The sequence below is a fragment of the Novosphingobium sp. SG754 genome (assembly GCF_013149315.1).
GTDB lineage: Bacteria > Pseudomonadota > Alphaproteobacteria > Sphingomonadales > Sphingomonadaceae > Novosphingobium > Novosphingobium capsulatum.
Genome location: NZ_JABGCC010000001.1, coordinates 792,648 through 906,086, shown reverse-complemented (window position 1 = coordinate 906,086; position 113,439 = coordinate 792,648). Strand labels below are relative to the sequence as shown.

Sequence of the window (113,439 nt, the reverse complement as noted above, 5' to 3'; positions counted from 1 at the left end):
CGGCAAACAGCGTTTCCGCGCCGATCCGCCCGAGGCCAGGATGCTCCCACCGCGCCAGCGCCTCGGCCCCGGCCAGCATGCCATCGCCCACGCGAAACTGCGGCTGATAGAGCACGGCGATCTCTTGCCGGTGCAGCGCGCCGATCAGGTCCGCCTCAAGCCGGGCGACACTGCGCCCGCGCGCGCGGTGGCGGCCATCGGCCCAGGCCAGGCGCCGCGCCCCGCCCACCATGAGTTGCGCCAGGGCCTGGTCCAGCCGATCGAGCAGCGCGCTGCCACCTTCCAGCGCCTGGCCGCGCAGCAACGCGATGCGCGGCAGCAACCGCACAGCATCGCCGCCCAGCGCCAGCGGCCGGGCAATGCTGCGCCCCAACCCCTGGGCGAGAACCTGCCAGCGTTCGCGGCTGAGGCGGCTGGCTGAAGCAACGAGAAATTCCCCGCCCGAAACCCGCGCCACCAGCGGCGGCTCATCGCTGCCCTCGCCCGGCGCCAGTTCCTCGGCGGCGAAATGGGCAATGCGCCGCGCCACTTCGGCCAGAACGCGATCGCCGCCGCCATGGCCGAAGGCCAGGTTCACCGCTTGGAACCGGTTGAGGCCGATCAGCATGGCCTGCACCGATCCCTGCGCGCCCGCCCGATCAAGCCAGTCGCGCGCCTGCGCGGCCGTTGCCAGCCCGGTTAAGCCGTCCTGCATCAAGCCGTCCTGCCCCGGGGGAGGGGCGATAGCAGGCAGAACGGGCGGCAAATCAGGGCTGGCAGGCATGGTCATCTTCCCCTCGCCCTAGCAGAGCCGCGCGCCGGCTGTCTGCCCCCGGGCACACCTGGGACATTTTCGCGTTGCGCCATTATGGGGCGCCCCATATCACGCCCCCAGCTTTGCCGCGCCACCGCGGCGAAAGCGACATGCGCCGCGATTCCTGCGGCCGGGAACAGATGACAATGGCTGCGATCGGTTCGGCAAACAGTGCCACATATGAAAAGCTCGCGCTGCTGGCGTCTCCCACCGATCGGGCGCAGGCAGAAGCAGCCGTGCTCAAGAAAAGCCGCGATTGGGTGCCGTTCGCCGAGGCAGAGGCGGTCGTCGTGCTGGGCGGCGATGGCTACATGCTGCAGGTGCTGCACTACATGCTCGATTTCGATCGCGTGCTGCCCGCCTATGGCCTGAACCTGGGCACCGTTGGCTTTCTAATGAACAAGCACAAGAGCAGCCGCACGCTGGAAGAACGCATCGCTCGCGCCCGTCCCGTGGCGATCAGCCCGCTGCGTATGGACGCGACCACCGCCAGCGGCGAAACGCAAAGCTGCTATGCCATCAACGAAGTGTCGCTGCTGCGCGAAACCCGCCAGACCGCCAAGCTGGAAGTGGTGGTCAACGGTAAGACCCGCATTCCCGAACTGTCGTGCGATGGCGTGCTGGTGGCAACGCCGGCCGGCTCCACCGCCTATAACCTGTCCGCCAATGGCCCGATCCTGCCGCTGGGCGCCAATATCCTGGCGCTCACCCCGATCAGCCCGTTCCGCCCCCGACGCTGGCGCGGGGCGATTTTGCCCGATACCGCCGAAATCGTGTTTCGCGTGCTCGAATCGGTCAAGCGGCCGGTGCTTGTCGTGGCTGACCAGAAAGAGGTGCGCGATATCAGCGAAGTGCGCGTAAGCGCCTGGCGCGAGCATCAGCTCACCCTGCTGTTCGATCGCGGCCGCAGCCTGGACGAACGCATCTTTGCCGAACAGTTCATGAGCTGATCGCACAGCGCGCGCTGTGGAAAAATTTGCCCGGCGGCGGGTTGCCATGCACGAAATGAGTGCTATTAGCGCGCACCTGTCCTGGGCAACCGGGACTGCTCCCTGATAGCTCAGCGGTAGAGCTCTCGACTGTTAATCGAGCGGCCGTAGGTTCGAATCCTACTCAGGGAGCCATCTTCTTCTGCTGTATGGCAGAACACCGCCTTGTCCCGGCCACGCCGGGCCTGTTCCCTGATAGCTCAGCGGTAGAGCTCTCGACTGTTAATCGAGCGGCCGTAGGTTCGAATCCTACTCAGGGAGCCATTCTCACACTTTGGGGTGCAGACCCCCCTTCAGGGGGAATATCGCCCCCACCGGGCGAAGCGATTTTCTGCAACAAATCGAATGGCTTCCGAAAGGTTGTGGCAAGCTCACCACCTGCAAATGAGCAGTTCGATAGCACAAGATTCAGGGCCCTGCGCTTGCTGGAAAGAGGCAGCGTTTCAAAGCGGTGATGCGCCGTGCGGGCGAAGTCGACGAGTGCGACACCGTCATCGATCACGTCATCTTCTGCGAAAGAGAGGCTCTCGAGGTCGCGGACACACCTGTCTCGCTCTTCTCTCCACGTTGACGCGACGCGATCGTGAAATTCGCTTGTCACCCGCCCCTCGATTTTGTCCAGGTAGAGGGTGTCGAGCCGGTGTTGGAGGCGATCGGCTTCCGCTCGGATCTTTGCCACCCGTTCGTCGCGTTCGCGGATCTCGTTCGCTCGGCTCTCGCGAATCGCCTGCCCGATCATCCGAAACACTTCGTCGTCCAATCTAAGTTTCCTGAGCTGCGCGGCGAACATCAGATCCAGCGCTTCTTCTCGAACGTAGGGCTCCGGGCACCGCGCTTTGAACTTGGAGCAGTGATAGTAGATGTACCTGCCTTTCTTGATTTCAGCCGTCATCGCACACCCGCAATGACCGCACGTCATCAAACCGGTGTAAGCGAACTCGTGACGATTCCCATGAACGTTCGAGATGCTCCGCCCGTCCAGGATTTCCTGCACGTTCATCCAGGTCGCGAACGTCGTTAGAGGTGTGTGCGACCCCTCATACAGCTTCCCGAGCCACTCGAAGGATCCTGTGTAAATTCGGCTCCGCAATATCCGATGGACGGAGCTGGAGCCAATCGGTTTGCCTGTCCTGCGGTAACGCAGACCAGCGATACGAGCTTTGCGGGTGAGCTCCTTGAGAGAATATTCCCCGCTTTCGAACCACTCGAACAGACGTGTGACGAGGGGGCCTGTCTCCGGATCGATGGCGATGACCCGTTTGCCATGGGCACCTACGATATTCGTGTAGCCGAGCGGCGCGAATGAAGGCCAAATCCCTTGCTCAGCCTTCTCGAGCATGCCCTTTCGAGTTTCCTCTGACAGATTGTCGATGTAATTCTTGGCCATCAGAACCTTGATGCCGTGCATGAATTTCTCAGAGGACCGGGAATCACGCGACAACACGACGTTTTCTTTTACGAAGTGGACCTCCAGGTCCAACCCATCGACCGTCACCCAATCCTTGAGATTGCGATAAAGCCTATCAGTTTTCTCAACGAGGATCGTTCTCACGCTTGCATGCTTCTTCATGTAACGAAGCATTTCCTCGAAGCCGGGGCGGCCGGACCGTTTGGCCGTTTCAATGTCGACAAACTCGGCCGCAATCCCGATTCCGTTCTGCGATGCATATTCTCGCATCAGCTTCTGTTGGGCGGGGATCGAGAATCCCTCCTTCTCTTGCTCCGCGGTGGATACGCGGGCGTACATGACCGCTCGTATCTGATGCGTTACCGGAGCTGGCGCCCCCCGGCTACGAGCAGCAGATTTGTTTCTGGGTTGGGCCATCTTCTTACTCCTTCCAACTCAACCCTAACCACCTCCCCTCCATTTCGGAAGTGTCGCGCGAAAGTTCGATATGCGTCTGACTTGGGTTGTTAAAGTTCGAAATGTATCTCACTTGGGGTATGCTCAGGTGCGACTTGATGGCCCGCGCTGTTTCATTTGAGTTTTTGCCTATTCTTTGAAAAGAAGCACGAAATCGACCAAGCTACCTAGATAGTTCCTGGCCAGATCATCACTCACGGGCTCGCCCTGTCTCGCGGAAAAATACCGTTTTGCTTCCTCAACCAGGCCATCGGAGAATTGGGATCTGCGTGCAACGAAGGTACCCGTCTCCAGCGGCGCTTCCACAGCGGGTGCGGGCTCCGGCTGACGCTTCGACGCCAGAGCGACGGCGCGTCCGACGACGGGCGCGATTATGGGATGCGTCGCTGGCGTTTGCTCGCCCGATATCGGCAGTCTTTCCGATTGAATGACACATGGCTTCTCATGTGACGCCAGATCCGCATGCGTCATCTCGTTTGGGACCGGCTCATCGGGATTCCCGCGTGCATTGATGGGTCGAGCCACCGCGACCCCAGCGGGTGCGACTGTTCTCCGCTTGCGCCTCATCGCTTAGCGCCGCCCGTCTGTATGCGAGTCGCTGACATTGCGAGATGTCCACGAGGGGCCGTATCGCCGCTTTAGGTGTCCGATTACGCTGGCCGTGTAGCGCCGTTGCCGGGAAGCTGTCGGGCTGTGGTAGACGCCGACCGCCTTCCAGTAATCGCCGGTCGCATGAAGCCCGGAAAGGAAAATCCAGCGAGCCGCCTGTACGTTGAAACAAGGGTCGCTGATGAGCCAGCCGCGCACCTGGCCTGGAGTGCGTCCCGTCAATTTCGAAAGCTTCGGCACCCAGAAGCTGTTCACCTGGAGCGGTCCGAGATCGTGGCTACCGTTGCCGTTCGGCACTTCCGCACCGATCCAGCCACCCTCCTGATCGCGCAGCCCCCACAGGGTCTTTTCGAGCCAGGCACGCCCTCCGGCGGCCTCTCGGATACATGCGCCGAGACGAGCGTCGTGCTCAGAGAGCGATCTCCTCGCCGCCCTGGCCGGCTGGAATGGCAGAATGAGGATCGCCAGCAGGACCAGCGACGCGAATCGCCTGCGACTAGCGGTCATGACCGCCTCCATGCTCGTGTCCGCGCGAACGGTCTTGTTCCGCCTGCGGTGTTGATGGAGCCGGAGCTTGGCTGTCTCCCGCTCGATCGACGCTACCCCGGGCGCGTTCAAGAAGGCTGGAAAGCCACTGGTCTAGCGACCTCGCGGCAGCCTGTGCCCGGTCGGCAAAATATGCCGCAAGGCTGTCCCTGGGAGGTGCTGACCTCTCCGCCTGTTCAGCCCGAATGCGATTCTTTCGCGCCTCTCTATCAGCGCGTTGCTCATCTCGAAGCCGGTCCCAGCGCTCCCCATGTTGGTCGGTCCGTCCCTTCACGCTGTCCCGGTCGATCCGGCCCAATCCCTGCAGCGAGGATGTTTTCTCGCCGGAGCGGGTCCGCAGTCGATCGACCAGTCGCTCCCGGTCCTCGGTCCATAGCCGAGCGCCGAAGCGGGCGCGGGTGATCGCAGTGTAGTAATTCTGTCCCGTCACCAGCGGGGAGTTGACCGGCGCCAGGACATAGACCCGATCGTAGGTCTTCGACTGCGCCGAGTAGACTGTCTCGCCGTAGCCATGATCCCAGTTCCGCTGGCGGGAAAGATCGATCTCTTGGACCCGGCCGCCTCGATCCCACCTGATCGTGGCAATCGATCCAGCCAGGCCCTCGACGGTGCCGCGCTCGGCGTTCTTGAGTTCCAGTTCCTTGTTGACCAAGCGCCACTGGATGCGGTCGCCGGCAGCGAGCTGGCGATCTTCCTCCCGGAAAACATTGATCTGGGAGGCACGTCCCAGCCGGGGATCCCACTGGATGGTTCTGCCGTGCTCATCGACGAGATTAACCGTCTGACGTCCGCGCGCATCGCGCCCGACCCCGATCACCTTGTATTCGGCATCGCGAGCAACCCCGAGGCCGACATTGTCGCGAGAGAACACGACGACCTGACCGCGGGAGTAGAAGCGCGCGAAATGTTTCTCCTGGTCCGTCATGCCCGATGGCGAGAGGATCGACAGCCGAGCTTCCTCGGCCGCCAGCGCTCCCTCCGTCTTCAAGGCTTCGCGAATCCTGGTGTTGACGATGAGACGGGTTGCGTTTTCGAGGACGAGGATATTCGTCTTTGCCCGTTGCTCCGGGCTCAGCCTTGTCCAGTCGGCAACCAGAGCTTTGGCAAGGTCCTCGCTGCTCGAGCCGCTTGTGACCGACTCGAGTGCCTTGAGCGATCCGTCATAATTCTGGAGCCGGGCCAACCGGACCGCCTGCATTATCCCGTCATTCTCCTGACGGACGGGATCCTTGAGCTCGGCCTTCGGCATGCCGAGCCGCATCATCAACCAGAAGGGCTTGCCCTGCTCGATCGCACCCGACTGCCGGGTGTCACCGAGCAGGATCAGACGCGCTCCCGTGGCGCGGCTGATTTCGAGCAGGCGGATCGCTTGACGGTTGCCAAGCTGGCCCGCCTCATCGACCACCAGCACATGGCTGTCGTCGAGCTTTGCTCCGCCGGTGGCAAGCAGGCTCGCTACGGTGCGCGATTCGATATTGGCCTTTTGCCCGAGTTCGCTGGCGGCGGAGGAGGTGGGAGCAAGGGCGATGAGCGTCGCCCCATCGCCCACCGCCTCCCGTAACGCACCGATGATCGTGGACTTGCCCGATCCGGCTACGCCATGCACCGCGACGACGCGGTGGTCGGATGTGCCGAGATGAAGGAGCGCCGTCCTCTGCTCGGGTTTGAGATCGCGGCTGATCCCGGCGTCGCGCAACGCCTCGATTGACGCCAACGGCCGAGCGTCGTTCAGCGCAAGCGCCAGCTGATCGGAAAGCGCTATTTCTAGGCGGGCGGTCTTGCGGGTTGTCCGGCCTCGGGTGTGGATCTCGTCGCCCGTCCGTTCGCGCGTGGCGAGCAGCTTTTCGCGAGCTTGATGCTCCTCAACGACGGGACGCACGTCAGCGAGGCGGACCTCGCCGACGTAGGAAGCCAGCGCGGTCTGCAGCAGCCGACCGAGATTGTTGACTGCCTCCTTGCCTTCCGATTGCCGGATACCGAACAGCATCGCTCGCGCGGCTGTCGGGGCATCGGCCATGATCTGGCGCTCTCCGGACTTCTCGGCGTCGGCCCGGGTTGCGCGCACCGCCTCCGCATGTTGACCCAGGCGTCCGTTCCACCGCTCGTGAAGCCCTTCGAGCGACACTTTCTGCTTGGGGCCACGAGTGGCATAGAAGGATTTCTGACGTCCCGCCTGCCCGTCCAGACCATGCTCTTTCGCGTGGGCGTCGATCTGCTCGGCCCGTTGGGACATATCGACGATCAAATCCTTGGGCACGCCCCGGATCTCGAACAGGCCGCGTCGCGGATCGAAATCGACGGCGTAGCCCCGCTCCCGTAGGAGGTGGGCCAGTTCATTCCGATAGACCTGCCCCGCGGTCATCTGCTCGGCGAACATGGCCCGGGTTTCGAGGCTGACCTTCCTCGCGCCATCCCGCTCATCGGTGATGTTCATGACGACGACATGCGTATGAAGGTGCGGATCGAGTTCGCGGGATGCGTGCTCGGTGAAGCGCGCCCAGATCAGACGCCCAGTCGTCCTCTCGGTAACTTCGCCATCCACGCGAAGGCGCATGAGCGCATGTTCTTCCAGATAGGAAAGCGCCGCCGTGACGGCCTTCTCATGCGCGTCGATGATGCGCTCATCGTCGGCCACGAGGGCCATGATCGATACTGATTTGGGCGCGTTGACGGCGAAGTCCCAACCCGGATGATGCTGGATCTCACCATCTTTCCGGCGACGGCCAAGCTGTTGGTCGCCGACCCTGCCGGCAAGCAATTCCTTGAAAATGGCAGGATCGACCTCGCCCTCAAGACCGAGTTCGCCGGCAATCTTCCCTCCCCATTGGGACTGCTCCTCGGCGCCTTTGGTGTAGTAATCGCCGACCGTATAATATCGCGCGATGTTGGCGGGTTTACCCTTGAGCCGGATCGGGTTGATCATGCCGGCCTCGCTGCATTGCGGGCGCCGTCATGACGGCCGTGCTGGCTGAGACGAAAGCCGGCCGGCTTGCCGAACAGTTCGAGCGGAGGGGGCGGGTTTCTCGCTTCCCCTTCCTCCACGGCCTTGGGTGAAGGGGGCGCTGGCTGTTCGTTCGCCGGCGGTATTTCCGGATCCACCGCTTCTTCAGGCGCAACAAGCGGCAATTCGGCGCTGGGACCAGGTTGGGCCGCGCGATGTCGCTTCGCGGAAGACGCCTTCGGCGCGGCCGGTGGTGGCGACGTTGCCGCCACGGGGGACACCGCAGGCTCCGGCACGGCCATCCGCACCGGTGCGGTCTCGCGTTCCTCGAACGCCTCGGCGACGGAAGCTACTTTGTTGTAGCTGTCCTCGAACCGGACCACGGGCAGGCTGCGGCCGAACCGCAGGTAACCCATGAGGTTCGGCAGGTTGGTGACCTCGGTGTGCATCACAAGCGGCCGGGTGACCTGCATGCGCGAGAGGTTCACACCGTCGCGCATGTCGTTCACGCCGTAGGACATGCCCTCATTGGCTTCGACCTGTTCGACCTGACCGAGATTCTCGCTGACATGCTTCGCGGTGGGGGTGTCGTTGGCGCGTAGCGCCACCCAAGTTGAGCAGTAGCCGGTGATCGCCGCGGCATCCTGGATGCCGTAGGTGGCTTCGAGCTGCGGGTAGCTCTGGAAGCCGAGGATCCCGCAGCCGCCATATTTCCGAGCGCGGGCGAGGAAGTCGCCGAGCGAGGGAAGCTTCTGGAGCGTCGGCAGTTCATCGATGACGCAATAGAGGCGCCGGTTGCGATCGGGTGTCATACTCATGATCGCGCTGATCGCGATGTCGAGCCACACCGTGATCAAGGGCCGCAGTGAGGGAAGCTGATCCGCCTTCACGGTGACGAAGAGCCAGCTGTCGTCCTTTTCGTTGGCGACCCAGTCGCGGATCGAGAAGCCGTCGGCGGTGTCGTCGAGATAGGAGAAGCTGCGCATCACCGAGGCGAGCTCGGCCTGGATGCCGGCACTGGTACGCTCGCCCTCGGTAGAGATGAACGCCGCCGCATCGGTGCCGGCGGCAAAGGCGGCGAGGTCCTTCAGCTTGGAGCGTAGCAGTGTGTCGAGCAGGATCGACACCAGGGTACGTTCCTGTCGCGCGAGCTTCCGCATGACGGCCACGAGCGTACCACGTGCGGCCTTCGCCCAGAAGGGATCGCCGGCCTTGTCGGGGATCGTCGACTCGGCGATCTGATCGTAGTGATAGTCCCTGGGCACATCGACCCAGGGCGACCAGCAGTCCGCCCGGGCGTCGAGCGGGTTGAGGAGCACGTCGATCCCCGGCCGGTAGAACTTTTCTACGAAGGTCCCCGCCGTGTCATAGACGATAGCGCGGCGCTTCCGCTTGCGGATGCCGTCGAGCATCTTGACGATGATGTTGGTCTTGCCGGTGCCGGGGGCGCCGCAGATCAGGATATGTTCTGGCTCGAAGGCGTCGGGAACATTGACCCCGCCGATATCGAAGCTGCCCTTCGCATAGCGCCAGAGAGCCCGCCGGACCTGCCGCACGGTGCCGAACCGCGCGCCGCGCAGGAACTGATTGGAGCCGAGCCCCCTCCCCGTGCGGGTGAAATAGAACCAGGCCCACCCCAGCATGGCGAGGGCGAACAGACCGGCGAGCAGCGCCCCGTGGAGCAGGTAGGTTTCAAATGCGGCAAGCGTTCTGTGCGCGACGCCGGAACTGACGAGCCCTTTGGGGGTGGTCCAGTATTGCTTGCCGGCCGGGCTCTTGAAGAGGATCGGGGTCGCATTGCCTGGCAGCGTATCGCCCATGAAATAGGCCTGCGTGACCTTGAGCATCACGAAGCGCTCGTACTCCGACGACTTTTCGAGCGCGTACCAGACGGTACCGCCGATCCAGATCACGAGTGCCGCAAGGAAGGTCTGGTAGAAGACCTGAGTGGTCATGCGGACGTTATGGACGATGGCCTGGCCGCCCCTCGTCCAGGAGCCAAGCGTGTCGTGGCGAAAGATGCTCATGGCCGGTCCTGCTCGGGATCGAGCAGCCCCCTTTCCCGGAGGAGTCGACGGGCCTCGCCGAGCCCCTTCTGGAGGATGTCGGGAGAGCGCTCACCCACCGACGTCGCGAGGATCGCGAAGGCCTGAATGGCCGTAGCATGAAGCTCGTCGAAGCGCGCGTGATAGCCCGAAGGATCGCTGCCTTCGAAGCGTTCGAGGATGTCGCGACAATAGGTCGCGGCGCCGACACCAGCATTGCGCGCCTGTACGGACAGGCGCGCATAGAGGTCATCGTCTATGCGGATCGTGATGCGTGCCAAGCGGCGGACTCCTTGTCCGACACGCCAGCAACGTGGTGAAGCATTACCTTTATAGTCGAATTACGCCGCGATCTCAACAATTTATCATAACTGCCGGTGGCAGCCACATAGTGCCAAGGCAGATCAAATGCTTAGATCGGGACGCGGCAGGTTCTGGCTGCCGGTGGCAGACGATCAGTGCCAAACCGACAGCCGCTCCGTGCCGGCGGAAAGCCGCAGAAATCCGGGCGATTCGCGCCCGAAGCACCCGTGCGTGGGGTGCATTACAACCGCCTCCGGCGTGCGTCCCTCCTCCGCAGCGCGCTTGCCCGCTGCGCCTGCCCGACTCCGGTCGCGGCGGGTCTCCCCAGCCGGGAACCTCGCGCGGATTTCTTCGCGCCGATGACGGGCAAGCATTGCAAGCGGAAGCGCCCTGACGGATAATCGTTTGCGGCGGGCAGACCTCCTTTTTCGAAGGAGTTCAGAGAATGCCCAAGATGACGGAACGTGAGCGGCTCGCGAAGATCGAGGCCGATCAACATAGTCTCGCTCGGGAAGCCGAGACGGTGCGGCGGGGATTGCGCGCGCATTATGGAAAGCTGGTGACGGAATTGCCGGTCGAACGCCTGAGCGAGCGCGAGTTTCGCGATGTGTTGGGTCAGGCAATCCGGGTCGGCGGTGGGGCTGCAATTGCCGCGCTCAAGGGGTTGGCTGCGCCCGCTGTTCAGGGAGAAACGCCCGCCGGATCGCCCCGCAAGCGCGCGTCCGCCACCAACTCTGGCGCTGAGGACGCCTCAAAGACCGTGCATCCTTAGCGGAAAGGGGAGCGACGTTGACGGGCGGCACGCCCGGCAAAGGAGCGACGTGGGGGAAACCGTTCGGGTTTCCCCCGCTCGTGCCAAAGCCACGATAAGGGGCCGGGAGCGGTTGCCCGCCCCGGCCTCTCTTTTGGTGCCTTGCCCGTCAGGCCGCTATGACGCGGCGCTTCTTCTTGATCGGCACGGCGGGTTCCTGATCGGCCCGCATGAAAACATGGGTGGGGACGCGGTGCCCCTGCTGCGGGTTGAACAGGTCATAGAGGCTCGACTGGATGCCCGAGCCTTCGCATAAGAGCGCTTCCACCGGCATAAGCTCGGCAATGTTGCGATTGCGCCGGAAGGCTTTGCCGTTGCCCCGCCCATAGAGGCCGAACGCGATGCACACGACACCCCGTTGCGCGGCCCATGCGGCGGCGGCTGCATCCACGCCAAGGCGCTGCCCGGTGGTTACAAGCACCATGTTCGGAATGCGCGTCCTGATCTGGTCGAGTCGGCCCCATATGATGCGCCAATCGTGCCAGTCCTGCGGACCGGACACGACGACGACGGGGCCTTGCGGGTCGTAGCGATCGCGCCGCCGTTCGGATCGTGCCCGCAAAAAGTCGAGCGCCGAAATCTGGCTGGCGGTGGTGACATGGGATGCGCGCGACCCTTTGGCAGGCGACCATGGGCGACCGGCATAAGCGCGATACATCGCCGCCGCATAGTCGCGCATCGCTTCCATTGCGGCGCGCTGTTCGGCAACTGACTGGCATTCAAGCTGGGTGTCCTCAAGCTCCTTGTTGAACACCTCGCCCGGCTCCAGCCTTCGCGCCATGGCGCGCAAGGTATCGGCAAGCCGATCCTCGCGGCCTTCCAGCCGGTTCGCGACAAAGTGGAAGCTGTTGACGAAACCCCACGCCAATTCTGGCGCGAGCGGGTCCAGCCGCGTATCGCAGAGCAGGTCGAAAATGGCGGCGACAATGCCGCCGCATTCCGCCTGCGCCGCGACTGGATCGGGCATGGCATGTTCGGCGGGCTCGTCGCCCGGCTCCATGATGGACAGCGGGATAGGATCGCCGAAGGATGCCACGAAATCGGGCGTGGCGGTGAGTTCGGCATAGAGTTCCGGCAGGTCGGCTAAGCTGCTAACGCTGCGCAAGGCCGTTGGCTTGCTCATGGGATGCACTCCTTGGGACGGGATGACGGTTCAGGACCGGGGAAGCGTTCCAGCGCTCCCCCGGCCCGCCATGGCTGGCTTAGAAGGGCACCTCATCGTCAAGGCTGCGCCCGCCGCCGGTATAACCGCCGTCCGGTCCTGCCGTGCTGCCGCCGGAGAAGCCGCCGCCCGTCCGTCCCCCGAACCCGCCGCCCGCGCGCCCGCCGCTCGAACGCCCGCCGAAGCCGCCGCCCTGCGTCTCGCGCTCCCGTTCGCGCCGCCACTGGACGTCAAAGCCGTTGGTCTCGTCACCGAAAAGGGCGATGGGCAGCGGTTCGCGGAAGCTCGGATCGTCGATCATGCCGGACAGGAAAACCTCGTCATTGGAGCGCATCTTGCGTTCCCAGACGACGCCGATCTGGATTTCGTCGCCCGCCCGGTTCGTCTCGTAAATCTCGTAGACGGGGGCGCTGTCGGACTGGCGATCCTCGACGCGGCGCATGATGAGGTAAGGAAAGCGCATCTCGCGGGTAGCAATCTTACCGATGATGTCGCTGGCGCGTTCGTCGAATTTGAAATTACCGATCTTCATGACTTCATCCTTTCTCTGTCCTGTGGTCCGCTTCTCTTTCCCGGCCACAACTGAAACCTACTCCCTCCCCTCCATTCCTTCCATCGCATTGATTTCTTGACAGATTTTCATCGTACCTGGTGAGCCTGAGCAAAAAACAGCCGCGAAGCGGCCAGCAGACACGAAGACGCACCGGCCGCGTCAGCGGACGGTTCTGCTTGTATGGAAAAGGGAGCGTGGGCCGGCCGACATGTCATCGCACCCGGAGCCGCCTTCGCAGGTCCGAAGGCGCAGGACCGGGCTCTTGGACACAACAGGCACGGGAGGGGCTTAGCGGAGCTTGGCAAAAAGGGGCCGGCGCTTCCGTTGAAAACGGACAAACATCGCCGGCCCCTTTTTGCCTAGCGTAGCTTTGCCCCGACGCAACTCGTTGTGTCCGAAACCGGTTCTGCAACGCGCGGATCCTGCGAAGGCGGCGAAGGGGGCGATGGCATGTCCGCTGGCTCCACGATCCGCATCGCGCGTCAGCGCGATTCCTTAGGCGAAGCCTGCATTGCGATGGTCGTGCCGCATGGTCTTACGCCCCAGGAAGGAACGCCTTCCCTGCCCCGCGCCCCTGCGGAAGGGATCGTAACCGCGTCAGCGGCCAAGACCCGCAGGGGCTTGGTCGGAGCGCAGCGGAGATAGAGCCCGGTGCCCGCTCGCGGGCATCCGCCCCCTGCCTTGCTGTCTGGGCGGCCCCATCGGCCCTCGAACTGCTCGACCAAATCGGAGAGAAGATGCAGACTGTCCGCATCCGCAAAGGGGGCCGGCCGGCCTCATCCGCCGGGTATATCCCTTACGCCGCGATGATGGTCTCGCCGGACTGCGCTGTCCTGTGATTGGCAAACGGGTGCAAATCTTTAGACTGGCGTCATGCAGTTCAAGGCGCGAAATCTGAGACCGATTGCCGAGATGGTGGTGGGGAACAAGGACCACCAATGGTTCCAGTACAGGAGCAGCTACTACATCACGCGCTTCTTCGAAGAATGCGAGATGGACTTCGCCCATGACGGATCGTCACGGGTGCCATGGGCAGAGGGAGTGCTGGCCGAGCTTCTGAACGATCCACAGCCAGCGGCTAACCAGCTCCCCGAGCGCTTCGCGATCGTGCTGCGCACCCTTATGGACAAGCGCGAAGCGCAGGATGGCGACGCCGATCGTGCGCTCGCGCTGGCGGCCCTTAATGTACCGCTCGGGCGCGAAGGCTATGAGGGCTATTACGGCGAGGACGGGCAGTTCTACATTCGGCATGTGGAGACGCGTACGGTGTCTTCGCCGGTCAATCTCTATCGGCCGCTCACACCTGTCGAGGCGGAACGGCGCAGCCTGCTAATCGCCTATCTGGACCGCTGCTCGGAAGACGAGCTGATCGAGGAAGTGCTGCTGCCGATGTTCCGGCACCTTGGGTATCAGCGGATCACCAGCGTCGGCCACAAGGACAAGGCGCTTGAATATGGGAAGGACGTGTGGATGCGGTACAAGCTGCCGACCGAGCACGTCATCTATTTCGGCATCCAGGCGAAGAAGGGCAAACTCGATTCAGCGGGCGCCACGAAAGGCACGAATGCGAACGTGTCGGAGATCTATCAGCAGGTCCTGATGATGCTCGGACATGAGGTGTTCGACAGCGACACGAACAAGAAGGCGCTGGTCGACCATGCCTTTATCGTCGCCGGCGGGGAGATCACCAAAGCGGCGCGAAACTGGCTGGGGGGCGTGCTCAATGCGTCGCAGCGAAGCCAGATCATGTTCATGGACCGCGAGCATATCCTGAACCTCTACACCGCGCACCGCCTGGAGCTGCCTAGAGCGGCGCAACCGGCGAAGCCTAGCGTGTGGGGCGAGATCGACGACGACGTGCCTTTCTAGGCGCGCATATGCGCGGGCGTGGGCAGCTCCACAACGGAACCTTGAGCGAGCAGCGCTTCCTCGCGCAAGAGACGGATGTCGGGCTGCATTCCCTGGTCCAGCAAATCCTTCAGTCGGGCCGCTTATGCGCGCGCGACGTTCCGGATCATCACCTCGTCCATACCGTGCATCCACTGGTATTGTGATCCGGTCAGTTAACGGGATTCGGGCAGAATGCCCGACGTGGAAGAGCGTGGCCGAGCCTGCTCGTGGGCATTGTAGATTAACCTCCGGAATCGGTGACGCGGCCATCGTTGCTACCATCCGATCCGAGAAGGTGGTGTTATTGTCGCGCAGTGTTGGGGGATTTGATGGAAGTTAAGATGGTGCAGCATCCAGTCGGTCAGGGGGGGCTTTTCAGCGGTGCGCTGAACGCGGGCTCCCGTCCCGTGCGTTGGGTCTACGACTGCGGATCCAATCAGTGCGACGCGCTCGCACGCGAGATTGTCGGCGTCGCCGAAAGTGGTGACGTCGACCTGTTGTTCCTGTCGCATCTCGACAGCGACCATGTCCGCGGCGTCGACCAGTTGCTGTCGTCGACGAAGGTTCGCGAGGTCATCCTTCCTTACCTCAACGAGACGATGCTGCTCATAACGATCGCACGAGACAGCGAGCGCGGGGCACTGAGCGGCGCGTTCGTCGAAGCCGCCGGTGACCTGGCCGGCTGGTTCGGCGATCGGGGCGTTGAGACGGTGACGTTCGTCAATGGTGGCGATGGTGACGAAGGCGGCGGTGACGGGCCGATCTTGCCTGGCGAGCCTGGTGGCGACCGAGATGGGGACGTCCGCGCCAAGTGGTCGATCCAGCCGGTCGACATCGGTTCGCGCCTAGTGGCCAGCGAGAATGTAAGCGGTGAGACAAGTGAGCGGCGTGCAAGGCAGCAACAGGTCCGGCCCGGCGCGGCGATCCAGATGGTAAGTCCCGGCGCGTTGCTGAATTGGGTTTTGATCCCTTACGTCCACACACCGCCCGCAAGGCTGATCACGGCGTTCGAGGCGGCGCTCGAAGCCGAGTTCGGTTCACCGCTCGACACGAAGGCTATCGTTCTGGCTGCGAAGGATCACGCCGTCCGGGACCGGCTCCGGGGTTGCTACGATGCGCTGTGGCTCGACCATAACCTCATCTCGATGACGCTCTATTGCGGGCCGTGGAAGCCGGAGCAGTTCGACGTGTCGATCGGCCTCGTCTCGTCCCATTACCGAGGATGGCATGGTGCGGAACCCGGCGGCTGGATACTGACCGGGGATGCCCATCTCGACCGGCGGCGCCGGCGCCAACGCTTCCTGCGTTTTTATCGCGGCCATCTGCCGCTCACGAACATCTTCATGGCGCCGCACCACGGCTCGACCCATAATCATAGCGACGAGGTGCTCGGTGCTATGCCGAATCTGCGAGTCGGTTTCGCCGCAGCCGGACCGAACAATTATGGCCATCCACACGACGCGGTACGGGATGCCGTGAACGCGCAGCCAATGGCCGCCTTTGTTCAGGTCAGCGAAGCGCTCGCCACGCGGCTGGTCATGGATTTGGCCGACTGAGGGGACGCGAGCGGCTTCCTTTGGTGTGCTTCGCAGTGGTAACTCCAGCTTATTCTAGGCCGATCGAATCGACGTCTTAGCGTCGGAACTGAAGCTGCGAATATATTTATTTCGGCGCGAGTGCCGACTCCAAGTTATCCTCAGCGCATGGTAATTGCGAGCTGAAGCAATGCTTGCTCTGGGGTGGGACCATGCGGGCTCGGAAAAAGAACGGTGACTTGGCCGTGAACGCGGTGGCCGGTACCTATGTGGTGCTGCTGGGCTGGACCATATCCGACAGCAAGCGCGCCGGTCTGAGGGGCTTCGCGGTGAAGCGGACCGACCCGACCGAGCAGGAAAGCTACTGGATGAAGGGCACCAAGACCTTCAAGGCGGTCGAGCCCTACCCTGCCCCGGGCGAGCAGTTTTCGAGTCTGCTGCACCCGTTCCAGTCATTTCAATGGGCGGATTACTCGGCGAAGCCCGATCGCCCCTACAGCTACGAGATTGTGCCGATGTACGGGGAGCCGGGCGCGCTCACCAAGGGCCCGTCGGTGACCGTCGAGGTCCACACCGAAGGCACGGCGGGGGCGGATCACAGCGTGTATTTCAATCGCGGCTCGCCTGCCACCCAGGAATATGCGCGGCGGTTTCAGAACAAGCCGCCTTCGGTGGCGGGACCAGGCGCGTATCAATGGCTGTCCCGCGGACTCCTTGAGAGCATAATCGGGTTCATTCAGCGTGCCGATGGTCCGGACTGGAGTTTGAAGGGAGCGTTTTACGAGTTCCAGTGGAAGGCCGTGCTCGACGCGCTCGGGGCGGCGCACGGACGCGGTGCCGATGTCAGCGTGGTGTTCGACTCGATCGAGAACGCGACCGGCCCGAAGAAGAAAAACTGGCTGGCGGTCGACGCTTCCCACATCGGTGCGCTGACTGTGCCGCGCACCCATGGGACGCTTATGCACAACAAGTTCCTAGTGCTCAGCGACGCGAACGGGCCGGTGGCCCTTCTGTTCGGTTCAACCAACCTGACCGAGAACGGCATCTTTGGTCACGCCAATTGCGTCCATATCATTGAGGGGCCGGATCCGGCGCGGGGCTATCTCGCTTATTATGAGGCCCTGGTGGGCGATCCGCTGACGACGCGGGCATCGACCTACAAGGCCGACAATGTGACGCGCTCGCCAGCGCCTGCAGCGCTTCCGGCGCATTCGCTTGCTCCGGTTTTCTCGCCGAGGCCGGATCTGAGTGCGCTTGAATGGTACGCCGATCTCGCCGGCAAGGCTGATAAGGGCCTCTTCATGACCTTCGCCTTTGGCATGCACCAGTCGTTCGCCGACATCTACGCGCGCCCAGACGGCAAGCTCAGAATGGCGCTGATGGAAAAGGAATGGAACGGCGCCAACAAGGAGGCGCAGATCGCCAAGGTGCGGGCGCTTCAGGCGCTCCCCAATGTCGTGATCGCGATCGGCAACCGCATACCGCTGACGGGGTTCGATCAGTGGCTGGGCGAACTCGATCGGGTAACGAAGGACGTCAATGTCCATTGGGTCCATACGAAATTCGCTCTGATTGATCCGCTGTCGGACGATCCGATCGTCATCACGGGCTCGGCCAATTTCAGTAAAGCGAGCACGGACACGAACGACGAAAATATGACGGTGATCCGCGGCAACATGCGGGTCGCGGACATCTACATGGGCGAGTTTTTCCGGCTCCACTCGCACTATGCCTTTCGTCAGGCGGTGGGAATCTGGATGGAGCAGCATCCCGGGGCATCGCCGGAAGGCTTTGAGGTCCGTTTCCTCGTAGACGATCGTGACTGGACGATGGACTATTACACGCCCGGTGACCGCAATGCGCGTACCGCACGTCGGCTATATTTTTCGAAATCCTGAGCAAGGAAGCGGGAGGTGCGCAAGAGCGACGATCTCAAGGCCGAATATCTTCTGATTCAGGGGCAGTATGAGGCATTCGATCAGCGCGCCCTTTCCATGAAGGCGCTAGCCACGCCACTGCTTGGCGCGGGTCTCGCGGTCGCTATCAAGGATGACAGCCACGCGCTCCTGTTTGCGACCATGCTGGTGGCTTTGACGCTCTGGGTTCTGGAAAGCGTCTGGAAGGGCTTTCAATATTGCCTGACGGATCGGATCATCGCCCTCGAGGCGTGGTTTCGTGGCGAAGAGTCGGAAGAGATGGCGCCATTCCAGATCTACACGGCGTGGGGAGAGGTTTATCGCCGCGAACGGCTTTGGTACATCGTTACCCGGATGTGGGCGCCGTTCATCGCGTTGCCCTATGCGGTAGTGATCGCCGTCTGCATCGGAGTAATCGTCACGCGATAACGGGGCGGCGACGGCCAGCTGACTAGAGGCCTCAGCGATGCACGCTCCAACCCTACGCTGAACAGGTTGCGGGTCGGACGGGACTGCGGCAGAAAGAACGATCAGGGAACAAGCTGTGTGGGAAATGATTCCACGGCGGTGGTCGTTTCGGATCGGAACAGGATAAAAAGAGACGCGTGGCATCCTCGACGATCATCAACATACCCACCGATGACAAGGTGTTTGAGAGCAACTGCATCCCGCTGTTCGCGGGGCTGCTCAACGATCCGAACGTCAAGCTCTTGGGCACGCGTGGCAAGAAGCAGTTCGGCCTCGATCTAATCGGCAAACGGGACCGCGACCCAGGTCAGCCGGTCGGTATCCAGTGCAAGCTAATCACCCGCGGCGCGAAGCTGACTGAAGCGATCATACGCCATGAGGTCGGCCAAGCTATGAGCATCAAGCCGGCGCTGACCGAATTCTATATCGTCACGACCGCAACCGATGAGCCAGCCCACGACTTCCTCGCAATCGAGTTGGCGCAGGACCAGACCAAACTAGGCCGCACCGTTGATATCCAGATTTGGGGATGGGACACGCTTCAAGAGAAGATCCGCGACGATCCCAAAGCGCTCGCCGCATTCGATCCCGATTATAGCGCCTCAACCAAGCGACTGCTCGAGTTGGGCGGCGAGACGCTTTCCGGGCAGGCCGAGATCCGGGCGCAGAACGAACAGACACATCAGCATCTTGAGGTAATCCTCGCCACGATCACGACCGCCCCGATCGACACCGCTCGGAGCGCCTTCGATCAACATCTCGATGCCCAAGTTGATCAGTATCGTGACATGCTGAACGCCGGCAAGCCTCGCACTGCATTGGGTCTGCTCGAGGCGCTGGACAAAAGCCTCGACGAGAACAGTGCTGCTTCGATCCGGGCCCGCGTGAAGGTGAACATCGCCATTACGCGCATGAAGCTCGGCGATGAGACTGACGCTGCGCCTCTTCTTGAAGAGGCCTTTGCGCTCAGTCCGAGAGATCCCCGCACACGGGCAAACAGAATCCTCGCGCTTGCCATCAAAGGTGATCTGGCCGCGGCGTGGGCGTTCGCGCAGGAGGTACTGACCGAAGATCCCGGCAACGCTGGCGCCGCCGCGCTCGCGTTCCAGGTTGCGGCAATGGATACTGTCGATCGAGACCCGATGGCGATCGTGCCAGCCGACCTCCTCGACGACCATGGCGTCCGCATCCATCGCATTAGCTATCTTCGCCAGAAGGGCGCTCCTGACAGTTGGTGGGCTCTGGCCGCCGAAACGCTCGAGCGCTTTCCTGACGATGGGAATTCCGTCAGGATGGCGGGTGATGCGCTGATCGACGAGGCTCTTTCTGGCGATGTCGTCGAACGTCTCGGCCCCGTTCCGGAAGGTCGGCGATTAGAACTCCGGGAAGGCGCTGGGCTGCTACAGCGCCACTGGGACGAAGTCCGGCACTATGAGCAAGCTGCTGAGCCGAATTGGTGCATGGTTGGCTACAATCTCGTAACGGCCTACCGTGCGCTGGGCGAACTGGAAGAGGCTAAGCGTGTCGCGGATGAGGTTCTGGCGACAGGAACCAAGGACCCGGATGCGGCGCTGAGTGCGGCCTGGGTGGCGATCGATCGCGACGATTTTGCCGAGGCTGAGAGAGTCCTGCGCAGCGTTACGGTCTCCGGCAATTCTGTTCTTCCCTTGCTCGTAGCGCTGTCCAACCTTCAAAAGTGGGCCGAAGTGATTGAAGAGGCGACGAGCGAGCGTCGCGAGGCGCTCCCGGCAGCGGCGCGCCAGCTCTTCGATGTGCTGCTCTTCCGCGCGCGGCATGCCGGACAGACGGGCGCCAACCTCGATGAGGACGTCGAGCAGCTGCTGGAGCGCTGGCCGTTGGGCGTTGCTGCCCATATCGCCGTGGCAGACATTTATAGGTCGACGAAGCCCGAGGCGGTCGCGGCAATGGCAGGGAAAACGCGCTCCCTGATCACGCCGCAGACGAGCTATTCGGACCGAGTGATGTTTGCGCAGCTGTCCCTGTTTCGGGAGGCTTGGGACGATATCATCGAGGCGCTAGACGGGTGTGTCGCGCTGGATCAGCCATCTGAGCCACTTGCTTGGCTTGCCCACGCCTTCGCGAACGCGGCGCCGCACGCAAGGACGTCGCCCTTCTACAAATCGCTTGGTCCGTCGGTGATCGCGCACCCGCGTTTTGCTCGGCTGGCGGGCGCCGCTGAACATAACAGGGGCGATCTTAAGGCCGCGGAGCGTTACCTGCGCTCGGCAATCTCAGCGAACCCAACCGACCTGCGTGCGATACTCCTGCTGTCGAGTACGCTGATGCGTGGCAATCGGGAGGCCCCGGCGCGAGACCTGATCGCAGGCGTGGATGACGATGCCGTGGACGGCTCTCCCGACGACCTCATGAGGCTAGCGCACCGCCATCGAAACGCCGGTGAAACCGCAAGAGCGCTGAAGCTCGGATACCGCGTGGCGGCAACCCATCGCCGCGATGAGAGCGTCGTTTCTGCCTATCCCGCCCTCATCTTCATGGACGAAGCGCTCCCCGCGCCGATCGGTCATGCGGGCCCCGCGCAGACCGGCTTCTGGTTTGATCTCGAAGGTCAGGACGGTGTGCGGGATGTGACCGGCATCATCGACGATGAGGAGATAACGGGCATCGATCGTTACGCGGCCGATCATCCACTGGCGGTGGCGCTCGCTGGAAAATCGGTGGACGACATCATTGAAATGCGTGCGGAGATCGGGAAGCCGCGGCGCTACCGAGTGCGGGCGCTCAAGCACAAATATATCTGGCTTCTCCACGACATCATGGCGTCGCACGCCGCGCGCTTCCCGGCAGCTCGATCGATGTTCGAGATGACGATGAAGGACGGCGACGTGCAGCCGATCCTCGACGTCGTACGGGACCTCCAGAACAACGACGATTTCGTTTCCTCGACGTACACATCTCATCGGGTGCCGCTAGCCGCTATCGCGGCGATGTCGAACCGGTCTGTCCTGCAGTTGGCCGAGCATCTGACGATGACCGGCACAAATCTGCGCACCTGTGTCGGTGCCGAGGATGAGCGCAAGGAGGCGGGGACGTTCGTGCGCCAGGCGCGCGGAAAAGGGGTGGCGCTGGATACGCTGACTGTCTGGCAACTGCGCGAAATGGGGCATTTGCACATCGCGAAGGAGTATTTCGGTCGACTATGCATCGCACGTTCGACGATGGACGAGCTGATCGAGCTGCGGGCGAAGGTCGAAAGCAATCGTGGTCGCGAATTTATGACAATGGGGTTCGAGGGCGATCAGGCGTGGCGGCAGGTCCACAGCCCCGAGGACACCGAGAGACGGCTGGATTGGGTGAACGCGATCATCACGGATCTGGAGTCCGAGTGCGAAATACTTCCCGTCGATGGTTCGCTCGATAGTCGCCTCGACAAGCTCTTCGACAATTTTGGATCGAAAGAGATCTTCGATCCCATCAATCTCGCACGGAGCGAGGATGTCATCATCCTCTCGGAAGATCTAACCCTGCGCCAATATGCGGCCGCTCAGGGCGTCAAAGGCGGCGCGTGGCTTCAGGTGGTTCTGAGCCAATTTGCGCGCGAAAAGCGGATCACCCAGGCTGAGTATCTCATCGCCGTAGGCATGCTTGGAGCGATGCGCCACGACCATCTTTGGCTCGACGTGCCCACGTTGCTCCATATGCTCGTCCTGAACGACCCCCGGGCGTTCGCGTTATTCGAGGCTTCGATCCAGTTCATGGGCGGTCGAAACGCCGACATGCCCTCGCACATCGGCGTTTCGGTCGGTATGATGCGAGGGGTCTGGACGATGAAGCTGCCCGCCTGGCAGCAGGCTCGCGCCATCGGTCGCTTGCTGGAACAACTGGTGCGGTCGCGGCCCAACGACTGGAAGGCAGTCCTGCATGTCGTCGATGCCGAATTGGCGAAGCACGTCCAGTTCGGCGATCACCTCGCGCGCCGCGCCAGGGACTATCTTGAGGACTGGACCAGAGGCCATTTCTTCGACCTAGCCGAAATCCGGTCGAGGGAGCGTGTGCTCGAATCCGTTTCTCCCCGGCGCAGGTTGAAAATGGCGAAGAAGTCACCCGCGAAAAAAGCTGGCCGGGGCTGAAGTACGATAGCCGATCCCTGCAACCATCTTCCGGCTGGAAGGTCGCGCATCTCGGATCGCATCGTAGGAACGTAGGACTTCCGTCGTCGCGAGCGGACGGGGCCAGCTAGATTTGCTGACCTGATCCGCGGTGGGCTGCTCTGTTTTTATTCCTGCTTTGCCTTGGCTGCTGGCTCGCCCCAATCTTCCTTCATGTGCTCAATCTCGCCCGTTGCCCGGCGCTGCTCCTGGGCCATGGACTGAGCCAGCCGCCGGCGCTCGTCTTTCGCAAAGGCCTTTACCTTCTCGCGCGGATCATCCAGCCACGCCTCGAGTTGAGCCCGCTCGGAGCGATCGGCATCGACCGATCCATAGTCGCCAACCAGAACGCCGCGCTCGCCAAGGACTTGCGAAACGCGTCCGAGCAGATCGTCCCCTGCATCGAGCCGGTCGACGATATCCATGCAGATTGGATAAATCGGCTCGGCGCCGTCATAGGCGGCCAACGTATCCAGGACAAAGGAAAGATCGTTCCGGTCGCCCCTGCCGGCGATTTCGCGTAGCGGGCCGGACGCCTCCGCGGGAAGACTCGGAAAGACGTTACGGAAGAGCCGGCCGCCGCGATATTCGTGAACCCGCGGGTCCTTCCGATACCATTCGCGCGTCGCCGCAACGAGCTGGCGTGGGTTCTCGGCGAGGACGGTGCCGAGTTCGTGAATGTCGGAGGGGACCACCTCGTACCGCATCGGATCGCTCCTGGCGTCGCGGACAATCCGAGCACCAAAATAGTCGAGGACGAGCCCGGGGAAGCGGCGAGCGATAACCGCGAGGACGAGGTCCCCGGAATAGTCGATCCGAGGCACAGGCATGAACAACTCAAGGAGCGTGCGTGACTGCGCTTCGTCCAGCCCTTCCACGATCGCGGCATCGACCGTATCCATCAGACGATCGTTCCAGAAGGGATCCTTGGAGCCCCGGAAATACTCAGCGGAAGGCAGGAACACGCGGTCGATCAGCGGCTGATCCGCCCCGCGCCTGAAGAGATGACCGGCCGCGTTTACTGTCTCGAGCACCGCTTCGGAATCTCCCAGCTCGCGCGCCCGATCGCCAACGGTGGCGAGTAAGGCGATGTTGATCTGATCGCGGCGTCCCAACCAGAGCGCGAGATTGGCGAGGAAGCGCCCTTCGCCGATGAAGCGTGCTACGTGCTGGGCGATCACATCCCCTTCCCCCGCGGCGTCGAGTCCCCGCAGGAGGCGCACCAGGACTGGCTGAAGGTCGGCGTCCATTTGATAGAGCATGTGCGTGCCGATTCCGGGATGCACCTGCACCAGCGCTTCAACGAACTCCGTCAGCGGATAGCGGTCAGCGGCATTCGCTGGCATCGTCAGGAAGGCGCGGAGGCGAGCTACCCATTCCGCTGCCTTTGCCGGATCTGCCTCAGCGATGATCTCGGGGAACCGCTCCTTCCGCCATGATGCGGCCCCGCGAAAGTCCGGGACGTCCTCTTCCCAAGCTTTCGGTGCGACGGAATCGGTGCCGATCAATGCCTTGTAGAGGCCGAACTGCGGATCGGCGTTGAGGGTGTCGCGAAGTGTGAGCAGCGCGGGGACGAGCTTTTCCTGGGTGGCGACGAGTTCGGTGTTTTCCGTCATGCTCGCTGGGACGGCGCGAAAGTTGCGGTGCACCCGTAGCGCCTTGATCTCGGTTTTGCGGCGAAGTTCCAAGCCCCAGGTGGCACTGTGGTCTTGCAGGAATGCCAAGAGTCGGGTCGCGTCGGCCATGATCTGGATGCGCAGCCCCTCGCTAACGCCATGAGGCGGGGTTGCCGCGATCCAAAGCGGAGCGAGAATATCGCTTCGCCCTATATCGTCGGCCGCAGTGCCGAGCATCTGCTCGAGGATGTCGAAGGCTCCGGCCCGAAGTTGTCGTAGCCCCTCGCCCGCCGGTATGATGGCCGTGTTGATCAGGACCGTGGGGAAAGCGCCACGCCGGATTCCGCTGATCTCATAAGAAAGCACTTTTGCGAGCATCGCGAGGATCAGGTTGGCCAGCGCCCTCCGGTCATCGATGCTAAGGGCACCGATCCGTTCCACGATGAACGCCTGCACGCCTGTGCCGACCTTCTCCCAAGCATCCACGGTGTAGGAGGCAAATTGGGCGCCGAGGTCCGCCCAAATCTTGCGCTCAGCGTCGGTCCCTGCGCCGCGATAAAGGCGGGTTATCGTGTCGAAGCTGAGCTTCGGATCGACATAAAGGCCTCGGCCGATCAGGTCGGCCGCACGCTTGGCGACGATCTCGCCGGTCTTTCCCGGGAAGTTGCCCATGATCGAGTTGATCGGTTTCCCCTTGGTCCCGCGAACGCGTTCGACCGCCGCGGCGATCTGCGGCACGAGCTCGACGAAGACCCCGCTGTTGTCGGTGATCATCGGCAGGATCAGCGTGTCGGCCGACTCGAATGCGCCGAGCAGCTCGTCATTGTTCGTGGAACTCGCGATTGTCGCGAGCGTCTCGCCGGCGGCGGCGTCAGCCTTGATGATGCGGTTGAAGTCACGGGCGATTTTGTCGAAGGCGTATCCGGCCGGCAGCAGATGTTCGCGCATCACCTCCGTCATGCGTGCGTTGATCGCCTGCATGTGGCGCGGATCGACGTGCCTAAGTTCGGGCTCCTTATAGATGGTGTCATGCCCCATTTCGGCCCAGGCGTGGTTGAGCAGGGTCTGCACCTGGATCTCGATCCTGAGCCCAGCGAACTTTTCATATTCGGGCAGAACGGCACGGCCAGGCTTCAGCGCCACCAAGTAATTGGTGCTGTCAAAGAGGCGGTCCTCGGTTTCTGTGCCCGGCACCGGATGATGTTCGTTGACGTTGAGGATGTCGAAATTCTCATTGATCGCGCCGGTCGCGTGGAACGCCGTGACCTGCGAGTTCGTCAGGAAAACAATCCGGCAGCCGGCGAGATCCTTGAGCACCTCGTCGATTGCCGAGGCGGGATCGATGCCATTCTTCGCGAGCTTCTTTTTAAGCGATACTGGATCCTTGGCGCGACCGGTGATCGCATGCGGCGTAAAGCCGTGCCTTTCGACAAGCGAAACCAGGATAGTGCGTACGGCATCCACGAACGCCGCATAGGTCGCGCGGCCCGTTAGCTGATATTCGTCGAAGTGCATTCCCGCCCTTTGCTATCCCGTCTCCCGACCGCGAGACTGGGCAACAGGATTCGATTTGGCAAGCGAACGGAAGTCTTTGTTCCGAGCTGTCGGTAGCTGGCACCAGCGGGAGGAAAACCGTTCGGCCCGCCGCTGATTCCGGTTGCGCTCATGTTCGTTCTATGTTCTCCTGGCGCCCGGAGGCAATGCACATGATCCGCGACTATCTCGCCAGCTATGATTTCAACCTGCCGCTCGACGATGCGACGGTTGATCCAGACCTGCCGCTGGTGCGCCGCAGGCTGGCAAGCCTTGCCGTAGCCGAGGGCCTCGACGGCGGATATTATGAGGCTCAAGAGCTCGCCGAGGCGTTCCTGGATGCCGCCCGTGAAGCCAATGCCGAGATCGCAGATGATGACAGCCCCGCCCGGCTCCGGCTGCGGGACGTCCTCTCACGCGAACTTGATTATCAGCGCGAGCTTTTCGACGAAGTCTGCGAGCTGCCGCTTGCCGACGCCGCAGCGCATCTGTGCTGGCTTGCCGCGTTGATGAAACAGCGCGCGGACATGGCTCGGCCAGTGGCGAAAATCCTCGGTCGATAGGACAGCGACATGTAGTTGCGGTGCTATCGTGCTGCGCCCGTCATCTGACGCCGTCACCATGGTCACCATGTCCTTTTCGCGTGTCCTGACCGGTAAGTCCCACTATGGCAGGCATATCTTTCCGGCTCATACCGGATAGATGGTCAGCTGTGTCCCGGCATACCGCTCGGCGGACACACGAGCCGGATATCCTGATGGCCGAGTGTCGCGAGTAGTTCCAGTGCAGCCGCAAGCACACCATCGGCATCGGCGAAGACATCGATGGTGTAGATACCACGAGCGAAGACATCGCCCGGTTGCTCCGCCATCTCCGCGTACTGGCGCGGCCAGCAGCCGAGCTGAAGCCATGGCCAATCAGGCGTGGGCGGGCTGTAGCGTGCGAAGATGATGTCCTCGCACCGCAAGGCCGATGGACGCCGGTCGAGCAGCGCCGGCGCGACCAGCGCTGCGCGGTCCTCGCACAGGAAGGCCTCAAACTCATGCGCCTCGGCGATCGTTTCGAGCATCACTGGGTAATAGCGTCCGAGTGCAAGTCCCTCTCCCGCGAAGGCCGGCGGGATGTCGATCAGGAGAATATCCGGTAAGGTCGGCAGCGGCCGCCGATAGTAGATCCGCCTGGCGGCCAGATGCTCGATAAGACGCATGAAGCAAAATAGGTGGTTTGCACGAGCGTCGGTCAAGCGGAGTCGCGGACAGATTGGCGGAATGCGATCAGGCCGCCTGCTTGAGGGCACTTTCGTGAAAGCGATCGAGCCAGGACCGCATGCAGGGCCGACGCTCGATCGGAATGCCCGCAGCCCGTTCCTGGAAGCGAACGAGATCGGCTGGCGCGGTGGCGATGATCGCGTCGATCTCATCGGCCTCGAGCAGGCGTTCCGTGCGGATGAAGGCGGTCATCGAGCCCGGCCGCGTTCGGGTCGACCGGCGCCACAGGCCTTCGACGCGTTGCAGACGCGGCGCCGCGCGCGCCTCGAGAAGGACGATGAGCCGAAGTTGCTCGGGCGGGAGCGCGCGAACCTCATCGGGCTGCATGCCGGTGCAGAAGAAACAGCTGCTCTTGCCGAATGGCGGCAGGCCGGCGTCCGCGATGCACCGCTCGCAGTCGTCCCGCGTCCATCCCCACTCGCGAAGCGGATAGCGATAGTCGTAGAGATCCGAAACATGGCCTTCTCGATGGGCATAACGCTGATTGTCGCGTGTAGAGCAATCATAGCCGATGAGGCGGGTGACCTTTTGACCAGCGGCCCAGGCGCGGCGCGCGGGCGGCCAATGCTTGACCCATTTGTCCTGGGGCGAGATCTTGTGCCGCGCACTGCAGGAATGGAGGCCGAAGGCGATCGACGGCAAGGTGCCATTGGTCAGGCAGGCTTCGAGCAGGTCGTTGTAAGGCGGCCAGTTCTTGAAGCGCTTAACCTGATAATCGACGATCTCGTTGGCAACGCCGTGGGCGTCCATCCAGGCTCGAAAGACCGGAACGAGGGCCGTCGTGTGCGGCTGCTCCGGCATCGCTGCCAGCAACACCATGTCCGGTGCCTCGCCCCGGCGGACCAACTCGATAATCATCGCGGTCGAATTCACGCCGGCGCCCCACGCCGCAACGACCGGAGCAGCGAACGTATCGTCGGCGCGCGCGTCAGCGATCGCCGCCGCGAAGGCCGGTCGTGCGGTAACAGACATGATGTTTCTCCCAGACTCCCGCCGTGCGGGCAAGGCCATGGCGGGATGGCGATCAGGCGATCAGCGTCAGCAATGACTGACGGCGAGCAGGACCGATGCTTGTGACACGGAAGGGCTGCAGCGGATTCTCCGTCCGCAGGACGAACTGCGGCCGGCCGGTCGCGCGTCGCATCTGGACGGCAACGGCATAAGCGTTTTCGTAGGTGGCCAGCGTCGCGCGTCTCGGCTGGGCGGCCTCGGGGGGTGGAACCTGGATCATGAGAGGTACTCCTCGGGATAATCGGGATCGGGGAAAACGGGCAGATGGGAAGAGGGCGGCTCATCCCGGTCGAACAGGACCCAGGAGGCGTCGCTGTCGAACGCCTCGGTCAGGATCGCCCACAATTCGGGACTGACGTCTGGCGCATCTTCGCCGCGCCGGTCGCCGCGCACTCCGCGAAGCCCGCGGGCACCGGGAGCGCCGCCACCTGATAGGCGGTGTCGCTCCCAGGCCAGACGCCAGTCAGATATGTGGCGCCGGCGCTTTCATAATCGTCTTTCTGGCCCTGCCAGTCGTCATCTTGGATGGCGAGTTGGCAAGCGTCCTCAACCGTCGCCGCCTCATAGGTTCGATGGCGAAAGACAGGCAGACGATAACTGCTTTCGATGGTGAAGTGAGGCATATCGCCCTCCTCAGTTCGCCTTGGCGAAGAGCTTGCGCGCCTTCCCCTCGATCTCGAGCCGCGTGTCCTGATTGGTCTTAGCGCGGGCGTGCGCCGTAATCCCCTGCACGAAGTCGAAGAGGCTGGCCGGCGGATGGCCTTCCTCGGACGTTACCGACTGGATGATCTTCGCGGTGTCGGTCTTGGAGAAGCCGCTTTTGCGCAGGAAGGACTCGCGGTCTTCGTCGGTCCGCGCGACGATCCGGCTGCGCGCGGTCTTTATGCCTTCGATGAAGCTCGATGCCGAGGAGTCCGCGAAGTTTTCAAGAGCGGGGGCCGCTTCATGCGCGAAGCGATTTGCGGCGAACTTGGAGTGGCGGATCGAGATCTCCTCGAAATTTTCGACGCCCCACAAGTTTCGGTTCATACACACCGCGCGCAGGTAAAAGGTGGCTATTCCCAAAGCCTTGGAGCCGACCTCCGAGTTCCAGCAATAGAATCCGCGAAAGAACAGATCGGGCTCGCCATTGGGAAGCTTTCCCGCTTCGATGGGGTGAGTATCGTCCACGAGGAACAGGAAAACATCGCGATCCGAAGCATAGAGCGTCGTGGTGTCGCGCGTGACGTCGACATATGGGTTATATCGCATCGAGCGCCAGTCGAGAACGCCGGGCACTTTCCATCGCGTGTCCGAAACACCGTTGCCGGCGATCTTCATCACGGCGGCAACGAGTTCGTGATCCCAGATGCGGCCGTAGTCTGGGCCGGTGACGGCGCGCAGTTCGGCGCGGCCCTCGTGGGTCTTCAGCAGTTTCACCTGTTCGCCGCGATGGCTGAGCAGCCCATGCTGGAGATTGATGCCGGCGAGCGCAGCGGGCAGATTGCGCAGATAGGATGCGGGCGCACCAACCAGGCTCGACAATTGACCGAAGGACCAGTTGGTCGGCGCGATAGGTTCCGCTTCGCCGGGGACGATCAGGCTGAGACGCTCCGCATTGTCCATGCTGGCCTCGACCCGCACGCCGCGGCTCTCGACGATCCGGGTGCGGGCACGATCGGCCCGGCGGCGCACGCTGTCGTAGAGTTCATTGAGCGACAGGAATTTCTCGTCGTCGGGACGGGAATACCATTCGGAAGAGACCCGCCCGATATTGCGGCCGCGGGAGATGTCGACCTTATACGCGCCGGAAACCTGGGACGCGTCGATGTGCTGGGCAAGCGTTGCCATGGGGAATTCTCCTATGGAAAGGCCCGATCCGCCTCGGACCGGCCATCCCTTCCCCACCCACTCCCCTCCATCGTCGGTGCGCCTGGATCGGACGGTCGGCTTCGCGATGGATATAGGCGACATTGCCCAGGCGGTCGGTGGCGCGAATGCGGACCGGATCGCGACGACGCTGAACCGGAGACACAACCCCTGCGATTCCCGGGGCTCCGGCAAGCATCTCGACGCGGCCCTCGATCCAGCCACGAAAGCCTCGGCGAGTGTCATCGTTGGTGACTTCGGTCTTCCAGTCTTCGACCGGATGCGCGGGATCGTCTGCCCAACCGTCACGGCGGCTCATGGCAATTGCAGCGTCTAGCGCTCTCGGAACGGCCTCTTTCGTCGTTTCGATCTCAATGCGGTCTGGAAAGACCGCGCACCATCCACCGCCGAAGCTGTCGAGGTAGGGCCTCGTACAGCTATAGCTCCAGTCGAACCCGACAGGTGTCTTGGCGAGCGAGGCAGGGCAACAGCGTTGGATCAATCCAGCGATGGGCCAGGGCTGGAAGTCGGTCGTGCCGAAGATGCTGACCGTGCAGACCTGAGTATCCTCGGCGCTGTTTTGGACCCTGATGTCGGCGCCGAAGTCGGGAAAGTTTGCGTCGTCGAAAATAGACGTGAACCCGCTTAGCGGTTTTCCCTCGATCGTGGGCGGAAAGACTTCGAGAAGTTCGTCGCTGACGGGGCTGGTTTCGAAATCTCCCATGAGATCGGCGGCGAGCTGCCAGGCTTCCTCGATCAGCGCAGCTTCGCTGGTGGAGCAAATGAAGGCGAACGCGCCCTGGACGAAGTGGTCGGCCATGGGTTTTCTCCACTAAATGCCGCATGGCCCAATCGCCATGCCACCCACGACGGCCCTCCTCCCCTCCCTTTTGACTCGCGCCTGAAATGAAGGCACGAGTTCGTTTACGCTTACGCAAGTGAGACTGCTTCAAGACCGGTAGTTCCAGCCAGAAGAAGGATACCGCATGGCCGAGGCCGACAATTCGGGCGTCATGTCTTTGACCGTGACGTTGCTCAGCGCTTATTTCGCCAACAATACCGTGCCGAGCAGCGAGTTGCCGGCCCTCGTCGAGGGAACCCGACGGGCTCTGCTCGGCGATGCATCGGGGGCGCCAGGAAAGTCCGCCGACGATAATGGCGGGGTAGCTTCTTCCACAGAGCCGGCGGTGGAGGTCGAGCCTGAGGCTCCTGAAGCGAAACCGAACGCACCGGGATATAAGCCGGCGGTATCCATTGAGGAAAGTCTGGCTTCGCCAGACCAGATACTGAGCCTGATCGACGGCAAGCCTTACAAAGCCCTCAAGCGGCATCTTTCGACGCACGGCCTGACTCCCGCCGATTATCGCGCCCGATACGGTCTCCCGGCCGATTATCCTCTGGTGGCGCCAAGCTATTCGGCGGCACGACGCGAGGTCGCGCAAAAGTTTGGCCTTGGCGGCAAGCGTAAGAGCGCTCCGGCGGCGGCGGCCGAAGAAGCGCCCGCCACACCACCTACCGAAACGGTCGAGCCGCCCGCTGCGGAAGCAACTCCAACGAAACCTGCGGCGGCGCGGCGCGCTCGGACCAAGGCCGTCACCGCCGAGCCCAAGCCGGTGGCCAAGGCGCCGAAGAGCACGACCTCGAAGAGCGCCAAACCGATCAGGGGCGGCAAGCCGACCAAGGTCACCAAGACATCGAAGGCGCCCAAGGCCGCTGTCGACACGACGCCTGCGGCAAGTGCCGATGCCGCCCCGAAGCCGAAGAGAAGCAGAGCCCCGAAAGCTTCCGCCGGAACGCCGGCTTCGGCTGAGCTTGCGCCAGACGCGGCAGCGCCCGCGGAATGATCGAGATGGTCCGGGGCTTCGAGAGCCCCGGGCCGATCCGCATGACCGACGAGCCCGCGGCCTGCGTGGATCAAATCCGCGTCATAGCGAGGATTGTTTCGATCACCTCGGTCGACCGATCCAGGGGCACGAACAACCGGGTCTTGTACTGAATGACCTCGCTGAACACGCCGCGCGCTTTGAGCCGCTCGCGATCGTCGGGGCGGTAATTCCGGATTTCGAGCCGGCGCGTACCATTGACCAGAGCCGTCGTCAGGGTCGCGCCGCCCAGGCCAGGGATCGCGATGCCCGTTCCTTTCTGCGCGGCCGCACTGAGTTCAGCGGCAGTGAGTTCGACCGTGCCGTCGAGACCGAACGCGGACTGCAGGTCCGCCATCGCTTCCGGCGGGATCAGCCGACCAAGGATCGAGGTGCCCTCGCGGTCATCGATCCGCCAGACGCGGACGTCGTCCTGTGGAAGCCGGTGCCAGACTGGCAGGAGCAGCCCGGTTGCCACATTGACGGTCTCGATCTCGACCTTCGCCTCGGCCTCGCTTGCCTCTGCCTCCCAAAGCCTCTGGAATTCGTCGCGGTCGATGTCCTTCCAGAGGCTTGCCCACATCGCGATCTCCTGCATGCGCGTCGCGCCGGTCGGACGCACGAGCTGGCACATAGAAATGATCCGGCCTTCTTCGTCGGTGATCGACCAGGACGGCACCTTGAGCGCCACGCGCTTCGATCGGCTGTTGTAGAGATAGGCGATCTCGCTCGTGCCCTCCCAGATCTGCATCAGCCGCTTCCAGTGCATGACGCGAGGACGCAGATGCAGTTCGAGCCGCAACAATCTCGTCTCGGCGCCGGTCACCGGATCGGTGCGGAGCGTCTGTTCGGATCGCACGATCACCTGTTCGGCGCGGATCGTCTCGACGCCGACGTCGAGCGTTCCCGCTTCGCGGGCGGCGTCGACGCGTGCCTGTATGAGACCCATATATTCGTCGAAGATCGCGTTCTGAGCGGCGATCCGAAGAGCGAGGATCCGATTGAGCCAGCGCTGGATCGGTGGGAGCTTGTCGAGCAGCGTGCCGTCATCGTCGGTGAGCTTGAGCCCGGTCATCCCCTCGAAGTCGGCCAGCGTAACGCTCGCGAGCTTCTTGCCGTGTAGCAGATGGTACCATTGGGTGAGCGCCTCGCGTGCATAATCGCTCTCCAGATTGTCCGCCGGATCGAACATGTTCTGCCCGCCGGTCTGGCGCTGCCCGCGGGTCAGGGCACCGAGGCTGTCGAGACGGCGTGCGATCGTTGAGATGAAGCGCCGCTCGCCTTTGCAGTCGGTGGTGACGGGGCGAAACACCGGCGGCACGCTCTGATTGGTGCGATGCGTCCGTCCCAGCCCCTGGATAGCGACATCGGCGCGCCAGCCCGGCTCCAGCAGGAAGTGGATGCGCCGCTTGTCAGCCGTCCGGCACCCGAGGTCGGCGTGGTAGGATCTTCCGGTGCCGCCGGCGTCCGAGAAGACCAGGATCGGCTTCTGCCCATTCATGAAGGCCTGCGTCTCGGCGAGGTTGGCGCGTGCACCACGGCGTTCGAGCTTCTGGCAGCCATCAGTGCCAATGACGATGCGACGTGAGCGCCCGGTCACCTCGGCGACCTTCGCCGTGCCGAAATGGGCGATCAGGGCATCGAGTGCGGCGGGCACCGGCGGCATCGCGCAGAGCTCTTCGATCAGAGCGTCGCGCCTGGCGATGGCCTCGGCGCACTGGACCATGTTGCCGGCCTCGTCGCGCATCGGCTCGGACCGCAGGGATCCGTCGGTGGTCGCGAACACGCGCATTTGCTGCGTCGGGAAGGCGCTTTTGAGGTAGTCGATCATGGTCGCTCGGGGAGAAAGCTCCAAATCCAGATGGGCGCGTTCCTCCGGTGAAAGCTCCGCGAGACGACGATCGAGGATCGCCTCGGAGGTGCTCACGAGTTGAACCACGGCAACATTGCCGGCGGCGATCTCCGTCTCGATGGCCTGGAAGACGGTCGGCATCTTCATCGAGATCAGGAGGGCGGACCAGAAACGCTGCTTCGAGCTTTCGAACCGACTGAGCGCGGATCCCTTGGCCATGGCATTAAGGGTGCGACCAGACGCGCGATCGACGATATTGGCCGCCTCGAGTGCGGCGGCGACACCCGCGTGGATCACCGCCCAGGCGTCGGCATAGGCATCGTAAATCGTGATCTGGTCCGGGGTGAGCTTGTGCTCGAGCGGATCATATTCGACGCCGGCGAAGCTGAGCGCGCGGGCGGTGTAGAGGCCCATGGCCTTGGTATCGCGCGCCACGATCTCCATCGCAGCGATGCCGCCCTCCTCCATCGCTGCGAGAAAGGCGTCGCGGTCCTGAAAGGCTGTGCCCGGCCCCCAAAGGCCGAGCCGTGCCGTATAGCTCAAATTCTCCGGTTTGGTGGCGCCGGTTGCCGAGACGTAGATGACGCGCGCTCGCGGCAATGCATTCTGGAGCCGGACACCGGCCAGTCCCTGCTCGGAGCCCTTGGCCACGCCGAATTCGGTCTCGGTGCCCGCCGCGTTGCCGAGCGCATGGGACTCGTCGAGCAGGATCACCCCCTCGAAATCGGTGCCCGCCCAGTCGAGCAGCTGCTGAAGGCGCGATGCGCGGTCATGGCGTTGCGAACGCAGGGTGGCATAGGTGAGGAAGAGTATGCCGCTGTCCATGCCGATGGCCTCGCCCAACGGGAAGGCGTCGAGCGGCTGGATATCGATGGGCAGTCCGCCGAGCGCGCTCCAGTCGCGTCGTGCATCCTCGGTGAGGGCCGAGCTGCGCGAGATGCAGATGGCACGGCGTCGTCCTCGGTTCCACTGGTCGAGGATGATCCCTGCGCCTTCCCTGCCTTTCCCGACACCTGTGCCGTCGGCGATGAAGAAACCCGTGCGATAGCTGGCGCCTTCGGGATCCTCGCGAAGCTGGTCGCCGGCCTGATTGGGTGCGAAGGTGCCATTGAGATCGCGCTCGCATGCCTCACCGGCGTAGATGATCGTTTCGAGCTGCGCCTCGGACAGGGCGGCCAGGGCCTGGGGCTGCAGCATCGGGCGATAGGAGGGCGCCGGAGGCAGGACCGAGGCCATCGCAACCGATTCCACCAATTGATCGGGATGCGCCTTCGCGCCCTCGATCGCGATCCTTGCCGGACGCCATGGGGCATAGTGACCGACGGGATCGCCCGCCGAAAGGGGTGTCTCCCGCACCGTGTAGACGAGCGGCCTCGGGCTGGTATCCGCGGCGATGCGGTCAGGCCTTGTCAGGACACGCTTTGCGATCCCTCCGAAGATCGTGGCGGTGGCTGACCCCGGCTTGCGTGGACGCAGAGGGACGGCGGCAGGCGCGGGAGGCTGAGGGTCGAGCTCAGCAAGGCGGACCGGGAAAGCGCGGACGATAGCCTCGGCCGCTTCGATGGTCTGGGCGGTATGGCGCTCGGTCACGCCCGTCCAGCCCTTGTCGAAGATCAGCAGGCGGACCGGGATGCTGGTGCCGTGTTTGGCATAAGGGTGCCCAAGGATGGTGATCTCGGCGCGCGGCTGGACCGTCTCGCACACCATCGCATAGCCGGACGCGGCCGTGCCGTCGGCGGCGAAACTCGGCGGCATGATGGCGACGCAGCGACCTCCGGGTGCCAGGCGCAGAAGAGCCGATCGAAGGTGGCGCGCACCGGCGAAGCGATCCTTGCCACGCCCTTCGCTGCGGCTGAACGGCGGGTTCATCAACACGACGGTCGGGGCGACGCCCGAGGGCAAAAGATCATGGATGAACTCGGCATCGTGCAACGTGACAGGCTGACCCAGCAGCTTGCCGAGGAGCGCAGCCCGGTCCGGATCGCGCTCGTTGAGGGTTGCTGCCGCGTCCGCGCGCAGGGCGTGAGCCGCGAGCATGCCCGTTCCGGCGGAGGGTTCGAGAACATGGTCATCCCCCCTGATCCGCGCTGCCCGTGCTGCGAGCCATGCCAGGGAGATCGGCGTGCTGAACTGCTGCATTTCGACCTGATGCTCGCTGCGATAGGTCTGGGTAGGCAGCGCGCGCTCAAAGCGGACGAGCGAAGCGAATGCATCGTCATCGGCCAGGGTAAAGACCGAAGGGCTCAGGGTCGATGTGAGCAGGAGGACTTGCGCGGCCTCAAGCGCGTCATAGGCATCGCGCATCGACCAGGCGCCGCTCGCGTCGGAAGCGCCAAAGGCTTCTTCCATGAGACGGGTGAGGTCCTGGCGCCGGACCGATTGGCAGCGGCCGAGCATCTCGGCGAGCCGGGTCGCCACGGCGAACAGGTGAGCAGCCTTTGTGGTTTCAGGCTCGTGGGGAGGGACGAGCGCAAGCAGAGGTTGGGACATCGGGTCAAACTCCGGGTTGGATCTGGACCATCTCGGCCCGCCAGACCCGCTCCCCCTTCCCTCCCGCCGGCGCTGCGGCAGAAGAAAAGGGCCGTGGCGCGAGGCCAGGCCCTGAGACGGTGGGATGGGAGAATGGGAGGATCAGGCGGGTTGCTGCCTATGACCGCGCGAGAAGGATTACCGCGATGGAGGGCTTTTCGTCGGCCGGATGGCGACGGCTGTCATAGGCATGGCTTCCGCCGCGACCGATGGTCAGCATGTCGAAGCTCGGCGACGTTCCACCATTTGCGTTAGGAATGGCCGAGCCACTGTCATGGTATTGGATATCGACGAAACTCGGCGGTGCGCCACGCTGGTACTCGCCGAAGAAGAAGGTGATCCGCCGCCCGTCACTGGTGCGCGCGCTGATCGTGAAATTGCCGTCGGGGATGTCGATCGGCAGGGTCGGTACGTCGTTGAAGCGGGCAAAACCGATCGCCTCGGCATCGCTCGCCGTCATCACGGGAAGCTGGGTGATATCGGCCACGAGAAGTCTCCCTGACTCATACCTGATGGAACATGGAAAAAGCCCGGGACCGCGGCGCATCGCCACGGCCCCGGGGAGGCTGCCGCCGATCAGGCGGCCTGCGGCAGCTCGTCGGCGCTCGGACCGTGGTTCTCGTCGTTCACAGCCACCGGTTCGACGTCGACAGCCTCGATCGGCGCGTCGGCGTAGCGCATGACATCCGGCACCCAGGCGAGCGCCGCATCCCGGATTTCGGCCTCGATCGGAACCGTTCCCGCGAAGATCTTCTCTGCCGAGGTCGCCAGATCATGCTTCTTCGACGCGCCGTAACGGCTCGAGAGTTCCTTCCCACCAATCTCGTCGAGATGGGCGAGGATCGCGGCCTTGCTGCTCAGGCGATCGAAATAGTTGTTCGCGGTCGGGCGCCACCAGGCCGCGACGTCGATGTCGAGCTTGGTGCCGAGATGGTTGATCAACGCGACCGCCTTGCTGTCCGCGGTAACCGCGTGCAGCGTTCGGGCGACCGCCCAGGCAAGCCAGGCAGCGCGGGCCTCGTCAGGAAGCGCGCAGAAGGCATCGTACCGTTGGCAGGTGTCGCCCGCCTCGGTCCAGCTGCGGTCGAGCGCTTCGTCGATCTTGCCCCATTCCTCGGCGGCCAGCGTACCGCTCTGGAAGCCGGTGAGCGACGACCAGGGCTTGTCGGCCTTGAGCTCGGTCGCGAGGTCATAAGCGCCCGAATGCCGGGTCGCCTTGTCGACCATCCAGAACGTGCCGAGGTCGAGGGCGAAGCGCGGATCGCTGGCGATATGGACGCGCAGCAACTCGCTCTTCATCTCGGCCAGTTCCTGCGACAGGCGCTGGCTGTAGGCGGGCTTGCCAGGAGCCGTGCCGGCCTCGGTATCGACCGGCTCGTCATCCCCGGCTTCATCGACGCTTTCTTCGTCGGCCTCGTCGTCGACCGGCGCTACGTAGAGTTGCTCGTGGAGGCGGGGCTGTCCGTCATGACCGATCACGACATAGGCAAGCGCCCCGGCTTTCTGCTCCTCGGTCAGGATCGGCGACTGGTTCTCGATCGCGCGATATTCCGCCTCGAGCATCTCGACGCGATTGGCTAGATCAGCCTGGGTCGCTTCGTCGGCCTCGTCCCAAGCTTCGTTGGCCTCGTCGATCTCGACCTCGAGTTGTTCGAGGCGCGCCTGTTGCTCTGCGGTCAGCTCAGGCGTTTCGCCCTTGAGCGGGCGCAGATCCCAAGTGTCATTGTAGGTGACATGGGTCGCGGGAATGACCCGGACTTCCGCCAGACCCTCGCGCTCACGCAGCGCTTCCGCCGCGGCCGCGAGCTTGTCGGCAACCAGGCGGTTGAGGAGATCGCCGTCGATCCAGCGCTCGGTGGCCGAGTCGGAGAAGAGATCGAGATCGACCCGACCGCCGGCCTCGATATAGGCGTCGCGTCCGACGAGCAGCGCCTTGGGATCGCTGCCGACATAGGTGTCCTCGGCGAGCTGGCGTTTGATCTCGTTGACGTTGGTCCGGTAGTAGCCGTCCTTGAGCAATTCGAAGACTTCCGCCTGCCGGCTCCGGTCGCTGTTGCTCGCATATGCCACGGCCACGTTCAGCGTGATCTCGGCGTTGCGCAGCGCCTCGAAGATGGGGTCGGCGAGGTCAGCGAGGCGAAGCCGACTGCGAACGAAGCGCTCGGTAAGGCCAAAGCGCTTCGCGACGTCCTCGGGCGTCTTTCCTTCGCTCTCGATGATGTCCTGGAAGGCCCGGCAGGTGTCGGCCGGGTTCATCGTGAGGTTGAAGAAATTCTCCTCGAGGCTGGTCTCGATCGCGTCCTTGGCATTGCCGAGAACCAGAACCGCGAGTTGATAGCCGGCATCGAACACGCCCTTCTCGATCAGGCGATGGACGGCATCGAGACGCCGACCGCCGGCAATGATGCGATAGTGCCCCTTCTTGCGCGAGACCGGCACGCCGATGAGGTTCTGACGCACGCCCTTCGCGGCGATGTTCGCCTCGAGCTGGGCATCGGCCACCGCATCGCTGACGGTGCGGACGTTGCTCGGCGACTTGGCGAGGTTCGCCGCCGGAACGAGGATAGGAAGTTGGGTCATGGGATAGTCTCCTGGCGGGGACAGCCTGACCATCAGGCCACTTGCCGCCACCACTCCCCCACTCCCTCCCCTCCCGCCCGAAGCACGTCGTTCCAGTCCTTGAAGCCCGACGGCGGGAATTCGAAATCGATCGTCCGTCCGGGCAGCGCATAGGCGTCCATCGCGTTCGCGACGCCGATCTCGCCGGCGACGTCATTGTCGGGGAAGAGGACCAGCCGAGTTACCCGGCCTGGTATCGCGATCTGATGCAGACGATCGCTGCCCAGCGTCGCCCACACCGGGATGCCGAAGAGGATCATCGCCGAGAGCGCGGTCTCCACGCCCTCGGCGAGGCCAAGAATGGAGGTCGCCGGGCCAAGCATGACGGCGGCACGGTCCGGTCGGCCCAGTGTCATTCGTGGATCGGCCAGATCGCGGGCGCGCCGGGCGTCGTCCCGATCGAAGAAGGTGCGCTGGATCGCTGTGAAACGACCTTCATCATGCAGGCCGCCGTCGTGGAGCGCTGCAATCATCGCTGGCCTGAAATCGACGTCGTCGCCGCTGCCGAGCGGTGTATGGGGATGAAAGCGCAGAACGCGTGGAAGCACGGCAATACGTCGGCGCCGCAGATAGAGCTCGGCGGGGGTGCTGGTGATCGGCCGCGCCTCATCCCAGATGCGCAAAGCCTGTTGGCGCCGCCAGATGTCGGTCGGCATCCCGGCGGACGATACGGATGCTTGCTCCACGTTCTGCAGCGCGTTCTCGTCGAGACGAAGGATCTCGTGGATGACGTCGCGGTTGTCGCAGCCAGCGAAGCATTTGAAGACCAGTGCATGGTCGCCAACGCGGACGGAAAGGCTTGGGCTGCGATCCGGATGGGCCGGGCAGAGGCACATGGCGCCTCCAGGCTTCCAGCGGCCTCCCAAACGTTTGACGATGCCGGAGCCGATCGCCTCGAGTTCCGGATTATATCTGCTGGCGAGCTTGGCCATGGAAGTGCTCCAAAACCTGGTTGCCCGCGCGGCGTTATTGGCGCGAGGAGCGCCTTTCGACGAAGGACAGGCAAGCATTGCGTTGGCGATCCGCTGATCGTCCAACCAAGTTCCGCCCACTCCCCTCCCTGCGACTGGTGATGACGGCCTCCTCGCAAGCGCCCCGTCGAATGACGGACTTCTCGACGCAAGCGTGGCATCCAGACGAGAGTTGTCGGATCTTTATTTAGACAATGAATAGCGAACTAAAAGCTCCACGACCTTGGCCCGTGCCGCGTTAGACGCTCGAACATCTGAACGGGTTATCAACGCTCCAAATTGGAGCTTCGATCACCGTCATACGACTAAGCCATAAACCGAGCGCATTCGGGCTGCAGGATCACACGCTATAGTGGATTCGTCCATTACAATCCAAAATGGAGCAAACCCGGATCGGGTGATTTACACGCAAGAACTTACAATATGAGCGACGCCGCATGGGTTTCCTTGTCACATGAGAAAGGAGCCCGTCATGCCCACTCGAACGAGATCAAAAGCCAGTCCGCCGCGGCCTGTGGGGCCATCGGTCGAGGGGAGCTCACACCTATGATGGAGGGGCGCCGGATGGCGGCAATGCTCACGCGCTGCAGCATGATCGAGCTGACTGAACAGCTTCAGCGGCTGCGTGCCGATGAGTTCGGGAAGGAGCTATTCACAATTCCGGCGTTCGAGATGCTGCTCGACCTCTATACCCACAGGAGCGCTCATCCGCGCTCACTGACGTCGCTCACCGGCACGTCCAGCGCTTCGGAGCGTAACTCTCAACGGATCGTCCATCGTCTGGCGGAACGCGGGTTCGTGGATCTGCACCGTGACCCGTCGGACGGGCGTCGGATCATCGTCGCGCTCAGGGAAGAGACGAGCAACATGCTCGATCGCTTCTTTGATCGGATGGTCGAAATGGCCGCAACTCCGTCGGCACGCCAATGCGATCCCAAGTGACGATTTCCTTGCTGCATGGCAGCGTAGAAGCACCGGCGTTTGCCCCCTTGTCACATATAAGAATCCAAGGCACATTTTCCATGCAGTGCGGGAGAAGGCTGGGGTCCGACTGTAGGTTTATCCCTCCAGGCATGATGATGGGCTCATCCACCGCGGTTGAGCGCAGGCGTTGGACTATTTTGCCCGCCACCCATGGGTGGTTCTATCATGCTGTCTATCGCTCAAAGCTGCAGGTGCGCGTTAGCGCCGTCAGATCTCGCCATGGGCGCCTGAACCCATGTTTCAGGCGCAGCAAAGCGAAGGCGCCTGCGCGCCGGCAACCGCCATCTACGAGGAACGCCAGTTCGTCGCCCTGTATCGTGAGGAGGCACCCAAGCTACGCTCTTTCCTCCGAAGGCGCATATGGCTCGAAGACGATCGGGACGACATGGTGCAGGAGGCCTTCACGAGGCTGGCAGCTTCACGATCGGCGAGCGCCTGGAGCAATCCTGGCGCGTATCTCCACGGGATCGTGCGGCACCTCCTGGCGGATCGCGTGCGAACCTGGGCGAAAAGCCAATCTATCGATCCCGCATCCTGCCCGGTCCCTCAGAACATTGCCGGCCCAGATGAAGCCGCGGAGCTGAACCAGATGCGAGAGCGCTATCGTCTCGCTATCGACGGCCTCCCGCCCAGGACCAAAGAGGTATATTTGCTACATAGGGTTGATGACCTCGGCTATAGGCAGATCGCGGAGCAACTGAGCATCAGTATCCGAACTGTGGAGTGGCATGTGGCGGAGGCCATCGTGCGGATCGGCAAGAACATCGGAAATCCCAATGGCTGACAAGGAACAGCCAGAGGGCATGCCGCGGATGGATCAGCTGACGCGCGAAGGGGCGCTCTGGTTCGCGCGGATGCGTGGCCCGGATGCGGAGAGTTATCGACCAGAATTCGAACACTGGCTGTCGCTTGGCGCCTCGCACCGTGATGCCTACGACCGCGCAGGCGAAATCTTTGCGCTCGGACGATTTCTCGCCGCCCAGAGAGAGAAGATGGAGGGCGAGGCCAACGACAATGAGCCCGTGGCGCGAAAGTGGAGATGGGCTGGCTTGGCAGCGAGCGTGCTCCTTGTCGTCGGTGCTGGCAGTTGGTTCGCGAACATGGAGATGCGCAGTCCGGCCAATCGGCCAGTCCAGGTCGCACGACTGGACGGCACTGCAACGACCGAACGGCAGGTCTTCGATACGGTGGTTGGCGGACGGCGGAACATTCACCTCGCCGACGGATCGGTTGTCGATCTCGACGAAGGAAGCGAACTGGCGACCGACTTCACCAACAGCACGCGCGAACTAAGACTCAAGCGGGGTCGCGCGCGGTTCGAGGTCGCTCATGAGGGTCGTCCGTTCGTAGTGCTTGCCGGCGGGGGAAGCGTCACCGCGCGCGGCACGGTGTTCGACGTCATTCTTGGCCGCGACAGGCGTGTGACGGTGCGGTTGTTGCGAGGCGCGGTCGATGTCGAGCGGCCGCAGGGCCCGAAAGGTGGCCGCGACGTTGCCGCCGTGGCGCGGCTGGAGCCAGGCGAAGTCCTAAGCTTCGCGGCGATCACGTCGCTCGCGCCATCGAGCACGGCTTGGAAGGGCGGGATCGAACCCGCGACACTCACCCCGCAGCAGCCGTTGATCCGCGAATATGAGCGAACGCCATTGTCCGCTGTCGTTGCCGAAGCGAACATGGATTCCGCAACGACTATCCGACTTGGGGATCCCGGGATCGGTGCCCTGCGAGTCAGCGGGCGGTTCCGCGTCAACAATGCCGATCAGGTTGCCGATCGTCTGGCGGTCCTGTTCGACCTCGATGTCGAACGAACCAAATCGGATGAAATCACCCTCCACAAAAAATAGCCGCAGATTCTGTTACCACCTACCCCGTAGATTGCAGTTTTGTTGCGATGCTCCCTGAAACTCCCGCCATTTTGTCGGGAATTCCATGGGGGCAAGAATGGTTCGGATGCGGTCTCGGTCTCGTTTTCGTTGTGCGCTTATAGCGGCGGTGGCGGTCGGCACCCTTGCGCCAACCGCTGTCGCGCTCGCGCAGGAGCAGCGTCGGGTCGAATACAAGATCGAGGCCGGGGACCTCGGAGAAGCCCTCAAAACCGTAAGCCGTCAATCTGGGAAGGAGATCATTTTCACCTCCGAGGCTGTGCTCGGTCACAAAGCACCGGCGCTGCAAGGCATATTTGCCGCCGACGAAGCCGTTCAAGCACTTCTTCATGGTTCCGACCTGGTGGCGCAGTTCCGGAAGGACGTCATCATCATCCGGGGGCGATCGACGCCGCCGGGCGATCTAGCTGATCGCTCGGCGGAGAACGCCGAGATCACCGTGACAGGCTCGCGTATCCGTGGTGGCGACATTGCCTCTCCCCGCATTGTATCGGGCCGAGAGGCTATATTAGACGCCGGATCGAACGACCTTGGCAGCTTCGCCCGAACCCTGCCTCAAAATTATTCTGGCGGCCAGAATCCCGGCGTCGCGGGCGGCGGCAATCAGGGCGGGCAGCAGAATCTTACTGCCTCGTCCACTCTTAATCTGCGGGGCCTCGGCCCAGACGCAACCCTCACGCTCATCAATGGACACCGGGTTGCTTATGATGGACTGGCGCAAGGGGTCGATATCTCCGCCATTCCTCTCGCTGCAATCGAGCGCATGGAGATCGTGACGGATGGCTCATCCGCGCTCTATGGATCAGATGCCGTAGGCGGTGTGGCAAATATCATTTTGCGGCGCGATTTTGAGGGGCTGACAACATCCGCGCGGTTTGGCGCGTCCACGGATGGCGGCAACGAACAGCAGGAATATAATGCCGTCACCGGACGACGCTGGGCGTCCGGTGGTTTGATGGCGGCAGCCGATTATAGCCGAACAACCGGGATAACGGCTCGGCAACGCAGCTATGGGGCAAGCCTGGACGATAGCTCCACGTTCCTCCCCCGCCAGAAACAACTCAGCCTCCTCATCGCGGGGCACCAAACCTTGAGCGATGCCGTCCAGTTCTCCCTCGACGGGCAATTTGCCGACAGGCGCTCGGATATGTCTTATCCTTCGCTTGCCACGACGAGTGTGACGGCAAACGGATTGGTGACACATCCGTCGGTTCGCTCCTACAGTGTCACCCCAAGCCTTCAGGTCGAACTCCCCGGTCGCTGGCGGGCAACCCTGTCCGGAACCCATGCGGCGAGCAATACTGATATAAAGTCTCGCTATTATGCGCTGGGGCAAGAGAGCTATTCCACGCGTCTCAAATATGACAACAGCTTAGATAACGTGGAAGCGGGATTTGAGGGACCGCTGTTCACGCTACCGGCAGGCGAGGCGCGATTGGCCTTAGGCGGCGGCTATCGCAACCTCGGCCTGGATATCAACGTCGTGCAGACGGCTAACGCCGCCAGCAGCACAATCGCCAATTCCTCTAATTCGCGGCAAGTCGCCTTCGCTTATGGTGAGGTTTCGGTTCCGCTCGTCGGACCAGGCAATTCCCGTCCTTTTCTTCACCGTCTGCTGCTGAACGGCGCCGTCCGTTATGAACATTATAATGCAATCGGCAGTGTCGCGACGCCAAAATTCGGCCTTGTCTATTCACCGGCGCCTGATCTCACTCTGAAAGGAAGCTGGGGACGATCGTTCAAGGCGCCGACGTTGAACCAGCAATTCCAGGTTCGCGAGGGGTTGTTGGCCCCCGGCTATTATTTCGTGAGCTATCCTGCCGGCCAAGACGTGCTCTATCTATCCGGCGGCAATCCAGATCTCAAAGCCGAGCGCGCCGAGACGTGGAGCGTGACGGCGGAGTTTGAGCCGGAATTTGCAAAGGGTCTGAAACTGCAGGCCAGCTATTTCAACATCAGGTTCAAAGACAGGGTGGTCGTCCCGTTTACCAGCTCGTCGCGCGTGTTCACTGATCCCAGCAACGCAGATTCCATCATTCTCGATCCCACGACCGATCAGATCGCACACGCCGTCTCCACCCTGCCGCTCGGCGTCGAAAACGCGACCGGGGCGCCCTATGATCCTTCTCTCGTCAGCGCCATTGTCGACGGGAGCCTTCGAAACGCGGCGGTACAATCTATCCGGGGCGTCGATATGGCTTTGGCATACCGCCTTGCGTTCGGGTCCGGCGAGGCCATCACCTTCAATGCCTCCGCGAGCTATCTGGAAAGTGAACAGCGCCTCACAGCAACCAAGCCACTGGTGACGCTCGCCGGGACCATTTTCCATCCGCCCCATTGGCGGGCGCGTGGCGGTGCCAGTTTTGAAAACCGCACGCTGACGCTCAGCACCTTCGTCAACTATATAGGCGGTGTCCTCGACAATCGAACGATGGTGATACGGCCTGTCCCGTCTTTCACCTCGGTCGACACGATAGCGCGCCTGCGCACCGGCGCGGATCATGGCGCCTTGCGCGGTGTCTCTTTCGATCTGGCGATCACCAACCTCTTCAACGAAAAGCCCGGGCCTATCATCAACACAAATCCGGCCGATCCTCCCTTCGACTCGACAAACTATCCATCGACGGGTCGGGTCATCTCCCTGACGCTCACGAAGGCGTGGTGATGGCTTGGATGACAACGGTCCACGCCACAGCCGCGCTCGGAATCACCCTGATGACCTCGACTGTGGCGCTTGCTGCGGACTGCGACACGGTTGTGCCGGCTTCGCCGACAAATCGGGAACCACCGCATGCCCCGGCGGCGCAAGATCTGGTGCGCTTGCGCGACATTGGGACCTATGCCCTCGGCTTTCCTTACGCGGACAGCCTCGCGGTCTCCCCAGACGGCAAAAGGATCGCTTTTCAGATCAGACAGGCCAGTCCTGAGACAAATAGTTTTTGCCTCGCAATGGTGGTGCTTGAGCTCGCACCTCGGAGCAGTCCTGTCGTCGTCGATCGCGGGGGTACGTTAATCCGCTGGAGCTTCGATTTTCGGGGCAAGGCCGCGTTCCCAAGCGGCATGCCAATGCCGATTGCGCCGCGTTGGTCCCTCGACGGTACGTGGATCGCTTTTCTCAAAAGTGTCGGCGGGATCACCCAGGTCTGGCGGGCAAACGCCGATGGCACGGACAGCAGGCCTATTACGCAAAGCCCTGCCGATGTTGAGGGTTTCCGGTTCAGCGCGGACGGACATTCGATCCTCTTCTCAAGCCGACCGGGCCTTGCAAGGGCGCGGCAGGCAATTCTTCAAGAGGGGCTGTCGGGCTACCACTTCGATGACCGCTGGTCGCCAATGTCTCGCAGCGAACCCTTTCCAGCCGCTCCCGTTCAAACAGTGGCCAACGTGCTCGACCTTCAAACCGAGAAGGTTCGCCCGGCAACTCCGGATGAAAGGCGGTGGTTGTTGGATCAGGTCGATGCTACCCAGCCTCCCAAGGGCATCCGATCACGCTTCGGGCGGACCGCCTGGACCCAGGTACGGCATGATGCAGGCCCATCCGGTCGGGTCCGCGTTGTGGCCGAAGACAAGTCCGGAACGGCGCAGATGTGCGAACAATGCGCTCCCTATGTCTTGAGGCTTTGGTGGTCCGAAGACGGCAACAGCGTTCAATTCCTGGCTCGCGAGGGCTGGGCGCTTTCGCAGACTGGTCTGTACGTCTGGCATCCAGGACAAACTTCACCGCGTAAAATCATGTCCAGCGATGACCTTCTCGCTGACTGCGTTTCCGCCGCAAACGCCGTCCTCTGCCTTCATGAGTCATCGAACCAGCCGCGCCATATCCTTTCCATACCAATCGACGGTTCCAGGCCCGTCTCGCTGTACGATCCCAATCCGGAAGCCGCGTTCTGGCGAAAGGGTCTGGTTCGGCGCTTGACCTGGACAAACAGCTTCGGCCAGGAATGCTACGGCGACCTTGTGCTGCCCGTCGGCTATCAGCCTGGAGAGCATTATCCCCTCCTCGTGGTTCAATATGAGACCCGTGGCTATCTGCGCGGCGGCACAGGGGATGAATATCCGATCCAACTCTTCGCAAACCAGGGTTATGTCGTCCTAAGCTTACAGCGCCCTCGCTCGATCGGGTCGTTGACGGGAAGCCTTGATCCCGTTGCCAGGGACAAAGCCAATCTGTCGGACTTCGCGGATCGCAGGAGCGTTGAGTCGAGTGTAGAAATGGGGGTCGCCAAGGCGTTGGAGAGCGGCATCGTCGATCCCGAGCGCATGGGCATCACGGGTCTGAGCGATGGCGCCACCTCTCTGCAGTTCGGCCTTATCCATAGTCGGCTCTTCGCAGCGGCAGCCATGAGCAGTCCACCTTGGGACGACATGTATGCGCTGAGCGTCGGACCGGCGGCTGCGCGAGAATTCAAGGCCATGGGCTATCCCGATCGGGCAGACCGGCCGAATGCATTCTGGAAGTCCTTCTCGCTGGCGAGCAATGCAGGGTCCATCAAAACACCGCTTCTCCTGCAGCTTCCCGACGATGAATATCTTGCCGGACTCCAGGGCTATACGGCACTCACGGATGCGGGAGCGCCAGTCGATATGTACATTTTCCCTGGTGAGCATCACATAAAATGGCAACCGGCACACCGGCTTGCGATCTACAATCGCTCGCTCGCCTGGTTCGACTACTGGCTGAAAGGGAAACGAAACCTCGTGGTCGGAGACAGCGTCGAACTCGATCATTGGGCGACGCTCCGGGCAGGGACAGCCAGCGCAGGGTCTGAATGAAGGTCTTCGGTGGTTGATGACCAGTGGTGCGCCCAGGCCTCAGCTTCGACAAGTTCAAGGATGCGTTGCTTGGAGGTCAAGGTCGGCGCCTCGTCGGACAACCGTCTGTCGAGCGCTGGAACATCAAGCAGACCACGCGCTGCCAGCACTCCTCCAAGAAGCTTATCCCGTATTGCCCGGCGGTGTTTCGCGATAATCTCGAGGCAAAAGCTTTCCGGCGTGCCCTTCGAGCGCCGCCAGATGATTGCGTCGGGCAATTGATCGGCAAACGCCTGCCGAGCGACGGATCGGTCGAGCCCCGCTCCACACCATTCCCAGCTCGGTACGGCGAGGCACTGCTCGACGACCGGCTGGGACATGAGCGGATTGACGACCGCCAGGCCCATTGTCTCGGCACTCGCCGCCAAGTGGAGTTGAATGCGCAGCAGAAGCGCAATGTGAACAGCCTTGCCCGGCAAGGCGCCGTACGGGGCTTCCAGCCACGGATGGTCGGGGCGTGTTGCAGTGTCGCGCGCGACGATGTTGGGGTGAAGAAAGCTCCGATCGGGCTTCCAAGGATAACGCGCTGTCCGTCGGCTGGCGATTTTCGCGACGGCGATCATCGCTTGCATTGGGCTCGCGCCAGTGAGCGTGCAAACATCCCCAAGGGTCTGGAACATGCCCCGCCCAATTCCCGTGGCCAGGAAGCGATCGTAAATGCAGGTCGCAGACCGGGAGAGCGCAAAGACATTATCGCCGCCGTTGCCAGTGAACAGACAATCGCTGTGTAGAGCCTCTGCCTTTTGCCGCACGGCGGCATCAAAGGACTGCTGCTGCGCACGTGACAAGGGCCGGGGCAACGAGGGAGCCGTTGGGCGGTCGATATTGACGTGGTCGAGATCGTACCGCTCTTCGACCAGATCGCTTCTCAAGGCTGCTGCGAGAAGGCGCGCATAAGTAGCCTCGTCACCGTCGCGATCGGCTGTCGAGACGGTAAGGAGATGGTGCGCACGACCGGCGCGAGGGAGACAGGACGCGACGATCGACGAATCGAGGCCACCGGACACTGCGCAGAGAATGCCGCGATAGGAGGATGCCCAGGCTGAAACGCTCGACTGCACCGTGCGTCGTAGCCGGTCCTGCATGTCCGCCCGTGTTTCGCACCTTGGCGTAACATAGTCCCAGGGAGACCACAGACTGCGCAAGGCTACGCTTCCATAATCCCAATCAAGCCTGGTGCCTGGCAACAGTTCTGACAACCCCTCGATCGCCGTCGCCGCGGAAGGGAGGTCCACCCTCAGGAGGATCCGACCAAGCTCCTCCCAGTCAATGGAGCAGCCGGAAAGGCCTGAGCGCCGAAGGAGATCGGCACTGGAGGCTATGACCAGGTATCCCTCCTTCGAGATAGTATGGTAGCACGGCTGCGCTCCTGACGGATCACGCAGGACCAAGGCGCCACCGGGCTTTTGCACCATGCAGACATAGCCGCCCCAATATCGGTCGATCAGCTCGCGCCCTCCCGACGCCACGATCTGATCGGCTTCGCGATCGGATAATGTCGCGATAAGCTCGGGGGCACCGAACCTTCGGAACAGGTTTCCAACAATGAAGCCGTGGTGCGCCAACGGATAGACTTGCATCCGACCTGCCGTCAGCAGCGCGTATCGACTATCCTGCGCGATACAGTCGAGCGCCAGTCGGTGGGCAATTCTCGCCGCCAGGCCTTGCGGGAGGCGCCGGTCTGCACCGCACATGAGAAGGAGAAATTCTGGGGCCATCATATCACCATGATCGGTGTGAAGCGTTCGGCCTGGCCAACATCATCATAGGCGACCTGCCCCTCGAGCTGCACCCAGCAGTGTGCCGCAAAAGGATTGGTCCGCACGCCCAGAACAACCGCGGGACGGACACCGAGCCTGCAACAGCACAGGGCAAAGCCGATGGATCGGGTAAGGCATCGGTCGCTCGACCTCAGCAGGAAACGCGTCTTGTGAAATGCGCCCGCCACGGCGGATATGATCTCGGTCGCGCAGCGCCCCCTACGTGCCGCATGCTGAACCTCCACTCGACGCAGCATGTTGGTGACGGCCAGAAAGCTACGCGTTTTCAAAAGTACGCTGGTGAGCAGCTGATAGAACAAGGCTAAGAGGACGAGCTGAAACGAAACCTGTGCCTTCTCGCGCACGGGACCGTGCGCAATATCCACCTCACAGAGGCAGGGTGACAGCGCCTCCGTCCCTTCCAGATCCTCCTTCAGATACCCCAAATCCTCCATCAGACCCAGTGCTGCCCTTTCCGAAGGGGTCATCGGTCCCGCTTTGAGGAACAGGCGCTGGAAAGCGGTATCTGCCTTGGCTGGAAGAGCAAAATAGCGGTCTGCGGCGGCGTCCAGAAATATGACCTTGCCGCCCGAGATGCAGAAGTGAAGATGCCCGCTTAGCCGATAGCCCATATCGCCCTCGCTGATGGAAAGAGCGCGCGAAGCCCTGCCTCGCGCGCTCCTGATGGTCAGTCTTCCGTGAGGCCGAAGCCGCCCTGACGGCCACCCTGATTGTCGGATTCGAGGCCGGCCGGCCCCTTGGTCTCAGTCGAAACAGAGCCAAGGTCGATCAGCTGATCGTCGCGATGTTCGTCGTAACGCTCCATGACACACTCCTCATCAACTACCGCAGGGATTGCGGCAGTTCCAAAGTAGTGGTTTTCGGCTGTGATGAGGGGCGAATATATCACGCCACATTGACCCGATATCCGGCGAACACAGGCGTGGACTTGCTTTTGGCGCTTGGTAACAATGCTAACCGGCGCCCGGCATGCCGGAATCATCTGGCCATTTTTCCACCCGCGCTCGTCAGATGGCTTTTCGTTGACGATCAATTTTCCTCAGATGATAGGCTTCAATTCGGCGGCGCATGGCCTTTGGCAAGTTCGAAACGTCAACATTTGCTATCGCTCGCAGTTCTTTCTCTGCGGCTAGCGGGTCAGTCATGTCGGCGATTCGACTGTAATGCAGCCGTTCATTGAGATGGCGAACGGTTCTTGCACTTTGCCGGTTACCGGTCGCCGCGGCCAGTGACGTGAAGATGTTGGTTGCAAGGCTCGCGACAGAGGCCGGCGATGGCGTGTCGTTGCGCCCTTGGTTCTGCTGCAGCGACGCTCGAATGGTCGATTCTTTGAGGTTGGCCAAAAGGGAGAGTACCATCTGCATATGCCACGCAAGGAGTTCGATAAGCTCGGCGGGCTCCAGGATTGGAACGACAAAGCCTCCGTCCGAGTGATGTGTCAGTAGCTGCTCCCCCGACAGCATGAACGCTGCTTCCCGAACAGGGGTCTTACTCGACCGGTGACGTGTTGCCAGAAGCTGAAGGTCAATCTTCCTGCCGGGCACGAAGTGCCCAGCCAGGAAATCTTCCTTGATGCCGTGGTACACCCGCTCATGAAGGGGCGGATCCATCGCAGACATCATAGGGCACTCCCGGTCGGAACCGTCGCAATCGGCCACGCTGGCGTCAAGGCACGCGTGAGATGATCGAGATTGCGCTGCGCGATGAGCTCGATGCACATCCGCTCGAGGTCGCTGAGATCGCCCATTGCCAGTTGCTGCGGAAAGCACATTTTCTGGCCGGCAAAGAGCAGAGGTATCAGAATATGCCCCGTGGAAAGACCGAGGCGGTAGGCGCAGGCGAGATGATCGTCGAGGCGCGAGCGGGGATTGCCGCCTTCGATTTCGCGAAGCCAGCGGACACCCATACCAAGCTCACGCGCCAGATCGCGTTGCGTCAGGCGCCTCTTCTTCCGTGCCTCTTCAATTTGTCGTCCCGACTGCACTTTGACGTACAGGATTGGACTTTCGGCAACGGAAGTCGCTAAACATTGCGACATACCGCGTCTCCTTACGGGAGATACCGCCCGCCAAGGCAATTCCGTAAGTCGAGAGCTAAGGTGTACTTACCACCATCGTCAAGACACAACCTCGGCCAAGTTGTCGTAATTTACCCAGCGAGATCATTGACCTCGGTGGAAGCCGGTGATCGTGCCCCTGATTGCAATGCGCGGACAAAGGCGCTCATCAGGTCTGATTTGTCTGCTTTCGGCACCCGGATCAGCGCCAGCAGATAAATGGTCCCGAGATTGGGCTGCCGCCCGTCAGGCGACGTCTCCTGGACTCGTTCGGTGATGCTGGTGGCAATATCCCAGAGCCGGTTGGACGCCCCGACATGATGCTCCTCGGCGCCGCCCAGTGAGTCGAGCTGGTGTAATTTCATCTGCTCGATGATTTCCCCAGTCGATAATGTGCTGAGGTGCTCGACCGCTACATGGAGGGTCGTGCCCCAGGCGATCAGCGAACGCGTGACGCGAATCAAATGACAATGTGAGTCGATGAGAACGTCGAGGCCTGCCGGCGAAAGCCGTAGCTTGAAGCTGCGTCGCGCTCGGGCCATCGCTCCTTCTCCTGCCTGAACTACTGGCTTTTGCCCCGCCGGAGTAACCGAGCGGGTGCTTTTCCACGACCGACGATGGCAATAGCGGCATTATATTGCCGCTTTTGCTCAAAGCTGTTCTTTTCAACGCTTGGTGGGATCATTTGGTCACTTTCTTCCTGTAGATGCTTTGTTTCACCGCTTCGGCACTTCAGTGCCCTCCCTCTTGCGGCGGGCATCCCTGATCGTCATGCCTTGGGGCGTACCGGATCGGCGGCCACCACGGACCAAAGTCCAGGCTCTCTGTCCGGCCCATCCGAACCCCAAACCCGAGCGCCATACGGCGCCACAAGGAGACGTGTGCCATGGACTTTCCATGCTCGTTGCCGACGCTTGCCGGAGCGTTTCTGCTCTGCTTGGGCACCGTGCCGGCCAGCGCTCAGACCTATCGTCCCGACGCCGAAGGTTACCCCTGCGCTCACCACGGCGAGTTCGCCATCGTCCAGGACGGTCTCGGCTATTCGATCCGCGAGAAGCCTGCCCTCCCCGTGGCGCCTGTCCCGTTCACTGCAATCAAGGTCGGCAATTCGCTCACTCTCGACAGCCGTCTTTTCGCGCGCACCTCCCTCGTTCGTCCGGAGTCCACCCATGTCACGCAGCGCTAAGCTGATCGCGGCGGCGCTGCTCTGCGCGACAGCGCCGGCCTACGCGCAGGACAGCAGCACCGAGCCGCTCACGGCCGCGGCGGAGGAGGCTCAGCGCCAGTTGCACCAGACCTTCGCGAACCTGACGTTCGAGGACTTCGGTCCGGCGCCTGTCAAAGGACCAATATATCAGGCAATCGCGGGCGGACGAGTCATCTATTACGCCCCCGAAAGCCAACATCTCCTCTTCGCGGCGATCTACGACAAGAACGGCGTCAATCAGACGGCACTGGCGCAGGACGCCAGCGCAAGGAAGCGCCTAGGCGCGATCGATCCCGCCAATGCACTGGTGATCGGGCCGGCCGGTGCGCCAAAGGTCATAGAGTTCACCGATCCTGACTGCCCCTATTGCCAGGCGCTCGAACGGTTCTGGCTGGCAAAAGAGGCCGAGGGCAAGCCGGTCCAGCGCCTCGTCTATTTCGTCAGCGGCATTCACCCGCAGGCAGCGGCCAAGGCCGAGCATATTCTCTGCTCTCCTGACCCTCAGGCGACGTTCAAGGCGGTCTATGCCGGCTCGCAGCCTGCAGCGCTGCTCAAGTGTCGGGCTGGCGCCGAGAAGGTGGCGCGCGATGCGGAGACGGTTCGCAAGATGGGAGTGTCGGGCACGCCGACCCTCTTCGTCGACGGCAAGCTCGTGTCCGGCTTCCAGCAGGCGGAACTCGAGGCCTTCCTCGACACGCAGAGCCGCAAGCCGCCGTCCAGCCCCTGACGGCGAGCCGAGACGATTTTGGCGGACCTCGTGTGCGCGCTCCGCGCTTCCGGGGACCGGAATGCCGGCGGGAGCGCGCCTCCAGGGGCCGTCCAGCGCAGCCGTCGGCCGGACTCGACCACCGATCGGTACCGGCAAGCATGATCCGGACGGCTCCGACGACGACCTCTTCGGTCAAAAAGGAGACTGACTATGTTGACCTCGCTTCGGGGAAGGACGTTCCGCACGATCGACGCGGCGGTCCTTTTCCTCCTGGCCGCGATCGCCGGCACGAGCGTCGCCTACGCCTTCCAGGCGCCGGCCGCCGGCGACCTTGGTTACGACATCTACGACATCGTCGTGAACCAGGGCGTCAAGGGACCGCTCGGCTTCGTGGGCGGCGTTGCCGCCTTCCTGTTCGGCGTCTCGCGGCTCTTCTCGAACATCATGATCGGCATCCCGACGATCGTGGCGGCGGTTTGCCTCATCAAGGCGGATTCGATCCTCCAGACCTTCGGCATGGTGATCTGAGACCAGGACCGGGCGCGCCGGCCGTGTCGGCCGCCCTCACGAGACGGGAGGCGATGGTCGCCTTCCGGACCCCACGTTCAACAACGTGGTGAAGCAAGGGAGAAGGGCGTGGACGAACGTCTGCCGCAGTTCCTGCATAAGCCGACCCAGATCCTCTGGTTCGACAGCCAGGAGTTTATCGTCGTGATGTCCACGATCTTCGTCGCGGTTATCGTCGGCGGGATCATCGGCTGGCTACTCATCGGCGCCCTTCTTCTTTTCATTCCCTGGAAGCGGACCAAGCCGCGCGGGTTCATCCCGCATCTGGCCTGGCGCTGGGGCCTTGCCCGCTTCCGCCATTATCCGGGTCCCACCCAGACCCGCTTCTTCGAGTAGGCGCGATGGCAAACCCCTTCTGGCGTAAGCCCCAGGCCGACATGATCGGCGATACGCGGCCGAGCTGGCACCTGCATCGCTATCTGCAGGGATCAGCCAATCTCTTCGAGGAGAACCGGCTGCTCAAGGTGGCGATTGCCGGTCTCTTCGGCATCACGGCCGTGCTCGGGACGGTCATCTACACTTCACACCAGAACACGCGCACCGTGGTCGTGCCGTTCGGCGCGGACGGCGACCTCTATGTGACGGGCAACAAGCCGTCCGAGACCTACCTGCGCGCGATCACCTTCAACATCGTTGGGCTTGCCGGCACCTATTCCGCCTATTCGGCCGACCGGCAGTTCCAGGAGCTGCTGCGCATCGCGCATCCCAGCGCCTATAACGGGCTGCGCGACAGCCTGAACCGCCTGCTCGATGAGCTCGGCAACAATCCGACGCTCTCGATCGCGACTTACATCCGCGGCGATCAGCCCGTCACCTGGACGGGGAGCGAGATCCTCGTTCCCGTCGAGAAGGTCCGCGTGATCGGCGGCGTGATCCGCAAATTCCGGGGCAATCTGCGCATTCGCTACGCGCTCGAAAACGGCCGCTTCTGGCTGACCGCCCTCCAGGAGGAGAATTTCAGTGCCGATATCCGATAATCGGGCGAGGCTTGCCTGCCTCGCCGGGGCGCTCATCGCGTCCGTTCCCGCCGCCCCGCCCGCCCTGGCTCAGGCCATCACGGCGTTGCCCGACCAGACGAGCCGCATCCGGCTCTCGAACCGCGACGTCAATCATGTCGTCTGCATGGGCGGCGACATCGAGGACGTCAAATTCTCGGCCGAGAAGGGGCTCGCCGTCGAACGCGGTGGCTCGGATGCCTGGATCAAGTTCCTTGTGCTCGAAACCGAAGACCCCGGGGCCGCCGGAGGGGCAGCCAAGACGCGCACCTATGTGACGACGCCGTCGGAATTCTTCGTCTCCTGTAACGGCGCGATCTACCCGCTCTATGCCGAGCCGGCCGACATCCCGGCGCAGACCGTGACGCTGGTTCCCGGCGGCGCGCAACGCGCCCGAGCCAATGATGCGTTGTTGGGACCGCTGGTCGAGGAAGAGCGGGCCGTTGGGATCGCGCTCGCTATCCTACAGGATCGGGTGCCCGCGTCCTTCTCCGAAGTGGCGCCCTCGCGCGAGCGGGTTGTCCTTGCCGATCTCCCAACCGCATCGCTGACCGAACGGCGGCACCTCGAAGTCGAGGGGGCTGGCCTCTCGGTCAGCGAATATCTCGTCCGGGCCAGCGCGGCCATCACGCTCGATGAGCGCGATTTCCTCGATACCGCGCTCGGCGCCGACATCTTTGCCGTCACTATCGATCGCCTCACACTGGGTCCGGACGAGACCGCGCGCCTGATCGTCGTCCGCCGGAGCGTGCAGTCATGACGACACCAGAAGACAGCCCGCAGGTCTCTCCGACCGCGCCGCCCGGTGTCGACGCGGACGATGCCACGATCGACATAACGGCCCGGCCCGCTTTGCTCGATCTGCGCGCGCAGTGGACGAAACTCACCTCGGACCAGCGGCTGCGGGCCAAGCAGCTGGGCGTGGTCTCGACGATCGCGCTGCTGGGCCTTGGCCTCTACACCGCCAGCTCGAGCGGAAAGAAGGAAGCGCCCAAGGCGCCCCAGGCCAGCAATCTCGACATGGGCGCGGGGCTTCGCGGCGACAGCCTCGAGGTCAAGCTCCGCGGGGATCTCCAGAAGATCCTCGACGGGCAGGCCCTGCTCGGTGACCGGGTCACCGCGATCGAGGAAGGCAAGGTCGTTCCCGGCGGCGGCGCTGGCTCCCACGCGCCCGCCGCGGGCGACGGCGGTGATCTCCCGCCTGCGATCCCTGGGGAGGCGCCCGCCTACCCGCCCGCTCCACGGGATGCGAAAGCCGCCGCAGACGAAATTCCAGCGCCGCCGAGCCCGCCTGCCGCGCCCCCGGCACCGCCTGCGCCACCTACCGAGCGCCAGATCGGCGCCATCGGCGCAGCGACCGCAGCCCAGATTGCGGAGGGAGGCGCGAGCAGCGGGGCTGCGTCAAAAAAAGGGAAGCGGACGATCTATTTGCCACCTGGTTTCATGAAGGCGCGGCTGCTGACCGGCATCGACGCGCTGGCGAGCCGGGACGCGACCAGTAATCCCGAACCGATCATCGCCAGGGTCCAGGCGCCCGCCGTGCTCCCCAATGAGGTCAAGGCCAATCTCGCCGGCTGCTTCGTCATCGGCAATGCGACCGGAAGCCTCGCCAAGGAGCGGGTCGAGATCCAGCTGGTGTCGATTTCCTGCGTGGATTTCGAGAGCCATGCCGTGGTCGACCAGGCGATCAAGGGCTTCTTCGTCGATGCTGACGGCAAGAAGGGGCTTTCCGGCAAGGTCGTGACCCGGGCCGGGGCGACGCTTGCCCGCTCGTTCATCGCGGGCACGATCGCCGGCATCTCGCAGAGCGTGGAAGGATCGTTCGGGAGCCTTTCAACCTCGGCGCTCGGCAGCGTGCGCAGCCTCGATGCCGGCGACGCGGTCAAGACCGGCATTGCCGGCGGCCTCTCCAAATCGTCGGACAAGCTCACCGATTTCTACCTCGATCTCGCCCGCCAGGCCGGACCGGTCGTCGAAGTCGGCGCCGCCAAGGATGTCGTGGTCGTCATCCAGGAGGGCCTCGCCCTCGAGATCAAGCCGTCGGTCGGGAGCAAATTCTGATGCTTCCCGCGCCCCGCCCCAAAGGAGGTTCCGCCATGCACTTGGCACCCCGCCCGTCTCTCCATCGCTCGCTCCTTTCGCTGGGCCTGCTCGCCACACTGAGCGGCTGCGCCACGGTCGGGTCGATGATGTCGCCCTATTCCGAGAAGTTCGACTGCAAGAACAGCGATCACGGCCAGTGCATCCATCCGGACCGGGCCTATGAGGATGCGGTCGAGGGTGTTGCGTCGAAGTCGGACCCCAAGGTCACCAACGATCGCGCTATGCTTCGTGACCAGAACCGGGACAGGATCAGGGCCAAAGGCAGAGCTGGCGGCAATGCCGCGAGCAACGTGTATGGCAGCTACCGCGACAGTGTCTACCAGGAGCTCAAGGGCCTGATCGAGGCACCGGTGACGCCGATGCTGAAGCCGGCACGCACGGTGCGCACGCTCATCCTGCCCTATGCCGATCGTCAGCGGCCCGACCGCCTCTACATGCCGCGCTATGTCTATTCGGTGATCGACAAGCCCGTTTGGGTGGTTGGCGGTGCGTTCGTCGGTGCGCCCGATCGCGCTTCGCAGGCCCCGATACTCGGCCAGGTCCGCGAAAGAACTGCGCCTGACGGTGAGCCCGCCTCCGCGCCGGAAAGCGCGACGATTCCCGCTCTGCCGGCGCCCGCTCCCCAAGCCATCGTTCCGCCCGCTTCGGAGCCGAAGCCATGAGCGGGCTCAGCTACGCGCGGCTGCGCAGCGCGGTCCGGCGAGACAGCTTCTCGGATCACTTGCCGCTCGTCGCCTGGGACGGGGAGACGGAAGCGTTCCTGTGCATCGACGACACCTGGGGTCACGCCTGGGAGTTGGTGCCGTCCGCCTATATGTTCGCGCATGTTCAGGGCGCGCTGCAGGGCCTGCTCAACGTCCATTTCCCTGATGGGACGGTCCTGCAGCTTCACACCTTTGCCGACCCGCTGATCGATGACGCGCTCGACGCTTTCCTCGATCTCAAGACCCGCGACGATCCGCTGATTCAGGCTTCGGCGCGCCATACCCACGCTTATCTGAGCGAAGGCCGTCATGGGCTGAAGGCTCTGCACGGCATTCCGGTCCGCAACTTCCGGACACTACTTTCGATCAAGACGCGACGTCCGCTGGGTGACGATCTGCGCCGGCAGGTCGAGGAGCAATTGTCGAAGCTCGGCATCCGCCGCCTACCGCCCGAAGAGATGGTCGCCTTCTATCGCCGCATCTTCAACGGCGTGGCAAACCCGGCGCCCGGCGTGTTTGCCGACGGCACCACCATCGGCGCGCCACCGATCGCCAAGCAGATCATCGATGCGGGGCCTGATCTCGTGTTCGAGGGCGCGGAGGTGTTTCTCGGCAACCAGGTTGCGCGCTGCCTGACGCCCAAGGCGCCGGCGCGACGGATCACGGCCGAGCGGGCCAATCGCTTCATGGGCGGGATGCGCGGCGCGTCCGAGGACAGCGACCAGATCGGCGGGCCGTTTCTCTACACGCTCAACATCCTGTTCGATCATTCGCAGTTCGAGATCCACAAGCGCGCGCAGATCCTGTCGGCGCAAAAAGCCGCGGGCAGTTTCGCGGTCGAGGTCGGCAAACAGATCGAAGAGATCGGCTGGATCCTCGACGAAGCGGGCAACAGCAAGTTCGTTCGTGTCATCCCGACGATCTGGGTGTTCGGACGCGATCGTGCGCATGTCCGCGACTTGGCCGCACGCGCCAAGCGGCTATGGGAGGGCGAGCCCCTGCCCTTCTCGATGCAGGAGGAGAGCTATCTCAATCCGACGCTCTTGGTGATGAGCCTGCCCTTCGGGCTCTATCCCGATCGCACGACGCTGCGCCTGCTCGAGCGCGACTTCCGCATGCCGGTGAAAGCGGCGGTGCTGATGGCGCCGATCCAGACCGACTTTCGCGGCGGCGGACGCCCGGCCCTTCTCTATACTGGACGTAAAGGGCAGCTCGTTACGCTCGACGTGTTCGATCCCCGCATCAACAATTACAATTTCATCGTCTCGGCCGAGAGTGGTGCTGGCAAGAGCTTCCTGCTCAATAACCTCTGCCAGCAATATTACGCTCAAGGCTCGCTGATCCGCATCATCGATATCGGCGGCAGCTACAGGAAGCTCTGCACGCTCTGCTCGGGGCGCTATATCGACATCGGCGAAGAGCATCTCGTCCTCAATCCGTTCGACATGGGCCTCGCGCTCGATGGCGACGACAAGCAGTCGGCGATCACCATGGCGGTGGCGATCGTCGCCGAGATGGCGAATGCGTCCACCCGCAAGGGCGTCACCACCTCGGAATGGAATCTGCTGAAGTCCGCGGTCCAGTGGACGATCGACACCGGCCGCGCCGACCATGGCATCGATGCCGTGCGCGAATGGCTCGGCACCTATCCCTCGCAGGTGGAAACCGCGCTCGACAGCGTGGACCATCTCGTACCCGTCTCGCGCGAGCTCGCCTTCAACCTGCGGGACTTCGGGTCGGGAGGCGCCTACGGCCATTACTTCAACGGCCCCTCGACGCTCGACATCCGCCACGACGAGTTCGTCGTGCTCGAGCTCGAGCGCCTGAAGGCAATGCCCGACCTGTTCAACGTCATCGTCATGGTGGTGGTGAACGCGGTCACCCAGGAACTTTATCTCTCGGCGCGCGACAAACCCCGCTTCGTGCTCTGCGACGAAGCCGCGCAGTTCATGACGAGGACCGACGGACAGGACCTCTCGCGTCTCGCCGAGGCCTTCGGCCAGGGCTACCGGCGCGCCCGCAAATATCGCGGCTCGTTCGGCATCGTGCTGCAGTCGATGAACGACCTCACGCTGTTCGGCGGCACAGGCCAGGTCATCCTCGAAAATGCCGCGACCCGCTTCCTGCTGCAGGGCTCGACCTACGACCGCGCCGTCGACAACAAGATCCTCGATTATTCGGGCTTCGTTCTCGATCTGTTGAAGTCGGTCCGCAATTCCAAGCCCAACTATAGTGAGGTCTTCATCGACTCGCCGCTGGGCCTCGGTATTGCCCGGCTGGTCGTCGATCCCTTTTCCTACTGGATCAACACCTCGGCACCCGATGAGGTGGCGGCCTTCGAAGCGCTCATGCGCCAGGGTCTCTCGCCGCTCGAAGCGATCTGCCGGCTCGCTGGCGTCGACCCGTCCGAGATCTTGGGCGCACCGGCTGCGCCCGGCCTGGTGGGAGCGTGATCGCCATGGCGCGCTTCACCCCGCACCCCGATCAGTTGCCGCTCAACTGGTCCGACAACGAAGCCATCGAGGTGATCGTAGAGCAACGGCTCGCCGAGCGCTTCGAGGCGGAATCCTTCCAGTGGCGCTTCCGGCTGGTGATGATCGAGACCGTGATGATGGGCATGCTGGTGCTCGTGGCGGGGCTCCTGCTCAAGCAGCCGACGATGATGGTGCTGCGCGCCTCTCTGCTGGTCGCCGGCTCCTGCCTTGCGACCGGTCTGCTGCTGCTCAGCCTTTCGGCCGGCACCGCGAAGCTGATGAGCCGCTTGCGGCGGTGGAGGCGGCGATGAACGGACTCACCTCGTCGACCCCGTCGGCCTCAGCGATCCGGCTCACGGTGAGCGGCTTCCTGCTGCTGCTCGTCCAGAGCGGGCTCCTGCTGATGTCGCCCTCGCTTAGCTCCGAGAATGGCCTGCTGATCTGGATCCTCACGCCCCTGGCTGCCGCGGCCTTCCTCGCCGCCCTGATCGGCATTCCCGAGCCGCCTGAAGCGCATTGGAGGCCGCGTCATGGGCGATAGTCTTGTCGGCGGAATTCGCCGCGGCCCCATCGTCGAGATCCTCGCCATTCTGGCCACTGGCAGTGCCTTGGCAGCTGCCGGCACGATGGCGCTCGCCGCTCCCACCGGCTCGATCGCCTCTCGCAGCACGATCGGCCGGACCTGGCCGATCGCAGAGCCGGACGCGCTGGCGGAGATCGAAGCCAAGGTCTCGGCGCTGCCGAGCGACATGAGCAAGGCGTTTGGCCCGCGCGAGAAATGGACCGCGCTCAAGGCCGCGCCGCTTGGGGTCGCCAGCGCCGACCGCGTTCGCAGCGTCGTGCCCTTTTACACGCTCGATTTCGATATCACGCTGCCGGACGGCAAGACGCTCTATCCCAAGGGCTTCACCTTCAACCCGCTGACCTATGTGAAGCTGCCGCAGCGCCTCGTGGTCGTGCATCCCCGCGACCTCGGCTGGGCACTGCACAACGCTCGGGCCAGCGATTTCATCCTGCTCTCGGCGCTGGGCAGTCAGAATGGCGATGCGATCGACCTGTCCGAAAAGACCGGGCGGCCGATCTTCATCCTCGAGGAGCGGGTGAAGCAGCGGCTCGGGCTGACGGTGGCACCGGTCATCGTCGAGCAGTCGGGCACGCGGCTCGTGCTGACCGAATATGGGCCGAAGAGCCGGGCGATCACGACCGCAGCGAAAGGGGCCACCCGATGATCGGTCGCCTCCCCGTCTTCGTCGTCGGACTGCTGATCGGTCTCGTGATGACGCTTGCTTGGCCGAGCCAGGCACACGCCTCCAAGTGCGAGGCAGGCACCGTCTTCAACCCCATCACCAAGGTGCGCTGGACCTGCATCTTCCCGATCACGATCGGCGGCATTCGGGTGGGGAGCTTCGACAAATTCGACAAGGCGCTCGACGCGCAATCCGCGTCCAAGCCGCTCTGTGCCTGCCGCAAGGGCGTCCAGTTCTGGTTCGGGGTCAAGGTCTCCTACTGGTCGCCCAACGGGATGGTCGATGTCGTGACCGAGCCTGGCTGCATGATGGCGCTCGGCGCCGATCTCATGCCGACCGGCGGCAAGCTGCAAGGCAGCCAGTCCTCAATCGCGGACGGCACCAACACGCGCAAGATGTTCGCGCAGATGCACTATTACATCTCGCCGGTCTGGGCGATGCTCGACATGTTCACCGACCTGCCATGCCTCGAAAATGACGGCTTCGATGTCGCCATGATGACCGAGGTGCTGCCGACCTGGCAGTCGGGCACGTTGGGCGCGATCATCCAGCCCGAAGGCATCTTGTTCGGCAATCCTGCCGCTGGTCTTGCCTGCATGGGTGACAGCGCGGCCGCGGCGGCCGGCAAGGTCATCGACCCGCTCTTCTGGTGCATGGGGAGCTGGGGCGCGACCTATCCGATCGCTGGCGACATCCATTTCGACGACAGCGTCGAGGCCTGGGCGGGACTTGCCGCGCGCGGGGTCTTCATGATGGGCCGGCTGGGCGCGCTGACGATCACCTCGGCCGACGGATGTTCGTTCGTGCCGCAGCCGGTGTGGACCAAGTCGCGCTACAAACTCCAGATCATGGAGCCCGTGAAGGGCGGCAAGTGCGTCAATATCGGCAGGCCAGGTTCACTCTGGTCTTCGGCCAAACATGCGCCGGGCAAGGACAATGCCCAGTTCATGCTCTTCGAGAAGGTGATCTGCTGCGCCGGGATACCGGTGCCATGAGCCGGTCCCTTCCCCCTGTTCCCGCGCACGACAGCTCATCCATCCGGAGGTCTGTCCGCCAAGGCCCCTACGGTCGAGGGCTGCTGCGCGGGACCGGAGCGGCGTTGCCAAGCCCCCATGGCAGCGTCGCTCCACCCCCGGCCAGCGCGGTCGCAATGCCCCCTCGACGGGACAGGTCTATCCTCTCCGCCTGTTCCATCGTCGCGGTCGCGCTGGCCTTTCCTTTCGCATCGTCGGCCTCGGCTCAGACGATGGAGGAGCGTGCGCGGGCTGCGGCAGACGCATCTCGCGCCAAGACCAGCGACAGCGATGCGCTTCAGAAGAATTATGTGACGCCAGGCCTTGCCGGCCAGTCGATCTCCACCGTCGACAACAGCCGGACCTTTGCGCCCAATATCGCGTGCCAGAAGACGGCGACGATGCTCGAGGTGCTGGTCCAACCGTCCGGCACCGGCGATCTCGGCACGGTCACGATCGCCCGCGACACCGATCTCGATGGGACCGTCGACAGCACGTCCAAGCTGCCGGTTCCGGTATCGGGGATCTGCGCCAATGGTGTGGTGTCCTGCCAGCCCGGTAGCTGGAATGGCTGCAGCTTCTACCGCTGGGAGGTCGATGCCGCGAAGGCCCTGAAGCTGACCGCGGTGGACATGCCCAAGCTCGCCGGCTGCTACTGCATCAACAACAGCTGCGGCGCCAATCTCGCCTGGGGCAATATGCCCTCGGTACTGCGCGATCTGGGCGGCGGCATGATCGGCGCGCTGACGACCGCCGATCCGCGTTACGGCGTGGCGGAGGCGGTGATCGATGGTCCGGCCATCCGCTACGTCGGCGCGCAATCGACCGCCTGCTCGTCCAATCCCAGTCTTCCCCAAACCGCCTATCGATCAAATCCCGCGACCATCGCTTCCGACGCCTACGCCGCCTCGACCGGCAGCGCCGTGTTCCAGGCGCTGAAGGGATCTTCGATTGGGACAGGGACGTCGCTGCAATATCGGCATTGCACGATCGAGCGGCGGGTGACGGTGCTCAAGCCTGCCGCCGAAGACATCATCAGCCGGACCTCGGGCGGCTATTCGACAATTCAGAGCGGATCTGGCCAGAACGGATCGTCGTTCGATTTTCTGATGGGCTCGCCCGCGGACAACAGTCTGGCCGGCGGGAGTTGCACGCTCATCGATTTCCGGATGACGTTGCACGTTACCGATCCCGATCGAATCGTCGACGCTCGCCTCACCGAATTCTTCGCCGATGACTGGGGACAGGTCCGCATCGATGGGCAGCTGGTCGGATCAGGCCCGTCGTCCTGGACGTCGACGGGTCTGCCGCCGTCTAAATGCGAGCTCAAGAAGACCTTCTATGCCTATCCCAATCTCGATCTAAAGCCCTGGCTCACGGCCGGCGATCACGAGGTCTGGTTGCGGGTCGCTGTCGCCACGGGCGGTGAGGGCTTTGCGCAGGTCCATGTCGATGTCGACAACAGCTGCAAGGCGCTGGAGCAGCTGGTCGACGGATGCGGTTCGACCGCGTCGGACCCGCAATGCAAGCTCGACACCGAGCTGGTCGATGGGGTGCAGACCTGGATCAACGGCGTTGCGACTGGTCTGAAGCCCTTGCCGCAGACGCGGATCCTCGGCGGTCCCGCCTGTCCCACCGATCTCACCCGCGATTTCTTCCTGAAGGATCGCACCTATCGTTGCTCGGTCGATGACGTCCCCAAGCCCGACACGAGCCGCGGCACTTACATCATCGACCATTCGACGGAGACGATGTTGGCCGACCGGTCGCGGCAGAGCGACGGGAGCTTTGCCAGCAGCACGGGTCCCTTCAGCCTGCCCGATCGCGGCTCGGTGCCGGCATGCGAGCCCGTGTGCAAGACGCGGGCGCCCAAGGCGAATAGCGACGCCGCACCCGATGGCGTCGTAGGCGCCAAGCAGAACGTGCCCACCGGCTACGACACCTTCTTCCACGCCTGCACCGCCGACAATCAGTGCCCGGCTGGCCCAGGCGAGGAAGTGGTGTCCGCCTGCGGCTGCCTCGATGATTTTCCCGAAGCTGTCGTGATGATGCAGACGGTCCGGCTCGCCGGCGCGGACATGGTCTGCACGGGGAACGTGCAATGATCGGCTCGACCTCCACCCGCCGGCGGCGCAGCGATCTGCGGGGCGCGGCGCTCGGCATCGTCCTCGGCATGGGCCTGGCCCTCGCTTGCCCAGGCGCGGCAAGCGCGCAGCAGATCTGCGCAGCCGATCTCAACAATAATGGCGATGCAGCCGATGAAGGCGAGCAGGCAAGCTGCCTCGCCACGACCAGCGGTGCCTGGCTCTGCCCGATCCAGCAGGTGGACTGCGTGGCGGATGCTGTCGGGCAATATAGCTGCCCGGCGGGCCCGCAATATGCCTGCGTGGTCAAGAGTACCGGCGGCCCACCCGCCTGCTCGCCCAATCAGTGCGCCGACCTTGCGACCAACCCCATCGTCGAAGAGCCGCCGATGGATGATCCGGGCACCGAGCCCAACGGCGGCATCGACGCGGACGGCAACTGCCTCGGGCAGATCGAGATCTTCTCAGGGCGTGGCGTGCGCTGCCGGCCACCTGGTCTTTCGACAACCTTCTCCAATTGCTGCAAGGACAAGGGGAAGATCGTCAAAGACGGCATGGGCTCGTCGATCGGCTCGATCGGCACCAAGATCGCGGTCGCCAAGGGCGTGTTCACGGGCATGAAGGCGGCCTACGTCGCCTTCAAGGCCGGCGCGACAGCAAGCCAGGCGGCGAGTGCCGGCGCCCATGCGCTGATCGTGGGGCTCGATCCGACCTCGATCGCAGTAAGCCTCGCCATCAATTTCATGATGGAGTTCCTGTTTGCTGGTTGCGACCAACAGGACATGGAAACCGCCATGCTCCGCTCCTCGGGCATGTGCCATGAGATAGGCAGCTACTGCACCTCGAGCTTCCTCGGCGTCTGCCTGCAAAAGGCTCGCGGCCATTGTTGCTTCAACACCAAGCTGGGTCGGATCATCCAGGAGCAGGGTCGCCCTCAGCTCAAGGCCTTCAACGGTAATCTCTGGGGCACCGCGAAACATCCGATGTGCCGGGGGTTCACGCCGGACGAGTTCCAGGCGCTCGACTTCAGCAAGATCGATCTCTCGGAATATTACGCCGACATCGAGGCCCGCGCGCAATCCGACATCCAGATAGACATGGGGGAACGCGTCAATGCGTATCTCAAAGCCGTCAATCCGTAACGCCGCGCTCTTCATGGCTGTGGGTGCGGCAACCGCCGCGCTCGCGCAGGATACCACGCGTGATGCGCGCTCAGGCAACGCCAGGCAATCCACCGCCGATCAAGGCCAGTCGGTCATGGACCGGCTCGGGCGCGCGATACAGAGCGGTAAGGACGCCGCTGGGCGCGTGCCCGATCCGCGGCTGCCGCGCACCGACAACCCAGCCGATCGGCGCCGCGCCTTTGAAGCGCTGCGGGGTCGTGCGCCCATGCCGGAGATGGAAGCGCGAGCCCGCGCCGCTCAGGCGAAGGGCGAAGCCAGCCTTGCCGCCGAGCGGGAGCGACAGGCCAAGGCGCTTCGCCAGGCTCTCGGGCTTGAACCCGCCGAAGAGCAGGGGCTTGCCAAGGTCGCGCCGGCCATCACCGCAAAGGGCTGGCTGCCGGTGCTGTTCGTATCTTCATCCATGCCGATCCCGACGCTGCGCAGCTATGCGGCACAACTCGAGCGCGTGCACGGGGTGATGGCGTTTCGAGGCGTGCCGGGCGGCCTCAAGAGGATGGGGCCGATGGCAAAGCTGACCGCACAGATCCTTCGGCTCGACCCGGGCTGTGAGGGTCCCAGTTGCGTGATGCGCGATGTCCAACTGATCGTTGATCCGATCGTCTTCCGCCAGCACGGTATCGTCCAGGTTCCCGCGCTCGCCATGATCCCGGGCGACCCCACTCAGGCCTATTGCGAGCGCGACGACGACAGCCCGCGCGCCGCCCATGTCGTCTTCGGCGACAGCGCTCTTTCCGGAATGCTCGAAGAATATGCCCGCCTCGGCGGGAAAGAGGAGGTCAGCCATGCTCAGGCTCTTCTGGTTGCTCGCTAGGTGGATCGCCAATCTCTGGCCGCGCCTGCGCCGTCTGCCGCGCAACGCTGCGATGGCGCTGGGCGCGCCCGGGCTGGATCAGCCCGCGCGGCCCGAGCGGCTCTGGCGTGCCATGCTGGTGGTGCTGCCACTGGCACTCCTCGCGGCGCTGGCGATGCCGCAGGTGACCCTGGTCATGTCGCCGTCGATCGAGGCCTTTGCCGTGCGCAAGAGCCCGGGACCGATTGCCCGCGGCGACTATGTGATGTTCACGTTGCATCACCCGATCGCCGGGCCAACGCCCGTCTCCGTCACCAAGCATGCGCTGTGCCTGCCGGGTGACCGACTGACCATGTTCGAGACCCCCTCGCCGCTCACCGCGAACAGCTGGGACGGTCATTATTACTGCAACGGGCGGCTGCTCGGCGTGAGCCTGCCTCAAGCCCACAATGGGCTGAAGCTCATCCATATGAAATGGAGCGGAATCATTCCCGCCGGCATGGCCTATGTCGGCTCGACCCACCCACGCGGGTTCGACAGCCGCTATTTCGGGCTGCTGCCGATCGCGAGCCTCGTGCGCATGGAGCGCATCCTGTGAGCGCGCGGCGGCTGATAGTCGCGACAGCGACGTGCATCGTCGTGGCCTCCGCCCCGCTCAGTGCTCAGACGGGCAACCAGAGCCAAGGGCAGCGCCAGGGCTATTGGTGGTACGAGGCACCCAAGCCAAAAGCCGATGAGAAAGCCGAGCCGGACGAACTGGCAAAGCCTGTCATCCCGCCGATGGCCGAGTTGGCGACCTGGACACCGCCGAAAATCCGCAAGCTAATCGAGGCGCAGCGCGACTATGCGGCGACCGTACTGACGGTCGATGCGGTTGCCGATTTTTGGCGGCTCCAGGACTTCGCGCGGCGAAAGGCACGTGCGTTCGCCGGCGTGACGCAGATCGCGATGCTGCAGCATCCCGAGCTCAACTCGAAATCCGCCAACCCGATGGTCGGCGATGCCCGATCCGAGATGTCGGCGGAGAAGGATGCGATCCGCCGGTCCTATCTCCGCGCGCAGGCGAACGAATTTGCGCTCGTCATGTTCTCGCGTTCGTCCTGTGGCTATTGCCGGGTCCAGTGGCCGATCATCCAGCGCTTCCAGGAAGAGATGGGCTGGCAGGTCACGCTGCTCGACCTCGACAAACGACCAGACCTCAGCGCGCGCTTTGGAGTGGAGATCACGCCCACGACGATGCTCATCCGGCGCGGCAGCCAGCAGCGGATGATCATTGCCTCGGGCGTCGAAGCTTACCCCAATCTCGCGCAAACGGCCTATCAGGCGGTGCGCCTGCTCCGAGGCGATATCCGGCCCGAGCAGTTCATGACCGGACCGGGCGAAGATGCCGGCTTCTTCGATGCGCTTGGCAATGGCCCGGTGTCCGCGATCGACCCCCGCGCCCTCGGCGGCGACCTGGTCGACGCCTCGATGGGAGGCAAACCGTGATGCGCGCCCTCATTCTCCTTGGCATCCCAGGCCTCGTGATCGGCATGGGCTCCGCATCAGCGCAGACCGTCAGCCGAGAGGACGCGATGCGGGCGGCGATCCATCCCGTCGGCGACGCAAAGACGATGCAGGCCTGGCTTTCGCGGGTTCCCCTGACCCGCGAATTTCCGGATGACTTTACAGCGACATTGAGAGGCCAGGGCGCAGCGTTCGTCATCGAGATGACCACAACGCCGGGCTGCCTGCCTTGTGGCGATCTCTGGACCAAGCTGACGGCGCTGGGCGCGCGCTACGGCTGGCAGGTTCGCACGATCAGCGCACAGGAAGCCATGATCCGGTCTGGGCGCCTCGGTCTTCCGTGGGTCGGGCATCCCGTTGCATGGGTGCGGCCTGTCTCGGACGATAGCCGCGTCATACCGGTGGCGATCGGGACCGATCATGCGCCCAATCTCGCGCGCAACCTCTATCTGGCCGCGAAGATGCTGACAGGCGTGAGACCCGCCGTCGGCGTCCGGGCCATGTCAAAGTTCACCGGCATCGTGGGGCTGCCGGCGACCCGAACCGGAAAGCGCTGAGCGATGGCGGCCTCAGCCCTTCCACCCTCACCTCAGATTGTCCGGAGTCCGCCATGTCTGTCAGGCCTCGTGCAGCGCTTCGTGCGCTGATCGCCCTCGTTGTCACCTCGCTGTTCTCTGCTGCGCCAGCTCATGCCCAAAGCTGGGCCGAAAGCTGGTTCGACAATGTCACCTATACCTCGCCCGGCAGCTTCCAGGACCAGACGCGGGGCTATGTGACGGCGGGCGGCATGTCGGGCCGTGTCGATGTCCATAACGACTATCTCATGTCTATGAGCCTGCCCAAGGTGCGAGCCGGCTGCGGCGGCATCGACATGTTCCTCGGCGGAATGAGCTTTCTCGATCCCGACTATCTGGTCCAGAAGCTCGAGAGCATCCTGCAGGCCGCGCCTGCCGTCGCGTTTCAATATCTCCTTGAAACGCTGGACGAGAAGATGGGGAACATCATCTCAAAGATGGAGGCCGCGACCAATTTCCTGAACTCGATCCAGGTAAACGACTGCAGGCTCGCCAATCGCATGGTCCAAATCGCCAAGGGCGACGACAATATGTCGGGGATCATCGAGGAGATGACCGGCTACCGCTCAGTCAAACAGGGCTTCGCCAAGAGTTATCAACAGAGCCGCGAGAAGATCGAGGCGAATAACAACAATCCGACCGAGGATCTGAAGGACGCGCTTGCCAACTGCCCGGCGGAAGTGACGGAGATCTTCCGTACCGGCTCGCTGCTGTCGCACGCCGCCTCCCGGGTCGGGGCGGGCGACTGGGCAAGCGTCATGCGGGCCCGGGTGGGCGACGTCTATATGCGCTGGGACGATGGCGACCGCGTGCCTCTGTTCACGGCGATCCCGCAATGTCCCGCGCAGGATACCGAGAGCGCACAGGATTTCCTGACTGGCCGCGTCCAGCGCCGGACGCTCAATTTCCCACCAACGCCTGCGGACTGCGGACAGGACGGATCGGGGCGCGGCGCCCTCGTCCTCGCCCGTGAGCGCATGCAGTCGATTGGCACCAAGATCCGGACTCGGGCAGCACTGTCGGCCGACGAAAAGCAGTTCGTCGCCAATGTCCGCACCCTCCCGGTCTATCGCATGCTGGAATGGGGCGTCCGCCAGGGCGTCGTCGATTCCGTCATCGCCGATACCGACGAGCTGGTCGCGCTCACCCTCGCCTATCAGATGCTGAACGACCTCACGCGGACGATCGATTTCACGGTGAGCAACGCCGAGCGCGGCGCGACCGTCGCTGGCTCCGCTGACGGCAACAACAAGAATGTTTGCCAGACCCGGATCCTCTCCAAGGGGATCGAGCAGCTCCGCGATCTCAGGGACGAAGTGCTTCGCCAACGCGCGCAGATGCGCCAGAGCTACATGGCCGCCCTCAACCAGGCGAACCTCTCCACCAGCTATGCCGGCCTCCTGCGCGAGCGCGATCGCGATGCACGCGACGCCGCCGGTGCCGCTGCCCGCAACCAGTAGGATCAAAGCTCAATGCGCAGGCTCTTGAGGCTGTTTGCCACCCTTCCCGCCCTGATGCTCGCGTCGCCCGCGCTGGCGGTCGAGACCAGCTTCCACACCTATGACGGCTTTGCCGAGACCGTCGACGCCTTCCGCCTCGTCTCGATGATCTTCGGCGATCCGCGCTACGAGACCCTGGTGATGATCGTCGCGACCGTCGGGATCGGTCTTGGAGCGATCATCGCCAGCGTCCGTGGGACCGGCATGGGCCTCGTCGCGTTCGGGTTCCAGATCCTGGTCGGCGTGGGGCTATTCGTCGGACTGATCGCCACAACCGGCACGGTCCATGTGTATGACCGGGTGCGCAACGCCTATCAGCCGGTGGGCGGTGTCCCCAACCTGCTCGTCCTTGTTGCCGGTGCTACCAACATGATCGAGCGCGCGATGGTGGAGACGATCGACGACAACACGCTCGACCCGAACGCCAAGATCGAGTTCGGCGCCGGCGGCCACAGCTTCGACCTGTTCCTCAACGCCGTGTCCCCGCGCGGTCCCATGACGGACGTCTTCCTCGATGCGACCATCAAGGACTATGTCCGCCAATGCTATCCTGTCGCGCGCGTGTCGGCCGCCTATGGCGTTGATGATGATCAGCTGTTCCGGACCTCGACCGACCTCCCCGCCTCGTTCGCGGCGATGGCAGGCCCTGCCACCTTCTCGACGGTCTACACCGAGGCCGAAAAGGGGGGCACGACGGTGAGTTGCAGCGACGCCTGGACGCATATCTCGGATCGCCTGTCCGACCCCGCGCTCTTCGACGCGTACACCAACCAGATCTGTGCACGGACGGGCTATGACACCGGCAACGCCCAGCAGATGCAGCGCTGCCGGCAACAGCTTGGCGAAATGGGCCAGATGATGCTCGGACGGCCGCTGAGCGCCCAAGCCTTCCTGACCCACATTCTTCTCGGCAACACGGTCGGCGATGTGCTGTTCGAGGACTCCCCCGCCAGCGCCGCCCGAGTGATGGCCAACCGGGCGGTAATCTCAAACGGGCTTGCCACCATGTCGGTGGCTAACGAGTGGATGCCGACGATCCGCGCGACGGTGTTCGGGATTATGCTCTTCATGATCCCTATCGCGCTGCTGTTCATCCTGACACCGATCAACCTGCGCGTCGCGAGCTTCGCGCTCGGCATGTTCGTCTTCGTGGCGCTCTGGGGCGTGATCGATGCGGGCATCTATCAGCTGACACTTGGCCGCGCGACCGCGACGCTGGCCGAGCTCCGCTCGAACGCGCTGGCGGCAAATGCCTGGCTACTGGCCCCATCGGCCGCGATGAAGGCGCTGGCAATCTTCGGCAGCTTCCGCACGGCGGCCGCAGGCCTTGCCGGTGCCTTCGTCTTCACGGTGTTCCGCTTCAGCGGCAATGTGTTCACGTCCCTCACCTCGGGATCGCTTGGGATTGCGAGCCAGGGAACGGCGGCCGCCGCCCCGATGGGCACCGTCGAAGGGCGGGCCTCCGCGCTTGAGGCGCAGGCGTCTGCAACGGGCACCCGTGCCCGCGCCGCGGCGGCTTCGAGCTTCGGAGACTTTGGGGAGCGCTCCACGTTCAACGCCAATCGGACCTACGGCGAGGCCGGTCACATTCTTGGCGAGCGCCCAGGGACGCCGGGCGGAACCGCCTTCGCGCTCGGCGGCATCGAAGGCTCGCGCCAATTGGGTAGCCTCGCCCCCGCGCTCGGTGGCCGCGACCTTGCCGATCCGGCCGTCGCGCGTGCGGTCCAGGCTAATGCGGCGACCACGGCAATCCACCAGTTTGCCGAGAAGGACGCTCTCCGGAGCCTCGGCACGGGCTATTTCGGGCAAGGCGAAGCCGGTGAGAAGGCGTTTGCAGCCTTCAGCCAGAACCTGGTCCAGTGGCGCGCCTTTGGCGACAACCGGGCCTACGACATGATGCTGCAGGGGGCGACGCGCCACTTCGAACGCGCCGGATATTCCCCTGCGGACGCTCAGCTCAAGGCGTCGGGTGTGATCGGCGAAGCCCAGACCGATCCGACCTTCGCCAAGCTTATCGCCAATACCTATGATCAGGAACAAATGCTGCGCAACGACCTCACCTCCGCGCAGGTTCAGGTTGGCGCGATGGAAGGTCGGCGCGATTATGCCGACGCCAATGTCGCAGGGGTCGAGCGGGCGAACGTCGCGACCGAACAAGGCTGGCGCAGCGGCAGCAATCAAGGCCAGCGCCAGGCCGCCTCGATGCTCGGCCTGTCGGTCGACGAAACATCGCGCCGGATGGGATTGATCAACGCACTATCGGGCGAGGCGCGCAGCACAGCCGTCAGCCAGCTTGCCCAAGCCACCGGCAGGAACGAAGCCCAGGTGGTGGCAGCCGTCGAACGCTACACCGCCGCCACGCAGCTCGGGACGGCAGATGGCGCGACCGCCGAAGCCGGTCGCGAAGGCACGAGCATCTATGGCCGCACCCGCGAGGCTGCCGGCTATGATTTCGCAGAGCGCTCCGGCAAACTCGACGCGCAGCGTGAGGTTGGCACTGCCGGTACGCGCAGCGCGGCGCGCATCGGGGAGCAGCGTCGTCAGTCCGAGAATTTTGGCTTCGCCGAGGGCGCGGCTGCGGCCGGCGTCTCGACCCGCGAGGCCGCACGGCTCGACAGCTTCATTCAGGCGCTCAGCCGCACGGCCGGAAACCAGGTCGATATGGCGGAAGGTGGCGCAGCCGGGGTCGCCGACCGTGCGCGTAATGAGCGGCTGACCTCGATCGTCGATCGGGAGCGTCTTACCCGCATGCAGGGGCTTCTTGCAGAGCATGGCATCAAGCTTTCGAGGCGCCAGATCGCTATGGATCAGAATGGCGATCTCAGCCTCAACCTCACCCCGGCGACCGCCGGTGCCATGTGGAAGGCCGGCCTCATCAACGAGAGCCAGCTCGGTGCAATCGCCAACGGCGGGCATGCCCGTTTCAGCTTCGCGCATAATGACCTGCTCGTCTCCAGCGGTACAGACTTTAGCCGGTCGGCGCGCAGCGACACCAGCACGCGCTTCGAAGCGGGCAAGCAGGCTGGCCCGGACACGATCGAGCATTTCATGGGCGGCGGCGCCCAAGGCCAGGCCATGCTCGCCAACTGGCTGCGCGGCGGGTTCGAAATGGATCGCAAAGGAGATTGGCGCTTGAAGTCCCAGGTCGCTGATACTCTCCAGCGCGATGTGCAGGCGATCATGGCGCAGACCGGATGGCAAAGAACGCTATCTCGGTCTGCCCAGGATCAGGTCACGATGGGCACGACGGTAAATCTGCAAGCCGGGCGGTCGACCGGAGGATCTGGCGACAACGAACTGGGAGCAGGTGTTCCAGGCTCTGCAAAACCACAAATCTCTCGTGCTCAAGCCCCACAGAGAGGTCGTGCAGCCTCCGGGCAAGCGTCAGCTACCGTCGGCTTCAACAGCCAGGATATGGGGAGCACAATCGAGAACGCGCAATCGACAATGGATATCGTCAACTATGATGTGCGAGAGTCCATTGCCGCCGCTGAGCGCGCAGCAGCTCGATCTAACAATCCGGCGGCGGCATTCTCGCGTGAGCTCTCCAACCGCATCCTCGGGTCAGAAGGTATGCGCAATCGCTATCTGCAGGACGCAGACAACGGGCGCGCCACCTTCGACGCCACCGGTCCGCTCACTTCGCTGGAGCAGAATTCTGTGCTGTCGAAAGGCAGCTTCTCAACCGATATCCCCGGCAGTCTCGGTGACGGCGATAGCAGATTCAAAAAGCGCTAGTGGTGCTTCCTGCCATTGGGGTCGATGTATGCCGGATTGTTCGGGTTCATGGCGCTGCCGATCCAAAGTGACCCCGAGCGCGGATCCATCGGATTGGCATACGCGCGCGCCCTCTCCCTCATCCGCTCGAGCTGGTCCCTGTGCAGCTTTGCGGCGAGAGCCGACGCCTCTTCATCCGACAGCGGCACGTCATCACCTTGTCCAACGAAACTATCGAGACGCTCGCGAACGTAACCGACGCCAAGCACCATGAGCGCGGTCATCGGGAAAAACACGACGTTCAGGTACCCGGCGATCCATCCGCGATAGAAAGATTCTAAAGTGTCGACGCGCGTCGAGACCGCCATGCCCAACCACCAGACGGGAATCGTTGTCCACCAGAGCTTTGCGAACCACGGCTTCCAAAGCCAAGCCGACAGATCCCGGTGCGCCGCGACGTCTTCTTGCTCCTGGTGATCGATGGCTTTGTCCATCGGAAATCCTTTCAGAAACATCATAACTCAAATTCGTCCATCAGGCATCCGGAAACACGCTCAAATTGCTCTTTTCAGGCGACGACATGTAGCTTGCGCTGTACTTTACGCTGACACGGGCTCTTCACTTTGAACCGCCGGACACGTTTCCGCCATGTGTGCTCGAAACGCTTGCCGAAGCGTCTCCGTAGCGCTATATCTGACTAGCTAGTCAGGAGAAATCAAGTGGGACGCGCTGTTCGCAAAGGAAGCAAGGAAAAATCCGCCCTGCCTGCGGCGTGGAAGCTGGAAGACGCGAAGGCGCGTTTCAGCGAAGTTGTCAGGCGCGCGCAGAGCGAGGGACCGCAACGTGTCACCGTCCGCGGCCGCGATGCGGTGGTCGTCATCAGCGTCGCCGAACTCGATCGACTTCTCCCCCAGGATCCAAGCAAACCCGCTTTCCTCCCCTTCCTGGAGGGGCTGGGGCTCGAGGGCCTCAACCTTGAGCGCGAGGTCGATCTGGGCCGGGATGTTGCCCTGTGAAGGGTTGGCTGCTCGACACCCATATCGTCTCTGCACTGGCGAGCCCCAACGGCGCGCCGAGCGTCAAGACGTGGGCAAGCGCGCAGCCTGAGCATCGGATGTTCCTCAGCGTCCTGACCCTAGCGGAGTTTGACAAGGGCATCCACAACCTCGAGCCCGAACATCCTGATCGCTCGCGCTACATGGCGGCTCGAGACGCGCTTGCGCATCGTTTCAGCGACCGGCTGCTCTCGGTTGACGATAAAGTCGTCTATCGATGGGGCGCCATGTCGGGCGAAGTCAAACGCAGGACGGGACAAGCCCCACCGGTCATAGACACGCTGCTCGCTGCCACCGCGATAGAACATGATCTCTGCCTCGTGACCCGCAACGTGAAGGACACGCGCCACAGCGGGGCGGCAATCTTCAATCCTTGGGAAGACGATCCGTCCCAGTTTCCTCTGACCTGATCAAGCGACATCGACACAATGAAGACTGATCTCGACCATCTCCCGGCAGGCAAACGACGCGAACTCGATCGGGTCATCCAACTCCTGTTCGAGGAATTCCAGAACGCCCATGGCGAGCCGACGGGCCCCCGTAAGCTTGGCCGCATCCTCAAGATCATTCTCTATGGATCCTACGCAACCGGCCGCTGGGTGCACGAGCCGCACACAGAGCGCGGCTATCGCTCGGATTTTGACCTGCTCATCATCGTCAACCAGAAAGAGCTGACGGACTGGCTCAAATATTGGGACAAGGCCGAAGATCGGATCAACGTCGAAACCATGATCCTCAACCGGCTACGCACGCCGGTCAATTTCATCGTTCACACCCTGCAAGAGGTGAACGATGGACTTGCCCACGGCCGGTACTTTTTCATGGACATCGCACGTGACGGAATTGCACTCTATCAGTCTGACGACACCGAACTGGCGACACCCAAGCCCAAGACGCCCCAGCAGGCCTATGATATGGCCAAAGAATATTATGACCAATGGTTTGAACTAGCTGTCTCGTCGCGCGTAATTTTTCAGTTCTGCTATCAAGATAAGCGGTATCCGGACGCGGCCTACAATCTGCAGCAGGCCGCCGAACGGCTCTATTATTGTGTTCTCCTCGTCTACACTTTCTATACGCCGTACAGCCATAACCTCAAATTCCTGCGGGGCCATGCCGATCGGATCTCCCAGCGCCTTGTGGATGTCTGGCCGCGTGATACTCGCAAGCTGGAGGCGCGCTTCCTCAAGTTGAAGGATGCCTATGTGAAGGCCCGCCATTCCAACCAGTTCAAGATGACGGACGAGGAATTTGCTTACTTGTCCGAGCGCGTCGAGCAACTGGGGAACGTCGTCAACGAGCTTTGCCTGGAAAGGCTGGAGGAGTTGCGGGTGAAGCTTTGAAGTATGACGGGCAGTGCGCGTTTGGCGCTCCGGGCAACATCAACGCCCTCCCGGCCAGCCGAGGGCCCTGCGCAAATACCGCTCCGTCCACGCCAAATCTTTTTGGACGGACCGCTTATGCATGCCGAACGCCACCGCTATATCGCCGTTCGTGCGTTCGTCGCGCCACCGCGCCAGAAAGATCTCCCGCCGTTTGCTCGGCAGTTCATGGAGGGCAGCGAGTGCCCTTTCCATTTCGATCGCCGCAAGCGCGATCCGCTCAGGATCGGGCGCCGGGTCGAGCACCGCCTCCAACCGGGCCGGCTCAACGCTCAGCGCACGGCTCCATTTGCGCTTGGAATTCAACGCGTGATTGACCGCTGCACGATATAAATAGGCCCCAGGGTGCAGCGGGACCGTCAGGTCCGGTGTCGCTCTCAATTTGATGTAAACGTCGTGGAGCGCGTCCAGGGCCGCCTCGCGTGATCGAAGTCGAGCAGTCAGTTTCGCCAACAACCCGTCATATTCTTGCGCGAAAGTAGCCAAGAGCGTGGCCCGCGCGTTCGACTGTGCGCCGGCAGTCGAGTCAACAGATGTCGCCGGTCTCTTGTCGAATTCATCCTGCTGCCGCGCACGCATCCGGCTCTAGGATCTCAAGTTTACAGGATGACTGACAACACTTCGCAAATGCGGCCGGGTGACGGTGCTAACGGCGCCTATAAGGGCAATGTTAGAAAGATGTTGCCAGTTTTCCGCCGTTCGCGTCATGCCAGTTCCTGGTCGATCGGTCATTTCTCAAGGCCCCCTGCCGAGAACTGTGAACTGGTCAGCGTCACAAGTTTGCCGGCGCCCCGCTCCCCTGCTCGCGAACGCGCACCAGATATCCGCCATTCCGGGTCCGTTGCGGTCGTTCCTGTGGCGGAGCCCGAAACCACCGCCAAGACAAGCAGCTCTTCTCTGATCGGTAAATGCCGCTGGTGTTATGTGTGGAGTGCACGACACGAACTCGCAGAGGCATTGTTGGCCTCACGCCGACGGAGTAGTGTTAGCACTTTGGGGCGAGAGACTGACCACTCTTAGCACGAGCCTTCGCAGCGTCGTCGCTGCGAATGGTGCGCGGCCTCTCAACTCGCCGCCACTATTATCAAGCTTGGCTCGAAACCGCTGCGGTCGTGAACAGAGCTTGTCGACAAGCTGAATCTCACCGATCATTCCCGCAATCATCGTTGCTATTTTCTGTTTCAGGTTGTTGCCCGCTATGATGAAATTCCCTTCACTTGCATTATCGTCGCTCCTCGCCCTCACCTCGGCCCACGCTGCCATCCCACAGGTTTACACGCCGAAGCCCGGCAGTGCAGAGCGCACCGCAATTCTCAAAGTCCTGCATGACGGCGACACAAGGCCCGAAGCGCGCTTCATCATCCACAAGTTCCGCGTGGTCCGGGATGGAAGCCGCTCAATCGCGTACGTCGATGGAGAAGGCGAGACTGGTGATTTCCATGCCATCCTGACGCAGCAGCCGCCGGCGCCGTGGCGCAAGGTATGGGGCGAAAGCGACGGGGGCAGCGATACCTGCGCCGCCGGCGCGCAGCACTATGCGTGGGCGGTGCATCTGATCCAGAGCTACAAAGTTGCCCCGGATGCTCTTTTTCCCGGCGTCGTACGGCAAGCTCAGGATCTCAAGCGGAGGGCGGCGACGGAGCCAGACCTGCAATGCGTTGGCGATCTCGACGGCGGCCCTGGATCATAAGCCGAGCATGGCCTCAAGGCTGCTGTCGGAAAAGGGAGGCCTTCATCATGTTTGCCTGCCGGCAAGCTTCGGTTGCCCAAACGAAAGTTTGAACAACCGCCGAGCGCGTTAAGCTGAAGGGGTTCGAACTTGAGGATTTTCCGGCATGAAGCTTTACTACGCGCATGGCGCCTGTTCACTTGCCGCATTGATCGCGGCCAATGAAGTCGGCGTGGCACTCGAGCTGATCCGCGTCGATATCAGGACAATACCCCATATTCTTGAGGACGGTACCGATCTACAGTTGGTCAATCCGAAGGGTTACGTACCGGTTCTGGGATTGGACGACGGCGATTTCCTCACCGAAGGCGTTGCCATCCTGCAATATCTGAACGACCAACGCGTAGACGCGCCAGCCGATCAAAGCGGGCGAGCGTGGTACCGAACCCAAGAGTGGCTGACTTTTATCGCAACCGAGCTTCACAAGGGCTTCAGCCCGTGGCTCTTTCATCCTGAATATGGAGAACAGGCAGCGGACGTTGCAAGATCGCGGATCGCCGAGAGGTTCAATTTTCTCGAGCGGCATCTGCAAACCGACGCGTTTCTGCTCGGCGCGCAGTTCAGCGTAGCCGATGCTTATTGTTTCGCTATCGCGCGGTGGGCGCCCGGCAAAGGGCTCGATCTCTCGCGGTGGCCGGCATTATCGAGCTACCTCGAGCGGTTGGAGGCCAGGCCAAGTATAGTGGACGCCTTGCGCCGCCACGGTTGAAAGCGGTCGCAGTTCAGCGGATCGAGCGCGCCTCGACCGCAGAACGCAACGCAGCATAACGCCCTTCCCTCGGCGCGGCGCTCTAACTGAAGCAGTGATCGACGCGGGCAAGGCTTCGTGCGACGGAAGGCCGCCGGCGTCGGAGCATCGACGAGTCCTGCCTTGAGGCCCAGACCATGGACTATCGCCGTTGGAGCCCCCCACACGGCCGATTTCATCATCCGCTCCGCGGACAGGCTGAACGGTCGATAGGGGATCGGTGCGGAGCGGACGGCCAGGAGATAGGCGGGCAGAGAACTGCGAGCTGGTGCAACCGGCTTCCCTGGCGGTGCCATGCTGGAGAGCTGTTTCGAATGGGAGTGAAGACCGATGCCAACCTACCGAGGCGAATGTCATTGTGGCATTGCTCGTTTCGAGATTGAGGCAGATATCGACCATGTTCGGGAATGCGACTGTTCCATATGTCGTCGTCGCGGAGCGCTCATCTTCCGGGTCGCGCCGAATGCGATACGCTTCCTGACGCCGCTGGATCGGCTCATCATTTACCGGTGGGGGACAGGGACCGCAGCAGATTATATCTGTCCCGAATGTGGCATTATGCCCTTCCGCCGGCCCAGCGCGCTCACGAAAGCGGAAATCGACGAGGGCAAGTCTTCATTCGACGGATGGGCGGTCAACGTAAGGTGCATCGACGGGCTCAACCTTGAGACCTTACCGCGTGTTCGGATACCAGGAAGCGATCTCGATAGTTGATCCGCAGGCAGCGTTGACGATTCCCTACCCGCTTGCCCGATTGCAGAGCCCGCTTGCCGCTCGACAAGCATATCAAATGCGACGTCCAGCATCCGTTCCGCTAACAAGCGGGCAAATTTTCATAGGATCATACAGTGACACTTCAGCTTTACGGCTTTTGGCGGTCGAACGCCGCATTTCGCGTTCGCGTTGCTCTTTCGCTCAAAGATCTCGCCTTTGAGGAAATCGATGTCGACATCCTCTCCGGACGGCAATTCGATGCCGCTTACGCGGAAGTGAATGCCGAACATGCCGTTCCAACGCTCGTCCACGGTGGCCACCGCCTCTCCCAGTCGCTGGCGATCATCGAGTATCTCGATGAAATCCAGCCGGAACCGGCACTCCTGCCTACCGCGCCGCGCGAGCGTGCCTATGCCCGCTCGCTCGCGCTTGTCTCATCAGCCGACACCCACCCCCTTACCGTCCCGCGTGTGCGCAAATATCTGGGAGAGGCTTTCAGCGCCGATGGGGCGGCCATCGAGAGATGGTGCCGGCACTGGGTCGCGGAAGGGCTCGGGGCTTATGAGCGGCTCCTGGGCCAGCGTCCGGCAGCGCCCTTTGCGCTCGGTCAGGACCTGACGATCGCCGACATCTGCATCGCGGGCCAGGTCGCGCTTGCCGATGTCTACAGGATGGATCGCACCGCATTCCCGGCCGTAGAGGCTTTGGCCAGTCGCTGTTTCGCTCTGCCCGCCTTTGCTGACGCCCATCCTTTCCAGCAGCCAGGATTCCAAGCGGCGAACGAGCGCCGCTAGGCTATACAATGTCGCACTCTCTCCGGGCGAGTGCAGCCGATCGTCACAATCGTCACGGTCTTCCCAAGTCGGCAAATCCTCTATTTTTCCCGATCGGCATCACAGTGTGCGATGGGGGTAGCGCCTCATCGGTATCGGCCGCGCCGCTGTGCTTCGAGCGATGGGGCGTGTGAGCGTAAAGGAAGCGTTGGCCATGCGAGGCAGAGAGAGAAACAGCATCGTCCTTCCCGGGATCGTGGCCGCCACCTATTTCATGGAAAATCTGGATACGACGATCATCGCCACCGCATTGCCGCAGATGGCGCGATCCTTCCACGTCGGCCCGAACGAGGTGAGCTTAGGCATGACAGCCTATATGCTTACGCTCGCCGTGCTCATTCCGATCAGCGGATGGATTGCCGACCGGTACGGTGCCCGGACCGTATTCGGCGGCGCGGTCGTTATCTTCACGATCGCCTCCGTGCTATGCGGATCGGCCGACAGCGTCCTCTTCTTCACGGCCGCACGCGTGTTGCAGGGCGCCGGCGGGGCCATGATGGTGCCGGTGGGCCGTATGATTGTCGCACGAAATACCGACCAGACGCATATGATGCGCGCGATATCGACCATCACCTGGCCCGCGATCATCGCGCCGGTTCTCGGACCGACGGTCGGCGGCCTCATTACAACCTATGCGTCCTGGCACTGGATCTTCTTTCTCAATGTGCCATTTTCGATCGCAGCGTTCGCGGCCATCGTCATCTTCGTTCCCAATGAGTCTGCCCGCGATCCGAAAAGGCTCGATGTCCCAGGCCTTGTGATGACCAGCACATCCCTTGTTTCGCTGGTGTTCGGGATGGAATTGGCGAGCCGCACGGACGTCAGCCTTTTTCTCGCGGGTGGCTTCATCAGCAGCGGCATCGCCGTCGGGCTTTTTGCCATCCGCCACCTTCGAGAAACGCCTCATCCGATCCTCAACCTCTCCGTATTCGGCGTGCGAACCTACACCGCCTCGGTCTGGTGGGGCGGATTTGCCAGGGCGGGGATCGAGGCCGTGCCTTATCTGTGCCCACTCCTGTTTCAGATCGGCTTTGGCCTCTCTGCCTTCCATTCCGGCCTGCTGCTGCTGGTCTCGGCGATCGGCAATCTGGGCATGAAGGCGCTGACCACGCCGATTGTGCGACGCTTCGGCTTTCGAGCCGTGGCGATTGCCAACGGAACGGCCGTGGCCTTGACGATCCTGGCTTTTGCAAGCCTGGCGCCATCGACAGGGGGACCTGCCCTGTTCCTGGTGCTTTTTCTCTATGGGGTCACCCGTTCACTGCAACTCTCGACGATGACGGCCTTGAGTTACGCCGACGTTCGTGAGGAGCTGAAAAGCTCCGCCAGTACAGTGTGGAGCACCATGCAGCAGATGACGACGGCTCTCGGTATCGCTTTTGGTGCCGTCTGCTTGCGGTTCGCGAGCGTCCTGCGCGCAGGTGGACATCTAGCGGCTGATCACCGCTTCACCGTCCCTGATTTCCGGTGGGCGTTCGTCTTCACGGCCCTGCTCACGCTGGCGCCAACGATCGCCTATTGGCGACTGCCCGCCGAGGCAGGAGACAACCTGGCGCACGGATAAGGAAGACGAATTATGTCTCGCCGGCAGCCGGATGTGGATGAACAAACCTCCCACCTGGGACATCCATAGGTGGGATGATCCGGTTTTTCCTGATAGAATCGCGACCATGTCCGCCTCGAATGCACTTCCCCAAGCTCCGCGTCGCTCCCTTGTCGAGACGGCCATCGATCTCATCCGTACGCAGGTGGAAACCGGCGCATGGAAGGTCGGCGAGCGCATTCCCAAAGAAGCGGAACTGGCCGACATGCTTCAGGTCGGGCGCAATACCGTGCGGGAGGCCGTTCGCGTCCTTTCCCACGCCAAGCTTCTCGAAGTGCGGCAGGGTGACGGAACCTATGTCCGCTCCAGTATCGATTCCGCCGAGGTGATGCGCCGCGTCGCGCGGACAAGCCTCCTTGACCATTTCGAGATGCGGGCCGTCTTGGAAACAGCGGCGGCACGCCTGGCAGCCGAGAGGCGCACGAAGCAGGATCTAAAGCGGCTGACCAAGCTCCTCGACGCACGTGGCGACCTCGCCAAGGAACCGGACACCGAAGCCTTCGTCGAAAATGACGCTGAGTTCCACCTCGCCGTGGCGCAGGCCTCGCATAACGAGGCATTAACCGATCTCTATCGTTACTTCGCTGCGTCAGTCCGCGCCAATACGTCGGCGGCCCTCGCGCAGGTCGACGTTCCGGAGCCGGACCTCGCCGCTCACCGCCGTATCCTGACCGCAATCCGCGATCAGAAGCCAGAGCAGGCTGCCGAGGCAGCGTACGCCGTCGTTGCGCCGATCATCGATGCGTTGAAGCCGATCATCGGCAGTTAATCGTCCACTGGCGCCTGATACCCGTCCGTCACCGAGCAGGACTGCCCCATTGCTGTCTGCCGCCTTAGTTTAGCGGCGCCCGCGATCCGATTAATCTGGGCCTGCGATGCCGGCCAGGATCAGGTCGATCCCGGCCAGGAACTGCTCGCGGTCGTCGTGATCCGCCAACTGCGCCGCGACCTGCCGCACGAAGGGATGACGCTTCGGATCGAGTTGGGACCATTGGGCGGCAATGGCGCCCAAAATTTCAGCGCGGTTAGCACCGGCCGCCAATCGGCGCGCGCGCAGCGCATATTGACCGGCGAGCCCGAGAATGAAGCTCAGCAATGCCGTTGCGGCATTGAACCGATTGGCCTCCGACACCCCCAGCGCGTCCAACTGGGCGCCGACACCCTCCAGGATCCTCAGGACTGCATATTGCCAGGGGTCGCCTGAAAGCTGCGCACCTACCCAAGGATGCGTCTCCAATGTGTCGAACACTGCCATGGCCAGCGCGCGGATGGCCTCCCGGGGCGAAGTACCCTCGACAGGCGGAGGTAGCGCCATGGCAATGATCCGGTCGGCCGCAGCGGCGAGAAGGGCGTCCTTGTCCGCCACATGCCAGTAAATCGCACCGCTTCCTGTCACGAGCTGTTTCGCAAGGGCTCGGAACGTCAGACCAGCCACGCCTTGCGTGTCGAGGATCGCGATCGCGGTTTCCACGATCACGTCCTTCGTGAGGGCCTCTGCACGGCGATCGGTTCGTCTGGTGTGATCAGGCATGCCACCTGTATTGACAGTTCTGGAACGCCGATCCAATAGAGAATCATGGAACAGTGTTCCAGTCTTGAATGGAGCGTTGCTTTGGTCCCTGTCACAATCATCGGTGCCGGCCTCGGGGGCCTGATCCTTGCCCGCATTCTCTATCTCCATGGCGTTCCCGTCACAGTGTATGAGGCGGAGCTATCGCCGGTCGCGCGATCGCAGGGCGGCCTGCTCGACATTCATGCCCACGACGGTCAGGTCGCGCTCGCCGCGGCGGGGCTGACGGAAGCTTTCCGCGCAATCGTCCACCCGGGCGGGGAAGCGACACGGCTGCTTGATACTGCGGGAACGGTCCTGTTTGAGGAGGCGGACGACGGCACGGGTGGTCGGCCCGAAGTCCCTCGCGGCGAGCTTCGCCGCATCCTGCTCGACTCCTTGCCCGATGGAACCGTCCAGTGGGGACACAGACTCTCGGCTGTTGCTCCGCTTGGCGCGGGACAGCACCAACTGACGTTCGAGGGCGGATCGGTCAGCACCAGCGATCTGCTCGTCGGCGCCGACGGCGCGTGGTCGAAGGTACGGCCGCTGCTGAGCAGCGCCGCGCCCGCCTACACGCGTGTATCCTTCATCGAGACGTGGCTCCACGATGTGGACACACGTCATCCAGCGACAGCCAGTGCGGCTGGCACCGGGGGACTGATGGTTCCCGCACCGGGGAAAGGCATCTTCGCGCACCGCGAACCCGGGGCCGTTCTTCATGCCTACATCGCTCTTGCCCGACCCGTAGACTGGTTCGCATCAATGGACTTCGGCAATCCGATCGCGGTTCGGACCCAATTGGCCGCCGAGTTTGAAGGCTGGTCCCCCGCGCTCACGGCGTTGATCACCGAAGCGGACACACCGCCTGTGTTCAGGCCGCTCTATTCTCTTCCAACCGGATTGAGCTGGCCTCGCGTTCCGGGTGTAACGCTAATCGGCGACGCTGCGCACCTTGCTCCCCCGGCTGGCGAGGGTGCGAACTTGGCCCTGCTCGACGGCGCCGAACTCGCGGCGGCGATCACCGCTCATCCCAACGATCGCGAGGCCGCGCTTGCCGCTTACGAGCGAGAGATGTTCGCTCGGGCCGCAACCTCCGCGTCAGACGCGCACCGTATGCTGGAGCTCATGATCGATGAGCAGGCGCCGCTCGGCATGCTCGACTTCTTCAACAACGCCGTGGCGCACCAGGATGCTCGTTCCGCATCAACGCGCCAGCCGGATCGGGAGGCTTGAGCGCCATGGTCAAGATGTATGATGTCCTGATCGCCGGTGCCGGCCCGGTTGGCCTGTTCCTGGCGTGCGAGCTCGGGCTCGGTGGCTGTTCCGTGTTGGTGCTGGAGAAGGCCACCGATCCAGCCTCCCCGCTGAAACGACTGCCGTTCGGAATGAGGGGCCTGTCGGCGACCAGCCTCGACGCCTTTCATCGGCGCGGATTGCTCGATCAGATCTCGACCGGGCAGCCGCATGACATACGCAAGGTCGGTCACTGGATGCAGCAGGCACGCCGGCCAGTCGGCCACTTCGCCGGCATACAGTTCTTCGAGGAGAATATTGAGAGCACCCGCTGGCCGTATTATCTCCCAGGGCCAGGTGGTCTCGGCATGCCGACAACCTTGGAACATCTCGAGGCGGAACTGGCGAGGCGCGCAGAAGAGCTCGGTGTCGAGCTTCGTCGCGGGGTCGATGTCGCTAGCGTCGATCAATCGGCGGGTGAAGTTGTCGTCGGTGCTGGCAATGAGACGTTTCGGGGGCGTTGGCTGGTCGGTTGCGATGGCGGTCGCAGCATTGGGCGCAAGGCCGGCGGCTTCGGCTTTAGCGGAACCGATCCGGAGTTCACTGCCTATTCGGTCGAGGTCGAGCTCTCCGACCCGGACGCGCTTCAACCCGGCCAGCACGTCACTGCCACAGGCGTCTATGTCTACGCCAAGCCCGGCGTGATGACGATTGCCGAGTTCGACGGTGGGGCACACCATCGGACGGAACCGATCAAGCGAGAGCACATCGAGGCGCTGCTGCGCCGCGTATCGGGCATCGACGTGGACGTTCAAGCGCTGCGGCTGTCGACGACCTGGACCGATCGCGCCTTTCAGGCCGAAACGTACCGTCGGGAACGCGTGTTGCTGGCGGGCGACGCCGCGCACATTCACTCACCGCTTGGCGGTCAGGGGCTCAACCTTGGGCTGGGCGACGCGCTGAATCTTGGCTGGAAACTCGCCGCCGTCATTCGCGGCGACGCCCCCGCAGGGCTTCTCGACAGCTACGAGATCGAGCGACACCCGGTTGCTGCACAGGTGCTCGACTGGTCGCGGGCCCAGGTCGCGCTGATGCGGCCCGAGCCGGCGTCACGAGCGCTCGCTGCCATCCTGCGCGACGTGATCGCAACGCGTGACGGTGCAAGCTACTTCGCCGAGCGTAAGTCCGGCGTGTCGCTCCGCTATGATCTAGGCGGTGACGATCCCCTGGTGGGACGAAGTGCGCCGGACATCCTGTTCACCGGAGGAGCTCTGCTCGGTGAATTGCTGCGGGACGGTCGCGCCATCCTGCTCGATTTCAGCCACGATGCGACGCTGGCCAGCATCCAGGACCTTTTCGGCAGCAGGCTCCGCTACCTCGCCGCAGAAGCCGAAGAGCACTTTGGCATTTCAGCAATGTTCGTGCGTCCCGATGGCATTGTCGCCTGGGCTACGGAAATGGTGCCGGCCCCCAAAGAGGCACGAATCGCGATCTCCCGCTGGGTTGAAGAAAATCAGAGCTGAGCGCCAAGGGGTTTGGGCAAGAACAACCATCCGTTGCCATTCCCTGGCCCCCTCCGCCGGGGATCAATCGTCTGTTCTTGACTATCGCGCACTCTGCAGTGCCTGCGCGGGCTCAAACGACGTCGAGCGCTTCGCCCGCGAGCAGGCGGCGCGCGAGGACCTGCGCTTCGTCCATTGAGCCAGTCGCGACCTGTGGCGTGCCAAAGGCACGCACCAGATTGGGGAGCATAGCTTCCAGTTCGGCACGCCGCGCGGCATCGGGCTCAACGACGATCAAGCCCAGGCACGCCTTTGCAAGTCGATCCTTGTTCTGCTTCAGCCAGGCACCGCGGACCTTGCGGTCTTCATGGGTCTCGTCGTGCTCGGCCTTTGGGTAGATCAGCACGAAGCGCGCCCTGCCCTCAATGAGCGCGTCCATTTCAGCGCACCAGGCCGGACCATAGCCGGGATCGGCAGCCACGCTGCGGAAGCGCACCACCGGGAAATCTGCAATGTCATGGAGAGAGAGCGTCGGACTGGGCACGGGTGAGTTCCTCTCGGCGATAGAGCGGGTGATCCTAACATCCCATGTTTATTGACACTGCGACCGAGTCGCAATAGGACTGAAAAGAACTTTCAGGAGCCCGCGCCATGAGAGTACCGCGCTTTGTTTGGCCGTGCGTTTCTCAGCCAAAGACGCGTCTCGCATCTGTCATCGTGGTGGGCTCAATCCGACCGGCGGTGCATCCGGAAATGTCGCTCGCGTCCAAGGCGATGACCCTATGGTCCTTCCGACGATCATCGCCACAGGTACGCTACCTCGGCCCACCGAACGACCCGACGGGATTGTCGCTCGCATTGACAGCACCGGTATCAGGAATGCTTCTATGGCATCGGTCACGTCGCCACCGGAAGCCTCGGCTTCCGTCGGTAGATTGCTTTCCCTCCGACCGACCAGCCAATTTCACCCTGCGGCGCGGCGAGCGCTTCCCTCGAGCAGATGGCGGCGGTCAACCAGCCCCTGCCCGACTATGTCGAAGAATGCCCGCACGCGAGCGGTGTTGCGAAGATCCCGATGCGTAATCAGCCAGAGCTCGCGCGTGAGCGCCGCTTCGGGAAGAGAGACGCTCTCGATATCCGTTTCCTGATCGCCCAGGTAGCAGGGCAGAAGCGCCATCCCGATCCCCGCCTTCACCGCCATCATCTGGTTGATCAGACTGCTCGAACGATAGACGATCTGATTCCCCGACACCGCGTCGGTCAGCCATTTGGCCGCCGCAGCGACAGCCGAACTGTCCCAACCGATGAAGCGATGCCCCTCGAAGGGCGCCGTAACGGGCAGGTCGTGATCGGCCAGATAGCGAGGACTGGCATAAAGCGCCCAGGCGGTCTCGGCGATCTGCCGCCCGAACAAATCACCCTCCACCGGCCGCGTCGCCCGGATCGCGATGTCGGCTTCGCGACGGAGCAGGTCGAGCTGCCGATTGTCAACGAGCAGCTCGACCGTAATCCCCTCATGCCTGGACCTGAACTGGGCGAGCAGATCGTTGAGGATGCGGTAGGCCAAGGACTCCGAGCAGGTGATCCGCAGGTTACCCGAAAGACGTGCGTCGCGCCCGGTAATCTCCCGGTCGACGGCGAGTGCCTCCAACTCCATGCGTTCGGCGGCAAGCAGCATGCGGTCCCCCGCCTCCGTGGGCGTGTAGGCGCCGCCGTTCCTGTCGAACAACTGCGCTTCGAGTTTGGCCTCGAGCGCGTTGAGCCAGCGGAAGATCGTCGAATGATCGTTGCCGAGCTCCCTTGCAGCACCTTTCAACGAACCGGCGCGGTTGATGGCGAGGATAAGCCTGAAGTCGTTCCAATCCATAAATACGCTTGCTCGCCGGAAAGTACGCTGGCCAGATTATGGCCACTACTTGCGGATTTGCATACGGGCCAGAAATCGGCCCTGCAACGATCAGGTGATTGCAGCCTCGCAATGGCCGCTTGCGAAGCTCCAAACGCGACGAGCAGCGTGGCCCCGTTATGACGAGCAACGACGCCGCTCCGCACCGAAAGCAGACCATCGTCGCGCGTGAGCAAAGCAGGCAGCAAGCTCCACAATGTGATGGAGATCGAGAACGAAAGTATAAGCATGGGATCGACGGTACGTTTTAACGAGTGCAATTCGGATCCGGCGCTTCCGCCAACGGACAAACTGCCGATTTCCGGACTTCTGGCGCTGGCCACCGCAGCCTTCATCGCTCTTCTGACGGAGGTCATGCCGGCAGGGCTCCTGTCTTCCATCGCAAGCGGTCTGCATGTTTCCGACAGCTTCGCGGGCCAGTTTATCACCGCCTATGCGGCGGGAGCCTTTCTCGCCGCCATCCCCGTTACGTCGCTCACGCAAGGTGTCCGACGACGCTCCTTACTGCTTGTGACCATTGCCGGCTTCGCTGCCGTCAATGCAGCCACCGCGCTCTCCAGCCATACCTTCTCTCTATCGTTGCCCGCTTTCTCGCGGGCGTGTTCGGCGGACTCCTGTGGTCACTCCTGGCCGGATATGCTGCGCGCATGTCACCGGCGCATCTGAGCGGCCGCGCGATTGCGATCGCCGCGTCGGGCGCGACGATCGCCGTCGTATTTGGCGTGCCGCTTTCGACGTTGCTCGGAAGCCTGGTCGGCTGGCAAGGCGCGTTCGGCGTGATGTCTGCTTTGTCGCTGGTCGTGATTGTCTGGGTGATCGCTGTCGTCCCGGATTTCCCAGGGCAGTCAAAGGAAGAGCGTCAGTCGCTCGTGGCGGTTTTCAACATCCAGGGCATCCGCCCGATCCTCTTTCTGGTGTTCACGTTCATCCTGTCGCACAACATCCTCTATATCTATATCGAGCCCCTTCTCCGGCCCTCTGGTCTTTCCGGGCGCGTAGGCATCGTTCTGTTCACCTTCGGCCTGGGGTCTTTAGCCGGCCTGTGGCTCGTCGGCCTGCTCGTCGATCGTCGTCTTGAGCTCTTCGCTGTGGCGAGCGTCTTGATTTTTGCCTTGGCGGTCGTGCTGCTGGGCCTTTGCGGCAACATCGCGTCGGCGATTTATCCGACGGTCATCGTGTGGGGCCTGGCAGTGGGCGGCTTCGCGACGATCACGCAAGCTGCCCTCGCGCGCTTCGCCGGTAGCGCCGTGGATGTCGCTCAGGCCATGTATACGACCGGCTGGAACACTGCAGTCGCCGTCGCCGGCATGCTGGGCGGCGTTCTGCTTGATGGTCCAGGGACCATCGTGTTCCCGTGGGTCGTGGCCGTCGTCCTTGCGCTTGCACTTGCCGGCGTCCTGAGCATGAACAGGGCTTTGCAACGGAGAACGGCTTCTCCGGGCTCGCCTGCCGTCTAGCAACGCCGTCGGCGGCATGGACTTCGCCTCCCTGTGCCGTCGTGCGGCTGCGCAAACGGCGCTTTCGAAACGCCAACCCCAGTATCTTTGAAACGTCTCTATGGTCTGGGTTGAACCGGCGAGCAGGCTCTCGCCGCAATCCAAATCTAGCAACGTAGAGGCGCGATGAGCACCAACAACGCCTGGGCTTTGCTCGTCTTTTCGGGACTGGTCGACGTCGCGTGGGCGGCGAGCGTGAAGATGTCGGCGGGCTACACCCGCTTCGGTTGGACGGCCACGTCTATTGTCCTGCTGATACTATTCATCGTTTCGCTCGGCCGCGCCCTTCAGGTTCTTCCAGTGGGCTCGGCCTATGCCGTCTGGACCGGAATCGGCGCCGTCGGATCAGTGGCCTTGGGCATTCTGGTGTTCCGGGAGGCGGCAACGGCAGCACGGCTGATCTGGATTGCGGTCACATTGGTGGGAATCGTCGGCCTTAAGACAACAAGCATGTGATCGGAGATCAAACATGGCAAAGAACGCAGTCAAGCCGACGGAGGAAGCCGGTCATCGGACGAGTGACTCCCTGTTCCAAATGGAGGACGACCTCAAAGCCTATGAGCAGATGCTGCTCATCCGGCGCTTCGAGGAGCGCGCGGGCCAAATGTACGGCGAGGGCCTGATCGCAGGTTTCTGCCACCTCTACATCGGCCAGGAGGCCGTGGTTGTGGGCATGCAGAAGGCGATCGAGAAAGGTGATCAGGTCATCACCGCCTATCGCGACCATGGCCATATGCTCGCCCTCGGCGTCGATCCCGATGTTGTCATGGCGGAGCTGACCGGCCGCTCGACCGGCATCTCGCACGGCAAGGGCGGGTCCATGCACATGTTCAGTCCCGAGCTCGGCTTCTACGGCGGTCACGGCATTGTCGGTGCCCAGGTGTCGATCGGGACCGGCCTGGCTTTCGCCAACAAGTATAATGAAAATGACCGGGTCTGCCTGACCTACTTCGGCGATGGCGCCGCTAATCAGGGCCAGGTCTACGAAAGCTTCAACATGGCCAAGATCTGGGACCTGCCCGTAATCTACGTCATCGAGAACAATCGCTACGGCATGGGCACCAGCATAGAGCGGGCGTCGGCAACGACGAACCTTTCACAGCGCGGCGCCTCGTTCAACATTCCGGGCGAGCAGGTCGATGCCATGGACGTGCGTGCGGTCTATGAAGCCGGCAAGCGCGCCGTGGATCGCGCCCGCGGTGGCGGCGGACCGTATATTCTCGAGATGCTGACCTACCGCTATCGCGGCCACTCGATGTCCGACCCGGCAAAATATCGCTCACGGGACGAGGTCCAGAAGATGAAGACCGAGAACGATCCTATCGATCGAGTGCTGGGCCGCCTTCTCAATGACTGGAACATCTCCCCGGAGGAGGTGAAGGAGATCGACAAGCGCATAAAGGCGGTCGTCATGAAAGCTGTCGACTTTTCGATCCAAAGTCCTGAGCCGGACCCGAGCGAACTTTATACGGACGTCTATGCGTAAGCCGCGAGGCGGCCTTCGTTTTGCCATGTCGATGTCCATTGCCTCCCCTGAAGCCGGATGACAGACCACCTCCTGTCCGTGACGTTCGTCGCGAGCGCTTTCTTCGCCGCCGGCTTCATCCAGGGTACGCTGGGCTTCGGCTTTCAAGCCATGGCATCGGGACTGCTCATCTTGCTGCCAGGGTTGGAAATCCCGACCAACCTGATCATGCCCGCGATCATTGCCAATGCCTGGCAGGTCACGGCGGCTCCCTCATTTCCGATGTTGCTCCGCAGGTTCGGCGCGCTCAGCGCCGGCGTTCTTGCCGGGAGCGCGGCGGTCCGTCTGATGGGTATCCATACGAATGGATTTTGGCCGGCGGCGTTTGGTCTCAAGATGCTAGCGACCTCCGCCACCGCCCTCCTCTTCGGCGAGCGGAAGGTCCCGCCCCGTTGGGAAAGGTGGCTTTCGCCGTTCGTCGGCCTGGGCTCCGGCTTGGTCGGGGGAGTGACCGGGATCGCCTTCCCGGCTCTGCTCTATCTTATCATGTTAAAGCTGGAGCGTGATGAGCGAGTCGCCGCGCTGGGCTGCTTTTTCATTGCGCTGCTGCCGGCATTGCTCGTCTTCCCGACAAGCTCCACGAGCGACCATCAAATATCGCTGAATTCTATCTGGCAGATAGCGCCTGCGGCCTTGGGATACGTCTTCGGCCGATTTGCGTACCGAGAGATCGACGGCCCCATGCTCGGTCGCTGGTACAAACTTGGACTGCTATTCCTCGGCGCCAATCTGACATCCATTTGACGGCGATCCATGACCCGACATGAGTGACAAATCGCAAGGCTTTGGCCGACCGGCGTGCTGGATAGGAGCCATGAAGTCCCTAACGATTTTGAAATCCCTTAGCCGAATTTAGCCGCGCTCAGAGCGTCGACGACCACACGCACCTTCGGCGCCAGATGGCGAGAGCTGGGCCACAAAATCGAAATGGCCGCTTCTTCCGCCGGCGTGGCCAGCGGTAGAACCTCAAGCTCACCGCTTCCAATGCCATCGTCGGCAAGCCAGGTGGAGAGGTAGGCCAGGCCAAGACCATGGACCGCCGCATCGAGCAACGCTTCACCATGGCTGATCGTGTGGCGAGGCCTCACCGAGACCGACTGAGCGATGCCATTTTCATCCAAAATCGTCCAGGGTAGCGGGCGCCCATCGCGAGCGAAGGCAAGGCAGTCGTGGTGCGCCAGATCACCAATTGTGGATGGCCGTCCGCGACGCTCCAGATAGCCCGGCGCCGCGCAGACGACGGAACGTTGCCACGCGATGCGCCGGCCGACCAGATGGGCCTGGTCGCCCGGGTCGCCAAGCCGGACGACAAGATCGATGCCTTCCTCGATCAAATCCACTCGGCGATCCGTAAACGACACATCGAGATCAAGCGCAGGATGGGTCGCAAGGAGCTGCGTAAGCACCGGCATGCAGTGGAGTCTTCCGAACGACACCGGCAGATTGACCCGCACCTTGCCGGAAACGAGGCGCTGCCGCGACGCAAGCAGAGCCTCCGCCGTGTCGAGTTCCTCCAGGACCTTCCGGCAACTCTCATAATAAGCCTGCCCTTCCGGGGTGAGGCTCAGGCTGCGGGTCGTACGGCGCAGCAACTGCGCGTCGAGGCGCGCCTCCAATCGAGCGACCATTTTTCCCGTCGCGGACTTGGACAACCCCATGCGGTCTGCAGCCGCCGTGAAGCTTCCGGTCTCCACGCTGTGCACGAAGGCGCTGATGCCCTGAAGCTGAGAATGCAGATTGATGCTCATCGATTGGCGAACCTTTGGAGGATATGTTCTGCCATTATATCGCGATACACGCCGTCATGGCGTCAATATCTTCCGTCCCTCACGAAGGTGGAAGGGACCGAGATGACCGAGACGATGCAGCGATGGCAGTTGCCCGCGTTCGGAATAGACAAGTTGGAGCTCATGGAAGTGCCGCTCCCGGAGCCCGGCCGGGGCGAGTTGCTCGTACGGGTCTCGGCCGTGTCCCTCAATTACCGGGACAAACTCGTCGTCGAGGGGGACCTGCTGCCCCGGGCCCCAGAGATGCCGTTCACGCCAGTCTCGGATATGGCTGGTGAGGTCGTTGCAATCGGCGAAGGTGTCTCCCGCTTCAAGCAGGGTGATCGCGTCCTCGGTAATTTCTGGACGACATGGCTGGATGGGGAGGCGCCGGTGGACATGTCTCGGCACGGCAGATCACTTGGCGGGCCGCTTCCGGGCATGTTGGCAGAATATGTCCTTCTTCATGAAGATATCGCCGTCGCGGCACCTGCTTCTCTCACGGACCGGGAAGCCTCGACCCTTCCGATCGCCGCACTGACGGCCTGGTTCGCGCTCGTCGAAACCGGTCGCATCAAGCCCGGTCAGACCGTTCTGGTGCAGGGCACAGGCGGCGTCGCGCTATTCGGGCTGCAGATTGCGCGTGCGTCAGGCGCGAAGGTCATTGTCACCTCGCGCAGCGCCGCAAAGCTGGAACGCGCGAAGGCGCTCGGAGCGTGGGGCGTTATCGATACCGCAGTCACACCGCAATGGTCGGATGTCGCGCTCGACCTGACGGGCGGGCGCGGTGTCGACCATATCCTCGAACTGATCGGCGGCGATAACATCGCCCAGTCAGCCGCCGCCCTCACCGGTGGCGGCCGGGTCTCGCAGGTCGGCTTCCTTAAGGACGCCGATATTGTCCTGTCGGTCGTGCCGATGATGCTGAAGCGAGCGATCCTTCAGGGCATCACGGTTGGCCATAGGAGGGCCTTCGAAGACATGGTGCAGGCATTCGATACGCTCGCGCTGAAGCCGGTGATCGATCGGACCTATCCCTTTACCGAGGCCCGGGCAGCATTCGACCATCTTGAGCGCGGCCCGTTCGGCAAGGTGGTGATCGACATCGGTAAGGGAGGCTGATGCGGAGGGCGGCCGTTGCTGCACGCGCGCGGTGACGGCTTCGTGCTGAAAAGTGCCCAGATGTATTGCGCGGGGAAATATGCTCGGCAGAAGACAATCGAGATACCGGCAAATAGCTGCGACGTAACGCCATGCCGCCCCGTTTCCGGGCACGGCCGGCAACCGCAGACATCGATCTCCAATGCCGCCGAGTGGAGCTTCAGCCGCTCCATTCCACCCTTCCCCGTTCCGCCAGGAAGTCGAGCAGGGCGCGCACGCGGGAGGGAAGCGGACCGCCCTGACCGATATGGATCGCGTGGAAATCCTCACGATCGCCCGCATTGAGATGATCGAGCACGGGAACCAGACGGCCTGCCGCGATATCGTCCCGGATCGTGAAACCGGCGAGACGGGCAATGCCGGCCCCGGCGAGGGCGAGCTGGCGCAAGGCTTCGCCGTCACTCGCCTGAACCGGTCCGACTACGGGAACGACAACTGTCTCGCTACCCTTCTTCATCGGCCAGCCATCGACGGTACGCGAATAGCTGAAGCCGATGCGGGCGTGATCATCGAGATCCTCGATCGTCCCGGGTTCGCCAAACCGGGCAAGATAGGCCGGCGCCGCCACGATCCTCATCGTCGTGGCGCCGAGCCTGCGCGCAACCAAGCTCGAACTCTTGAGCGGCCCGGCGCGCACGGCCACGTCGATCCGCTCGGTCAGCAGGTCGACGACCATGTCAGTCTGGATCAGATCCAGCGTCACGCCTGGATGACGCTCCAGGAACTGCGGGAGGACGGGCGCGAGAATATGGGTGGCGTAGGACGCGCTCGTACTGAGGCGGATGCGCCCGACCGGCTGCTCACCGGCACCCGCGCTGTGTTCGGCGTCGGCGATATCAGCCAGGATGCGTTTCGTGCGCTCGTAGAAGGCGCAGCCTTCCGGGGTAAGCTGGAAGGCCCGCGTCGATCGGTTGACCAACCTCGCGCCAAGGCGGGACTCCAGCCGGGCCACGAGCTTGCTGACCGCTGAAGGCGTCATGCGGCAGACCCGCGCCGCCGCGGAGAAGCCTCCGTGCTCCACGACCGAGGCGAACACCTCCATCTCCCCGGTGCGGTTGATATCAGATCGCGCCATTGGTCCTTCAATTCACAAATGATGTTACTTACGGCATACTATGTCACTTGAGAGCGCTGGTCTATCTCTGTCGAGCTTGCAAACAGTGAGACAGATCATGCCGTTGGCGCTCTATGCCCTGACGGCCGGGGCCTTCGGCATCGGCGTCACCGAATTCGTCATCATGGGGTTGCTGCTCCAGGTCTGTGCCGACCTGCATGTGAGTATCGCGGCCGCTGGCCTGCTGATCTCCGGCTATGCGCTGGGCGTCGTCATCGGCGCTCCTGTACTGACTGTTTTGACCGCACAGTGGCCCCGCAAGACCATCCTGCTGGCGCTGATGGCCATCTTCATCGCCGGCAACGCTGCCTGTGCACTCGCACCGACCTACGGTTTCCTGATGGCGGCCCGCGTGCTGACCGCGCTGGCGCATGGCACGTTCTTCGGCGTCGGGTCGGTGGTGGCCACCGGCCTGGTTGCTGATGACCGCAAAGCTTTGGCTATCGCCGTGATGTTCACCGGTCTGACCGTCGCCAACATCCTCGGTGTGCCGCTCGGAACCTGGATCGGTCAACATTTCGGCTGGCGCGCGACCTTCGTCGCTGTGACGCTGACCGGCCTTGCCGCCTTCGCGATCATTGCAGCCCTGGTTCCCCGGGACGGCGCGGCGCCAGAGGCGAGCAACTGGCGGGCGGATCTGGCAGCCATCCTCCGTGTGCCTGTCCTGCTTGGTTTGCTGACCACCGTCCTCGGCTATGCCGGTGTCTTTGCGGTGTTCACCTATATCGCGCCGATGCTGACCCGGGTCAGTGGGTTTCAGGAGCCGGCGGTCGCGCCGATCCTGCTGGTGTTCGGCGGGGGGCTCGTCGTGGGCAATCTGCTTGGTGGCCGGCTCGCCGATCGCGGCCTGCTCGCCACTGTGTTCGGGACGCTGGCCGTTCTGGCGCTGGTGCTGGCGGCCATGACGCCGGGCCTCTCTTCGCCGGCGGCGGCGGTCGTGCTGACGGGCATGCTGGGCGCCGCCGGCTTCGCGACCGTAGCGCCGCTTCAGATGTGGGTGCTGTCGCGAGCGGAAGGCGCGGGCCGGAGCCTCGCGTCCTCCTTCAACATCGCAGCATTCAATCTGGGCAACGCGATCGGCGCCTGGGCGGGCGGCATGGTCATCGACCACGGTCCCGGACTGACCTTCGTTCCGATTGTTGCCGCAGCCTTTCCTTTGGCGGCGATCGGCGCCGCGGCGCTGGCGGCGGGATTGAACCGCAGCGGCCGTACCAACCCGATCACGGAGCTCAATTCCCATGTCCGTTAAGATGCCCCGCCGATTGTCCGCTCTCCTTGCCGTGACAGCGGCCTTCTTTTGCCCGGCTGTGGCGCTGGCACAGAGCCCGAGTTGGGTCGGGACCTGGATGGCAAGCCCGCAAGCGGTCTGGAATGCGGACTTCGCCTTCCCGACCAAGATTCCTGCCAGTGTTAAGGACAAAACCTTCCGCCAGATCGTCCGGATCGGCCTCGGCGGTTCACAGGTTCGCCTCGTGTTTTCCAACGCCTATGGCGATGCGCCGCTGCGGATCGGCGCTGCGAGCGTCGCTCTGGCGAGCTCGGACAGTGCGTCCGCGGAAGGCGTGCTGCATGCCGTCACCTTCGGTGGACAGACAGGAGCCGTCATTGCCCCAGGCACGCAACTGATCAGCGATCCAATTGCTATGGCAGTGGCCGATCAGGCGCGCCTTACCGTCTCCACCTGGCTCCCGGTCGAGACGCCGCTCAGGACCTTTCACTGGGATGGTCGCCAGAGCGCCTGGTTCGCTGATGGCGATCTCACCCAATCCTCGACCTTCCCGACGAACGAGCGGACCGACGCCCGCATCCTGCTGAGCGAGGTTTTGGTCGACGCTGCCAATGCTGGAGCGGTGGTTGTGATCGGAGATTCAATCACCGATGGAAATGGCGCGACGGTCGACGCCGACACCCGCTGGCCCGACTTCCTCAGCCGGCGCATGGCGCCCCACCACGTCGCGATCCTCAATGCCGGCATTTCCGGTGCCCGTTTGCTCGAAAACAAAATGGGCGTGAACGCCCTCGCCCGGCTGGATCGCGACGTTTTCGCCCAGCCCGATGTGAAGGCGATCATTCTGCTGATCGGCATCAACGACATCGCCTGGCCCGGCACCGCTTTTGCACGCAAGCAGGATAGGCCGACTGCCGGCGCGATGATCGCTGGATATCGTCAGATCATCGAGCAGGCCCACATGCATCATATTCGGGTGATCGGAGCGACGCTGACGCCCTTCGCGGGCGCGCTCGCCGGCACTCCGCTCGGTGACTATTTCAGCCCCGAGAAGGACGCGCTCCGCCAGGATATCAACCGCTGGATTCGCACAAGCGGCGCATTCGACGCGGTGGTCGATTTCGACAAACTGCTGCGCGACCCGGCTCACCCCGAGCGGATCGCGCCCGCCTTCGATTCCGGCGATCATCTTCACCCCGGCGACAAGGGCAATGCAGCGATGGCGGACGCCATCGACCTGCGCACGCTGCTGGGTCGCTGAACACCTCCTCCCGCTCCTAAGGATCATGACATGGACTATCGCTTCCTCGGCCGTTCCGGCCTCAAGGTTCCGGTGCTGAGCTTTGGCACGGGCACCTTCGGCGGCACTGGGCCGCTGTTCGGCGCCTGGGGCAATACCGGAGCGACGGAGGCGCGCCGCCTCGTCGACATCTGCCTCGAAGCCGGCGTCAATCTGTTCGATACCGCCGATGTCTATTCCAACGGGGCGTCGGAGGAAGTACTTGGTGAGGCCCTCAAGGGACGGCGCACCGATGCCTTGATCTCGACCAAGGCCAGCCTGCCAATGGGCGATGGTCCGAACGACGCGGGTTCATCGCGCTTCCGGCTGATCAGCGCGGTCGAAGCCGCATTGAAGCGACTGGGCACCGACTATATCGATCTTCTGCAACTCCACGCCTTTGACGCGATGACCCCAATGGAGGAGGTGCTCTCGACGCTCGATACGCTCGTCCGGGACGGCAAGGTCCGATATGTCGGGGTTTCCAATTTCTCGGGTTGGCAGGTCATGAAGGCGCTGGCCGTCGCGGAGCGCTATGGCTGGCCGCGCTATGTTGCCAACCAGGTCTATTATTCGCTGATTGGTCGCGATTACGAATGGGATCTGATGCCGCTCGGCGCGGACCAGGGGTTGGGCGCAATGGTCTGGAGTCCGCTTGGCTGGGGGCGTCTGACCGGCAAGATCCGCCGCGGGGCGGCGCTTCCTGAGGCGAGCCGGCTGCACGACACTGCGAGCTATGGGCCGCCGGTTGAGGATGAGCATCTGTTCCGAGTGATCGACGCGCTGGAGGCGGTCGCGGCGGAAGTCGGCAAGACCGTGCCGCAGGTGGCGCTAAACTGGCTGATCCAGCGGCCCACTGTCTCCTCCGTCATCATCGGCGCGCGCAACGAAGACCAGCTTCGCCAAAATCTCGGCGCCGTCGGCTGGACGCTGTCGGCGGAACAGATCGCCCAGCTTGACAAGACCAGTGCTGTGATCGCACCCTACCCTCACTTCCCCTATCAGCGGCAGGAGGGCTTTGCGCGGATCAACCCGCCGCTTGCCTGATAAGCGCCGCCGTTCCGCGAGCCAGAGGCATCCCGCGCCACATGGGCAGACAGATAAAGCTGCTTCTCATCCCCGGCTTTATGCTGGACGCCGATCTTTGGACCGACCTGCGGCCGGAGCTGGACGCGATGGGAGATGTCATCGATGTCGATACCACGCGGGACACATCGATTCCGGCGATCGCCCACCGAGCGCTTATCGCGACGGACGGACCGGTCGTCGTCGTCGGCTTCTCGATGGGCGGCTATGTCGCCCGCGAGATCGCCTATCAGGCGCCTGAGCGTGTGAAGGGGCTTTTGCTTGTTGCCACCTCGGCGGCGGCCGATGCTCCCCACCTCATGGAATCGCGACGCTCCCTGGGCGGCCAGGTGGCACCCTTTCGTCGGCTCAGTCGCCGCGCGATCGAGAAGTCCCTGTCGCAGCTCTGTCGGACAGATGCGATGATCGAGCGCGTCCAGCGCATGAGCGAAAGGCTAGGTCCCGAGGTCTTTGCTCGCCAATCCAGCATCCAAAGAGCTGGCGATGCAGCGCGCCTTCGCGATATCACCTGCCCCACTGCTATCCTCTCAGCCGGCGCCGATGAACTCCGCAGCCTGGCGGAGAGCGAAGCGCTACGGGACGGCATTGCCGGCTCGGTACTCACCGTTGTCGAGGGCGCGGGCCACCTCGTTCCCTTGGAGCAGCCCGCCGCCGTGATTGCGGCACTGTCCGCCCTGATGATGCGCCTTCGCTGAAACTCGCAGGCCAAGATGGGGACGTCGGATGAACGACGCAAATACACGTTATAGCGATGCGCGACGATCTGAGCTGGACCGCGATGGGCGGTGGAAGTGCGTGATCCGGTTCTGGCGACCGAGCCAGCTCAAGCAACCCTTCCATTGCAGTTGTATGGCCCGACCGCGCCCGACCAATTGTTGCCACAAGACAGCGCAGGCGTAGATGGCGGCTTGGGCCACAACCTGTCACTCGCCCTAAGCTGTGCCGCTGGAACTCATTTCGACATGCGTTCCTAAATCACTACGTGATCGCCTGTCGCGATCGACGCGACGAACACATGATCAATTAAATCACGGCAGCGTTCGGCTTCAGCGGCTGCAGGAGACGACACGTCAGGCGAGAGGGCGATATCGCCGACGGGCGGAACGGCAGTCGGGTGATCAGGCCGCAGGGTCTGGCGGCGTGAAGAAGTTGATGGCGTTGCCATCCGGATCGCGGAACAGCATTGACCGGTTGCCCCACGGCATGTCTTTGGGCTGCTGTACCCAGTCACTCACGAACGGGGCGATCCGCACATGCTCTTGATCGACGTCCTCGACTGCGAACTCGAGGATCGCGGAACGGTTGGCAGCGGCCACCCATTCGCCCCCGTGCATGAAGACAGCCGAACCTCGGCTGACGATGGCCAGGATCGCACCGCCCGGGTGCAGCTCGACATAGTCGTCATTGCCCTTCGGTGTTACGCCAAGCAGCTTCTCGTAGAAATAAGACAGTGCGGGAACATCCTCGGTGATGAGGCGGGTGTATGCGAATTTCACCAGTTTTCCTTTCCGGTTGCGACCGAGGGGCTGTTCAGCGATAGTGTACTGTAGCGTACTTGTGATACGGTACAGTACCGTATTCCGGAGTCAAGCAAGGATGGTCGTGCCAGAGTTGAACGGGAATTTTGACAAGCGGGTCGAGCGATCGAAGGCGAAGGTGGTGGCCGAGACCTATCGCCAGCTCGCTGCCAGCGGAATCAGCGGCGTGAGCATCGATGAGATCACGAAACATTCCGGTGTCTCCAAGACTACGATCTACCGCCACTGGCCATCACGTTCGGCCTTGCTCATCGATGCCTGCTCCCGGCTCGGCGGCGCGATGGAAGCGCCCGACACCGGTAATCTGAAAGGAGATCTGCAACTCCTCCTCGCCACTTTAGCGGATCAGCTCTCATCCGCGAACTGGAGCTCGGTGTATCCGTCGATCATAGACGCTGCCGAGCGCGATCCGGAACTTCGCGAGATGCAGGCCGCTCTGCATCGCGGCTTCATGGAGCCGTTTTCCGTCTCCATTCAGCGCGCGAAAACGCGAGGCGAAATTGCGGCGGGGTGCGAAACTTCGGACGTCATCGGTATGGCCGTCGGCTCGCTATTCTTTCGGCGATGGTTCTCAAGAGATGAGATCACGGTAGCTACAGTTACGGCGACGCTCGAGATTATTATGAGGGCAGTTCAGCCAGCATAAGTTGGCTTCCTAAGCGCTGGGTGGCAGTTCCGTGAGTCACGCAACCTTATCGCCGCGTGATCAGGTGGAACGTCTGGGCTCGCCGAAAGCCGCCATTTTTATGACGCCTCGCGACGGCAGTGATGTCCCACGACGCCGCGTTCGAGGTGGCGGCAAATGGCGACCAGTTCATGCCGTTCTCGAAGCGGCCTTCGGACGTCGGCTCCGGACGAAAGCGGCTAGTGGCCGATCTCGGACCGGAAACGCCCTTTACCCCTCCGGTTGGACCAACCGATTAAGGATCGGAATCGTGGCCTGAAGCAGGTTTCGCTCATCGCGTGATAATCGAGTGTGAATGGCCCGCTCGATCCAAGACTCGCGCGCCTGACGCTCCTGCGCGAGCGCAGCGTCGCCATCGGAGGAGATTGTCACCAAACGGCTGCGGCGATCGGCCGGATCGGGATCCTGTTGGACTAGCCCCTCCGCATTGAGACCCGCCACTACCAGTCGCATGGTCTGATGGGTAACGCCGCGCTTTTCGGCCAAGGCGGCGACGTTCATAGCGCCGAGCCGTTGAAGCAAATCCAGAGTCTCTGACTGTGCTGATCGTACCGTTCCCGTCTCGAGACGAACCACACGCACGAAGGCGCTGACGCTTCTGCGGAGATCCTGCGCCAACCGGGCCTCGTCTAACTGAACCGCGACCGCTTCCACCATCGTCGGCTCAGCTCTGCTGCAAGCGGGCGAGCACGGACGGCAGATTGTTGATGCCCCAATGTTCGGCATAGCGGCCATCCTCGATCCGCACGACGTCAATCACGTCAATGCTGACTGGTCTGCCCGTCGCCTCCACCCCAATTAAAGATCCGGTGTGGGTGCCTGAAATCGTCTTACGCGTCGTCACCTTGTCGCCTTCCGCAATCTGGTCGTGGATCGTGACAGTCAGCCCCGCCAAGGCCGGGTGGAGCACGTTCTGAAAGGTGTTCCACATGCTCTCACCGTCTGAAGCCGCACCGGGGGGTGCAGATCGGTTGATGAACCCTGGTGCGATCAGCGCTTCGAAGGCGGTGCGATTACCGTCTGCGATAACCTCATCGTTGAAACGACGGACAACTGCTTTTGGATCGTGAACTGACATGAGAACCTCCGTCCTGAACGTCAATATATACAGCATTGCTGTATATATTCAATGGCTCGTGACGCAGTCTCTTTCCGCGAGACTTCTCGGGACGCTCGCGAACGACAGTTCTGGGTTGAACCCGCCGTCCGGCGAAGCCTCTGCGAACGGCGAATTTGTCCCAGCCCTCGCCCTCGTGATCCGGCTCACCTTGCCCGTCAAACGTCGGCACTAGGAACCAGCGAAATTCCGTTGTCCGGTGGCAGGTGCACTGCACGAACCAGCGGCTAGAATCCGGCGATCATCTGCTCCGGCCATGGATTTACGCCCGACGTCAGCCAGGAAAGGGTGTCTTGCCAGAACCCGTCGGCATGGGAGTCATGAAACAGGTTGAAATGCCCAATGGCTTTGCGTTCAAAATCCGAGGGGCGCAGCAGCACAGTCGTGCGAGGGGCGCCCTGATAATAACTGAGTGTGCGGCGGATTGCCTGGGGCGTGCCGAGTTCATCGTCAGACACAGCCACCGCCAGAATAGGCGCGCAAAACGCAGACATCCGGGCGCGCAGCTCAGGTTTCTCATCGCGCTCCCATCGGCTCTCGAACAGCGGCCCGCCAAAGCTCCAGGCATTAGCGACGCCAGCAGGAAGGTCCTCCAACCATCCCAGCCGTTTGCCGGGGAAGTAGCCAAACACCGCGGTGAGGAGCGGCATCAACACGTGCCACTTTCCAAAAAGCGCGGCCCGGCGATCACGCGCGTAATCGCCCCACCACGCATATTGGGCGCCGACCGTCAGCAACCGATCGACATGGGCGGCAGCACTTCGCGCTAGGCCTGGGATGACCCCGCCGAAGCTGTGGCCGACGAGGCTCAGCGGTCCCGCCCCACCCCGTGCTCGCATGAAGGCCAGTGCCGCCTCGAAATCGAGTAAGCCCCAATCCACCCAGCGATATCCGCATCCACGAAGATCCGCAGGTCGAGAGGCGCCGATGCCGCGATAGTCATAGGTAAGCACATCGACCCCATGAGCAGCGAGGAAGCGCGCATAGCGATGATAGTAACGCGCCAGCACCCCGGTCGCGGGATTGAGAATCACCTGCCCGACACTGTCCCCCGTCGAGAGCCAGAGCGTGCCGCCAAGCAGGACGCCATCGTCACAGGAGAAGCGGACCGGCATGCCGTCTGGCGAGGCTTCGTTTGGTTGACGTATGTGCATAAACCACATGCTAGGGGATAGACGATGCCAGGTATCTTCACTAGTGAGTATAGGTATGACCCGCCCGTCCGCTCCGACCCGCGATCGCATCATCGATGCGGCTTCGGCGCTGTTCTACGGAGAAGGCATTCGCGCGGTCAGTATGGACGCCGTCGCTGCCAAGGCGGGCATCACCAAGAAGACGCTTTACTATCATTTCCGCAGCAAGGACGATTTGATCGCCGCCTACCTAGAGGCACGCGACACCCCCAATTTGCGGCTGTTCCAGCGTTGGTTCGACCATGCGCAAGGCGATGTCGCGGACAAGCTCCGCAGCGTGTTCCTGCACCTTGCGGCATCCGCCCGGCACCGCAAATGGAAAGGCTGCGGCTTCCTGCGCACGTCCGTCGAATTGTTCGACCTGCCTGGCCACCCGGCGATCGCTGCGGCGCGCGCGCATAAGCGTCGGGTGGAGGACTGGATGTACACTGTTCTAGAGGACGCGGGTTATGGGCCGGAAGCCCGCGTTCTGGCCCGCCAGCTGATTCTCCTCATGGACGGAGGCTTTGCCGTCGTGCTGCTTCATCGCGACGCCAGCTACATGGAATCGGCCGCCGACGCCGCAGTCACGCTCCTTCGCGCAGCCGTCATGGGCGGTCAGCCTGGCGAAGGGATCAGTGCCACAAGCTTATAGTCCGGACGCTCCGCCGCTGTGAAAGTATGCTGACGGTAGCTTAGCAAGCCGTCTTGCGGATGCACAAAATTTCGCAGGCCGCCCTCGCGCGCCGATACGCTCTGTGTCTCCCATTCCTGCGCGAAGAGCGGAGATTCCACACACAGGTCCGCAGTGAATGCGGCAAGGTCAGCGTCGTTGAGTATCCGCGCGCAATCCGCCCGGAACTCTGCAAGTAGCCGTCTCGCGCGCTCTTCCCAGTCCGGTAGTAGCGACCGAACCGATCTTTCCAGGAACGTGTAGCGTAGCAGGTTGCGCTGGCGGCCCGGCCCGAGCCAATCCGCGAACAGATGCTCCGCAGGAGCGTTCCAACAACAGGCATTCCACAGCCGGTCCAGCCCATAGGCCGGAAAGGGGAGCGCCTCAATCAGCGCAGACACCCCCTCGGGCGCTGTAGATGTCGCCACCGTAGGGGGCGCATCAGGATCGCGCCTGTCGCCCAGTTCGAAAAGATAGGCGCGCTCGGCGGGGGTGAGCGCCAGCGCCACGGCGAGGCGCGCCAGCGTTTCGGCCGAGACGCGCACCTCCCTGCCCTGCTCGATCCAGGCGCACCACGTCACACCAATGCCCGCTCGTGCGGCCAGCTCCTCACGGCGCAATCCAGGCGTTCGGCGGCGCCGGACCTGAAGATCCGGTATCACCCGCTCGCGATGCGAGCGGATGAAGTGGCCCAGGAGTTTACGTTTTTCATCCGATAGCATGGGTCATCTTATAACAGGATAAGAAGGTCTCTTGTAACAGGTTCTTGATTGCCTTCAGATGCCTTCAGGAGGAAATTATGACCCGTTCCCATGAGACCGTCGTCGAAGCGCAATTCGGAAGTCAGGCCAAAGCCTATGTCACCAGTATCGTACATGCCCGGGGCGAAGACCTGGATGCAGTGGAGGCGATCGCGCGGCGCGAAGCCGCCTCGCGCGCGCTCGACCTGGGAACGGGCGGCGGCCATGTCGCCTATCGGCTCTCACCGCATAGCGGCACCGTCACGGCAGTCGATCTGTCGGCGGCAATGCTGGAGGCAATTCAGGCGACCGCCCGGCAGCAGGGCTTGTCCAATGTCGAGATCTGTAATTCTCCCGCAGAGCAACTGCCGTTCGAAGATGCCAGCTTTGATCTTCTGGCCACCCGCTTCAGCGCGCACCACTGGCGCGACTGGAATGCCGGATTGCGCGAGGCCCGCCGCGTCCTGAAGCCCGGCGCGACCGCGATTTTCATCGACGTGATTTCTCCGGGCCACGCGCCGTTCGACACCCATCTCCAGGCGGTCGAACTGCTGCGCGACCCGTCCCACGTCCGTGACCATACCGAAAGCGAGTGGGCGGCCGCGCTGGATAGAGCGGGCTTCCGGGTGCGCAGCACGGTGAAGCGGCGCCTGCGGATGGAGTTCACATCCTGGGTCGAACGGATGCGGACGCCGGATGCGCTTCGCACGGCGATCCGCGCCCTGCAGCAACTGGCGTCAGCCGAAACCGCCGCCTATTTCGCGATCGAACCCGATGGCTCCTTCTCCATCGATGCGCTGCAAGTCGAAGCATCGGCCTGCCGGGCGCGCACACTCTGATTGGGAAGGCCCAACATACGCCGGCGCTGTCGACCGCCGCATTACGATATTTCGGATGCGGCAAGACGCGGCGAGCGTAGCGAGGCGTAACGGCTCACCGGCACGATGCTCAAATGTCGGGCCGGCGAGCCATGAGATCCATTTATGCGAACGTTCATCCTCTCCTCGGACGATGGCCGCATCAAGGGCGCGGCGCTCGTAAGCATCTCGACTGGCGCAATATTGACGTAACCACATCATCCTGTTACGCGGTCGCCATGTTCGAGTTTTCAGCTGGCTCTCCTGCACTTTGCCTTGTCGACACCGTGGGTAACCGTGGTGGGGCTGACATCGAACGCTTGGCGACGCCGCAGGATTTCACGCGCTGGCTGCGCCAGGCATCCTTGCTCGATCTCGATGATAGAGAAGCGCTCGAAGCCGATCTGGTCGATGCCCGCGCGCTGCGGGACGCGCTCTATCGAGCGGCTCTCGCGATCGTGAATGGCGAAATGCCAGTGCCAGCCGACATCGATGGGATCAATGATTTGGCGCAGGGAACCCCGACCCGTCCACAATGGGTCAACGGCGAAGTCGTTCACGTCGCCCGGGATGGCGTGCGTGCGGCCCTTGCATTGCTCGCCGGCGATGCGGTCGGAACGCTCGCCGACGCCCAGGCCGGTCGAGTTCGCCTTTGCCCGGAATGCCGGATGATGTTCGTCGATAAATCACCGGCCGGGAAGCGCCGCTGGTGCTCGTCGGCCAGCGGCTGCGGCAACCGCGCGAAGGTACGGGACCACCGCGCCAGAAAAGCCCAGGAAGGAAGCGCCGCATGAGTGCCGAACATCGCGTCCAGTTCGACTTCGAGATCGAGTTCGCCAACGGCGGCGCGCTTCAGGGTCAGGAATTCCGTCTCGACATCGAGCATGACGACATCACAGACGACACTCTCGGCGCCCACCTCATCGCCGACCTGCGGCTGCTGATGGTTGCCCGCGTCAACATTCTCAACAAGCGCATCATCCAGGAACCGCACAAGCGGGCGCGCAAAACGCCGGTCGCAGCGAATGCGCAAGCGCAGCGGATCGATCTCAGCCATGTGATCGAAGCTGGCATGATCACCTACAAGGGCCTTCCGGCACCGCTGATCTGCGACCATCTTTCGCGCGAGGCATCGCGCCAGAGCTATGATCCCGGCACCGAGTTCCAGATCGATCGGATCGAGATGGTCGGCAACACCGGCACGTATCTCGATACGCCCTTCCATCGCTATGCCGACGGCTATGACCTGTCGGCACTGAACCTCGAGACGGTCTCTGGCTGCCCTGGGGTGGTGGTCAACGTGACAGGGGCAACGGGCCGCGCAATCGACTGGACCATGCTTGCCGCTGTCGATGTGCGCGACAAGGCGGTCCTCGTCCATACCGGATGGGACGCGCATTGGCGCACGGATCAATATTTCGAGAATCACGTCCACCTGACCGAACGGGCGGCGATCCAGCTGCGCGACAGCGGCGCGCGGCTCGTCGGGATCGACTCATTCAACATTGACGACACGTCCGGTGGGACGCGCCCCGTCCATTCGGTCCTGCTCGCTGCCGGCATCCCGATCGTCGAGCACCTGACCAATCTCCAGTCGCTGCCTGCGGAAGGCTTCCGCTTCTGGGCGGTGCCGCCCAAGTTCAAGAAAGTCGGCACATTCCCGGTTCGTGCGCATGCGATCATCGATGGCCGTGAGGCCTGATCCGACCAGAGTGCTTAGTTCCGCCTGCGTCGCCCTTGCGGCGCGGAAGCCGAGGAGGTTTTGATGACTGTCGCGTTTCTGGGTCTGGGCCATATGGGTGCGCCGATGGCGACCAATCTTCTGAAAACACAGCCGGATCTGAGGGTGTGGAATCGGTCGCTGCCGGCGCTTGAGTGTCTTGGCGAGCTCGGCGCCACGATCGCGCCCACGGCCAGGGATGCCATTCGGGGCGCCGCCACCGTGCTGCTCATGCTCGCCAACGAGGCGGCGATCGATGATGTGCTGGAACGCGGATCCCCGGCGTTCACTGACAACGTTCGCGGCCGCCTGATCGTCCATATGGGGACGACGTCGACTGACTTTTCGCGGGAACTGGCTGCCGCAGTCGAAGCGGCGGGCGGTCGCTACGTCGAGGCACCGGTTTCCGGGTCGCGAGTGCCGGCTGAGCAGGGCTCCTTGGTCGCCATGGTCTCCGGCGAGGAGGCCGACGTCGCCACGGTGCGCGACCTGGTCCAGCCGATGTGCAGCAAGACCTTTGCCTGCGGCCGCGTGCCCGGTGGCCTGGCCATGAAACTGGCCGTCAACCTCTTCCTGATCACCATGGTTACCGGCTTGATGGAAGCGGCACACTTCGCCCGCGCCGCTGGGCTCGATATCGCGCTATTCCGCGCCGTCATCGATGCCGGCCCCATGTCCAGCGACGTATCACGCGTGAAGCTCGACAAGCTCGTGAACGACGACTTTGCGCCCCAGGCCAGCCTCGCTGACGTGCTGATGAACAGTCGACTGGTCGCTGATGCGGCCCATTCCTCGGCGGTTGCCACGCCTTTGCTGGACCAGGCGAACGCACTCTATGCAAAGGCTGACGAAATGGGATTAGGCGGCATCGATATGATCGGGGTGCTTCGCGCGCTTGAGGAGCTCACGCGCAACCATACGGCGGGGTGATCAACCGGCGCGGAGCAGAGCGGCGCCGGCGGCAATGAGCGCCGCCGCGGTGACGCGCCCAGGACCGACCGGCTCCCTGAGGAAAATAACCGATATAAGGACACCGAACAGGATCGCTGTTTCCCGCAACGCCGCTACGATGGCGACGGGGACCAGCGTCATGGCCCACAGCGCGAGACCATAGGATGCGGTGGTGCTTGCACCGCCGACAATGCCCAGCCGCCAGTTCCGCCCCAGACAGGCGCGGAACGCCTGGCCCCGCCGGATGATCGCCCAGCTTGTCAGCGGAATGCCGGTCAGCAGGAAAATCCACAAGGTGTAGGCCGCTGCGGATCCCGATTGCCGCACGCCAGCGCCATCGACCATCGTGTAGCCGGCAATGACAACCGCATTGAGGAACGCGAGGCCCGCACCCTTGTCCAGCGAGCGGAGCGGGTTTCCTGCCACACCGAGGATACCGGCACAGATGACGGCGACACCGCACCAGGCCTGCCAGCGCAATGGTTCGCGCAGGATGGTCGTACTTGCGATTGCGACCAGCAATGGCGCGGCCCCCCGCATCAGCGGATAAGTGCGGCTCATCTCCGCGACCCGATACGTCCAAGCGACCAGCCCATAATAGCTGATGGACAGGATCGCCGATCCAGCCAGGAAGGGCCAGCTCTGGCGCGCGGGCGGTGGCAGGAACGGCAAGCCGACCACGGCTATTGCTGCTGCAGATCCTGTAATCAGGGCGGTCATCAGACCCCTGTCCTCCCCGCCCCGGATGATCGCGTTCCAGGTTGCATGCAGCGCTGCTGCGACCAGGATGACAGGGAAGACGGCAGCGATCACGCGCAGTCAGGCAAGATCGAGGTGAAGAAAACGGCTGAAGCCGCCGTCTGTATAGTGCGAAAAAGCTGGCCCCTCTTCAAACCCTCGACTGTGATAGAGCGCGACGGCCGGGTCGAACGACGGCAGGCTTCCTGTTTCGAGGCTTAGCCGCCGAACGCCGCGAGCCTTGGCCACAGCAATGATCGTGTCGAGGATGGCCTGGGCCGCTCTCTGGCGGAGGAAGTCCGGGTGGGTGCGCATCGACTTCACTTCGGCGGTACCGTCAGGCAACATTTTGAGCGCGCCGACGGCAGCGACGCGCGGGCCGGCCCACGCCGTCCAAACCGTCATTTCAGGAATCGTAAGTCCGGTCAGATCGAGCGCGTGAACATTTTCCGGCGAGGAATCCGCCCGCATGCCTGCCAGGTGCAGCGCCAGCAGGGCGCGGGTCTCCTCCCCACTCAGATCATCTTCGCGAACTTCAAAAGCCGGGCCTTCTTCCGCTTTGAAGGGGGAAAGGGATTGCTGCCAGTCATAGGCACGGTCCACCGTAGCCACGATAACCTGATACCAGTCATACCAGACCGCCCGCCCCTGCTCGCGGATGCGCGAATGATCGGGATCGTCCCGCCACGCGAGCGCATCGGCATGGTTGCGCCACCAACTGACGGTGATTCCCACGCCAGCAGAATCACGCGACGAGACGATCCCCAGATAGCCGTCGTGCGCTGCCGCGGCTTTTGCCATGGCTTCGGCCGCGGCGGCATACCCCTCGGCATCTGCCTGTGTGCGACTCGAAACGAAGATCACGGCGACCGCGCCGGGAGGAGGCGAACGATCCCTCATGCGGTGGGCGCCACCTGCTGTGCGGCCATACGGAAGTCCGGGTTCCAGCCGAGTGCCGAAATCGCCTTGTCGATGCGGACCTCTCCGCCCGGATTGGCGACATTGTAGATGCTCGGCGCCCCGTGATCGATCGCGAGAAAAGCTGCGTAGGCGGCGGCCTCGACATGCAGCGGCGATGCGCCATCCGGCGTCTCGCTCCAGGTTCCGGGGCCGAAGAGTTGGCCGTAGCGCAGCACCACGCCTTCGATCCCCGGCGTCTCGAGCACGGCGCGCTCAAGCGGGACGATGCCTTCACGGATCGTCGTGCCCCGCGCGCCTTCCGCATCGACCTCCAGCAGGTCTTCCTCCGCATAGGGCGGCGTGCCCGGCGCATAGGCCCAGGCGATGCTCTGCGCGATAATCCGCTGGGCGCCGGCTCCCACTGCTGCTCGCACCAGGTTGGGCGTGCCTTCGCGGCGCAGCCGGGCATTGGCGCGTCGGGCCGCTTCCGGATCCGCAGCCATGTCGCCGGAAAGATCAGTTAGCTGGTGGATGACCACAGTGGGCGCAGCACCTGCCACCGCCCGCGCCAAGGCTTCGGCATCGAACACATCGACGATCACCGGCCGGACGCCCGCCGCCTCAAGGCCGGCCGCACGCTCCGCCGATCGCGTTGTGCCGAAAACCGTGTGCCCATGCTGCAGTAACAGCGGAACCAATCGCTGCCCGATAACGCCGGCGGCACCCGCCAGGAAGATAGTATGAGGCATTGCGCCCTCCTTGATGATCTGCGCATCAGGTGCAGCGCAACGCAGCGCCTGGGAAGCACCAAGACTGTTGGCTTTGCCTGTACCATCGTCGTGGTACCCGCCGCCCTCAAGCCAATGGTACAATCGAAATCACAATTCTTGCGGCTGGCCGTCGGGCGCCAAACCGCTACTCCTGTAATCTGGTATTGTCGCAAGGGAATGCGCCTATGACGGAAGCAGTCAACACCATCCTCGGTGGATGCCATTGCGGATCTGTGCGGTTCGAAGCCAAGTTGAGCGATGGCTTCAACACGATCCGTCGCTGCACCTGCTCCTATTGCCGGATGCGCGGCGCGGTCGCGGTCTCGGCCGAACTGGGCGGCATCCGCCTGCTCCAGGGCGAAGACATGCTGACCAGCTACCGCTTCAACACGGGAACGGCGCAACATTTCTTCTGCTCGCGCTGCGGGATCTACACCCACCATCAACGTCGATCCAATCCGAACCAGTACGGCGTCAACGTCGCCTGCCTGGACGGGGTAAGCCCTTTCGACTTCGCCGAAGTTCCGGTCGTCGACGGCGTCCGCCACTCCCGCGACAATGGCGGGGTTACCGTGCGTGCCGGAACCCTGCGCTACATCCCGAACGACCAGAGCGATCCGGCGTAAGTCTGTCGTACGATAAGAAGATGACGTACATCCAAATATGATCACCCCATCACCCGCTCGCAGACCTGTGCCGGCCACGATTGCCGCCGTGATCCGGGATGGATCCGTCCTGCTGGTCCGTCGCGCCAACCCGCCGGACGTCGGCTTGTGGGGCTTTCCTGGTGGCAAGATCGACTTTGGTGAGACGATCGCGCAGGCCGCCGTTCGCGAGTTGCTTGAGGAAACCGGCATCCAGGCGGAAGCAGGCCCGGTGTTCAACTGCGTCGACGTCCTCGATCGGGCCGAGGATGGGTCGATCAATCACCATTATGTCCTGATCGCAGTGTTGTGTCGCTGGATCGCCGGATCGCCGATGGCGGGCGACGATGCACTTGAAGCCGCTTGGCACCCGCTGGCGGATCTGCGCGACACCGCGCTCGCGATGAGCTTCGGCGTCGCCGATATCGCGCTTCAGGCTGCAGCGATGGACGCATAACAGCGTGGAAAAGCTGCCCCGACTGCGATGGCAGGCGGGGCAAGGCTTTACCAAAAGCTGCGAGCCTCTAGCACAGTGGGAACGCATCAGGGGAGCTGATGCGGCGATGTCAAAGCGCGCCGCGCCGCCCGTCCTCGCTCATTTTCAGCACGGGGCGGCGGTTGATCGCATCCGGTTGGATGCGATCCCATAAAGTCGGACCGCCGCTTTCCTGCGCGCGGCGCTCTTCGCGACGGAGCCATTCCTCGGCGCTGCGGATCCGCTTGGGATGGATTTCGTCCAGCAGCCCATAGTCCCGGTTGATGATCCCGTATTTCCACTGATTCCAGAAGCCACTGAAATTGTCGCGGAAGCTCATCGTGCTCTTGTCATTCGGATCGGCGTTGTAGCCGGCGGGCCGGTCGGCGACCGCATTGATGGGCGCAAAATAGCTGTCGAGGTCCGTATCGACATAGCGCGCGGGGTGCCCGGTCACGCGCTCGAAAGCGGCTGCCAGATCCGCGTAGCGGACATGCTCGATCGCGACTTCGAGATCCATGCCGTTGGCGCGCTCCTGATGGTCGAACAGCCACCGCACATAATAAGCGCAGTCCTCAAGCGCGACATGGACCACCGCCCCGTCGCCAAGCGGCACGCGCCACGTCACCACGCCGTCTTCGATCCGTGGTGTCATGGGTGTCTGTCCCGAAAACGCCATCTCGATATACGGACCGCTGGTAAACAGCGCTGCGCCCATCCGATCGCCGTTCGACCCGTTCTGTTGAAGGATCCACTCGCCGACCCTTCCCTTACCGTCATAATGGCCGGTGCGGAATTGCGAGCGGTAGCCGGATTTCTTCAAGGTGTAATCGAGATTACCATAGACGAAGAACCGCACGCCTTCCTCCAGGGCGATCTCATAGGCGCGCATCGCCCAATAGATTTCGGTTTTTTCGCCGGTATTGAAGCCGTCGATGTTGACGAATGCGCCGTCGCAAGCACGCATGCCCTCGCGCAGTATCGCTTCGTCCGCGAATGTACCTTCCATGAAGGACACGTTCCCGAGCGCCGCCAGCTCCCGCGCCCGCGTCGATTCTGCGCTGCGGGTCAGGGCGAGAACCTCGTATCGGCTGTCTCCGACCAGCCCACGGACCACGTGCGCACCCTGCGCCCCGGTCGCCCCAATCACGAAAATTCGAGAAACTGTCGGCATCTTCGTCTCCGCCATTGATGTCAGCTTCGTAACTCTGATAATAGGAGTTAGTCAACTCTGATTATCGGAGTTACCCTACAACGGGGATTAGCAATGCGTTCAAAGGGCTTCGAAGGAATGGCCTGTTCCATGGCCGAAGTGATGGGGGCGCTCTGCGATCGCTGGGGCATGCTCGTGATGCGCGATCTGCTGCTGGGTCTCACCAGATACGACGATCTGCAACGCTCCACGGGTATCACGAACGCAACGCTCTCCGACCGGCTTCGAAGCCTGCAGGAGGCGGGATTGATCGAGCGGCGGCAATATCAGCGCCGCCCCGATCGCTACGACTATATCCCCACAGCGAAAGGCCGCGATCTCGCGCTCCTCCTGCAGGCCATGGTACAGATCGGCGACACATGGCGCGCGCGTGAAGCTGCCGCCGAGCCGCTGCACTTCCTTGATGCGGCGACGGGTGCCCGGTTGAAACTGGCGGTGGTCGATGCAGCGACAGGCACGCCGCTTGTCCGGCCGAAGCTGCGGATCGCAGCCGGCCCGGCAGCGGACGAAGCGATGCAATGGCGGCTCGCGCACGGCGAAGCGGAGCGTGCGGCAAGAAGCCAGCCGACATAGGCTCATAACCTTTGAAACGCGGGCACGCCCCCGGCCTTGAGCGCGCAGAGTATCCCGGCCGCACGAGGTCTGCCTGCGGTCCGTTCTCACCCGCGTGAACGCGCCAATCGAGATTGCCGGAATCTGGGGGCGGAGGCCCGTCGGCTGGCCGGGCCTGCCGATCATAGGCCAGTGCGATTAAGGCTTCTTGGTTCTTTCCTCGGCCTTTCCCGT

General features: G+C 63.0%; 106 protein-coding genes and 2 tRNA genes (1 of these 108 cut by a window edge). 66 read left to right on the top strand and 42 right to left on the bottom strand.

Features of this window, described 5'->3' with window-relative positions; genetic code table 11:
• Positions 1-694 carry the 5' portion of a bifunctional diguanylate cyclase/phosphodiesterase gene (locus FHW97_RS04260; RefSeq protein ID WP_253941543.1) on the bottom strand. It extends 587 nt beyond the left edge of the window, so only the first 694 of its 1,281 coding nucleotides appear in the window; the start codon lies at positions 692-694; the stop codon falls past the left edge of the window.
• Between the two features lie 245 nt (positions 695-939).
• On the opposite strand from FHW97_RS04260, the gene FHW97_RS04255 reads away from it, so the two are divergent.
• The 3 genes from FHW97_RS04255 (at position 940) to FHW97_RS04245 (ending at position 2,046) form a co-directional block, all read left to right on the top strand.
• Positions 940-1,743 carry an NAD kinase gene (locus FHW97_RS04255; RefSeq protein WP_043609077.1) on the top strand — a complete coding sequence of 268 codons (804 nt, stop codon included), beginning with the start codon at positions 940-942 and terminating at the stop codon, positions 1,741-1,743.
• A 99-nt stretch (positions 1,744-1,842) separates the two neighbouring features.
• Positions 1,843-1,917, top strand: a tRNA-Asn gene (locus FHW97_RS04250).
• 54 nt (positions 1,918-1,971) lie between these two features.
• Positions 1,972-2,046: transfer RNA gene (locus FHW97_RS04245), tRNA-Asn, on the top strand.
• Here FHW97_RS04245 and FHW97_RS04240 read toward each other — a convergent pair.
• The 6 genes from FHW97_RS04240 to FHW97_RS04215 all read right to left on the bottom strand — a co-directional run bounded on the left by FHW97_RS04240 (position 2,036) and on the right by FHW97_RS04215 (position 10,068).
• Positions 2,036-3,607: a recombinase family protein gene (locus FHW97_RS04240; protein WP_253941542.1), complete on the bottom strand. Its 1,572-nt coding sequence runs from the start codon at positions 3,605-3,607 to the stop codon at positions 2,036-2,038. The two genes, FHW97_RS04245 and FHW97_RS04240, sit on opposite strands and share 11 nt — an antisense overlap.
• Before the next feature lie 168 nt (positions 3,608-3,775).
• Positions 3,776-4,117, bottom strand: coding sequence for a hypothetical protein (locus tag FHW97_RS04235; protein ID WP_171798103.1), 342 nt, complete (start codon positions 4,115-4,117; stop codon positions 3,776-3,778).
• A gap of 99 nt (positions 4,118-4,216) precedes the next feature.
• Positions 4,217-4,762, bottom strand: coding sequence for a lytic transglycosylase domain-containing protein (locus tag FHW97_RS04230; RefSeq protein WP_253941541.1), 546 nt, complete (start codon positions 4,760-4,762; stop codon positions 4,217-4,219).
• Positions 4,752-7,724 (bottom strand): MobF family relaxase, encoded by a 2,973-nt coding sequence (gene mobF, locus FHW97_RS04225; protein ID WP_171798101.1) that lies wholly within the window; start codon positions 7,722-7,724, stop codon positions 4,752-4,754. Before mobF ends, FHW97_RS04230 begins: the two co-directional genes overlap by 11 nt.
• Positions 7,721-9,769, bottom strand: a complete 2,049-nt coding sequence (locus FHW97_RS04220; RefSeq protein WP_171798100.1) for a type IV secretion system DNA-binding domain-containing protein — start codon at positions 9,767-9,769, stop codon at positions 7,721-7,723. Before FHW97_RS04220 ends, mobF begins: the two co-directional genes overlap by 4 nt.
• Positions 9,766-10,068, bottom strand: coding sequence for a hypothetical protein (locus FHW97_RS04215; RefSeq protein ID WP_171798099.1), 303 nt, complete (start codon positions 10,066-10,068; stop codon positions 9,766-9,768). The genes FHW97_RS04220 and FHW97_RS04215 overlap by 4 nt, the downstream gene beginning before the upstream one ends.
• 467 nt (positions 10,069-10,535) lie before the next feature.
• Here FHW97_RS04215 and FHW97_RS04210 point away from each other — a divergent pair, with 467 nt between their 5' ends.
• Positions 10,536-10,862, top strand: coding sequence for a hypothetical protein (locus FHW97_RS04210; RefSeq protein ID WP_171798098.1), 327 nt, complete (start codon positions 10,536-10,538; stop codon positions 10,860-10,862).
• Between the two features lie 148 nt (positions 10,863-11,010).
• On the opposite strand, the gene FHW97_RS04205 is transcribed toward FHW97_RS04210, so the two are convergent.
• On the bottom strand, positions 11,011-12,024 hold the full coding sequence (locus FHW97_RS04205; RefSeq protein WP_171798097.1) for a DUF2493 domain-containing protein: 1,014 nt from the start codon (positions 12,022-12,024) through the stop codon (positions 11,011-11,013).
• A gap of 79 nt (positions 12,025-12,103) precedes the next feature.
• The gene (locus FHW97_RS04200) at positions 12,104-12,595 is read right to left on the bottom strand and encodes a DUF736 domain-containing protein (RefSeq protein WP_171798096.1); all 492 of its coding nucleotides are present in this window, start codon (positions 12,593-12,595) and stop codon (positions 12,104-12,106) included.
• An 894-nt stretch (positions 12,596-13,489) separates the two neighbouring features.
• Between FHW97_RS04200 and FHW97_RS04195 the strand changes: the two genes are divergently transcribed.
• The 5 genes from FHW97_RS04195 (at position 13,490) to FHW97_RS04175 (ending at position 22,534) form a co-directional block, all read left to right on the top strand.
• The gene (locus tag FHW97_RS04195; protein WP_171798095.1) at positions 13,490-14,485 is read left to right on the top strand and encodes a hypothetical protein; all 996 of its coding nucleotides are present in this window, start codon (positions 13,490-13,492) and stop codon (positions 14,483-14,485) included.
• Between the two features lie 362 nt (positions 14,486-14,847).
• Positions 14,848-16,062: a hypothetical protein gene (locus FHW97_RS04190; protein ID WP_171798094.1), complete on the top strand. Its 1,215-nt coding sequence runs from the start codon at positions 14,848-14,850 to the stop codon at positions 16,060-16,062.
• Positions 16,063-16,286: 224 nt separating this feature from the next.
• On the top strand, positions 16,287-17,939 hold the full coding sequence (locus tag FHW97_RS04185) for a phospholipase D-like domain-containing protein (RefSeq protein WP_216647626.1): 1,653 nt from the start codon (positions 16,287-16,289) through the stop codon (positions 17,937-17,939).
• A 15-nt stretch (positions 17,940-17,954) separates the two neighbouring features.
• Positions 17,955-18,386 carry a hypothetical protein gene (locus FHW97_RS04180; RefSeq protein WP_171798092.1) on the top strand — a complete coding sequence of 144 codons (432 nt, stop codon included), beginning with the start codon at positions 17,955-17,957 and terminating at the stop codon, positions 18,384-18,386.
• A gap of 176 nt (positions 18,387-18,562) precedes the next feature.
• Entirely contained in the window at positions 18,563-22,534 is a 3,972-nt protein-coding gene (locus FHW97_RS04175) for a hypothetical protein (protein WP_171798091.1), read from the top strand.
• 146 nt (positions 22,535-22,680) lie between these two features.
• On the opposite strand, the gene FHW97_RS04170 is transcribed toward FHW97_RS04175, so the two are convergent.
• Positions 22,681-25,683, bottom strand: a complete 3,003-nt coding sequence (locus FHW97_RS04170; RefSeq protein ID WP_171798090.1) for a RelA/SpoT domain-containing protein — start codon at positions 25,681-25,683, stop codon at positions 22,681-22,683.
• A gap of 191 nt (positions 25,684-25,874) precedes the next feature.
• Here FHW97_RS04170 and FHW97_RS04165 point away from each other — a divergent pair, with 191 nt between their 5' ends.
• The gene (locus FHW97_RS04165; protein WP_171798089.1) at positions 25,875-26,264 is read left to right on the top strand and encodes a hypothetical protein; all 390 of its coding nucleotides are present in this window, start codon (positions 25,875-25,877) and stop codon (positions 26,262-26,264) included.
• Positions 26,265-26,407: 143 nt separating this feature from the next.
• On the opposite strand, the gene FHW97_RS04160 is transcribed toward FHW97_RS04165, so the two are convergent.
• From FHW97_RS04160 to FHW97_RS21940, 6 genes are all read right to left on the bottom strand, one after another.
• Complete coding sequence (locus tag FHW97_RS04160; RefSeq protein WP_171798088.1) at positions 26,408-26,908, bottom strand: hypothetical protein; 501 nt, start codon at positions 26,906-26,908, stop codon at positions 26,408-26,410.
• 67 nt (positions 26,909-26,975) lie between these two features.
• The gene (locus tag FHW97_RS04155; protein ID WP_216647625.1) at positions 26,976-27,941 is read right to left on the bottom strand and encodes a hypothetical protein; all 966 of its coding nucleotides are present in this window, start codon (positions 27,939-27,941) and stop codon (positions 26,976-26,978) included.
• 52 nt (positions 27,942-27,993) lie between these two features.
• Complete coding sequence (locus FHW97_RS04150) at positions 27,994-28,200, bottom strand: hypothetical protein (protein ID WP_171798087.1); 207 nt, start codon at positions 28,198-28,200, stop codon at positions 27,994-27,996.
• A gap of 109 nt (positions 28,201-28,309) precedes the next feature.
• Positions 28,310-28,603 (bottom strand): hypothetical protein, encoded by a 294-nt coding sequence (locus FHW97_RS04145; protein ID WP_171798086.1) that lies wholly within the window; start codon positions 28,601-28,603, stop codon positions 28,310-28,312.
• A gap of 10 nt (positions 28,604-28,613) precedes the next feature.
• Complete coding sequence (locus FHW97_RS04140; RefSeq protein ID WP_171798085.1) at positions 28,614-29,810, bottom strand: DUF932 domain-containing protein; 1,197 nt, start codon at positions 29,808-29,810, stop codon at positions 28,614-28,616.
• Positions 29,758-30,648, bottom strand: a complete 891-nt coding sequence (locus FHW97_RS21940; protein ID WP_183533736.1) for a hypothetical protein — start codon at positions 30,646-30,648, stop codon at positions 29,758-29,760. Before FHW97_RS21940 ends, FHW97_RS04140 begins: the two co-directional genes overlap by 53 nt.
• A 166-nt stretch (positions 30,649-30,814) precedes the next feature.
• Here FHW97_RS21940 and FHW97_RS04130 point away from each other — a divergent pair, with 166 nt between their 5' ends.
• Positions 30,815-31,672, top strand: coding sequence for a MucR family transcriptional regulator (locus FHW97_RS04130; RefSeq protein WP_171798084.1), 858 nt, complete (start codon positions 30,815-30,817; stop codon positions 31,670-31,672).
• A 70-nt stretch (positions 31,673-31,742) separates the two neighbouring features.
• Here FHW97_RS04130 and FHW97_RS04125 read toward each other — a convergent pair whose 3' ends face one another.
• The 4 genes from FHW97_RS04125 to FHW97_RS04110 all read right to left on the bottom strand — a co-directional run bounded on the left by FHW97_RS04125 (position 31,743) and on the right by FHW97_RS04110 (position 39,622).
• A complete protein-coding gene (locus FHW97_RS04125; RefSeq protein WP_171798083.1) occupies positions 31,743-36,032 on the bottom strand; it encodes a strawberry notch family protein in 4,290 nt (1,429 codons plus the stop codon).
• 157 nt (positions 36,033-36,189) lie between these two features.
• Positions 36,190-36,558 (bottom strand): hypothetical protein, encoded by a 369-nt coding sequence (locus tag FHW97_RS04120; RefSeq protein WP_171798082.1) that lies wholly within the window; start codon positions 36,556-36,558, stop codon positions 36,190-36,192.
• An 89-nt stretch (positions 36,559-36,647) separates the two neighbouring features.
• Positions 36,648-38,651, bottom strand: a complete 2,004-nt coding sequence (locus tag FHW97_RS04115; RefSeq protein WP_171798081.1) for a ParB/RepB/Spo0J family partition protein — start codon at positions 38,649-38,651, stop codon at positions 36,648-36,650.
• 32 nt (positions 38,652-38,683) lie between these two features.
• Positions 38,684-39,622, bottom strand: a complete 939-nt coding sequence (locus FHW97_RS04110; protein ID WP_171798080.1) for a toprim domain-containing protein — start codon at positions 39,620-39,622, stop codon at positions 38,684-38,686.
• Positions 39,623-40,084: 462 nt separating this feature from the next.
• On the opposite strand from FHW97_RS04110, the gene FHW97_RS04105 reads away from it, so the two are divergent.
• From FHW97_RS04105 to FHW97_RS04085, 5 genes are all read left to right on the top strand, one after another.
• Complete coding sequence (locus tag FHW97_RS04105; protein ID WP_253941540.1) at positions 40,085-40,603, top strand: hypothetical protein; 519 nt, start codon at positions 40,085-40,087, stop codon at positions 40,601-40,603.
• A gap of 277 nt (positions 40,604-40,880) precedes the next feature.
• Positions 40,881-41,429, top strand: a complete 549-nt coding sequence (locus FHW97_RS04100) for an RNA polymerase sigma factor (protein ID WP_171798079.1) — start codon at positions 40,881-40,883, stop codon at positions 41,427-41,429.
• Positions 41,422-42,486, top strand: a complete 1,065-nt coding sequence (locus tag FHW97_RS04095; protein ID WP_171798078.1) for a FecR family protein — start codon at positions 41,422-41,424, stop codon at positions 42,484-42,486. Before FHW97_RS04100 ends, FHW97_RS04095 begins: the two co-directional genes overlap by 8 nt.
• A 97-nt stretch (positions 42,487-42,583) precedes the next feature.
• Entirely contained in the window at positions 42,584-45,190 is a 2,607-nt protein-coding gene (locus FHW97_RS04090) for a TonB-dependent receptor (RefSeq protein ID WP_253941539.1), read from the top strand.
• Positions 45,190-47,298, top strand: a complete 2,109-nt coding sequence (locus tag FHW97_RS04085) for an Atxe2 family lasso peptide isopeptidase (RefSeq protein WP_171798077.1) — start codon at positions 45,190-45,192, stop codon at positions 47,296-47,298. The genes FHW97_RS04090 and FHW97_RS04085 overlap by 1 nt, the downstream gene beginning before the upstream one ends.
• Here the strand turns inward: FHW97_RS04085 and FHW97_RS04080 are convergent.
• The 6 genes from FHW97_RS04080 to FHW97_RS04055 all read right to left on the bottom strand — a co-directional run bounded on the left by FHW97_RS04080 (position 47,250) and on the right by FHW97_RS04055 (position 51,716).
• Positions 47,250-49,058 carry an asparagine synthase-related protein gene (locus FHW97_RS04080; protein WP_171798076.1) on the bottom strand — a complete coding sequence of 603 codons (1,809 nt, stop codon included), beginning with the start codon at positions 49,056-49,058 and terminating at the stop codon, positions 47,250-47,252. The genes FHW97_RS04085 and FHW97_RS04080 overlap by 49 nt on opposite strands.
• Entirely contained in the window at positions 49,055-49,729 is a 675-nt protein-coding gene (locus tag FHW97_RS04075; protein WP_171798075.1) for a lasso peptide biosynthesis B2 protein, read from the bottom strand. Before FHW97_RS04075 ends, FHW97_RS04080 begins: the two co-directional genes overlap by 4 nt.
• A 56-nt stretch (positions 49,730-49,785) precedes the next feature.
• A complete protein-coding gene (locus tag FHW97_RS04070) occupies positions 49,786-49,923 on the bottom strand; it encodes a benenodin family lasso peptide (protein WP_171798074.1) in 138 nt (45 codons plus the stop codon).
• A gap of 202 nt (positions 49,924-50,125) precedes the next feature.
• The gene (locus FHW97_RS04065; RefSeq protein WP_171798073.1) at positions 50,126-50,740 is read right to left on the bottom strand and encodes a GntR family transcriptional regulator; all 615 of its coding nucleotides are present in this window, start codon (positions 50,738-50,740) and stop codon (positions 50,126-50,128) included.
• Positions 50,737-51,156, bottom strand: a complete 420-nt coding sequence (locus FHW97_RS04060) for a helix-turn-helix domain-containing protein (RefSeq protein WP_216647623.1) — start codon at positions 51,154-51,156, stop codon at positions 50,737-50,739. Before FHW97_RS04060 ends, FHW97_RS04065 begins: the two co-directional genes overlap by 4 nt.
• A 110-nt stretch (positions 51,157-51,266) precedes the next feature.
• On the bottom strand, positions 51,267-51,716 hold the full coding sequence (locus FHW97_RS04055) for a hypothetical protein (RefSeq protein ID WP_171798072.1): 450 nt from the start codon (positions 51,714-51,716) through the stop codon (positions 51,267-51,269).
• A 344-nt stretch (positions 51,717-52,060) separates the two neighbouring features.
• On the opposite strand from FHW97_RS04055, the gene FHW97_RS04050 reads away from it, so the two are divergent.
• The 21 genes from FHW97_RS04050 to FHW97_RS03950 all read left to right on the top strand — a co-directional run bounded on the left by FHW97_RS04050 (position 52,061) and on the right by FHW97_RS03950 (position 73,569).
• The gene (locus FHW97_RS04050) at positions 52,061-52,360 is read left to right on the top strand and encodes a hypothetical protein (RefSeq protein ID WP_171798071.1); all 300 of its coding nucleotides are present in this window, start codon (positions 52,061-52,063) and stop codon (positions 52,358-52,360) included.
• Complete coding sequence (locus tag FHW97_RS04045; protein WP_171798070.1) at positions 52,344-53,108, top strand: DsbC family protein; 765 nt, start codon at positions 52,344-52,346, stop codon at positions 53,106-53,108. The genes FHW97_RS04050 and FHW97_RS04045 overlap by 17 nt, the downstream gene beginning before the upstream one ends.
• Before the next feature lie 192 nt (positions 53,109-53,300).
• Positions 53,301-53,618 carry a hypothetical protein gene (locus FHW97_RS04040; protein WP_171798069.1) on the top strand — a complete coding sequence of 106 codons (318 nt, stop codon included), beginning with the start codon at positions 53,301-53,303 and terminating at the stop codon, positions 53,616-53,618.
• Positions 53,619-53,726: 108 nt separating this feature from the next.
• Positions 53,727-53,993: a type IV conjugative transfer system protein TraL gene (locus tag FHW97_RS04035; RefSeq protein WP_017500137.1), complete on the top strand. Its 267-nt coding sequence runs from the start codon at positions 53,727-53,729 to the stop codon at positions 53,991-53,993.
• A 41-nt stretch (positions 53,994-54,034) separates the two neighbouring features.
• The gene (locus FHW97_RS04030) at positions 54,035-54,634 is read left to right on the top strand and encodes a TraE/TraK family type IV conjugative transfer system protein (RefSeq protein WP_216647622.1); all 600 of its coding nucleotides are present in this window, start codon (positions 54,035-54,037) and stop codon (positions 54,632-54,634) included.
• Complete coding sequence (locus FHW97_RS04025; protein WP_370525272.1) at positions 54,618-55,412, top strand: type-F conjugative transfer system secretin TraK; 795 nt, start codon at positions 54,618-54,620, stop codon at positions 55,410-55,412. The genes FHW97_RS04030 and FHW97_RS04025 overlap by 17 nt, the downstream gene beginning before the upstream one ends.
• Complete coding sequence (locus FHW97_RS04020; protein WP_171798067.1) at positions 55,409-56,713, top strand: TraB/VirB10 family protein; 1,305 nt, start codon at positions 55,409-55,411, stop codon at positions 56,711-56,713. The genes FHW97_RS04025 and FHW97_RS04020 overlap by 4 nt, the downstream gene beginning before the upstream one ends.
• 35 nt (positions 56,714-56,748) lie before the next feature.
• The gene (locus tag FHW97_RS04015) at positions 56,749-57,417 is read left to right on the top strand and encodes a TraV family lipoprotein (RefSeq protein ID WP_171798066.1); all 669 of its coding nucleotides are present in this window, start codon (positions 56,749-56,751) and stop codon (positions 57,415-57,417) included.
• A complete protein-coding gene (locus tag FHW97_RS04010; RefSeq protein ID WP_171798065.1) occupies positions 57,414-59,912 on the top strand; it encodes a TraC family protein in 2,499 nt (832 codons plus the stop codon). The genes FHW97_RS04015 and FHW97_RS04010 overlap by 4 nt, the downstream gene beginning before the upstream one ends.
• A 5-nt stretch (positions 59,913-59,917) precedes the next feature.
• Positions 59,918-60,244: a hypothetical protein gene (locus FHW97_RS04005; protein WP_171798064.1), complete on the top strand. Its 327-nt coding sequence runs from the start codon at positions 59,918-59,920 to the stop codon at positions 60,242-60,244.
• The gene (locus tag FHW97_RS04000) at positions 60,241-60,474 is read left to right on the top strand and encodes a hypothetical protein (protein ID WP_171798063.1); all 234 of its coding nucleotides are present in this window, start codon (positions 60,241-60,243) and stop codon (positions 60,472-60,474) included. Before FHW97_RS04005 ends, FHW97_RS04000 begins: the two co-directional genes overlap by 4 nt.
• Positions 60,464-61,162: a conjugal transfer protein TraW gene (locus FHW97_RS03995; RefSeq protein ID WP_171798062.1), complete on the top strand. Its 699-nt coding sequence runs from the start codon at positions 60,464-60,466 to the stop codon at positions 61,160-61,162. Before FHW97_RS04000 ends, FHW97_RS03995 begins: the two co-directional genes overlap by 11 nt.
• On the top strand, positions 61,159-62,175 hold the full coding sequence (locus FHW97_RS03990) for a TraU family protein (protein ID WP_171798061.1): 1,017 nt from the start codon (positions 61,159-61,161) through the stop codon (positions 62,173-62,175). The genes FHW97_RS03995 and FHW97_RS03990 overlap by 4 nt, the downstream gene beginning before the upstream one ends.
• A 251-nt stretch (positions 62,176-62,426) precedes the next feature.
• A complete protein-coding gene (locus tag FHW97_RS03985; RefSeq protein ID WP_171798060.1) occupies positions 62,427-64,298 on the top strand; it encodes a hypothetical protein in 1,872 nt (623 codons plus the stop codon).
• Complete coding sequence (gene traN, locus FHW97_RS03980) at positions 64,295-65,419, top strand: conjugal transfer protein TraN (RefSeq protein ID WP_171798059.1); 1,125 nt, start codon at positions 64,295-64,297, stop codon at positions 65,417-65,419. Before FHW97_RS03985 ends, traN begins: the two co-directional genes overlap by 4 nt.
• Positions 65,391-66,272, top strand: a complete 882-nt coding sequence (locus FHW97_RS03975; RefSeq protein ID WP_171798058.1) for a type-F conjugative transfer system pilin assembly protein TrbC — start codon at positions 65,391-65,393, stop codon at positions 66,270-66,272. The genes traN and FHW97_RS03975 overlap by 29 nt, the downstream gene beginning before the upstream one ends.
• Positions 66,244-66,849 (top strand): S26 family signal peptidase, encoded by a 606-nt coding sequence (locus FHW97_RS03970; RefSeq protein ID WP_171798057.1) that lies wholly within the window; start codon positions 66,244-66,246, stop codon positions 66,847-66,849. Before FHW97_RS03975 ends, FHW97_RS03970 begins: the two co-directional genes overlap by 29 nt.
• The gene (locus tag FHW97_RS03965) at positions 66,846-67,739 is read left to right on the top strand and encodes a conjugal transfer protein TraF (protein WP_171798056.1); all 894 of its coding nucleotides are present in this window, start codon (positions 66,846-66,848) and stop codon (positions 67,737-67,739) included. The genes FHW97_RS03970 and FHW97_RS03965 overlap by 4 nt, the downstream gene beginning before the upstream one ends.
• Positions 67,739-68,314 (top strand): hypothetical protein, encoded by a 576-nt coding sequence (locus tag FHW97_RS03960; RefSeq protein WP_171798218.1) that lies wholly within the window; start codon positions 67,739-67,741, stop codon positions 68,312-68,314. The genes FHW97_RS03965 and FHW97_RS03960 overlap by 1 nt, the downstream gene beginning before the upstream one ends.
• Before the next feature lie 53 nt (positions 68,315-68,367).
• Positions 68,368-69,792, top strand: a complete 1,425-nt coding sequence (locus FHW97_RS03955) for a conjugal transfer protein TraH (RefSeq protein ID WP_171798055.1) — start codon at positions 68,368-68,370, stop codon at positions 69,790-69,792.
• Positions 69,793-69,804: 12 nt separating this feature from the next.
• Positions 69,805-73,569 (top strand): conjugal transfer protein TraG N-terminal domain-containing protein, encoded by a 3,765-nt coding sequence (locus tag FHW97_RS03950; RefSeq protein ID WP_171798054.1) that lies wholly within the window; start codon positions 69,805-69,807, stop codon positions 73,567-73,569.
• On the opposite strand, the gene FHW97_RS03945 is transcribed toward FHW97_RS03950, so the two are convergent.
• The gene (locus tag FHW97_RS03945; RefSeq protein WP_171798053.1) at positions 73,566-74,042 is read right to left on the bottom strand and encodes a hypothetical protein; all 477 of its coding nucleotides are present in this window, start codon (positions 74,040-74,042) and stop codon (positions 73,566-73,568) included. The genes FHW97_RS03950 and FHW97_RS03945 overlap by 4 nt on opposite strands.
• Before the next feature lie 225 nt (positions 74,043-74,267).
• Between FHW97_RS03945 and FHW97_RS03940 the strand changes: the two genes are divergently transcribed.
• Genes FHW97_RS03940 through FHW97_RS03930 form a run of 3 tightly spaced genes read left to right on the top strand, consistent with a single transcriptional unit; the run spans position 74,268 to position 75,946 of the window.
• Entirely contained in the window at positions 74,268-74,564 is a 297-nt protein-coding gene (locus FHW97_RS03940; protein ID WP_171798052.1) for a type II toxin-antitoxin system Phd/YefM family antitoxin, read from the top strand.
• A complete protein-coding gene (locus FHW97_RS03935) occupies positions 74,561-75,013 on the top strand; it encodes a type II toxin-antitoxin system VapC family toxin (protein ID WP_171798051.1) in 453 nt (150 codons plus the stop codon). Before FHW97_RS03940 ends, FHW97_RS03935 begins: the two co-directional genes overlap by 4 nt.
• An 18-nt stretch (positions 75,014-75,031) precedes the next feature.
• Positions 75,032-75,946 (top strand): nucleotidyltransferase and HEPN domain-containing protein, encoded by a 915-nt coding sequence (locus FHW97_RS03930; protein WP_171798050.1) that lies wholly within the window; start codon positions 75,032-75,034, stop codon positions 75,944-75,946.
• A 39-nt stretch (positions 75,947-75,985) separates the two neighbouring features.
• Here the strand turns inward: FHW97_RS03930 and FHW97_RS03925 are convergent, their stop codons facing one another.
• The gene (locus FHW97_RS03925; protein WP_171798049.1) at positions 75,986-76,564 is read right to left on the bottom strand and encodes an RNA polymerase sigma factor; all 579 of its coding nucleotides are present in this window, start codon (positions 76,562-76,564) and stop codon (positions 75,986-75,988) included.
• 619 nt (positions 76,565-77,183) lie between these two features.
• Between FHW97_RS03925 and FHW97_RS03920 the strand changes: the two genes are divergently transcribed.
• From FHW97_RS03920 to FHW97_RS03900, 5 genes are all read left to right on the top strand, one after another.
• Positions 77,184-77,675, top strand: a complete 492-nt coding sequence (locus FHW97_RS03920) for a hypothetical protein (protein WP_171798048.1) — start codon at positions 77,184-77,186, stop codon at positions 77,673-77,675.
• A gap of 145 nt (positions 77,676-77,820) precedes the next feature.
• On the top strand, positions 77,821-78,423 hold the full coding sequence (locus FHW97_RS03915) for a glutathione binding-like protein (RefSeq protein ID WP_171798047.1): 603 nt from the start codon (positions 77,821-77,823) through the stop codon (positions 78,421-78,423).
• Positions 78,424-79,310: 887 nt separating this feature from the next.
• Positions 79,311-79,970: a maleylacetoacetate isomerase gene (maiA, locus tag FHW97_RS03910; RefSeq protein ID WP_171798046.1), complete on the top strand. Its 660-nt coding sequence runs from the start codon at positions 79,311-79,313 to the stop codon at positions 79,968-79,970.
• A 235-nt stretch (positions 79,971-80,205) separates the two neighbouring features.
• The gene (locus tag FHW97_RS03905; RefSeq protein WP_216647621.1) at positions 80,206-81,573 is read left to right on the top strand and encodes an MFS transporter; all 1,368 of its coding nucleotides are present in this window, start codon (positions 80,206-80,208) and stop codon (positions 81,571-81,573) included.
• 106 nt (positions 81,574-81,679) lie between these two features.
• Entirely contained in the window at positions 81,680-82,381 is a 702-nt protein-coding gene (locus FHW97_RS03900) for a FadR/GntR family transcriptional regulator (protein WP_171798044.1), read from the top strand.
• Positions 82,382-82,471: 90 nt separating this feature from the next.
• Here FHW97_RS03900 and FHW97_RS03895 read toward each other — a convergent pair whose 3' ends face one another.
• Complete coding sequence (locus FHW97_RS03895; RefSeq protein ID WP_171798043.1) at positions 82,472-83,143, bottom strand: TetR/AcrR family transcriptional regulator; 672 nt, start codon at positions 83,141-83,143, stop codon at positions 82,472-82,474.
• A 45-nt stretch (positions 83,144-83,188) separates the two neighbouring features.
• On the opposite strand from FHW97_RS03895, the gene FHW97_RS03890 reads away from it, so the two are divergent.
• Entirely contained in the window at positions 83,189-84,397 is a 1,209-nt protein-coding gene (locus FHW97_RS03890; protein ID WP_171798042.1) for an NAD(P)/FAD-dependent oxidoreductase, read from the top strand.
• A 5-nt stretch (positions 84,398-84,402) separates the two neighbouring features.
• A complete protein-coding gene (locus FHW97_RS03885; RefSeq protein ID WP_171798041.1) occupies positions 84,403-85,920 on the top strand; it encodes an FAD-dependent monooxygenase in 1,518 nt (505 codons plus the stop codon).
• Positions 85,921-86,032: 112 nt separating this feature from the next.
• On the opposite strand, the gene FHW97_RS03880 is transcribed toward FHW97_RS03885, so the two are convergent.
• Entirely contained in the window at positions 86,033-86,443 is a 411-nt protein-coding gene (locus tag FHW97_RS03880) for a GntR family transcriptional regulator (RefSeq protein WP_171798040.1), read from the bottom strand.
• 420 nt (positions 86,444-86,863) lie between these two features.
• Entirely contained in the window at positions 86,864-87,766 is a 903-nt protein-coding gene (locus tag FHW97_RS03875) for a LysR family transcriptional regulator (protein ID WP_171798039.1), read from the bottom strand.
• 207 nt (positions 87,767-87,973) lie between these two features.
• On the opposite strand from FHW97_RS03875, the gene FHW97_RS22015 reads away from it, so the two are divergent.
• From FHW97_RS22015 to FHW97_RS03855, 5 genes are all read left to right on the top strand, one after another.
• Positions 87,974-88,471, top strand: coding sequence for a hypothetical protein (locus tag FHW97_RS22015; protein WP_253941538.1), 498 nt, complete (start codon positions 87,974-87,976; stop codon positions 88,469-88,471).
• A complete protein-coding gene (locus FHW97_RS03870; RefSeq protein ID WP_370525273.1) occupies positions 88,405-89,262 on the top strand; it encodes an MFS transporter in 858 nt (285 codons plus the stop codon). Before FHW97_RS22015 ends, FHW97_RS03870 begins: the two co-directional genes overlap by 67 nt.
• Before the next feature lie 165 nt (positions 89,263-89,427).
• A complete protein-coding gene (locus FHW97_RS03865; RefSeq protein WP_069206441.1) occupies positions 89,428-89,757 on the top strand; it encodes a multidrug efflux SMR transporter in 330 nt (109 codons plus the stop codon).
• A gap of 79 nt (positions 89,758-89,836) precedes the next feature.
• A complete protein-coding gene (gene pdhA, locus FHW97_RS03860) occupies positions 89,837-90,787 on the top strand; it encodes a pyruvate dehydrogenase (acetyl-transferring) E1 component subunit alpha (protein ID WP_253941588.1) in 951 nt (316 codons plus the stop codon).
• Positions 90,788-90,844: 57 nt separating this feature from the next.
• Positions 90,845-91,570 (top strand): TSUP family transporter, encoded by a 726-nt coding sequence (locus FHW97_RS03855; RefSeq protein ID WP_171798037.1) that lies wholly within the window; start codon positions 90,845-90,847, stop codon positions 91,568-91,570.
• A 98-nt stretch (positions 91,571-91,668) separates the two neighbouring features.
• Here FHW97_RS03855 and FHW97_RS03850 read toward each other — a convergent pair whose 3' ends face one another.
• The gene (locus tag FHW97_RS03850) at positions 91,669-92,574 is read right to left on the bottom strand and encodes a LysR family transcriptional regulator (protein WP_171798036.1); all 906 of its coding nucleotides are present in this window, start codon (positions 92,572-92,574) and stop codon (positions 91,669-91,671) included.
• 102 nt (positions 92,575-92,676) lie between these two features.
• On the opposite strand from FHW97_RS03850, the gene FHW97_RS03845 reads away from it, so the two are divergent.
• The gene (locus FHW97_RS03845; protein WP_171798035.1) at positions 92,677-93,714 is read left to right on the top strand and encodes an NAD(P)-dependent alcohol dehydrogenase; all 1,038 of its coding nucleotides are present in this window, start codon (positions 92,677-92,679) and stop codon (positions 93,712-93,714) included.
• A gap of 199 nt (positions 93,715-93,913) precedes the next feature.
• On the opposite strand, the gene FHW97_RS03840 is transcribed toward FHW97_RS03845, so the two are convergent.
• Positions 93,914-94,828: a LysR family transcriptional regulator gene (locus FHW97_RS03840; protein WP_171798034.1), complete on the bottom strand. Its 915-nt coding sequence runs from the start codon at positions 94,826-94,828 to the stop codon at positions 93,914-93,916.
• A gap of 97 nt (positions 94,829-94,925) precedes the next feature.
• On the opposite strand from FHW97_RS03840, the gene FHW97_RS03835 reads away from it, so the two are divergent.
• From FHW97_RS03835 to FHW97_RS03820, 4 genes are read left to right on the top strand one after another with little or no spacing between them, the layout of a single operon-like run.
• Positions 94,926-96,116, top strand: coding sequence for an MFS transporter (locus FHW97_RS03835; protein ID WP_171798033.1), 1,191 nt, complete (start codon positions 94,926-94,928; stop codon positions 96,114-96,116).
• Positions 96,106-97,356: an SGNH/GDSL hydrolase family protein gene (locus FHW97_RS03830; protein ID WP_216647619.1), complete on the top strand. Its 1,251-nt coding sequence runs from the start codon at positions 96,106-96,108 to the stop codon at positions 97,354-97,356. Before FHW97_RS03835 ends, FHW97_RS03830 begins: the two co-directional genes overlap by 11 nt.
• 30 nt (positions 97,357-97,386) lie before the next feature.
• Entirely contained in the window at positions 97,387-98,421 is a 1,035-nt protein-coding gene (locus tag FHW97_RS03825; protein ID WP_171798032.1) for an aldo/keto reductase, read from the top strand.
• A gap of 41 nt (positions 98,422-98,462) precedes the next feature.
• Positions 98,463-99,155 (top strand): alpha/beta fold hydrolase, encoded by a 693-nt coding sequence (locus tag FHW97_RS03820; protein WP_216647618.1) that lies wholly within the window; start codon positions 98,463-98,465, stop codon positions 99,153-99,155.
• 423 nt (positions 99,156-99,578) lie between these two features.
• On the opposite strand, the gene FHW97_RS03815 is transcribed toward FHW97_RS03820, so the two are convergent.
• Positions 99,579-99,956 (bottom strand): VOC family protein, encoded by a 378-nt coding sequence (locus FHW97_RS03815; protein WP_171798031.1) that lies wholly within the window; start codon positions 99,954-99,956, stop codon positions 99,579-99,581.
• 163 nt (positions 99,957-100,119) lie between these two features.
• Between FHW97_RS03815 and FHW97_RS03810 the strand changes: the two genes are divergently transcribed.
• The gene (locus FHW97_RS03810; protein WP_370525274.1) at positions 100,120-100,644 is read left to right on the top strand and encodes a TetR/AcrR family transcriptional regulator; all 525 of its coding nucleotides are present in this window, start codon (positions 100,120-100,122) and stop codon (positions 100,642-100,644) included.
• Positions 100,645-100,893: 249 nt separating this feature from the next.
• Here FHW97_RS03810 and FHW97_RS03805 read toward each other — a convergent pair whose 3' ends face one another.
• The 3 genes from FHW97_RS03805 to FHW97_RS03795 form a co-directional block, all read right to left on the bottom strand.
• Complete coding sequence (locus tag FHW97_RS03805) at positions 100,894-101,340, bottom strand: MarR family winged helix-turn-helix transcriptional regulator (protein ID WP_171798029.1); 447 nt, start codon at positions 101,338-101,340, stop codon at positions 100,894-100,896.
• 7 nt (positions 101,341-101,347) lie between these two features.
• On the bottom strand, positions 101,348-101,761 hold the full coding sequence (locus tag FHW97_RS03800; protein WP_171798028.1) for an ester cyclase: 414 nt from the start codon (positions 101,759-101,761) through the stop codon (positions 101,348-101,350).
• A 266-nt stretch (positions 101,762-102,027) separates the two neighbouring features.
• Positions 102,028-102,963 (bottom strand): alpha/beta fold hydrolase, encoded by a 936-nt coding sequence (locus FHW97_RS03795; RefSeq protein WP_253941537.1) that lies wholly within the window; start codon positions 102,961-102,963, stop codon positions 102,028-102,030.
• A 46-nt stretch (positions 102,964-103,009) separates the two neighbouring features.
• Here FHW97_RS03795 and FHW97_RS03790 point away from each other — a divergent pair, with 46 nt between their 5' ends.
• Positions 103,010-103,627 (top strand): TetR/AcrR family transcriptional regulator, encoded by a 618-nt coding sequence (locus FHW97_RS03790; protein ID WP_171798027.1) that lies wholly within the window; start codon positions 103,010-103,012, stop codon positions 103,625-103,627.
• Here the strand turns inward: FHW97_RS03790 and FHW97_RS03785 are convergent.
• Entirely contained in the window at positions 103,591-104,367 is a 777-nt protein-coding gene (locus FHW97_RS03785) for a helix-turn-helix domain-containing protein (protein ID WP_171798026.1), read from the bottom strand. The genes FHW97_RS03790 and FHW97_RS03785 overlap by 37 nt on opposite strands.
• A gap of 77 nt (positions 104,368-104,444) precedes the next feature.
• Here FHW97_RS03785 and FHW97_RS03780 point away from each other — a divergent pair, with 77 nt between their 5' ends.
• The 4 genes from FHW97_RS03780 (at position 104,445) to FHW97_RS03765 (ending at position 107,892) form a co-directional block, all read left to right on the top strand.
• The gene (locus FHW97_RS03780; RefSeq protein WP_171798025.1) at positions 104,445-105,224 is read left to right on the top strand and encodes a class I SAM-dependent methyltransferase; all 780 of its coding nucleotides are present in this window, start codon (positions 104,445-104,447) and stop codon (positions 105,222-105,224) included.
• Between the two features lie 257 nt (positions 105,225-105,481).
• Complete coding sequence (locus FHW97_RS03775; RefSeq protein ID WP_171798024.1) at positions 105,482-106,036, top strand: ABATE domain-containing protein; 555 nt, start codon at positions 105,482-105,484, stop codon at positions 106,034-106,036.
• Positions 106,033-106,944, top strand: a complete 912-nt coding sequence (locus FHW97_RS03770) for a cyclase family protein (protein WP_171798023.1) — start codon at positions 106,033-106,035, stop codon at positions 106,942-106,944. The genes FHW97_RS03775 and FHW97_RS03770 overlap by 4 nt, the downstream gene beginning before the upstream one ends.
• A gap of 63 nt (positions 106,945-107,007) precedes the next feature.
• Complete coding sequence (locus tag FHW97_RS03765; protein ID WP_171798022.1) at positions 107,008-107,892, top strand: NAD(P)-dependent oxidoreductase; 885 nt, start codon at positions 107,008-107,010, stop codon at positions 107,890-107,892.
• Here FHW97_RS03765 and FHW97_RS22010 read toward each other — a convergent pair whose 3' ends face one another.
• The 3 genes from FHW97_RS22010 to FHW97_RS03745 are packed head-to-tail and all read right to left on the bottom strand — an operon-like array spanning position 107,893 to position 110,300.
• Positions 107,893-108,726: an EamA family transporter gene (locus FHW97_RS22010; RefSeq protein WP_171798021.1), complete on the bottom strand. Its 834-nt coding sequence runs from the start codon at positions 108,724-108,726 to the stop codon at positions 107,893-107,895.
• Between the two features lie 6 nt (positions 108,727-108,732).
• Entirely contained in the window at positions 108,733-109,551 is an 819-nt protein-coding gene (locus tag FHW97_RS22335; RefSeq protein ID WP_370525275.1) for a GNAT family N-acetyltransferase, read from the bottom strand.
• The gene (locus FHW97_RS03745; RefSeq protein WP_171798020.1) at positions 109,548-110,300 is read right to left on the bottom strand and encodes an NAD(P)-dependent oxidoreductase; all 753 of its coding nucleotides are present in this window, start codon (positions 110,298-110,300) and stop codon (positions 109,548-109,550) included. Before FHW97_RS03745 ends, FHW97_RS22335 begins: the two co-directional genes overlap by 4 nt.
• Before the next feature lie 206 nt (positions 110,301-110,506).
• On the opposite strand from FHW97_RS03745, the gene FHW97_RS03740 reads away from it, so the two are divergent.
• Together FHW97_RS03740 and FHW97_RS03735 are read left to right on the top strand one after the other, a co-directional pair.
• Positions 110,507-110,947: a GFA family protein gene (locus tag FHW97_RS03740; protein ID WP_069206471.1), complete on the top strand. Its 441-nt coding sequence runs from the start codon at positions 110,507-110,509 to the stop codon at positions 110,945-110,947.
• A gap of 67 nt (positions 110,948-111,014) precedes the next feature.
• Positions 111,015-111,422 (top strand): NUDIX hydrolase, encoded by a 408-nt coding sequence (locus tag FHW97_RS03735; protein WP_216647617.1) that lies wholly within the window; start codon positions 111,015-111,017, stop codon positions 111,420-111,422.
• A 109-nt stretch (positions 111,423-111,531) separates the two neighbouring features.
• Here the strand turns inward: FHW97_RS03735 and FHW97_RS03730 are convergent, their stop codons facing one another.
• Positions 111,532-112,629 (bottom strand): NmrA family NAD(P)-binding protein, encoded by a 1,098-nt coding sequence (locus tag FHW97_RS03730; RefSeq protein WP_216647616.1) that lies wholly within the window; start codon positions 112,627-112,629, stop codon positions 111,532-111,534.
• A gap of 114 nt (positions 112,630-112,743) precedes the next feature.
• Between FHW97_RS03730 and FHW97_RS03725 the strand changes: the two genes are divergently transcribed.
• Positions 112,744-113,226, top strand: coding sequence for a helix-turn-helix domain-containing protein (locus tag FHW97_RS03725; protein ID WP_216647615.1), 483 nt, complete (start codon positions 112,744-112,746; stop codon positions 113,224-113,226).
• The last annotated feature ends 213 nt before the right edge of the window (positions 113,227-113,439 follow it).

Bases quoted from the DNA above. Each gene is read 5' to 3' on its own strand.
- FHW97_RS04255 (WP_043609077.1), top strand. From the start codon at position 940: ATGGCTGCGATCGGTTCGGCAAACAGTGCCACATATGAAAAGCTCGCG.
- FHW97_RS04240 (WP_253941542.1), bottom strand. From the start codon at position 3,607: ATGGCCCAACCCAGAAACAAATCTGCTGCTCGTAGCCGGGGGGCGCCA.
- FHW97_RS04235 (WP_171798103.1), bottom strand. From the start codon at position 4,117: ATGACGCATGCGGATCTGGCGTCACATGAGAAGCCATGTGTCATTCAA.
- FHW97_RS04230 (WP_253941541.1), bottom strand. From the start codon at position 4,762: ATGACCGCTAGTCGCAGGCGATTCGCGTCGCTGGTCCTGCTGGCGATC.
- mobF (WP_171798101.1), bottom strand. From the start codon at position 7,724: ATGATCAACCCGATCCGGCTCAAGGGTAAACCCGCCAACATCGCGCGA.
- FHW97_RS04220 (WP_171798100.1), bottom strand. From the start codon at position 9,769: ATGAGCATCTTTCGCCACGACACGCTTGGCTCCTGGACGAGGGGCGGC.
- FHW97_RS04210 (WP_171798098.1), top strand. From the start codon at position 10,536: ATGCCCAAGATGACGGAACGTGAGCGGCTCGCGAAGATCGAGGCCGAT.
- FHW97_RS04205 (WP_171798097.1), bottom strand. From the start codon at position 12,024: ATGAGCAAGCCAACGGCCTTGCGCAGCGTTAGCAGCTTAGCCGACCTG.
- FHW97_RS04200 (WP_171798096.1), bottom strand. From the start codon at position 12,595: ATGAAGATCGGTAATTTCAAATTCGACGAACGCGCCAGCGACATCATC.
- FHW97_RS04195 (WP_171798095.1), top strand. From the start codon at position 13,490: ATGCAGTTCAAGGCGCGAAATCTGAGACCGATTGCCGAGATGGTGGTG.
- FHW97_RS04190 (WP_171798094.1), top strand. From the start codon at position 14,848: ATGGTGCAGCATCCAGTCGGTCAGGGGGGGCTTTTCAGCGGTGCGCTG.
- FHW97_RS04170 (WP_171798090.1), bottom strand. From the start codon at position 25,683: ATGCACTTCGACGAATATCAGCTAACGGGCCGCGCGACCTATGCGGCG.
- FHW97_RS04165 (WP_171798089.1), top strand. From the start codon at position 25,875: ATGATCCGCGACTATCTCGCCAGCTATGATTTCAACCTGCCGCTCGAC.
- FHW97_RS04160 (WP_171798088.1), bottom strand. From the start codon at position 26,908: ATGCGTCTTATCGAGCATCTGGCCGCCAGGCGGATCTACTATCGGCGG.
- FHW97_RS04155 (WP_216647625.1), bottom strand. From the start codon at position 27,941: ATGTCTGTTACCGCACGACCGGCCTTCGCGGCGGCGATCGCTGACGCG.
- FHW97_RS04150 (WP_171798087.1), bottom strand. From the start codon at position 28,200: ATGATCCAGGTTCCACCCCCCGAGGCCGCCCAGCCGAGACGCGCGACG.
- FHW97_RS04145 (WP_171798086.1), bottom strand. From the start codon at position 28,603: ATGCCTCACTTCACCATCGAAAGCAGTTATCGTCTGCCTGTCTTTCGC.
- FHW97_RS04140 (WP_171798085.1), bottom strand. From the start codon at position 29,810: ATGGCAACGCTTGCCCAGCACATCGACGCGTCCCAGGTTTCCGGCGCG.
- FHW97_RS21940 (WP_183533736.1), bottom strand. From the start codon at position 30,648: ATGGCCGACCACTTCGTCCAGGGCGCGTTCGCCTTCATTTGCTCCACC.
- FHW97_RS04130 (WP_171798084.1), top strand. From the start codon at position 30,815: ATGGCCGAGGCCGACAATTCGGGCGTCATGTCTTTGACCGTGACGTTG.
- FHW97_RS04125 (WP_171798083.1), bottom strand. From the start codon at position 36,032: ATGTCCCAACCTCTGCTTGCGCTCGTCCCTCCCCACGAGCCTGAAACC.
- FHW97_RS04115 (WP_171798081.1), bottom strand. From the start codon at position 38,651: ATGACCCAACTTCCTATCCTCGTTCCGGCGGCGAACCTCGCCAAGTCG.
- FHW97_RS04110 (WP_171798080.1), bottom strand. From the start codon at position 39,622: ATGGCCAAGCTCGCCAGCAGATATAATCCGGAACTCGAGGCGATCGGC.
- FHW97_RS04105 (WP_253941540.1), top strand. From the start codon at position 40,085: ATGAGCGACGCCGCATGGGTTTCCTTGTCACATGAGAAAGGAGCCCGT.
- FHW97_RS04100 (WP_171798079.1), top strand. From the start codon at position 40,881: ATGTTTCAGGCGCAGCAAAGCGAAGGCGCCTGCGCGCCGGCAACCGCC.
- FHW97_RS04095 (WP_171798078.1), top strand. From the start codon at position 41,422: ATGGCTGACAAGGAACAGCCAGAGGGCATGCCGCGGATGGATCAGCTG.
- FHW97_RS04090 (WP_253941539.1), top strand. From the start codon at position 42,584: ATGGTTCGGATGCGGTCTCGGTCTCGTTTTCGTTGTGCGCTTATAGCG.
- FHW97_RS04085 (WP_171798077.1), top strand. From the start codon at position 45,190: ATGGCTTGGATGACAACGGTCCACGCCACAGCCGCGCTCGGAATCACC.
- FHW97_RS04080 (WP_171798076.1), bottom strand. From the start codon at position 49,058: ATGATGGCCCCAGAATTTCTCCTTCTCATGTGCGGTGCAGACCGGCGC.
- FHW97_RS04075 (WP_171798075.1), bottom strand. From the start codon at position 49,729: ATGGGCTATCGGCTAAGCGGGCATCTTCACTTCTGCATCTCGGGCGGC.
- FHW97_RS04070 (WP_171798074.1), bottom strand. From the start codon at position 49,923: ATGGAGCGTTACGACGAACATCGCGACGATCAGCTGATCGACCTTGGC.
- FHW97_RS04065 (WP_171798073.1), bottom strand. From the start codon at position 50,740: ATGATGTCTGCGATGGATCCGCCCCTTCATGAGCGGGTGTACCACGGC.
- FHW97_RS04060 (WP_216647623.1), bottom strand. From the start codon at position 51,156: ATGTCGCAATGTTTAGCGACTTCCGTTGCCGAAAGTCCAATCCTGTAC.
- FHW97_RS04055 (WP_171798072.1), bottom strand. From the start codon at position 51,716: ATGGCCCGAGCGCGACGCAGCTTCAAGCTACGGCTTTCGCCGGCAGGC.
- FHW97_RS04050 (WP_171798071.1), top strand. From the start codon at position 52,061: ATGGACTTTCCATGCTCGTTGCCGACGCTTGCCGGAGCGTTTCTGCTC.
- FHW97_RS04045 (WP_171798070.1), top strand. From the start codon at position 52,344: ATGTCACGCAGCGCTAAGCTGATCGCGGCGGCGCTGCTCTGCGCGACA.
- FHW97_RS04040 (WP_171798069.1), top strand. From the start codon at position 53,301: ATGTTGACCTCGCTTCGGGGAAGGACGTTCCGCACGATCGACGCGGCG.
- FHW97_RS04030 (WP_216647622.1), top strand. From the start codon at position 54,035: ATGATCGGCGATACGCGGCCGAGCTGGCACCTGCATCGCTATCTGCAG.
- FHW97_RS04020 (WP_171798067.1), top strand. From the start codon at position 55,409: ATGACGACACCAGAAGACAGCCCGCAGGTCTCTCCGACCGCGCCGCCC.
- FHW97_RS04015 (WP_171798066.1), top strand. From the start codon at position 56,749: ATGCACTTGGCACCCCGCCCGTCTCTCCATCGCTCGCTCCTTTCGCTG.
- FHW97_RS04010 (WP_171798065.1), top strand. From the start codon at position 57,414: ATGAGCGGGCTCAGCTACGCGCGGCTGCGCAGCGCGGTCCGGCGAGAC.
- FHW97_RS04005 (WP_171798064.1), top strand. From the start codon at position 59,918: ATGGCGCGCTTCACCCCGCACCCCGATCAGTTGCCGCTCAACTGGTCC.
- FHW97_RS04000 (WP_171798063.1), top strand. From the start codon at position 60,241: ATGAACGGACTCACCTCGTCGACCCCGTCGGCCTCAGCGATCCGGCTC.
- FHW97_RS03995 (WP_171798062.1), top strand. From the start codon at position 60,464: ATGGGCGATAGTCTTGTCGGCGGAATTCGCCGCGGCCCCATCGTCGAG.
- FHW97_RS03990 (WP_171798061.1), top strand. From the start codon at position 61,159: ATGATCGGTCGCCTCCCCGTCTTCGTCGTCGGACTGCTGATCGGTCTC.
- FHW97_RS03985 (WP_171798060.1), top strand. From the start codon at position 62,427: ATGGAGGAGCGTGCGCGGGCTGCGGCAGACGCATCTCGCGCCAAGACC.
- traN (WP_171798059.1), top strand. From the start codon at position 64,295: ATGATCGGCTCGACCTCCACCCGCCGGCGGCGCAGCGATCTGCGGGGC.
- FHW97_RS03975 (WP_171798058.1), top strand. From the start codon at position 65,391: ATGCGTATCTCAAAGCCGTCAATCCGTAACGCCGCGCTCTTCATGGCT.
- FHW97_RS03970 (WP_171798057.1), top strand. From the start codon at position 66,244: ATGCTCAGGCTCTTCTGGTTGCTCGCTAGGTGGATCGCCAATCTCTGG.
- FHW97_RS03960 (WP_171798218.1), top strand. From the start codon at position 67,739: ATGCGCGCCCTCATTCTCCTTGGCATCCCAGGCCTCGTGATCGGCATG.
- FHW97_RS03955 (WP_171798055.1), top strand. From the start codon at position 68,368: ATGTCTGTCAGGCCTCGTGCAGCGCTTCGTGCGCTGATCGCCCTCGTT.
- FHW97_RS03950 (WP_171798054.1), top strand. From the start codon at position 69,805: ATGCGCAGGCTCTTGAGGCTGTTTGCCACCCTTCCCGCCCTGATGCTC.
- FHW97_RS03945 (WP_171798053.1), bottom strand. From the start codon at position 74,042: ATGGACAAAGCCATCGATCACCAGGAGCAAGAAGACGTCGCGGCGCAC.
- FHW97_RS03930 (WP_171798050.1), top strand. From the start codon at position 75,032: ATGAAGACTGATCTCGACCATCTCCCGGCAGGCAAACGACGCGAACTC.
- FHW97_RS03925 (WP_171798049.1), bottom strand. From the start codon at position 76,564: ATGCGTGCGCGGCAGCAGGATGAATTCGACAAGAGACCGGCGACATCT.
- FHW97_RS03920 (WP_171798048.1), top strand. From the start codon at position 77,184: ATGATGAAATTCCCTTCACTTGCATTATCGTCGCTCCTCGCCCTCACC.
- FHW97_RS03915 (WP_171798047.1), top strand. From the start codon at position 77,821: ATGAAGCTTTACTACGCGCATGGCGCCTGTTCACTTGCCGCATTGATC.
- FHW97_RS03900 (WP_171798044.1), top strand. From the start codon at position 81,680: ATGTCCGCCTCGAATGCACTTCCCCAAGCTCCGCGTCGCTCCCTTGTC.
- FHW97_RS03895 (WP_171798043.1), bottom strand. From the start codon at position 83,143: ATGCCTGATCACACCAGACGAACCGATCGCCGTGCAGAGGCCCTCACG.
- FHW97_RS03890 (WP_171798042.1), top strand. From the start codon at position 83,189: ATGGAACAGTGTTCCAGTCTTGAATGGAGCGTTGCTTTGGTCCCTGTC.
- FHW97_RS03885 (WP_171798041.1), top strand. From the start codon at position 84,403: ATGGTCAAGATGTATGATGTCCTGATCGCCGGTGCCGGCCCGGTTGGC.
- FHW97_RS03875 (WP_171798039.1), bottom strand. From the start codon at position 87,766: ATGGATTGGAACGACTTCAGGCTTATCCTCGCCATCAACCGCGCCGGT.
- FHW97_RS03865 (WP_069206441.1), top strand. From the start codon at position 89,428: ATGAGCACCAACAACGCCTGGGCTTTGCTCGTCTTTTCGGGACTGGTC.
- pdhA (WP_253941588.1), top strand. From the start codon at position 89,837: ATGGAGGACGACCTCAAAGCCTATGAGCAGATGCTGCTCATCCGGCGC.
- FHW97_RS03855 (WP_171798037.1), top strand. From the start codon at position 90,845: ATGACAGACCACCTCCTGTCCGTGACGTTCGTCGCGAGCGCTTTCTTC.
- FHW97_RS03850 (WP_171798036.1), bottom strand. From the start codon at position 92,574: ATGAGCATCAATCTGCATTCTCAGCTTCAGGGCATCAGCGCCTTCGTG.
- FHW97_RS03845 (WP_171798035.1), top strand. From the start codon at position 92,677: ATGACCGAGACGATGCAGCGATGGCAGTTGCCCGCGTTCGGAATAGAC.
- FHW97_RS03840 (WP_171798034.1), bottom strand. From the start codon at position 94,828: ATGGCGCGATCTGATATCAACCGCACCGGGGAGATGGAGGTGTTCGCC.
- FHW97_RS03835 (WP_171798033.1), top strand. From the start codon at position 94,926: ATGCCGTTGGCGCTCTATGCCCTGACGGCCGGGGCCTTCGGCATCGGC.
- FHW97_RS03830 (WP_216647619.1), top strand. From the start codon at position 96,106: ATGTCCGTTAAGATGCCCCGCCGATTGTCCGCTCTCCTTGCCGTGACA.
- FHW97_RS03825 (WP_171798032.1), top strand. From the start codon at position 97,387: ATGGACTATCGCTTCCTCGGCCGTTCCGGCCTCAAGGTTCCGGTGCTG.
- FHW97_RS03820 (WP_216647618.1), top strand. From the start codon at position 98,463: ATGGGCAGACAGATAAAGCTGCTTCTCATCCCCGGCTTTATGCTGGAC.
- FHW97_RS03805 (WP_171798029.1), bottom strand. From the start codon at position 101,340: ATGGTGGAAGCGGTCGCGGTTCAGTTAGACGAGGCCCGGTTGGCGCAG.
- FHW97_RS03800 (WP_171798028.1), bottom strand. From the start codon at position 101,761: ATGTCAGTTCACGATCCAAAAGCAGTTGTCCGTCGTTTCAACGATGAG.
- FHW97_RS03795 (WP_253941537.1), bottom strand. From the start codon at position 102,963: ATGTGGTTTATGCACATACGTCAACCAAACGAAGCCTCGCCAGACGGC.
- FHW97_RS03790 (WP_171798027.1), top strand. From the start codon at position 103,010: ATGACCCGCCCGTCCGCTCCGACCCGCGATCGCATCATCGATGCGGCT.
- FHW97_RS03785 (WP_171798026.1), bottom strand. From the start codon at position 104,367: ATGCTATCGGATGAAAAACGTAAACTCCTGGGCCACTTCATCCGCTCG.
- FHW97_RS03780 (WP_171798025.1), top strand. From the start codon at position 104,445: ATGACCCGTTCCCATGAGACCGTCGTCGAAGCGCAATTCGGAAGTCAG.
- FHW97_RS03775 (WP_171798024.1), top strand. From the start codon at position 105,482: ATGTTCGAGTTTTCAGCTGGCTCTCCTGCACTTTGCCTTGTCGACACC.
- FHW97_RS03770 (WP_171798023.1), top strand. From the start codon at position 106,033: ATGAGTGCCGAACATCGCGTCCAGTTCGACTTCGAGATCGAGTTCGCC.
- FHW97_RS03765 (WP_171798022.1), top strand. From the start codon at position 107,008: ATGACTGTCGCGTTTCTGGGTCTGGGCCATATGGGTGCGCCGATGGCG.
- FHW97_RS22335 (WP_370525275.1), bottom strand. From the start codon at position 109,551: ATGAGGGATCGTTCGCCTCCTCCCGGCGCGGTCGCCGTGATCTTCGTT.
- FHW97_RS03745 (WP_171798020.1), bottom strand. From the start codon at position 110,300: ATGCCTCATACTATCTTCCTGGCGGGTGCCGCCGGCGTTATCGGGCAG.
- FHW97_RS03740 (WP_069206471.1), top strand. From the start codon at position 110,507: ATGACGGAAGCAGTCAACACCATCCTCGGTGGATGCCATTGCGGATCT.
- FHW97_RS03730 (WP_216647616.1), bottom strand. From the start codon at position 112,629: ATGGCGGAGACGAAGATGCCGACAGTTTCTCGAATTTTCGTGATTGGG.
- FHW97_RS03725 (WP_216647615.1), top strand. From the start codon at position 112,744: ATGGCCGAAGTGATGGGGGCGCTCTGCGATCGCTGGGGCATGCTCGTG.